Origin of the sequence: Aurantimonas sp. DM33-3 (assembly GCF_014334315.1) — a bacterium.
GTDB lineage: Bacteria > Pseudomonadota > Alphaproteobacteria > Rhizobiales > Rhizobiaceae > Aurantimonas > Aurantimonas coralicida.
Window position 1 is genome coordinate 1 of record NZ_JACSGS010000014.1, and the last position, 114729, is coordinate 114729.

At 67.7% G+C, this 114729-nt stretch carries 97 protein-coding genes, 2 tRNA genes and 1 rRNA gene (1 of these 100 only partly in view); 50 read left to right on the forward strand and 50 right to left on the reverse strand.

Going from position 1 to position 114729, the window contains the following annotated elements; translation table 11 throughout:
- Positions 1 to 106: ribosomal RNA gene (rrf, locus tag H9Q09_RS16890) — 5S ribosomal RNA — on the forward strand; the annotation flags it as partial.
- Between the two features lie 426 nt (positions 107 to 532).
- On the opposite strand, the gene H9Q09_RS16895 is transcribed toward rrf, so the two are convergent.
- From H9Q09_RS16895 to H9Q09_RS16905, 3 genes are all read right to left on the reverse strand, one after another.
- Positions 533 to 1462: a hypothetical protein gene (locus H9Q09_RS16895; protein ID WP_187392000.1), complete on the reverse strand. Its 930-nt coding sequence runs from the start codon at positions 1460 to 1462 to the stop codon at positions 533 to 535.
- 94 nt (positions 1463 to 1556) lie between these two features.
- A complete protein-coding gene (locus tag H9Q09_RS16900) occupies positions 1557 to 2810 on the reverse strand; it encodes an MFS transporter (RefSeq protein ID WP_187392001.1) in 1254 nt (417 codons plus the stop codon).
- A 260-nt stretch (positions 2811 to 3070) separates the two neighbouring features.
- A complete protein-coding gene (locus tag H9Q09_RS16905) occupies positions 3071 to 3745 on the reverse strand; it encodes a GntR family transcriptional regulator (protein WP_187392002.1) in 675 nt (224 codons plus the stop codon).
- Positions 3746 to 3865: 120 nt separating this feature from the next.
- Here H9Q09_RS16905 and H9Q09_RS16910 point away from each other — a divergent pair, with 120 nt between their 5' ends.
- The 5 genes from H9Q09_RS16910 (at position 3866) to H9Q09_RS22700 (ending at position 8288) form a co-directional block, all read left to right on the forward strand.
- Positions 3866 to 4945: a 4-hydroxythreonine-4-phosphate dehydrogenase PdxA gene (locus tag H9Q09_RS16910; RefSeq protein ID WP_187392003.1), complete on the forward strand. Its 1080-nt coding sequence runs from the start codon at positions 3866 to 3868 to the stop codon at positions 4943 to 4945.
- A gap of 100 nt (positions 4946 to 5045) precedes the next feature.
- Positions 5046 to 6026: a TRAP transporter substrate-binding protein gene (locus H9Q09_RS16915; protein ID WP_024352347.1), complete on the forward strand. Its 981-nt coding sequence runs from the start codon at positions 5046 to 5048 to the stop codon at positions 6024 to 6026.
- A 98-nt stretch (positions 6027 to 6124) separates the two neighbouring features.
- The gene (locus tag H9Q09_RS16920) at positions 6125 to 6682 is read left to right on the forward strand and encodes a TRAP transporter small permease subunit (RefSeq protein ID WP_187392004.1); all 558 of its coding nucleotides are present in this window, start codon (positions 6125 to 6127) and stop codon (positions 6680 to 6682) included.
- Positions 6679 to 7962, forward strand: a complete 1284-nt coding sequence (locus tag H9Q09_RS16925) for a TRAP transporter large permease (protein WP_187392005.1) — start codon at positions 6679 to 6681, stop codon at positions 7960 to 7962. Before H9Q09_RS16920 ends, H9Q09_RS16925 begins: the two co-directional genes overlap by 4 nt.
- A gap of 191 nt (positions 7963 to 8153) precedes the next feature.
- Complete coding sequence (locus H9Q09_RS22700) at positions 8154 to 8288, forward strand: hypothetical protein (RefSeq protein WP_266102179.1); 135 nt, start codon at positions 8154 to 8156, stop codon at positions 8286 to 8288.
- 22 nt (positions 8289 to 8310) lie between these two features.
- Here the strand turns inward: H9Q09_RS22700 and H9Q09_RS16930 are convergent, their stop codons facing one another.
- From H9Q09_RS16930 to H9Q09_RS16940, 3 genes are read right to left on the reverse strand one after another with little or no spacing between them, the layout of a single operon-like run.
- Entirely contained in the window at positions 8311 to 9555 is a 1245-nt protein-coding gene (locus H9Q09_RS16930; RefSeq protein WP_210315409.1) for an alpha-hydroxy acid oxidase, read from the reverse strand.
- A 42-nt stretch (positions 9556 to 9597) separates the two neighbouring features.
- The gene (locus tag H9Q09_RS16935; RefSeq protein ID WP_187392006.1) at positions 9598 to 10644 is read right to left on the reverse strand and encodes an Ldh family oxidoreductase; all 1047 of its coding nucleotides are present in this window, start codon (positions 10642 to 10644) and stop codon (positions 9598 to 9600) included.
- Positions 10641 to 12374, reverse strand: a complete 1734-nt coding sequence (locus tag H9Q09_RS16940; RefSeq protein ID WP_187392007.1) for an IlvD/Edd family dehydratase — start codon at positions 12372 to 12374, stop codon at positions 10641 to 10643. Before H9Q09_RS16940 ends, H9Q09_RS16935 begins: the two co-directional genes overlap by 4 nt.
- Positions 12375 to 12531: 157 nt before the next feature.
- Here H9Q09_RS16940 and H9Q09_RS16945 point away from each other — a divergent pair, with 157 nt between their 5' ends.
- The 4 genes from H9Q09_RS16945 (at position 12532) to H9Q09_RS16960 (ending at position 16364) form a co-directional block, all read left to right on the forward strand.
- Positions 12532 to 13509: a tripartite tricarboxylate transporter substrate binding protein gene (locus tag H9Q09_RS16945; RefSeq protein ID WP_228241227.1), complete on the forward strand. Its 978-nt coding sequence runs from the start codon at positions 12532 to 12534 to the stop codon at positions 13507 to 13509.
- Between the two features lie 58 nt (positions 13510 to 13567).
- A complete protein-coding gene (locus H9Q09_RS16950) occupies positions 13568 to 14014 on the forward strand; it encodes a tripartite tricarboxylate transporter TctB family protein (protein WP_187392008.1) in 447 nt (148 codons plus the stop codon).
- Between the two features lie 11 nt (positions 14015 to 14025).
- A complete protein-coding gene (locus H9Q09_RS16955) occupies positions 14026 to 15579 on the forward strand; it encodes a tripartite tricarboxylate transporter permease (RefSeq protein ID WP_187392009.1) in 1554 nt (517 codons plus the stop codon).
- Between the two features lie 71 nt (positions 15580 to 15650).
- Positions 15651 to 16364, forward strand: a complete 714-nt coding sequence (locus tag H9Q09_RS16960; protein ID WP_187392010.1) for a GntR family transcriptional regulator — start codon at positions 15651 to 15653, stop codon at positions 16362 to 16364.
- Between the two features lie 10 nt (positions 16365 to 16374).
- On the opposite strand, the gene H9Q09_RS16965 is transcribed toward H9Q09_RS16960, so the two are convergent.
- From H9Q09_RS16965 to H9Q09_RS16975, 3 genes are all read right to left on the reverse strand, one after another.
- Complete coding sequence (locus H9Q09_RS16965; protein ID WP_187392011.1) at positions 16375 to 17235, reverse strand: 3-hydroxyacyl-CoA dehydrogenase NAD-binding domain-containing protein; 861 nt, start codon at positions 17233 to 17235, stop codon at positions 16375 to 16377.
- Positions 17235 to 18155 (reverse strand): dihydrodipicolinate synthase family protein, encoded by a 921-nt coding sequence (locus H9Q09_RS16970; protein ID WP_187392012.1) that lies wholly within the window; start codon positions 18153 to 18155, stop codon positions 17235 to 17237. Before H9Q09_RS16970 ends, H9Q09_RS16965 begins: the two co-directional genes overlap by 1 nt.
- A gap of 74 nt (positions 18156 to 18229) precedes the next feature.
- Positions 18230 to 19360 (reverse strand): mandelate racemase/muconate lactonizing enzyme family protein, encoded by a 1131-nt coding sequence (locus H9Q09_RS16975; protein WP_187392013.1) that lies wholly within the window; start codon positions 19358 to 19360, stop codon positions 18230 to 18232.
- 413 nt (positions 19361 to 19773) lie between these two features.
- On the opposite strand from H9Q09_RS16975, the gene tcuA reads away from it, so the two are divergent.
- From tcuA to H9Q09_RS16995, 4 genes are all read left to right on the forward strand, one after another.
- The gene (tcuA, locus tag H9Q09_RS16980) at positions 19774 to 21180 is read left to right on the forward strand and encodes an FAD-dependent tricarballylate dehydrogenase TcuA (RefSeq protein ID WP_281414925.1); all 1407 of its coding nucleotides are present in this window, start codon (positions 19774 to 19776) and stop codon (positions 21178 to 21180) included.
- Positions 21167 to 22357, forward strand: coding sequence for a tricarballylate utilization 4Fe-4S protein TcuB (gene tcuB, locus H9Q09_RS16985; protein WP_187392014.1), 1191 nt, complete (start codon positions 21167 to 21169; stop codon positions 22355 to 22357). Before tcuA ends, tcuB begins: the two co-directional genes overlap by 14 nt.
- A 137-nt stretch (positions 22358 to 22494) precedes the next feature.
- The gene (locus H9Q09_RS16990) at positions 22495 to 23187 is read left to right on the forward strand and encodes a GntR family transcriptional regulator (protein ID WP_051141661.1); all 693 of its coding nucleotides are present in this window, start codon (positions 22495 to 22497) and stop codon (positions 23185 to 23187) included.
- Positions 23188 to 23295: 108 nt separating this feature from the next.
- Entirely contained in the window at positions 23296 to 24252 is a 957-nt protein-coding gene (locus tag H9Q09_RS16995; RefSeq protein WP_187392015.1) for a hydroxymethylglutaryl-CoA lyase, read from the forward strand.
- A 27-nt stretch (positions 24253 to 24279) separates the two neighbouring features.
- Here the strand turns inward: H9Q09_RS16995 and H9Q09_RS17000 are convergent, their stop codons facing one another.
- Positions 24280 to 24930: a flavin reductase family protein gene (locus H9Q09_RS17000; RefSeq protein ID WP_187392016.1), complete on the reverse strand. Its 651-nt coding sequence runs from the start codon at positions 24928 to 24930 to the stop codon at positions 24280 to 24282.
- A gap of 6 nt (positions 24931 to 24936) precedes the next feature.
- Complete coding sequence (locus tag H9Q09_RS17005; protein WP_187392017.1) at positions 24937 to 25887, reverse strand: amidohydrolase family protein; 951 nt, start codon at positions 25885 to 25887, stop codon at positions 24937 to 24939.
- Between the two features lie 115 nt (positions 25888 to 26002).
- Between H9Q09_RS17005 and H9Q09_RS17010 the strand changes: the two genes are divergently transcribed.
- From H9Q09_RS17010 to H9Q09_RS17020, 3 genes are all read left to right on the forward strand, one after another.
- Positions 26003 to 26953: a TAXI family TRAP transporter solute-binding subunit gene (locus tag H9Q09_RS17010; protein WP_187392018.1), complete on the forward strand. Its 951-nt coding sequence runs from the start codon at positions 26003 to 26005 to the stop codon at positions 26951 to 26953.
- A gap of 78 nt (positions 26954 to 27031) precedes the next feature.
- On the forward strand, positions 27032 to 28969 hold the full coding sequence (locus H9Q09_RS17015) for a TRAP transporter fused permease subunit (protein ID WP_187392019.1): 1938 nt from the start codon (positions 27032 to 27034) through the stop codon (positions 28967 to 28969).
- 10 nt (positions 28970 to 28979) lie between these two features.
- Positions 28980 to 29963 carry an Ldh family oxidoreductase gene (locus H9Q09_RS17020; RefSeq protein WP_187392020.1) on the forward strand — a complete coding sequence of 328 codons (984 nt, stop codon included), beginning with the start codon at positions 28980 to 28982 and terminating at the stop codon, positions 29961 to 29963.
- 34 nt (positions 29964 to 29997) lie between these two features.
- Here H9Q09_RS17020 and H9Q09_RS17025 read toward each other — a convergent pair whose 3' ends face one another.
- The 3 genes from H9Q09_RS17025 to H9Q09_RS17035 are packed head-to-tail and all read right to left on the reverse strand — an operon-like array spanning position 29998 to position 34380.
- A complete protein-coding gene (locus H9Q09_RS17025; RefSeq protein ID WP_187392021.1) occupies positions 29998 to 32133 on the reverse strand; it encodes an acetate--CoA ligase family protein in 2136 nt (711 codons plus the stop codon).
- Complete coding sequence (locus H9Q09_RS17030) at positions 32130 to 33305, reverse strand: acyl-CoA dehydrogenase family protein (RefSeq protein WP_187392022.1); 1176 nt, start codon at positions 33303 to 33305, stop codon at positions 32130 to 32132. The genes H9Q09_RS17025 and H9Q09_RS17030 overlap by 4 nt, the downstream gene beginning before the upstream one ends.
- 22 nt (positions 33306 to 33327) lie before the next feature.
- Positions 33328 to 34380, reverse strand: coding sequence for an isocitrate/isopropylmalate family dehydrogenase (locus H9Q09_RS17035; protein ID WP_210315411.1), 1053 nt, complete (start codon positions 34378 to 34380; stop codon positions 33328 to 33330).
- 154 nt (positions 34381 to 34534) lie between these two features.
- On the opposite strand from H9Q09_RS17035, the gene H9Q09_RS17040 reads away from it, so the two are divergent.
- Positions 34535 to 35902, forward strand: a complete 1368-nt coding sequence (locus tag H9Q09_RS17040; protein ID WP_187392023.1) for an MmgE/PrpD family protein — start codon at positions 34535 to 34537, stop codon at positions 35900 to 35902.
- Positions 35903 to 35973: 71 nt separating this feature from the next.
- On the opposite strand, the gene H9Q09_RS17045 is transcribed toward H9Q09_RS17040, so the two are convergent.
- On the reverse strand, positions 35974 to 37473 hold the full coding sequence (locus tag H9Q09_RS17045) for a tripartite tricarboxylate transporter permease (RefSeq protein WP_024352109.1): 1500 nt from the start codon (positions 37471 to 37473) through the stop codon (positions 35974 to 35976).
- A 27-nt stretch (positions 37474 to 37500) separates the two neighbouring features.
- Positions 37501 to 37959, reverse strand: a complete 459-nt coding sequence (locus tag H9Q09_RS17050; RefSeq protein WP_187392024.1) for a tripartite tricarboxylate transporter TctB family protein — start codon at positions 37957 to 37959, stop codon at positions 37501 to 37503.
- A gap of 194 nt (positions 37960 to 38153) precedes the next feature.
- Between H9Q09_RS17050 and H9Q09_RS17055 the strand changes: the two genes are divergently transcribed.
- Entirely contained in the window at positions 38154 to 39128 is a 975-nt protein-coding gene (locus H9Q09_RS17055) for a tripartite tricarboxylate transporter substrate binding protein (RefSeq protein ID WP_187392025.1), read from the forward strand.
- A gap of 255 nt (positions 39129 to 39383) precedes the next feature.
- Here the strand turns inward: H9Q09_RS17055 and H9Q09_RS17060 are convergent, their stop codons facing one another.
- Positions 39384 to 40283, reverse strand: coding sequence for an alpha/beta hydrolase (locus tag H9Q09_RS17060; protein ID WP_187392026.1), 900 nt, complete (start codon positions 40281 to 40283; stop codon positions 39384 to 39386).
- 263 nt (positions 40284 to 40546) lie between these two features.
- Here H9Q09_RS17060 and H9Q09_RS17065 point away from each other — a divergent pair, with 263 nt between their 5' ends.
- From H9Q09_RS17065 to H9Q09_RS17075, 3 genes are all read left to right on the forward strand, one after another.
- Positions 40547 to 41512 (forward strand): tripartite tricarboxylate transporter substrate binding protein, encoded by a 966-nt coding sequence (locus H9Q09_RS17065; protein WP_187392027.1) that lies wholly within the window; start codon positions 40547 to 40549, stop codon positions 41510 to 41512.
- Between the two features lie 78 nt (positions 41513 to 41590).
- Positions 41591 to 42382 carry an enoyl-CoA hydratase-related protein gene (locus H9Q09_RS17070; RefSeq protein ID WP_187392028.1) on the forward strand — a complete coding sequence of 264 codons (792 nt, stop codon included), beginning with the start codon at positions 41591 to 41593 and terminating at the stop codon, positions 42380 to 42382.
- Complete coding sequence (locus H9Q09_RS17075) at positions 42379 to 43575, forward strand: CoA transferase (protein WP_187392029.1); 1197 nt, start codon at positions 42379 to 42381, stop codon at positions 43573 to 43575. The genes H9Q09_RS17070 and H9Q09_RS17075 overlap by 4 nt, the downstream gene beginning before the upstream one ends.
- Before the next feature lie 19 nt (positions 43576 to 43594).
- Here the strand turns inward: H9Q09_RS17075 and H9Q09_RS17080 are convergent, their stop codons facing one another.
- Together H9Q09_RS17080 and H9Q09_RS17085 are read right to left on the reverse strand one after the other, a co-directional pair.
- Complete coding sequence (locus H9Q09_RS17080; RefSeq protein WP_187392030.1) at positions 43595 to 44554, reverse strand: D-2-hydroxyacid dehydrogenase family protein; 960 nt, start codon at positions 44552 to 44554, stop codon at positions 43595 to 43597.
- Between the two features lie 2 nt (positions 44555 to 44556).
- Positions 44557 to 45528, reverse strand: coding sequence for a DMT family transporter (locus H9Q09_RS17085; protein ID WP_187392031.1), 972 nt, complete (start codon positions 45526 to 45528; stop codon positions 44557 to 44559).
- Between the two features lie 183 nt (positions 45529 to 45711).
- Here H9Q09_RS17085 and H9Q09_RS17090 point away from each other — a divergent pair, with 183 nt between their 5' ends.
- Together H9Q09_RS17090 and H9Q09_RS17095 are read left to right on the forward strand one after the other, a co-directional pair.
- Complete coding sequence (locus H9Q09_RS17090) at positions 45712 to 46683, forward strand: 2-hydroxyacid dehydrogenase (RefSeq protein WP_187392032.1); 972 nt, start codon at positions 45712 to 45714, stop codon at positions 46681 to 46683.
- Between the two features lie 102 nt (positions 46684 to 46785).
- Positions 46786 to 47577: a GntR family transcriptional regulator gene (locus H9Q09_RS17095; protein WP_187392033.1), complete on the forward strand. Its 792-nt coding sequence runs from the start codon at positions 46786 to 46788 to the stop codon at positions 47575 to 47577.
- Between the two features lie 42 nt (positions 47578 to 47619).
- Here the strand turns inward: H9Q09_RS17095 and H9Q09_RS17100 are convergent, their stop codons facing one another.
- Positions 47620 to 48492, reverse strand: coding sequence for a LysR family transcriptional regulator (locus tag H9Q09_RS17100; RefSeq protein WP_187392034.1), 873 nt, complete (start codon positions 48490 to 48492; stop codon positions 47620 to 47622).
- Between the two features lie 198 nt (positions 48493 to 48690).
- Between H9Q09_RS17100 and H9Q09_RS17105 the strand changes: the two genes are divergently transcribed.
- Both H9Q09_RS17105 and H9Q09_RS17110 read left to right on the forward strand, forming a co-directional pair.
- Positions 48691 to 49482, forward strand: coding sequence for a class II aldolase/adducin family protein (locus H9Q09_RS17105; RefSeq protein ID WP_024352121.1), 792 nt, complete (start codon positions 48691 to 48693; stop codon positions 49480 to 49482).
- A gap of 3 nt (positions 49483 to 49485) precedes the next feature.
- Positions 49486 to 50691 (forward strand): CaiB/BaiF CoA-transferase family protein, encoded by a 1206-nt coding sequence (locus H9Q09_RS17110; protein ID WP_187392035.1) that lies wholly within the window; start codon positions 49486 to 49488, stop codon positions 50689 to 50691.
- Positions 50692 to 51019: 328 nt separating this feature from the next.
- On the opposite strand, the gene H9Q09_RS17115 is transcribed toward H9Q09_RS17110, so the two are convergent.
- From H9Q09_RS17115 to H9Q09_RS17130, 4 genes are all read right to left on the reverse strand, one after another.
- Positions 51020 to 51096: transfer RNA gene (locus H9Q09_RS17115), tRNA-Arg, on the reverse strand.
- A 157-nt stretch (positions 51097 to 51253) separates the two neighbouring features.
- Positions 51254 to 52789, reverse strand: coding sequence for a HAMP domain-containing sensor histidine kinase (locus H9Q09_RS17120; protein ID WP_246716201.1), 1536 nt, complete (start codon positions 52787 to 52789; stop codon positions 51254 to 51256).
- A 72-nt stretch (positions 52790 to 52861) separates the two neighbouring features.
- Positions 52862 to 54289, reverse strand: coding sequence for an FAD-dependent oxidoreductase (locus tag H9Q09_RS17125; RefSeq protein WP_187392037.1), 1428 nt, complete (start codon positions 54287 to 54289; stop codon positions 52862 to 52864).
- Positions 54290 to 55057 (reverse strand): TVP38/TMEM64 family protein, encoded by a 768-nt coding sequence (locus tag H9Q09_RS17130; protein WP_187392038.1) that lies wholly within the window; start codon positions 55055 to 55057, stop codon positions 54290 to 54292. It abuts the gene before it with no gap.
- On the opposite strand from H9Q09_RS17130, the gene H9Q09_RS17135 reads away from it, so the two are divergent.
- From H9Q09_RS17135 to yihA, 6 genes are all read left to right on the forward strand, one after another.
- Positions 55056 to 55265: a hypothetical protein gene (locus tag H9Q09_RS17135; RefSeq protein WP_187392039.1), complete on the forward strand. Its 210-nt coding sequence runs from the start codon at positions 55056 to 55058 to the stop codon at positions 55263 to 55265. The genes H9Q09_RS17130 and H9Q09_RS17135 overlap by 2 nt on opposite strands.
- Before the next feature lie 120 nt (positions 55266 to 55385).
- Positions 55386 to 55520: a 50S ribosomal protein L34 gene (gene rpmH, locus H9Q09_RS17140; RefSeq protein WP_024349338.1), complete on the forward strand. Its 135-nt coding sequence runs from the start codon at positions 55386 to 55388 to the stop codon at positions 55518 to 55520.
- Positions 55521 to 55552: 32 nt separating this feature from the next.
- Complete coding sequence (gene rnpA, locus H9Q09_RS17145; protein WP_187392040.1) at positions 55553 to 55948, forward strand: ribonuclease P protein component; 396 nt, start codon at positions 55553 to 55555, stop codon at positions 55946 to 55948.
- Positions 55948 to 57777: a membrane protein insertase YidC gene (gene yidC, locus H9Q09_RS17150; protein ID WP_187392041.1), complete on the forward strand. Its 1830-nt coding sequence runs from the start codon at positions 55948 to 55950 to the stop codon at positions 57775 to 57777. Before rnpA ends, yidC begins: the two co-directional genes overlap by 1 nt.
- A gap of 85 nt (positions 57778 to 57862) precedes the next feature.
- Positions 57863 to 58501, forward strand: a complete 639-nt coding sequence (locus H9Q09_RS17155) for a CatB-related O-acetyltransferase (protein ID WP_187392042.1) — start codon at positions 57863 to 57865, stop codon at positions 58499 to 58501.
- Between the two features lie 14 nt (positions 58502 to 58515).
- Complete coding sequence (gene yihA, locus H9Q09_RS17160; protein WP_024349334.1) at positions 58516 to 59178, forward strand: ribosome biogenesis GTP-binding protein YihA/YsxC; 663 nt, start codon at positions 58516 to 58518, stop codon at positions 59176 to 59178.
- Positions 59179 to 59212: 34 nt separating this feature from the next.
- On the opposite strand, the gene H9Q09_RS17165 is transcribed toward yihA, so the two are convergent.
- The 4 genes from H9Q09_RS17165 to H9Q09_RS17180 all read right to left on the reverse strand — a co-directional run bounded on the left by H9Q09_RS17165 (position 59213) and on the right by H9Q09_RS17180 (position 62140).
- A complete protein-coding gene (locus H9Q09_RS17165) occupies positions 59213 to 59692 on the reverse strand; it encodes a low molecular weight phosphatase family protein (protein ID WP_024349333.1) in 480 nt (159 codons plus the stop codon).
- Positions 59693 to 59792: 100 nt separating this feature from the next.
- The gene (locus H9Q09_RS17170; RefSeq protein WP_009208225.1) at positions 59793 to 60281 is read right to left on the reverse strand and encodes a UPF0262 family protein; all 489 of its coding nucleotides are present in this window, start codon (positions 60279 to 60281) and stop codon (positions 59793 to 59795) included.
- A 7-nt stretch (positions 60282 to 60288) separates the two neighbouring features.
- Positions 60289 to 61581, reverse strand: a complete 1293-nt coding sequence (gene hisD, locus H9Q09_RS17175) for a histidinol dehydrogenase (RefSeq protein WP_187392043.1) — start codon at positions 61579 to 61581, stop codon at positions 60289 to 60291.
- A 91-nt stretch (positions 61582 to 61672) separates the two neighbouring features.
- Positions 61673 to 62140 (reverse strand): DUF2948 family protein, encoded by a 468-nt coding sequence (locus H9Q09_RS17180; protein ID WP_009208227.1) that lies wholly within the window; start codon positions 62138 to 62140, stop codon positions 61673 to 61675.
- A gap of 209 nt (positions 62141 to 62349) precedes the next feature.
- Here H9Q09_RS17180 and H9Q09_RS17185 point away from each other — a divergent pair, with 209 nt between their 5' ends.
- Positions 62350 to 63558 (forward strand): acyltransferase, encoded by a 1209-nt coding sequence (locus H9Q09_RS17185; protein ID WP_187392044.1) that lies wholly within the window; start codon positions 62350 to 62352, stop codon positions 63556 to 63558.
- On the opposite strand, the gene H9Q09_RS17190 is transcribed toward H9Q09_RS17185, so the two are convergent.
- Complete coding sequence (locus H9Q09_RS17190; protein ID WP_187392045.1) at positions 63548 to 64852, reverse strand: O-antigen ligase; 1305 nt, start codon at positions 64850 to 64852, stop codon at positions 63548 to 63550. The genes H9Q09_RS17185 and H9Q09_RS17190 overlap by 11 nt on opposite strands.
- On the reverse strand, positions 64821 to 65801 hold the full coding sequence (locus H9Q09_RS17195) for a glycosyltransferase (RefSeq protein WP_187392046.1): 981 nt from the start codon (positions 65799 to 65801) through the stop codon (positions 64821 to 64823). Before H9Q09_RS17195 ends, H9Q09_RS17190 begins: the two co-directional genes overlap by 32 nt.
- Positions 65802 to 66012: 211 nt before the next feature.
- Here H9Q09_RS17195 and H9Q09_RS17200 point away from each other — a divergent pair, with 211 nt between their 5' ends.
- The 3 genes from H9Q09_RS17200 to H9Q09_RS17210 are packed head-to-tail and all read left to right on the forward strand — an operon-like array spanning position 66013 to position 68975.
- Complete coding sequence (locus H9Q09_RS17200; RefSeq protein WP_246716203.1) at positions 66013 to 67266, forward strand: glycosyltransferase family 4 protein; 1254 nt, start codon at positions 66013 to 66015, stop codon at positions 67264 to 67266.
- The gene (locus tag H9Q09_RS17205; RefSeq protein ID WP_187392048.1) at positions 67266 to 68063 is read left to right on the forward strand and encodes a WecB/TagA/CpsF family glycosyltransferase; all 798 of its coding nucleotides are present in this window, start codon (positions 67266 to 67268) and stop codon (positions 68061 to 68063) included. Before H9Q09_RS17200 ends, H9Q09_RS17205 begins: the two co-directional genes overlap by 1 nt.
- 27 nt (positions 68064 to 68090) lie before the next feature.
- On the forward strand, positions 68091 to 68975 hold the full coding sequence (locus H9Q09_RS17210; RefSeq protein ID WP_187392049.1) for a DUF6492 family protein: 885 nt from the start codon (positions 68091 to 68093) through the stop codon (positions 68973 to 68975).
- Here H9Q09_RS17210 and H9Q09_RS17215 read toward each other — a convergent pair.
- Positions 68947 to 70260, reverse strand: coding sequence for a lipopolysaccharide biosynthesis protein (locus H9Q09_RS17215; protein WP_187392050.1), 1314 nt, complete (start codon positions 70258 to 70260; stop codon positions 68947 to 68949). The two genes, H9Q09_RS17210 and H9Q09_RS17215, sit on opposite strands and share 29 nt — an antisense overlap.
- Positions 70261 to 70436: 176 nt before the next feature.
- Between H9Q09_RS17215 and H9Q09_RS17220 the strand changes: the two genes are divergently transcribed.
- Complete coding sequence (locus H9Q09_RS17220) at positions 70437 to 71453, forward strand: endo-1,4-beta-xylanase (protein WP_246716204.1); 1017 nt, start codon at positions 70437 to 70439, stop codon at positions 71451 to 71453.
- Positions 71454 to 71632: 179 nt separating this feature from the next.
- Positions 71633 to 73579, forward strand: coding sequence for a GumC family protein (locus H9Q09_RS17225; protein ID WP_187392051.1), 1947 nt, complete (start codon positions 71633 to 71635; stop codon positions 73577 to 73579).
- Between the two features lie 104 nt (positions 73580 to 73683).
- On the opposite strand, the gene H9Q09_RS17230 is transcribed toward H9Q09_RS17225, so the two are convergent.
- The 9 genes from H9Q09_RS17230 to aceA all read right to left on the reverse strand — a co-directional run bounded on the left by H9Q09_RS17230 (position 73684) and on the right by aceA (position 85186).
- Positions 73684 to 75645, reverse strand: coding sequence for a nucleoside-diphosphate sugar epimerase/dehydratase (locus tag H9Q09_RS17230; protein ID WP_246716205.1), 1962 nt, complete (start codon positions 75643 to 75645; stop codon positions 73684 to 73686).
- A gap of 77 nt (positions 75646 to 75722) precedes the next feature.
- Positions 75723 to 77540: a phosphogluconate dehydratase gene (gene edd / locus H9Q09_RS17235; RefSeq protein ID WP_187392053.1), complete on the reverse strand. Its 1818-nt coding sequence runs from the start codon at positions 77538 to 77540 to the stop codon at positions 75723 to 75725.
- 31 nt (positions 77541 to 77571) lie between these two features.
- A complete protein-coding gene (pgl, locus tag H9Q09_RS17240) occupies positions 77572 to 78279 on the reverse strand; it encodes a 6-phosphogluconolactonase (RefSeq protein ID WP_187392054.1) in 708 nt (235 codons plus the stop codon).
- A gap of 11 nt (positions 78280 to 78290) precedes the next feature.
- Positions 78291 to 79778 (reverse strand): glucose-6-phosphate dehydrogenase, encoded by a 1488-nt coding sequence (gene zwf, locus H9Q09_RS17245; RefSeq protein WP_024349319.1) that lies wholly within the window; start codon positions 79776 to 79778, stop codon positions 78291 to 78293.
- A gap of 117 nt (positions 79779 to 79895) precedes the next feature.
- Positions 79896 to 80285, reverse strand: a complete 390-nt coding sequence (locus H9Q09_RS17250) for a response regulator (RefSeq protein WP_024349318.1) — start codon at positions 80283 to 80285, stop codon at positions 79896 to 79898.
- A 112-nt stretch (positions 80286 to 80397) separates the two neighbouring features.
- Entirely contained in the window at positions 80398 to 81681 is a 1284-nt protein-coding gene (locus H9Q09_RS17255; RefSeq protein WP_187392055.1) for an FAD-binding oxidoreductase, read from the reverse strand.
- A 3-nt stretch (positions 81682 to 81684) separates the two neighbouring features.
- Positions 81685 to 83226 carry a glutamine synthetase family protein gene (locus tag H9Q09_RS17260; protein WP_187392056.1) on the reverse strand — a complete coding sequence of 514 codons (1542 nt, stop codon included), beginning with the start codon at positions 83224 to 83226 and terminating at the stop codon, positions 81685 to 81687.
- A gap of 215 nt (positions 83227 to 83441) precedes the next feature.
- Positions 83442 to 83702, reverse strand: a complete 261-nt coding sequence (locus H9Q09_RS17265) for a hypothetical protein (protein ID WP_024349315.1) — start codon at positions 83700 to 83702, stop codon at positions 83442 to 83444.
- Between the two features lie 179 nt (positions 83703 to 83881).
- Entirely contained in the window at positions 83882 to 85186 is a 1305-nt protein-coding gene (aceA, locus tag H9Q09_RS17270) for an isocitrate lyase (protein ID WP_187392057.1), read from the reverse strand.
- Positions 85187 to 85574: 388 nt separating this feature from the next.
- On the opposite strand from aceA, the gene H9Q09_RS17275 reads away from it, so the two are divergent.
- The 8 genes from H9Q09_RS17275 to H9Q09_RS17310 all read left to right on the forward strand — a co-directional run bounded on the left by H9Q09_RS17275 (position 85575) and on the right by H9Q09_RS17310 (position 93004).
- Complete coding sequence (locus H9Q09_RS17275) at positions 85575 to 85718, forward strand: hypothetical protein (protein ID WP_154653355.1); 144 nt, start codon at positions 85575 to 85577, stop codon at positions 85716 to 85718.
- 118 nt (positions 85719 to 85836) lie between these two features.
- Positions 85837 to 87255 carry a helix-turn-helix transcriptional regulator gene (locus H9Q09_RS17280; RefSeq protein WP_187392058.1) on the forward strand — a complete coding sequence of 473 codons (1419 nt, stop codon included), beginning with the start codon at positions 85837 to 85839 and terminating at the stop codon, positions 87253 to 87255.
- A 143-nt stretch (positions 87256 to 87398) separates the two neighbouring features.
- Complete coding sequence (locus H9Q09_RS17285; RefSeq protein WP_024349312.1) at positions 87399 to 88181, forward strand: aspartyl/asparaginyl beta-hydroxylase domain-containing protein; 783 nt, start codon at positions 87399 to 87401, stop codon at positions 88179 to 88181.
- Positions 88182 to 88215: 34 nt separating this feature from the next.
- A complete protein-coding gene (locus tag H9Q09_RS17290) occupies positions 88216 to 88728 on the forward strand; it encodes a GNAT family N-acetyltransferase (RefSeq protein WP_187392059.1) in 513 nt (170 codons plus the stop codon).
- A gap of 149 nt (positions 88729 to 88877) precedes the next feature.
- Entirely contained in the window at positions 88878 to 89960 is a 1083-nt protein-coding gene (locus tag H9Q09_RS17295; RefSeq protein WP_246716211.1) for a polyamine ABC transporter substrate-binding protein, read from the forward strand.
- Between the two features lie 110 nt (positions 89961 to 90070).
- Positions 90071 to 91216: an ABC transporter ATP-binding protein gene (locus H9Q09_RS17300; RefSeq protein WP_187392061.1), complete on the forward strand. Its 1146-nt coding sequence runs from the start codon at positions 90071 to 90073 to the stop codon at positions 91214 to 91216.
- Positions 91217 to 91218: 2 nt separating this feature from the next.
- Positions 91219 to 92181, forward strand: a complete 963-nt coding sequence (locus H9Q09_RS17305; protein WP_155898374.1) for an ABC transporter permease subunit — start codon at positions 91219 to 91221, stop codon at positions 92179 to 92181.
- Between the two features lies 1 nt (position 92182).
- Positions 92183 to 93004, forward strand: coding sequence for an ABC transporter permease subunit (locus H9Q09_RS17310; protein ID WP_024349307.1), 822 nt, complete (start codon positions 92183 to 92185; stop codon positions 93002 to 93004).
- A 33-nt stretch (positions 93005 to 93037) separates the two neighbouring features.
- Here the strand turns inward: H9Q09_RS17310 and H9Q09_RS17315 are convergent, their stop codons facing one another.
- Both H9Q09_RS17315 and H9Q09_RS22795 read right to left on the reverse strand, forming a co-directional pair.
- Complete coding sequence (locus tag H9Q09_RS17315) at positions 93038 to 94234, reverse strand: hypothetical protein (protein WP_187392062.1); 1197 nt, start codon at positions 94232 to 94234, stop codon at positions 93038 to 93040.
- Between the two features lie 88 nt (positions 94235 to 94322).
- Positions 94323 to 96191 (reverse strand): AsmA-like C-terminal region-containing protein, encoded by a 1869-nt coding sequence (locus tag H9Q09_RS22795; RefSeq protein WP_187392063.1) that lies wholly within the window; start codon positions 96189 to 96191, stop codon positions 94323 to 94325.
- Positions 96192 to 96380: 189 nt separating this feature from the next.
- On the opposite strand from H9Q09_RS22795, the gene H9Q09_RS17325 reads away from it, so the two are divergent.
- Positions 96381 to 98342 carry an acetoacetate--CoA ligase gene (locus H9Q09_RS17325; protein ID WP_187392064.1) on the forward strand — a complete coding sequence of 654 codons (1962 nt, stop codon included), beginning with the start codon at positions 96381 to 96383 and terminating at the stop codon, positions 98340 to 98342.
- A gap of 85 nt (positions 98343 to 98427) precedes the next feature.
- Here the strand turns inward: H9Q09_RS17325 and H9Q09_RS17330 are convergent, their stop codons facing one another.
- The 4 genes from H9Q09_RS17330 to H9Q09_RS17345 all read right to left on the reverse strand — a co-directional run bounded on the left by H9Q09_RS17330 (position 98428) and on the right by H9Q09_RS17345 (position 106291).
- Complete coding sequence (locus tag H9Q09_RS17330; RefSeq protein ID WP_187392065.1) at positions 98428 to 98994, reverse strand: hypothetical protein; 567 nt, start codon at positions 98992 to 98994, stop codon at positions 98428 to 98430.
- Between the two features lie 234 nt (positions 98995 to 99228).
- Positions 99229 to 100920, reverse strand: a complete 1692-nt coding sequence (locus H9Q09_RS17335; RefSeq protein WP_187392066.1) for an iron ABC transporter permease — start codon at positions 100918 to 100920, stop codon at positions 99229 to 99231.
- Positions 100921 to 101062: 142 nt separating this feature from the next.
- Positions 101063 to 102106, reverse strand: a complete 1044-nt coding sequence (locus H9Q09_RS17340) for a Fe(3+) ABC transporter substrate-binding protein (RefSeq protein WP_187392067.1) — start codon at positions 102104 to 102106, stop codon at positions 101063 to 101065.
- A gap of 243 nt (positions 102107 to 102349) precedes the next feature.
- Entirely contained in the window at positions 102350 to 106291 is a 3942-nt protein-coding gene (locus H9Q09_RS17345) for a PAS domain S-box protein (RefSeq protein ID WP_187392068.1), read from the reverse strand.
- Between the two features lie 361 nt (positions 106292 to 106652).
- Between H9Q09_RS17345 and H9Q09_RS17350 the strand changes: the two genes are divergently transcribed.
- Positions 106653 to 107114 carry a phasin gene (locus H9Q09_RS17350; RefSeq protein WP_009208261.1) on the forward strand — a complete coding sequence of 154 codons (462 nt, stop codon included), beginning with the start codon at positions 106653 to 106655 and terminating at the stop codon, positions 107112 to 107114.
- Positions 107115 to 107378: 264 nt separating this feature from the next.
- Positions 107379 to 107455 (forward strand) — tRNA-His (locus H9Q09_RS17355).
- A 376-nt stretch (positions 107456 to 107831) separates the two neighbouring features.
- Here H9Q09_RS17355 and H9Q09_RS17360 read toward each other — a convergent pair.
- The 4 genes from H9Q09_RS17360 to xseA form a co-directional block, all read right to left on the reverse strand.
- Complete coding sequence (locus tag H9Q09_RS17360; RefSeq protein WP_210315413.1) at positions 107832 to 109430, reverse strand: globin-coupled sensor protein; 1599 nt, start codon at positions 109428 to 109430, stop codon at positions 107832 to 107834.
- Between the two features lie 456 nt (positions 109431 to 109886).
- Positions 109887 to 111191, reverse strand: a complete 1305-nt coding sequence (locus H9Q09_RS17365) for an O-antigen ligase family protein (RefSeq protein ID WP_246716206.1) — start codon at positions 111189 to 111191, stop codon at positions 109887 to 109889.
- A gap of 32 nt (positions 111192 to 111223) precedes the next feature.
- Positions 111224 to 111991, reverse strand: coding sequence for a glycosyltransferase family 25 protein (locus H9Q09_RS17370; protein WP_187392070.1), 768 nt, complete (start codon positions 111989 to 111991; stop codon positions 111224 to 111226).
- A 214-nt stretch (positions 111992 to 112205) separates the two neighbouring features.
- Positions 112206 to 113837, reverse strand: coding sequence for an exodeoxyribonuclease VII large subunit (gene xseA, locus H9Q09_RS17375; protein WP_187392071.1), 1632 nt, complete (start codon positions 113835 to 113837; stop codon positions 112206 to 112208).
- A gap of 147 nt (positions 113838 to 113984) precedes the next feature.
- On the opposite strand from xseA, the gene H9Q09_RS17380 reads away from it, so the two are divergent.
- Positions 113985 to 114729: the 5' portion of a pentapeptide repeat-containing protein gene (locus H9Q09_RS17380; protein WP_246716207.1), read on the forward strand. It continues 68 nt past the right edge of the window; only the first 745 of its 813 coding nucleotides appear in the window; its start codon is at positions 113985 to 113987; its stop codon lies beyond the right edge, outside the window.

A 114729-nucleotide genomic window follows, 5' to 3' on the forward strand; every position in this document is an offset into this window, starting at 1 on the left:
TCTAGCGGGGCGGCCGCACCCGATCCCATTCCGAACTCGGCCGTGAAACGCCCCAGCGCCCATGATACTTCGTCTCAAGACGCGGGAAAGTCGGTCGCCGCCAGGTCTGCAAATCGCAAGTTGAAACAAGAGACCTCTTCTTCACACCACACAAAGCCCCTCGCGCTCCACAGCCGAGGGGCTTTTTGCGTTCTGGCGGTGTGTTTCAGGCATCTGATCTCATGCGGGACCCCGAGGGCGTCCGGTGGCTTGAGATGGGGTAACCCCGATGCCTCCTCGTATTCGGTGCCGTCGTGCGATTGTCGATGACGGCCCTGCGCGACCGGACAGTAGCAGCTATAGGCGCTCCGCATCAGTTGACGGCTTTTCTTCGCACCTACGGTCTCACCGGCGAACGCTGCGCGTTTAGGGCGGCTGACACCGCGGCGAGTTCGAGGATGCAGCTGCACGATCAAGAGGGCGAGCCGCGGAGGTTGGCCCGGTGTGTCCGCTACGGACGTTTTCTACACCCTCAGCACGCTCCGTTCTGCGCTCAGCGCCTGCCCACCCGACTGTAATAGCCGCGCATGAGGAGCGGGGTCAGAAACATCGGGATCTGGTAGCAGCCGACGAAGACCATCATGGCTTCCAGGGATGCGGGCGGCAGGGCGACCAGGAACAGCGCCAGATTGCGGTTGCCGGCCATCAGCGCGACGGCGCCGCCGATCGCCGGATCGCTGCCGGCACGGCGCATGGCGGTGTTGGCTACGATCTGCAGCCCGAAATTCAGCGCGAAAGCGGCCGCGAGCATGCCGGCGACCTGCAGCGGATCACGCAGCAGCATCGGCTGGATCGCGTCCATCAGGCCCAAGACCAGGGCCGCGAGCAGAAGTGCGCTGACGGCATCGAGCGTGACGATGGCGTCCGATTGGGGGGCGGGGTGCCAGATCCGCCGCACGACGACCGCCAGGCCGCCGGCCAGCGCAATGACGCCGAGAAGGCGCAGTGCGGGCTCCAGCGGCGAGATCGCCGCGCCCGGAAAGACGATCTGCAGGGGCAGCATCGAGGTGAGCGGCAAGAGGATGGTGCCCCAGACCAGCAGTCGCAGCGCCGTCATGCCGTCGAGGCCGGTGAGCGCGGCGAGGCCCGCGCCGCCGGTGATCGGCGCGGCGGCCAGGGTGAGAATGACGACGCTGGCGAGCGGTCCGCTGATACCGCCGAGGTAAAGGATCGCGGCGACGGCGAGGGGCAGCGCGAGCTGCAGGAAGAGGACCAGCGGCACGTCGCGGCGCATATGAGTGAGGGACCGTGCGATCTGCGCGGGGTCCACCCGCAGGACCGAGACGAAGAGGATCGCGGCGATCAGCGGAAACAGGCCGGCCCGCATGAGCGAGGCAAGGCCGGGAAACAGGACGCCGCCGACAAGGCCGGCCACCAGCATCCAGCGGCCATTGCGGGCGATGATCGTCAGAAGCCGTGTCATGGCGTGTCAGGCGCCTTTCTGCTCCGGCCGTCCAGATGGGGACATGCGCCTGTCACTATTCCGCCGCCTACGACGGAAAGTCTGAGCCTGCGGTTCACGCCGGGCTGGGATCTGCGGCGCCTGTCTTGCGGCGATCGCGCCGCCAAGTGGCGGCGGCCAGACAGCCGCCGATGACGGCCAGGCCGGTGAGAACGCCGTAACTGCCGATATAGCTGCCGACATGGTTGTGCACCGACGAGAACAGGGTCGGCCCCACCAGCACGCCGGCGAAGGTGACGAACATGGCGGTGCCGGTGACCGAGCCGACGGCGCGCAGGGGGCTGAGGCGCGCGACTTCGGAAAGATAGACGCCGTTCCAGCCGACGCCAGTGAGGCCGAGCAGCATGAAGGCTGCGATCACCGCGGCGAGCGGCCATTGCGGCGAGACGAAGAGGATCGTGGTCGAGACCACGGCCATCAGCGCGGCGAGGCCGGTGAGGACGGCAAGACCGCTGTGGATGCGATCGGCAACATGGCCCCAGAGCAGACGGCCGACGGCGCCCATCACCTGAACGGCGGCCAGGACCATGCCGGCTTCGACGAGGCCCATGTGCAATTCCTCCACCAGCAGTACGACGAGGAAGGCGACGAGGCAGAGCTGGATGGCGGAAAAGCAGAAGGAGGCCGCCGCCAGCATGAGCAGCGAGCGGTCGGAGCGGATGGTCGTGAGGCCGAGGCCGGCCGAGCGCAGCAGCCGGGTTGCCGGGTTCGCATGGGCATCGAGACGGGCGCGGCCGCGTTCAAGGGCCAGCATCAGCACGATGCAGGTCGCGGCCACGGCCCACAGCACCGCCCCCCATCCGAACGCCACGGCCATCGGCGCGCCGATGAGCCCGGCCATGATGCCGCCGATCGGGACGCCGGTCTGCTTGATGGAGAAGAAGAGATTGCGCCGATGCGCCGGCGAATGGCGCTGCAGGAGATCTGAGGCGGACGGGTTGATCAGCCCGTAGGAGAGGCCGATGGCCAGCGATCCGGCGATCATGCCGGCCAGATGGGGAATGCTGGCGAGAAGGCAGCCGGCGGCCGTCAGCGCCATCGCGGTCTGGCCGGTGCGGCAGGGGCCCCAGCGCGACACAACCGCGCCGCCGACCAGCGAGGACAGCATCGCGGCCAGATAGACCAGCCCGACCTGATAGCCGACAAAGCTCGACGGCACGCCGAGGGTGAGCGCGACGGCGGGGGCAAGGGCCGGCACGGTCAGCACCGCGGCGGTGCCGAGCGCCTGGATGATGGTGGTCTCGGCCAGCAGCCATGGCAGGCTCACGGCCTCGCCGGGCCGATCGGAAACGGACGCGTCTGTCGTCATGGGGTGGATGCTGCCTCTGTCGAACCCGGACGCTGTCGGCGATCCGGTTGCGGGAGCCCGGCAAGACGGGCGCCAAGATCATGCGACCTTACTAGTCTGGCAGGGTCCGCGACAATGGCCGGCGGGTTGCCGTGTCGGACGCGTTAACTTCCGCGCCGCTTGGTGATGGATGAGCCGGGGCGTAGGGACAGTTTCCTTGCGGATCTGCGCGGCCCAATTGTTCGCAGGCACCCAGCCCCGAGATCGATGTCGCCTCGTCGCTAGACGACGGTTTTCACACGGTCCCAGGTCTTCTGCAGATGCCGGGCGAGGACCTCGCCGAGCCGCTCGCCGTCGCGGGTCCGCAGGGCCACGGCCATCTCCTCGTGCTCGGCGACCGCCTTGGCCCAGGCCTCCGGCCCCTGGTTGCCGAGGAAGCGGATGCGCTTCAGCCGGCCCTGGATGGTGCCCTGCACGTCGATGAGCATGTTGTTGCGGGACAGCCGGGCGATGCCGGAATGGATCGCCTGGTTCATCTTGTAATAGGGCAGGCGCTCGCGCTTCTCGTAATAGCCGATCATGGCGTCGTGCACGGCCAGCAATTCGGCGAGCTCGTCGTCGGTGGCGCGTTCGCAGCACAGGCGGCCCGCCAGCTTCTCGAGCTCGGCCAGCACCTCCAGCATCGAGGCGACGTCCTCGGGCGACAGGCGCCGCACGACGCTGCCGCGCGACGGGCGGATGTCGATCAGCCCCTCGCCGGCCAGGGTGCGCAGCGCTTCACGCAGGGGTGTGCGCGAAACGCCGAGGCTCTGGACGAGGGCTGCCTCGTTGATTCGCGAATCCGGCGCGAGATGCCCCTCGATGATCATGTCGCGGATCCGCCCGGCGACCTGCTCGTGCAGGGTCTGCCGCTGGATCAGGGGCGCGTCCAGCGTCGCCGTCTCTGCCGCATCCATGTGGTTCACCTTCCTGCGTCGCTCGGGTCGTCGCGGAGATTATAGCAAAAAGGGGGCTTGTGGGGGCAAAGAAAAATATCGTATGCAAAATGCGATATGCGGAACCGGTGAGGAAACAGCATGCCCCAGTCCCAAGTCCTGGCCTTTGCCATTGGTGATCCGGCCGGAATCAGCCCGGAGCTGGCCGCGCGGCTTCTCGCCGATCCCGTGGCGCAGACGGCGACCCTCCTGGTCATCGGCGACCGCCGGGTGCTCGACATGGGCGCCGCCCATGCCGGCGTCACGCTGGATCTGCCGAATGTGACGGCCGAGGAACTCGGCAGCGAACGGCCTCAGCGCAGCTGCTTCGTCGATCTTAAGAACTGCGATCCGGCGGCGATCACGCTGGGCGCCTCGAGCCCGGAGGGCGGCGCCTCGGCGCTGGCGAATTTCCGCTGCGCGCTGCTGGCGGCCAAGAACGGCTATGCCGACGCGGTGTTCTTCACGCCCTTCAACAAGCACTCGATGCGCCTGTCGGAAAGCGACTATGTCGACGAGATCGGCTTCGTGAACCGGACCATCGAGGTCACCAAGAACGGCAGCGAGTTCAACGTCCTCGACGAGGTCTGGAACGCCCGCTGCACCTCGCATATCCCGCTGTCGAAGGTCGCCGAGTCGATCACCGAGGACCGCGTCTTCGAGAGCCTGCGGCTGACCATCGAGACAATGCAGGGCGCCGGCTACGAGCGGCCGCGCATCGGCGTCGCCGCGCTCAACCCGCATGCCGGCGACGGCGGCAATTTCGGCACCGAGGACGACGCGATCATCCTGCCGGCGGTGCAGCGCGCCCAGGCCCACCAGATGGCCGTCACCGGTCCGGTGCCGTCCGACACGGTCTTCGTGCGCGCCATGAAGGGCGAGTTCGACGCCGTCCTGACCATGTTCCACGACCAGGGCCAGATCGCGATGAAGCTGATCGGCTTCGATCGCGGCGTCACGCTGATTGCCGGCTATCCGTTCCCGATCGTCACGCCGGCCCACGGGACGGCCTTCGACATCGCCGGACAGGGCATCGCCAATCCGGGCGCCGGGCAGAAGGCAATCGAACTCGGCCTGATGCTCGCGGCCCGCAAGGCTGCCGAGGGGGACATCCTGCCGGCGCCGGAAACGCCGTTGTCGGCACTGTTCGCCAAGGGGCTGCAGGGACCCCGGGCCGCCTGAGGGGCGAGTGCCCCTCCAATACATCCAAGACGACCGCCAAGGTCGCGTCGCGCAGACACCAGCCACGACCCAACCCCAACGATCTGACGGGAGGACCCACATGATCCACTTCACGCTGAAATCGGCCGTTGCCGCCGCCGCACTTCTGGCCGCCAGCGGCTTTGCCCAGGCGCAGGAAGAAATCATCTTCGGCCTGAGCGCCGCCAACGGTTCGCTGCAGGAGCGCACCGCCAGCGAGTTCGCGCGCCGCGCCAACGAGAAGCTCGGCGACACCGCCGTGGTGAAGGTGTTCGACTCCTCGCAGCTCGGCAAGGACAAGGACATGCTCCAGAAGATCAAGCTGGGCACCATGCACATGACCCTGCCGTCTTCGACCATGCCGGAGATCGCCGCCGAATACGCGCTGTTCGACCTGCCCTTCATGGTGAAGGATCGCGATCACCTGGCGCGCATCGACGAGACGCTGTTCCGCGACGTGCTGGTGCCGGCCGCCGAGGAGCAGGGCTATCGCCCGCTCGCCATCTGGGAGAACGGCTTCCGCCAGATCACCAACAACGAGCGGCCGATCAACACCCCGGCCGACCTGGAAGGCCTGAAGATCCGCACGCCGAATTCGTCCTGGCGCGTCGAGATGTTCAAGACCTACGGCGCCAACCCGACGCCGATGTCCTTCTCGGAAGTCTTCGTCGCGCTGCAGACCGGCGTCATCGACGGCCAGGAGAACCCGCTGACCAACATCTCGGCAGGCAAGCTGAACGAGGTGCAGGAATATCTGTCGATGTCCGGCCACGTCTATTCGCCGGCCTATCCGACCGTCGGCGTCACCGCCTTCGAGAAGCTCGACCCGGAGATCCAGGAGGTCCTGAAGACCACCGCCGAGGAAGTGGCACTGTGGGCCCGCGAGCAGGGCGCGGCCGATGACGACAAGCTGCTGAAGGAGCTCGAGGAGTCCGGCATGAAGGTCAACCAGGCGGATCGCCAGGCCTTCGTCGACGCCTCCAAGCCGCTCTATGAAAAGTTCGCCGCCGAAGTCGATGGCGGGCAGGAGATGATCGACAAGGCGATGTCGCTCGCCGACTGATCGATCGCGATCCATGACCGGCGGGGAGGGGCGATGCCTCTCCCCGCCGACCGGTCCGGGCCCTGCCCACAAGAACTCTTCATCGGGGGAACCCACCCATGTCCCGGCTCGCCCGCTGGCTTGACGTCTCACTTCAGGCCGTGACGATCTTCCTGCTCGTCGTCCTCGCCCTCGTGGTGCTGCTCGGCGTCGGCTACCGCTATTCCGGCAATTCGCTGATCTGGTACGACGAGGTCGCCTCGGTGCTCCTCGCCTGGATCACCTTTTCGGGCGCCGCCCTCGCAACCATGCGCAATGCGCATCTGAGCTTCAGCGGCCTGCTCTATTCCCTGCCGCCCAAAGGCCGCCTGCTGCTGTTCTCCGGCGTGGAACTGATCTTCCTGGCGACCTTCGCCGTCATCGGCTGGGCCGGCTGGGCCATTCTCGACATCTTCGGCAACGAGACGCTGATCTCGGTGCGCTTCGTTTCCCGCAGCTTCGTGCAGAGCATCCTGCCGGTGAGTGCGGGCCTGGTGATCCTGGCGCGTCTCCTGACGCTGCCCGAACGCTACGAGGACGCCAGGATCGGGCTCGACCCCGAGGAGCGTGAGATCGCCGCCGAAATCGCTCGCGCCCAGGCCGAGCTCGAAGCTTCGCGCGCTGGAGAATCCAAATGACCGAGGCGTTGATCCTTCTGTCCCTGTTCGTGATGATCGCCATCGGCCTGCCGATCGCCGTCGCGATCCTCGCCAGCGCGCTGGTTGGCGTCTACATCCTGAACGGCCATCTCGGCTTCCTGAACGCCGCGCTGTCGGTGTTCGACGGGGCCACGAGCTTCCCGCTGATCGCCATTCCGCTGTTCATCCTCGCCGGTGCGCTGATGAACACCGGCGGCATCTCGCGCCGGCTGATCAATTTCGTCTCGGCGCTGATCGGCTTCATGCGCGGCGGCCTCGCCATGGTGAATGTCGGCGTGTCGCTGTTCTTCGCCGAGATCTCCGGCTCGGCCGTCGCCGACGTCGCGGCGATCGGTTCGGTGCTGATCCCGGCGATGAAGAAGAAGGGCTATTCGCCCCGCATGGCCGCGGCGGTCACCTCGTCCTCGGCATCGCTGGCGATCATCATTCCGCCGTCGATCCCGATGATCCTCTACGGCGCCCTGTCCGACACCTCGATCGTGCAGCTCTTCGTGGCCGGCATCGTGCCGGGCCTGCTCGGCGGCTTCGGCATGATGGCGCTGTGCTACTATTTCGCGGTGCGCTACGACCTGCCGCGGGAAGAGGCCTTCAGCCTGGCCCGGCTCTGGACGGCGGCGAAGGACGCCGGCTGGGCGCTGATCCTGCCGGTGATCATTCTCGGCGGCATCTTCGGCGGCTTCGTTACCGCCACCGAGGGCGCGGGCCTCGCCGTCATCGCGGCGCTGGTGATCGGCGGCTTCGTCTATCGCGAGATCGACATCCGCCTGTTCTACCATGCGCTGACCGACGGGGTGATCCAGACCGCCGTCGTGATGCTGCTGGTGGCCAGTTCCGCGGTGCTCGGCCTCTATCTGACCGAGACCGAGATGCCGCAGCGGCTGGCGGCGAGCATCACCACACTGACGACGGACAAGTTCCTCGTCCTGATGATCATCAACGTCTTCCTGCTGTTCGTCGGCATGGTTCTGCACGGGGCGGCGGCGATCATCCTGACGGTGCCGATCTTCATGCCGCTGGTCCATCAGATCGGCATCGACCCGGTGCAGTTCGGCATCCTGCTGACGCTGAACATCGCGCTCGGCCAGCAGACCCCGCCGGTCGCCAGCGTGCTGGTCACAGCCTGCTCGATCGCCCGCACCGACATCTGGCGCACGACGCGGACGAACCTGCCCTTCATCGGGATCCTGCTGGTGGTCCTGCTCCTGGTGACCTACGTGCCGGCCGTCTCGCTGTCGCTGGTGGATTTCTTCTACAAATAGCGCGGCGCCGCCCCGCACCACATGCAACGAAGAGGGCCGGTCTGACCGGCCCTTTTTCGTTGTCGCAACCCTGCTCGGGATACGCGCTTCCCTGCCGCTTCCGCATGGGAGCTATTCGCCAGAGGCCCTAACCGGGACGGCCGCGCCGGCATAATTCAATGGCACAGCAATTCGCTCGGCGAGGAAGAGACATGACGATCGACGCACGCGCTCCCAAGAGCTACTCCCGCATGATCGACTATCTGCGCGGCGCCACCGGCAGCCTGCGCGAAGCACGCCGGATGCGGGCCGAGTTCCGCAACCGCTATCCGCATCTGATGGACTGAGACCGAAGCGCCTGGCGCAGCCTCAGCGGCGCGCCAGTGCATTTTCGGCGAGGATGTCCGGGGTGATCGCATCGAGCGACGGCGCCCCGATCATCGCCATGTCGCGGTCGATCTCGGCCGCGAGCAGCGAGACGGCGTGCTTGACGCCGGCGTAGCCCGCCACCGCTGCCGCGAACAGGAACGGCCGCCCGACAAAGACGAAGTCCGCGCCCAGCGCGATCGCCTTGAGAACGTCGGAGCCGCGCCGCACGCCGCCGTCGAGCATGACGGCCATGTCGCCGGCCGCGGCCTTTACCGCCGGCAGCGCCGCAATTCCCGACACCGCATAATCGAGCTGCCTGCCACCATGGTTGGAGACGATGATGCCGTCCGCCCCCAGTTCGCGGGCCCGGCGCGCATCCTGCGGCGACAGCACGCCCTTGATCACCAGTCTGCCCTTCCAGCGTTCGCGCGCGATCGCCGCGTGGCGCCAGGAGAAGGTGCCGCGCCCGCCGAAGGAGCGCACGACGTTCTTCGAGATGATCGCCGGGCCGCGCTCGACATCGGCATTCTCGAAATGCGGCATGCCGTGGTTCATCAGAGTGCGGGCCATGGTGCCCATCACCCAGCCCGGCCGGGTCACCCCCTGCAGGGCGAGATCGAGGCTGGGCTTCATCGGCGCGCCGAAACGGTCGCGTTTGGAATCCTCGCGGTTGCCGGCCACAGGGACGTCGGCGGTGATGACCAGCGTGTCGTAATCGGCGGCGGTGAGGCGGTCGACCATGCCGGTGACCCGCGCGTCGTCGCCGGGCAGATAGGCCTGGAACCAGCGCGCATGGCCTTCCTTCGCGACCCGCTCGAGGCTGATCAGCGAGGTGGCGCTGAGGACGGCCGGAATGCCGCATTCATGGGCGCTGCGGGTGAGGACGATGTCGCCGTCATAGGCGGTGAGGGCGCTGAGCCCCATGGGCGAGATGCCGAAAGGGTGCTGCCAGGTCTTGCCGAACAGGGTGCGGCTCTGGTCGCGGACCGCAAGGCCGGCGAGGATGCGCGGGACGAGGCGGATGTCCTCGAAGTCGCTGCGGTTCGCGCGGAAGGCGGCGCCGGTCTCGACCGAGCCGGAGATGTAGGAGAAGACGCCGCGCGGCAGCCGCTTGCGCGCCGCCGGCTCGAACTCGCCGATATTGAAGATGTTGCGAAGTCTGCGCGGAAGCCGTTCCTCGCGCCGCGCCTCGGCGACGCCGGTGGGGGTGCCCGCAGCCACCCGGCCGCCGGTCTGATCCGTCATCGTGTTCTCCCTGATGGTCCCGCTGTCTCGTCTCGGTCGGCCCTATCGGCTGGCGTCCAGCGGGCGGTCCGGCAGGGCCTTGCGCAGCCGGGCGAGAAGCTCATCCGACAGGGCGACCCCCTCCGCCATCTGCTGACGGCGAAGGCGTAGCGCGCGTTCGCCCGGCAGACGCACGGCGCTGGCGCCGTCGGGTACCTTCGCGCCCCGTGCGGCCCCGGCCATGAAGCCGGTCTGCCGCTCGAAGGCGGCGCGGCCGCCATGGTGCTCCGGATCGACGACCATCACGAAGACCGAGGCGCCCCATTGGTCGGGCGCGTCGGCCCGGCCATGGCCGGCCAGCCCCGCCGTCAGCATCTCGACGATCAGGCCGAGGGCGAAACCCTTGTGGCCGTATTCGGTGCCACCCAGCGGCAGCAGCGCGCCGGCGGGCTCGGCTGTCAGGAGACCCGGATCGTCGCTGGCCGTGCCGTCGGGACCGATCATCCAGGCACCGGGCAGGCGGCGGCCTTCTTCGACGCGTTCGCCGACGAGGCTGTTGGTGGTGATCGAGGCGGAGATGTCGACCAGCACCGGATCGCCGCCCGTCGGCCAGCCCGCCGCGATCGGGTTGGGCGAATAGATGCCCTCGACGGCGCCGAAGGGCGCCACCGAGGCGGTGGCCGGCGAGGACGAGGCGATGATCGCCGCCATCCCATCGTCGGTCACCGCCTTCAGATAGGCGGCGAGGCAGGCGACGTGGTGGCTCTGGCCGATCGCCACGGTGGCGACGCCGGTGTCGCGGGCCCTGTCCGTACACAGGGCGAGCGCCCGGCGGACCAGCACCGGGCCCGGCAGATAATGGCCGTCCCAGGCCGCGGACGCGCCATGATCTCGAACGATCGTGGGCTCACCCGCCTTGGTCATGTGCCCGGCCGCGAGCTCCCTGAGATAGCGCGGCAGCAGCGCAAGGCCGTGGGTGGAATGGCCGAGGAGATCGCCTTCGACGAGGGTCTCCGCGACGATCGTGGCGTGACCGGCGTCCAGTCCGCTGGCGGCAAGGGCGTCCTGGGCGTAGCCGATCAGCGCGCGATAATCGTAGCGCTGGCTCATCCCCGGGTTTCCGGCACGCTGCCACTGGCGGGCGGAACGAGGAAGTCGAAATCGCAGCCCTTGTCGGCCTGGGTCACGGTTTCCAGGAACAGCCGCTTGTAGCCGCGATCGGACCCGGCGTGGACCGGGGCGACGAAGCTCTTGCGCCGCTCGGCCAGTTCGGCCTCGCTGACATCCAGCGAGATCGCACGGTTCGGCACGTCGAGGGTGATCCGGTCGCCGGTGCGTACCAGGCCGAGCGGGCCGCCCTCGGCGCTTTCCGGCGTCACGTGCAGGACGATGGTGCCTGACGCCGTGCCGCTCATGCGGGCGTCGGAAATGCGGACCATGTCCTTGACGCCGGCGGCGGCGAGCTTGCGCGGGATCGGCATGTAGCCGGCTTCCGGCATGCCCGGCGCGCCCTTCGGGCCGGCGTTCTGCAGGACGAGAATGTCCTCGGCTGTCACGTCGAGATCGGGATCGTCGACCCGCTCGGCCATGTCGGCGATGGAGGAGAACACCACGGCCCGGCCGGTGTGGCTCATCAGCGCTAGGGTCGCGGCCGACTGTTTCACGATGGCGCCGCCCGGCGCCAGATTGCCGCGGACCACGGCCATGCCGCCTTCCGGATAGAGCGGTGCGGAGACCGGCGCGACGATCGCCTGCTCAAAGCCGGCGGGCGCGGCATCGATCTCCTCGCCGAGCGTGCGCCCGGTGACCGTCAGGCAGTCGAGATGCAGGAGATCCTTCAGCTCGCGCAGGATGGTCGTCAGGCCGCCGGCCGCGTGCAGGTCCTGCATATAATGCTGGCCGGACGGCTTCAGGTCGACCAGTACCGGCACCTTGCGGCCGATGCGGTCGAAGGCGTCGAGATCGAGGGTCAGGCCGAGGCGGCCGGCCATGGCGGCCAGATGCACAATGCCATTGGTCGAGCCGCCGGTGGCGAGCAGTACCGTCAGGGCGTTCTCGAAGGCCCTCACGGTCATGATCTTGTCGGGCGTCAGGTTGCTGGCGGCCATCTGCACGGCCAGCGCGCCGGTGGTCTCGGCGATGCGGCGACGGTCGGCGGAGACCGCCGGCGGCGTCGCGCCGCCCGGCGCCATCATGCCGAGCGCCTCGACGACGAGGGCCATGGTCGAGGCGGTGCCCATCACGCCGCAGGTGCCGGCGCCCGGCACGAGCTGCGAATTGACGTCGGAGATTTCCTCGGCATCGACCTCGCCGGCGCGGTGGCGGGCCCAGAAGCGGCGGCAATCGGTGCAGGCGCCCACCTTCTCGCCGCGATGGCTGCCGGTCAGCATCGGCCCGGTGACGAGCTGGATCGCGGGGACCTTCGCGCTCGCCGCGCCCATCAGCTGGGCCGGCACGGTCTTGTCGCAGCCACCGATCAGGACGACCGCATCCATCGGCTGGGCGCGGATCATCTCCTCGGTATCCATCGCCATCAGATTGCGCAGATACATCGAGGTCGGATGGGAGAAGGATTCATGGATCGAGATGGTCGGGAAGGGGACCGGCAGGGCCCCGGCCAGCATGACGCCGCGCTTCACTGCCTCGATCAGGTCCGGGACGTTGGCATGGCAGGCATTGTAGCCGCTGGCCGTGTCGACGATGCCGACGATCGGACGATCGAGCGCATCGTCGGAATAGCCCATGCCCTTGATGAAGGCCTTGCGCAGGAACAGCGAGAAACCGGCATCGCCGTAGCTCGTCAGTCCCTTCTTCAGCCCCCGTCCGTTCTCTTCCGACATGCGATACGCTCCTTACCCTTTTACGCCTGCTGCTCTGGGTTGACCTGACAGACGATTGTCAGGATTGTCAACAATATGTTTGACACCTGCACAGGTGTCGATAAGGTCCATCGACGCGCTTGGAGGAGTGCGTCAATCCAAAAGGGAGGATCCACCCATGAGAATGACCATTGTCGCGGCTCTCGCCGTTACCACCGCCATCGTCGCACCTGCATTCGCGCAGGACGCCAAATACTCCGCATCCGACGAGATCAACGTCATGCAGGGCTTCAAGGCCGGCGGCGGTTCCGACGCCCTGGCGCAGCTCGTCCAGCCGTTCCTCGCCGAAGAGCTCGGCGTCAATTTCGTCAACCAGTACATCCCCGGCGCGACCGGCGCGATCGCGTGGACGCAGCTCGCCAAGCAGACCAAGCCGGACGGCGCCACGGTCAGCATCACCAACACCCCGATGCTGACGACGAACTACATCATGAACCCGTCGATCACCTACACCGTCGACGAGATCACGCCGCTGGCCAATGTCGTCACCGATCCGGGCATCGCGGTCGTCGCCAAGGACAGCCCGTTCCAAACCTTCGAGGATTTCGTCAAGGCGGCGAAGGACAATCCGAGCACCGTGACCGTCGGCAATTCCGGCGTCGGCGGCGACGACTTCTTCACCTCGCTGATGTTCGAGAAGGCGGCCGGCGTGCAGCTCCAGAAGGTGCCGTTCCAGGGTGACGGCCCGTCCTGGACGGCCGCGATGGGCGGCAAGATCGACGCCAGCTTCACCAATGTCGGCGTCGCCTATCCGCAGGTGAAGGAAGGCAATCTGCGCGCCCTCGCCGTGTTCACCGAAGAGCGCCTGCCGGAGCTGCCGGACGTGCCGACGGCCAGGGAACTCGGCTACGATCTCGTCGCCGGTTCGTCGCGCGGCTACAGCGGCCCCGGCGGTTTCCCGGAAGAGGCGCGCACGCAGTTCGTGGAGGCGCTGCGCCGGGTGACCGAGAATCCGGAGTTCCTCGAGAAGGCCAAGGCATCGGCGATGAACATCGATTTCATCGGCGGTGACGACTACACCGCGTTCCTGAAGAAGCAGGAAGGCGAGTACCGGGAGATCTGGGCCGACATCAAGGACGAAGTCCAGGCCAAGTAACACCCTCGGGGGCGGCGACCCGCCGCCCCCGCCACAGACTCCGTCCGGAGACCATTTCATGGGTCGAATCCTGGTTGCGCTCGCGGCCATCGCGCTCGTCTTCTTCTTCTGGAGCGAGGCCGCCGCCTATCCCCGAACAGCCGCCCGCCTGCCGAACCTTCTGGGCTGGATCGTCCTGATCCTGGCGCTCGCGGCGATCGCGCAGACGCTTCTGGCCTGGCGCCGGGAGAAAGCGGCCGGCACGCTGGTGCTCGTCCCGCCCTTCGCATGGCGCGACATCGCCGTCGGGGCCGGCTTCGCAGGTCTGATCGTGCTCTATGCCTGGAGCATCAACCATGTCGGCTACCTCGTCGCGACGCCCTTGTTTCTTCTGATCCCGCTGGCCGTGCTGCGGCCGATCGGATGGACCGCGACCGTTCTGACCACCCTCGTGGTGACCGGGTTCATCTGGGCCGTCTTCGTCTACTTCCTGAACCTGTCGATCCCCCTCTACCCGGCCGTCTGAGGAGACCCGTCATGCCTGAATCCTTCCTCTGGATCGGCCTGGCCAATGTGGTCGACCCGATCAATCTTCTGGCGATCTTCGCCGGTGCCCTCATCGGCATGTTCGTCGGCGCGATGCCTGGCCTGTCGGCGACGATGGCCATCGCGCTCCTGTTGCCGCTGACCTATTCGATGCGGCCCGAAACCGGGCTGGCCATGCTCGCCTCGCTGTATCTGGCTGCGATGTATGGCGGCTCCGTCGCGGCGATCCTGCTGCGCACGCCGGGCACACCGGCGGCGGCGGCCACCGTCCTCGACGGCTATCCGATGGCGCAGAAGGGGCTCGCCGGCAAGGCGCTCGGACTGTCGCTGACGGCATCGCTGATCGGCGGTGTCATCTCCTCAATCGTGCTTCTCACTGTCGCGCCGCTGCTCGGCCGGGTGGTGCTGAATTTCGGCCCGGTGGAGATCTTCGCGGTCGCCGTCTTGGGCATCACCATCATCGGCTCGCTGTCCCCGGGATCGGCGATTCTCGGCCTGATGTCCGGTGCGATCGGGCTTTTGATCGCCACCGTCGGCATGGACCCGACGACCGGCACGCCACGCTTCACCTTCGGGGTGCTGGACCTCTTCGGCGGCGTCAATTTCACCGTCGCGCTGATCGGCCTGTTTTCCATTCCCCAGGCGATCCGTCTGATCGTCCAGGGCAATTCCAACCAGGACGAGCGCGTCTCCAGCATTCGCGACCGGATGCTGCCGACCGGCGCGGAGTTCCTCAAGCTTCTGCCCAACAGCGTGCGCTCCGGCTTCATCGGCGTCTTCGTCGGCCTCATTCCGGGCACGGGCGGCGATACCGCCTCCTGGTTCGCCTATAACGAGGCCAAGCGCTTTTCGCGGCACAAGGCGGAGTTCGGCACCGGCTATCCGGCCGGCGTCGTGGCACCGGAAGCGGCCAACAACGCGGTCGTCGGCGGCGCGCTGATCCCGACCATCTCGCTCGGCATTCCCGGCTCGTCCTCCACGGCAGTGCTTCTGGGCGGGCTGATGGTGCACGGCATCCTGCCCGGACCGTCGCTGATGACCGAGCATGGCGACGTGACCTACACGCTGCTGTGGGCGGTAATGTTCGCCAATATCGCGCTGTTCGTCGTCGGCCTCCTGTTCACCCGCGCCTGCATCACCGTGACCCGGATCCCCAACCGCGTCGTCGGCCCGATCATCGTCGTCCTGTCGGTGATCGGCTCCTTCGCCATCAACAATTCGGTGTTCGACGTCGGGCTGATGATCGCCTTCGGCATGGTCGGCTTCGTCTTCGACCAGTTCCGCATTCCGACGCCGCCGCTGGTGATCGGGCTGATTCTCGGACCGATCCTCGACACGACCCTGCAGCAATCGATGCTGATCGGGCGCAACGACTGGATGATCTTCCTGCAGAACCCGATCTCGGCGACCCTGCTGGCCGTGGCCTTCCTGTCGATCCTTCAGGCGACGCCCTTCTTCGGATCGCTGGCCCGCCTGTTCCGCAAGCCGGCGGCTGCGAGAACCGTTTCCTCGGTGGAGGGGGACGTCGCGGGGAGCCGCGACTGACACCATCGTCAGTTGAGCAAACCTTCCGGCGGCGCTATGCGGGGCCGTTCGATCGCAGGAGTTGCCAATCCATGTCCAGAACGGCCGCACCCGGCGATGCTGACGAGACCTATGCAACGACGGCCGCGGGCCGCCAGAGCGGCGAGGAGGCGTCGCTGGAGATCGCCGGGCAGCTGGAGGAAGACATCGTCTTCGGTCGCCTGCATCCGCGCGAACGGCTGATCGAGGAAGACATCTCCAGCCGGTTCCAGGCCAAGCGCCACGTGGTGCGCCAGGCGCTGATCGAGCTGGAGCGGCTCGGGCTGGTCAACCGGGTCCGCAATCGCGGCGCGGTCGTGCGGCTTTACAGCGAGGCCGAGGTCGAGGACATCAACGCGGTGCGCGAGCTGCTGGAATCCCATGCGGCATCGCTGATCGAACTGCCGATGTCCGACGCGGCGATTGCCGAGCTCGAGGCGATCCAGGACAGGCACTCCGCGGCGATCGAGGCGGAAGACCGGCGCGGCGTGTTCCGCTCCAACATCGAATTCCACCAGGCGCTGTTTGCCCATTGCGGCAATGCGGCGCTGATCGAAGCGATCAACAGCTTCGCCCAGAAGTCGCATGCCTATCGCTCGATCTTCGTCAACGACAGGGGCTATCTGCTGTGGGCGGCCAATGCGCATCGGGAAATGATCGCGGCGATCCGTTCGCAGAACCGCGCCGAGCTGATCGCACTGTGCCGGGCGCATCTCGCACCGGCGAAGAACCATTACATCGAGATGTTCCGCACGCGCTTCACCTGAGCGCTGTGTCTTACGCCGGCTCGTCCAGATGGGCGATCAGGCGGCGCAGCCGCGCGGCCGCCGCGGCGATCTCCGCCTTGGCGTCGCGCCCATCCCAGTCGTAGAAGCCGCGGCCGGCCAGCGCGCCGGTCTCGCCGCGCTCCAGCATCGCCTGGACCGCTTCATTGGGTTCGGCATCGTGGCAGAGGTCCGGCACGATGCTGCGCTGGGCCAGGATATGGCCGGTGAGGCCGGCGAGATCCTTCTGTTTCAGAAGCCCGGCGATGCACATGCGGGGCCCCAGCAGCCAGCGCGCCGCCCGGTCGATGTCCTCGACGCTCGCCAGCCCCTCGGCCATCAGGTGATAGGCCTCATGCAGGATCGCATGCTGCAGGCGGTTGACGACCGCGCCGGGGACGGGCCGCGGCACGACGATGCTGTCCCAGCCGGCCGCGCGCAGCAGGGCGAGCGCGGTGTCCACCGTCGCCGGCGCCGTCTGGGCGACGCGCCCGCTTTCCACCATCGGCAGCTCGTCGGCAGGATGGAACCAGTGGATGCCAAGGAAAAGATCGGGCCGGGCCAGCCGGTCGGCGATGTCCTGCAGTGGCAGGCCGGAGGTGTTCGACGCCATCAGCGGGGCCGAATCCGGCCCGTAACGCGCCTCGACCGAGCGGAAGAAGGCGGTCTTCAGCGCCAGATCCTCCGGGATCGCCTCCACGACCATGGTCGGCGGTTCGTCGGGCAGGGCGCCGACGAGGTCAACGCCCGCCGGGGCGGGATCGGCACCGGCCGGATCGCGGGAGACGAGAAGGCTCCGCTCCCCCGAGCGGGCAAAGCCCGCGGCGATCGCCCGGCCCATCGTGCCGGCGCCGACGACGACTACGCCGGTCATCAGGCTGCGTCCCGGCGGCCCGGCATAGCAAAGCCGCGACCGTCCAGCATCTGCGACAGCGACGCCAGATCGGCGTCGGCGAGCGGGGTCAGCGGCGGGCGCACGCGCTCCCAGCCGCGCTCGCCGGTCGCGAGGCCAATCGTCGCCTTCAGCGCCGGGATCATCGGGTAGGCGGCGACGGCCTTGCGGAAGTCGGTGATCGCCGCCTGGCGCTGGTCCGCATCGGTGGCCTGCCAATTGGCGTAGACGTCGTGAATGGCGGCCGGATTGATGTTGGCCGTGGCGCTGATGCAGCCGGCGCCGCCAGTCCGCATCGTGTCCAGAAGGAAGGCCTCCGAGCCAGCGAAGACGGCGAAATCATCGAAGCCCGCAATCATCGCCCGGGTGTTCTCCCAGTTGCCGGAGGAATCCTTGATGCCGGCGACCGTGCCCGGATAGGCCTTCAGCAGCCGCTCGATCAGCGGCAGCGAGATCGGGACCTGGGCGACCGGCGGGATATGGTAGAGATAGACCCGCAACCGGGCATCGCCGACGCGCTGGATCACCTCGCTGTAATAGGCGAAGAGGCCGTCGTCGGAGACGTTCTTGTAGTAGAAGGGCGGCAGCATCAGGACGCCGGCGGCCCCGCCGTCGACGGCGGCCCGGGTCAGCTCCACCGTCTCGGGAAATGCCGAGGACGCCGTGCCGGGCATCATGCGGGCCGGATCGAGACCGGCCTCGAAGGCGGCGTCCAAGAGCGACCGGCGCTCGGCGACGGCCAGCGAGTTGGCCTCGCTGTTGGTGCCGAAGATCGCCAGACCGCATTCCTGCGACAGGAGCCAGCGGCAATGGGCGAGCCAGGCCGCCCTGTCCGGGCGCAGCTCCGCGTCGAACGGTGTCACCACGGGCGACAGAACGCCCCTCATCGCATCGGCCGGCATGGTCTACTCCCCCTCAAGATGCGGCGTCGGCGCCACGGTAACCCGTGTCGTCGATCCCCCCGCGGAAACGCCGCTTAAGCCCAGTCGTCGAGGGCGAAGGCGTCGAGCGCCTTGTCGTCGAAATCGAAGCCGAGGCCCGGCTCGGTCGGCAGCATCAGCCGTCCGCCCTTCGTCTCGAGCTGGCGATCGATCAGCCGGCGGAAATTCAGCACCTGATCGTCCGGGAAATATTCGACGAACTGGCCGTTGGCGGCCGAGCCGACGAGATGGACATGCAGATCGTGGAACCAGTGCGGGCACAGTTTGACGCCGTAGCTCGCCGCGGTCGCGCCGATGCGGCGATATTCGCTGATGCCGCCGCAGACGGCGGCATCCGTCTGCAGGATCGCGGCGGCGTCCTGGTCGAGCAGTTCCTTGAACCGCCAGCGGCCGGCCTCGATCTCGCCGGTGGCGACCGGGACCCGCGTGTTCTGCGCGAGGCGCGCATGGTTGGCGATGTCGTCCGGCGAGAACGGCTCCTCGATCCAGTAGGGATCATAGGGCTCGTAGCGATCCATGAAGCGCAGGCAGGTCGGCAGGTCGCTCCAGGCATTGTTGGCGTCGAGCATCAGCAGGACGTCGGGGCCGATCGCCTCGCGGGCGGCCCGGATGCGGGCCTCCTCGCCGGCGGGGTCGAGCCGGCCGACCTTCATCTTCACCGCCTCAAAACCCAGCGCGACATAGCCGGCGAGTTCCTCGCCCAGCGCCTCGGGCGACTTGCCGTCGAGGTAATAGCCGCCCGACGCATAGGCCGGCACGCTCTCGTCGTGATAGCCGCCAAGATAGCGGTGCAGCGGCATAGCGACGGCGCGGGCGTTGCGGTCCCAGAGCGCGATGTCGAGGATCGACAGCGAGCGCATCAGCGAGCCGGCGCGGCCCTGCAGCAGGCCCGACGCATACATCTTGTCCCACAGGCCTTCGACGCGGGTGGCATCCTCGCCGATCAGGAGCGGCGCGAAAAGCTCGCGCACGCCCTGCGTGACGAGACTGCCGGCATCGCTGCCGCCATAGCAGAATCCGATACCACGCACGCCGTCATCGGTGGTGACGCGAGTGACGGCATAGTCGCGGTGATGGACCCGCCGGGTCGAGAAAGAGGTCGGAGAATTCAGCGGAACCCGGATCGTCCGTGCCTCGACGGTCCGGATCGTAGACGGTCTTGCCATGGTCATCTCCCGTTTGGTCACCCCTTGCATAAACGCCCATGGCAAATTGTCAAATAGATTGTTGACAATACAAGAGATGGGCGGGGCCGGTGAAGCGCGTAAGGGCATCGCCGCTTCTGCAGCCGGCGGAAATTGGGGCCGGGATACAGTTCCGCGGAGACATTCCCGGTCGCGGTCCCGCGTATCTGACCAGCGTTCGGGCCCTGTGCCCGCAACCCCCGGGTCATCCCCACTGTATCTCCTTATCAAGGCAACCAGAGCCTCCGAGACGATCCACATGCTTGAGCTCAGCGCGCCCGATGCCAGCGTGCGGCGTTACGTCCGATGCGGTTTCGCACGCTTGTATCCCGATGGATACTTTGACATAAGTCGGGCCGGGCCGACGCCCGATCTGAATTCATCCGAAGGGACTGATGTCGACGATGGCAGGCGAGGGAGACCAGCTCGACGTACTCGTTGCGGGAGGCGGCAACGCCGCCCTCTGCGCTGCGATCTCCGCGGCCTGTACGGGCGCAAGGGTCATGGTCGTGGAACGGGCGCCGAAATCCTATCGCGGCGGCAACACCCGGCACACGCGCAACATGCGCGTTGCCCACGATGCGGCGAACGGCACCCTGACCGGTCCCTATCCGGTCGAGGAGTATCTCGACGACCTGATGCGGGTGACCAAGGGAAGAACCGACGAGGAACTCGCCCTCCTGACCCTGGAACGGTCCAAGGAATTGTGGGACTTCATGTGGGAGCAGGGGGTGCGGTTCCAGCCCTCGCTGGGCGGCACCCTGTCGCTTGGGCGCACCAACGCCTTCTTCCTCGGCGGCGGTCGCTCGATGCTGAACGCCCTCTATCGTACGGCCGAGGATCTCGGCGTGCAGATCCGCTACGACACGCGCCTCGTCGACATGGAGATCGACAACGGCTTCTTCGTCGGCGCCACGCTCGAGGTCGAGGGGCGCATGGAAGAGGTCGCGGCGCGGTCCTTCGTCGCCGCCTCGGGCGGCTTCGAATCCAACATCGAATGGCTGACCGAGGCCTGGGGCCCGGGGGCCAAGAACTTCCTCATCCGCGGCACGCCCTACAATCGCGGCGAGATCCTGCGCATGCTGCTCGATCGCGGCGTCGAGCAGGTCGGCGATCCGTCCCAGGGCCACGCGGTGGCCATCGACGGGCGGGCGCCGAAATTCGACGGCGGCATCGTTACCCGGCTCGATTGCGTGCCCTTCGGCGTCGTCCTCAACGCCAATGCCGAGCGCTTCTACGACGAGGGCGAGGATTTCTGGCCGAAACGCTACGCGATCTGGGGCCGGCTGGTCGCCGCCCAGCCCGACCAGATCGGCTATGTGATCATCGACGAGAAGTCGATCCGCTCCTTCATGCCCTCGGTGTTTCCGCCCGAGCGGGCCGATACGCTGGAGGAGCTTGCGATCAAGATGGGGCTCGACCCCGCCAGGACGCGCGCGACGATCGACCGTTTCAACGCCGCATGCCAGCCCGGCCATTTCGACCACACCATCCATGACGACTGCCGGACCGAGGGGCTGGAGCCGCCGAAGTCGCACTGGGCCCGCACCATCGATCAGCCGCCCTTCTACGCCTACACGCTGCGGCCGGGCATCACCTTCACCTATCTCGGGGTCAAGGTGAACCGCGAGGCCCGCATGGTCATGGCGGACGGCACGGTCTCGCCGAACATGTTCGCGGCCGGCGAGATCATGGCCGGCAACGTCCTGGGCGAGGGCTATCTGGCCGGAATCGGAATGACCATCGGCAGCGTCTTCGGGCGGCTGGCGGGAGAAGGAGCGGCTCGCTATGTCCGGAATTGATCTGGCGTCCCTCGCCTCGGCCTCGCAGGAGGAAGCCGCGCGCCAGATGAGCGTGTGCAATGCCTGCCGCTATTGCGAGGGCCTGTGCGCGGTGTTTCCGGCCATGGAACTGCGCCGCGACTTCGCCGGCGGCGACGTCGATTTCCTCGCCAATCTCTGCCACAATTGCGGGGCCTGCTACTACGATTGCCAGTACGCCCCGCCGCACGAATTCGCCATCAACGTGCCGGTCGCCATGACCGAGCTGCGCGACGAAACCTATGCCCGCTACGCCTGGCCGCCGGTCTTCTCCGGGGTCTTTCAGCGTAACGGCCTCTGGGTGGCGCTGGCCGCGGCGGGATCGGTCGCCGCCTTCCTGATCGGTTTTGCCGCCTGGCAGGACGCCTCGGTGCTGTTCGGTGTCCATACCGGCGAGGGCGCCTTCTACCGGCTGATGCCCCACAACACGATGGTCGCCATCTTCGGTGGCGTCTTCCTCTACGCCATGGTGGCGCTGGGGATGGGCGTGCGGTCCTTCTGGCGGGCCAGCGGCCCGGTGCAGGACCTGCGCCTGTCGTCGCTGTGGCAGGCGGTCAAGGACACCAGCCGGCTGCGCTATCTCGACGGCGGCGGCATGGGCTGCATGGACGAGAGCGAGCGGCCCAACGATCGCCGGCGCCTCTACCATCATTTCACCTATTACGGCTTCCTGCTCTGCTTCGCCTCGACCTCCTCGGGCACGCTGTTCCACTATTTCGGCTGGGAAGCGCCCTATCCGGTCTGGCATCCGACCGTGATCCTCGGGGTGCTCGGCGGGATCGGCCTCGTCATCGGGCCGATCGGACTGTTTCGCCAGCGCGAGCGCCGCGACGTCGCCATCCGCCGCGACGACCGCACCGGCATGGGCGCGGCCTTCCTGTGGATGCTGCTCCTGACCAGCGTCACCGGCCTGGCGCTGCTCGTGTTCCGCGCCACACCGGCCATGGGCGTGCTGCTCGCCGTCCATCTCGGCGTCGTCTTCGCGCTGTTCCTGACATTTCCCTATGGCAAGTTCGTCCACGGCATCTACCGCTTCACGGCTCTGGTGCGCCATGCCCATGAACAGCGGCTGGCCCATGGCGACGTCGCGATGAACGCGCCGCCGGCCGGCGAGCGCAAGCGCACGTTGCTGCCGGTGGCCGGCCAATCGCAGGCCTGAGATCGGTCCGGTCCGGATTGGCGTGGGTGATCGCGGGCCTGCGGGGGGCGGCGCCGACGGGCGGGCCTGTGCTATGGTTCCGGTCGCACGCCCGGCATTTCGAAATGGGTGCCGTTTCCAACCGGATATGGACAGACATGAGCAAATCGGATGTCTCGCGCGGCGAGACCGCTTACCAGCAGTTGAAAGCCGCCATCCAGGCCGGCGAGATGCCGCCCGGATCGCGGGTCAGGGAACTGGAGATCGCCGAGCGTCTCGGCCTCAGCCGCACGCCGGCCCGCGAGGCGATCCGCCGGCTCGAGGCGGAAGGACTGATTTCCTTCACCCCGCGATTCGGGGCCGTGGTGTCCAAGCTCGATCACCAGGAGACCATCGAGCTCTATGACATTCGCGAGGTTCTGGAGGGCGCGGCCGCCGGCTTTGCCGCCCGTCACGCCTCGGTCGCCGAGATCGAGGAACTGGAGGAGCTGATCGCCTCGGAGGTCGACCATTTCGGCCAGTCCAAATCCATGGCCGACCTTAACCGGCTGATCCATTCGGCGATCTACCATGCGGCCCATAATCGCTTTCTCAAGCGGTCGCTGATCGGCCTGCGGGATTCCATGGCGCTGCTCGGCGGCACGACGCTGCGCCTGCCCGGGCGTGACGAGAGCGCTCATAACGAGCACCTCGCCATCCTCGCGGCCATCAAGGGGCGCGATCCCAAGACGGCGAACGAAGCCGCGCAGATCCACATCCGCAACGCCCAGCGCAGCCGCCTCAAGCTCATGCGCCAGGAATATCTGTCGCGCTCCAGCGACGAGGACGAGCCGGGCATCACCGACGACTGACCCCGACCGGCGCCGTGGCGCCGTACCGCCGGCATGGCGTCGGGCGCTCGCACCGGCGTGGGCTTGGGCCGTTCGGCGCGACGCCCGTTCAACACCAGGGAGACCAGCATGGCCGACTATCCGAAACGCGTGAGGATCAACGAGGAAGGGCCGCGTGAGGGCTTCCAGTTCGAGAAGGGACCGATCGCGACGGCCGACAAGATCGCGCTGATCGATGCGCTGTCGCAGGCGCGCCTGCCGCAGATCCAGGTGGCGTCCTTCGTCAATCCGGCCCGGGTGCCGGGCATGGCGGATGCCGACGCCGTGGTCGCCGGCATCACCCGCGCGCCGGGCACGGCCTACACCGCGCTGTGGCTGAACGAGAAGGGGTTCGACCGGGCGCTGGCCCATCGCGGCCAGCTCGACCTGAAGGGCTCGATCTCGATGGTCGCGTCGGAAAGCTTCATGCTGCGCAACCAGAACCGGGATTTTGCGGAGAACCGTCGGGTCCAGACGCGGATGGTGGCGCGCTATCTGGAGGCGGGCCTGACCGTCGAGCGGGCCTCGATGATGGCGGCCTTCGGCTGCAATTTCGAAGGCGAGGTGCCGGTCGCGCGCGTCCTCGCGGTGATGGCCGAGACCTTCGAGATCGCCGCGGAATGCGGCGTCACCATCAAGACCTATTCGCTGGCCGACACCATGGCCTGGGCGACGCCTGCCGCGGTGCAGCGGGTCGTCGGCGCGGTGCGCGAGCGCTGGCCGGAGCTGAAAGTCGCGCTGCATCTCCACGACACCCGCGGCATGGGCATCGCCAACGCCTTTGCCGGTCTGCAGATGGGCGTCGACACCTTCGATGCCTCCGTGGCCGGGCTCGGCGGCTGCCCGTTCGCCGGGCACAAGGCGGCCGCCGGCAATGTCTGCAGCGAGGATCTGGCGTTTCTCTGCGAGGAGATGGGCATCGAGACCGGGATCGATCTGGAGGCCCTGTCGGAAGCGGCGCGGCTTGCCGAACAGGTCGTCGGCCATGCGCTGCCCGGCAGCGTGATGAAGGCCGGCCGCCTCAACGCCTATCGCCGCGCCGCCTGAGGCATCAAGTGCGGCCGGGGCGGGCGGTCAGTCCGTTCCGGCCCGGTCGCGCCATTCCTCCAGCGACATGCGCGGCATGGAAAACCGCGTGCTCTGGCGCGAATAGAGGCTGGCGAACAGGCGGCCGAGCGGCTCGTAATTGTCGATGTCGACATTCAGCGTCTGCGGATCGACGAGGCCTTCGCGCACATGGACGCAGAGCACCTCGCCCAGAACGATGTTGCGGCGGGGCGAGAATTTCAGCGTCTGCACCTCGCGGCATTCGAGCGCGATCGGGCTTTCCACGATCCGTCCCGTCCCGACCATGGACGAGGCGGCGATGGTCAGGCCCGCCGCGTCGATCTCGCTTTCCTCCGGCGGCAGGTCGACGGCACAGATGTTCATCCGGTCGGCCAGGGCGTCGTCGACGAGGTTGATGACGAATTCCTTTTCCCGGGCGATGTTGTTGGCCGTGTCCTTGTGCTCCCCGGCCGCATTTACCTGCAGGCCGAGGGCGACGATGGCCGGGTCTTCCGACAGGACGTTGAAGAAGGAATAGGGCGCGGCGTTGTGATGGCCCTGGGGCGAGCGCGTCACGACCAGCGCGATCGGGCGCGGCACGATGGCGCTCGACAGGAGCTTGTAGCGCTCGCGCGGGGTCAGCTCGGCAAGGTCGAAACGCGTGGTGGCGTCGGTCATGTCATCTCAGGCGTAGAGGAGGGAAGGGGTGTCGACGAGGATCGCCCGCAGCGCCGCCGCGTCGCCCTCGCACCAGCCGGCGAGGACGTCGAGAAGGTCGGCGTCGTCGGGCATGATGCCGGCATGGTTGGGATGCGGCCAGTCGGTGCCCCAGACCAGCCGGTCGGGCGCGGCGGCGATGATGCGGGCGGCCATCGGCGCGACGTCCGGATAGTCGGGCGCATGGTTGGAGATCCGGTAGGCGCCGGAGATCTTGGCATAGGCCTCGCCCGCCGCCAGCATGTCGCACAGGAGAACAAAGCCCGGATCGTCGGCGCCGCGGGAAGCCTGGGTGCGTCCGAAATGGTCGATCACGAAGGGGATCGGCAGGCGCCGCAGCTCGGCCCGCAATTCCGGCAAAAGGGCCGAATCCACCCAGAGCTGGGCGTGCCAGCCGAACTGCTTCACCCGCTCGGCAAGGAGGAAGAGGTGTTCCTGGCCGACGCCGCCGCGAAAATGCGGGCCGCCGGTCTGCTGCATGAGATTGATCCGGAAACCGCGCACGCCAGCCCGATGCATCGCCTCCAGTTCGGCATCCGAAATGGTGGAGTCGATCACCGCGATGCCGCGCAGCCAGCCATCGGCGGCGGCGTTGCCATTGGCTTCCGCAAGCGCTTCGATCAGAAGGCGGTTGTCGGTGCCGTAGACGGTGGAGGTGACGAAGACGCCCTTGGCGAGGCCGAGCCGGTCGAGCAGCCCGCGATAATCCGCAAGGGTCGCTTCGGGCGCCATGTGGGTTGCGGTGTCGGCCGGCAGATAGCGATCATGGGCGCCGAAGAGATGGCAATGGCTGTCCCAGGCCCCGGCCGGGATCGTGGCGCGGGGCCGCCGGTCGCTGCTCAGCGGCGGTGCGCACAGGGGCTTGCCGTGGACCAGCCGTGGCGGAACGGTGGGGGCGTTTGAGCTGGCGGAAGCCATGGGCGGTCGCGATTTTCGTTGAAGTTGTCCTGAACGCTGGTATACATTTGCATCCTGTTGCGCGCAAGACGACGCCGCTGCATCGGAATTGTCGCCATTATACTGGGAGGTAAGCATGGCATTCACGACAGGAACGCTCACGCGTCTGATCGGCGCGCTCGGCATCGTCGCCGTTGCCGCCACGCCAATCACCACCGTCGCGCAGGAGCGCATCACCATCGGAACCGGCTCCACGGGCGGGGTGTATTATCCGCTCGGCGGCGGCATGGCCGACATCTTCTCCAAGACCATCGACGGCGTGTCGGCGGCGGCGGAGGTCACCGGCGCCTCGATCGAGAATTCCCGCCGCGTCGGCGCTGGCGAGATGACGCTGGGGATCGGCAACGCCAACACGGTGTTTTTCGCCCGGAACGGGGACGAGCCGTTCCGGCAGTCCTGGCCGCTGCAGGCGGTCGCCGCGCTTTATCCGAGCACCATCCAGATCATCGTGCGGACCGATTCCGGCATGGAGAGCATTGCCGATCTGGAAGGCAAGCGCGTTGCGGTCGGCCCTCCGGGCGGCTCCACCCGGGTGATGGCGGACGCGGTGTTCGAGGGGGCGGGCATCGACGTGCAGCGCGAATATCTCGACTTCACCGAGGCGACCGAGGCCCTCAAGGACCGCAATCTCGACGCGTCCGCCGTGCTGGCCGGCTTCCCGACGCCGACGGTGATCGATCTGACCACCGCGGCCGAGATCAAGATCCTGCCGCTGGACGAGGCGGCCATTGCCGCCACGCACGAGAAATATCCCTATTACATCGAGGGCGTGATTCCGGCCGGGACCTATGAAGGCCAGACCGCGGACATCCCGACGATGGACATCTGGAACATCCTCTTCGTCAACGAGAAGACCGACGAGGAACTGGTCTATTCCATGACCAAGGCGCTGTTCGAGAATATCGGCGAGCTGCAGGCGATCCATCCGGCCGCCAACCAGATCACGCCGGAATCGGCGGTGAAGACGCCGATCGATCTGGCGCCGGGAGCCCAGCGCTACTATCGCGAAATCGGCGCGCTCGACTGAGCCACGGTTTCGACCGATCAGCGGGGCGCGACCGGCGGGGCCGGCCGCGCCCATCCTGCTCCAGCCAGCGATGTTGCGATGTCCGACAAGTCAACTCCCGCCGCCGGCGTGCTGCTTGAGCGCGACCTCCTGCCCGCAGAGGACCCGGCCCTGGCCGCCGGTGCCGCGATCGGCGGCAACGGGCACTGGATGCTGCGGCTGATCGTCGGCATCGGCGTCGTCGCCTTCACGCTGTTCCACCTCTATACCGCCTATTACGGGCCCTTCACCGCGCTGCAGCAGCGCGTGGTCCATGTCTGCGGCATCGCCGCGATCCTGTTCCTGTCGACGGCGGCGGTGAGCGGTCGCTGGCTGCGCACCGCGCTCATCGTCCTGGCGCTGGTGACGGCCCTGCCGGCGCTTTATGTCTGCCTCGACTATCGCGAGATCATCGAGACCGCCGGCATCGTCACCGAGCAGCAGATCTGGCTCGGCGCGATCCTGATTTCCGTCGTGCTGATCGCCACCCGCATGGTCATCGGCTGGTCGCTGGTCATCATCGCCCTTCTCGCGCTGGCCTATGCCGCCTTCGGCAACATCCTGCCGCCGCCGATCGGCCATACCGGCTACGGCATCGATCGCATCGTCTCGCATCTCTACCTGACCACCGAAGGCGTCCTCGGCACGCCGGTCGGCGCCTCGGCGACCTATATCGCCGTCTTCGTCCTGTTCGGCGCGCTGTTGCAGACCACCGGCATGGGCGATGTCTTCATCGGTTTCGGCCATGCGCTGACCGGCCGCAAGAAGGGCGGGCCGGCCTATGTCGCCGTGATCTCCTCGGCGCTGTTCGGCTCGATCAACGGCAGCGCCGTCGCCAACGTCGCCAGCACCGGCACCTTCACCATCCCGCTGATGATCCGCACCGGCTACAAGCCGCAGACGGCGGCGGCGATCGAGGCGGCCGCCTCGTCGGGCGGGCAGATCATGCCGCCGATCATGGGCGCGGCGGCCTTCCTGATGGTCTCCTTCACAGGCATCCCCTATGTCGAGATCATCAGCCACGCGCTGTTCCCGGCGCTGTTGTATTTCGGCGCGGTGTTCGCGGCGGTGCAGCTCCATGCGGCCCGATACGACGTGAAGGCGGTCGCTGCGGCGGACCTTCCGAATTTCCGGCATCTTCTGCTGACGCGGGGCTACATGCTCCTGCCGATCCCGATCCTCCTCTACTTCCTGCTCGACGGCTACACGCCCTATCGCGCCGGCTTCTATGCCATCGTGGCGGCGCTGGTGCTGGCGATGTTCGCCAGATCCTCGCGACCGACCCCGGCGCGGCTGATGGCGACCTGCCGGGCCGCGGTGGCCGGGCTGCTGCCGGTGGCGACGGCCTGCGCCTGCGCCGGCATCGTCATCGGCATGCTGACCCTGACCGGGCTCGGACTGAAGCTTTCCGGCCTCATCGTCGACGCCAGCGGCGGCTCGCTCTTCATCGCGCTCTGCCTGACCGCGGTCGCCTCGATCGTGCTGGGCATGGGACTGCCGACGGTGGGCGTCTATCTGCTCCTGGCGGTGCTCGTCGCGCCGGCACTGACCCAGATGGGCGTGCCGCTGATCGCCGCGCATCTCTTCATCTTCTACTACGGCCTCGTCTCGGCGATCACGCCGCCCGTGGCGCTGGCGGCCTATGCGGCGGCGGCCATCGCCAAGTCGAAACCGCTGGAAACCTCCGTCGAGGCGTTCCTGATGGGGCTCGCCAAGATCGTCGTGCCCTTCGTCTTCGTCTATGGCCCGGAAATCCTTTTGATCGGCACGACGGGCGACATCGTGGTCGCCATCACCTCGGCCTTCGTCGGGGTCTATGCGCTGTCCATCGCCACCACCGGCTGGTGGGGCGGGCCGCTTGCACCGTGGCGGCGCATCGTCGTCGGGGCGGGGTCGGTGCTGATGATGATGCCCGGCCTGTGGACCGATCTTGCGGCGATCCCGGTGATCCTCGCGCCGCTCTATCTGCTGCGCCCGACCAACCCCAAGCCTGCATGAGACGAACGACATGACTGCAGACGAACTGCGCGCCCTCGCCACCCGGGCGATCGCGGCGAACGGCGCTCCCCTCAAAATTGCCGAGACGGTCGCCGATGTGCTGGTGGAAGCCGATCTGCGCGGGGTCGCGTCCCATGGCGTGGCCCGCCTGCCCAATTACGTGGCGCGGGCGAAGGCGGGCCTGATCGATCCGGCTGCCGAAGCGACGATCGTCAGCGACGCCGGCGGTCTGGTGATCCTCGACGGCAACAACGGCTACGGACCGACGGCGGCCATGCGGGCCGTGGAGCTGGCGGTCGAGCGGGCGGCGGCGCACGGCGTCGCTTGGATCTCGGTGCGGGGTTCCAACCATTTTGGCCTCGCCTCGGCCTATAGCCAGAGGCTGGCGCGGCAGGGCTGCGCGGCGATCGTGGTCTCCAACGCGCCGCCGGCCATGGCGGCGATCGGTGGCAAGCGACCGGTGCTGGGTACCAACCCGGTGTCGATCGCGGTGCCGGGCGCCGAGCCGCCGGTCACGCTGGACATGGCGACGACCGTGGTGGCGCGCGGCAAGATCCGCCGGGCCGCCGCCGAGGACCAGCCGATCGCCGAAGGGCTCGCCCTCGATGCCGACGGCCGGCCGACGACCGACGCCCATGCCGCGCTGGCCGGGACGCTTGCCCCGATCGGGGGACCGAAGGGATACGGGCTGGCGCTGATGATCGAATTGCTGACCGGTTTCTTCGCCGGCGGCTCGGCGGCGACCGAACTCGGCGAATCCAGCGATTTCTCCCGTAAGGCGGGAACCTGCTTCACGCTGATCGCGGCCCGCACCGACCATCTGGGAGAGCCCGACGCGCGGCTTGCGGCGATCACCGGCATGATCCGGGCGTCGGGCGAGCCGGGCGAGGTGCTCCTGCCGGGCGAGATCGAGGAGCGGCGCAGCACCGCGAACCACGAGAGCGGGCTGTCCATCCCGGCCAAGGTGCGGGCGGAGATCGACGCGCTTCTGTGACAAACGGGGACACGCGCGGCTGAAGGGCTGTCCCTCAGTCGCCCGTGTCCGGCGTGGGGTCGCGGGGGCCCATGCGGATGACCGCGTCGAGGGCGAGGATGCCGCGCGCATGTTCGCGGACCAGCACGGGATTGATCTCGGCCTCGATCACGCGCGGCTCCGCGGCGAGCTGCGACAGGGCGACGAGACCGTCGGCGAGGGCATCGAGATCGCCCTCCGGCGCCCCGCGATAGCCCCGCAGCAGTGCAAAACTCTTCACCGAGGCGATCATGGCGCGCGCCCCGTCACGCGAGACCGGGGCCGGGCTGACCGCGAGGTCGGCGAAGATTTCCGTCATCACGCCGCCGAGCCCGACGCTGACCATCGGGCCGGTGACCGGATCGCGGGTGAAGCCGAGAATGGCTTCGCCCAGGCCGCGCGCCATCTGCGCCACCATGTAGCCGCCGATCAGGGCCTCTGGCATGTGCTGGGCGAGATGGGTGCGCATGTCGAGAAGTGCGGCGGCCACGTCGCTGCGCCCGGCAAGGTTCAGCCGAACGGCGCCCGCCTCCGATTTGTGCGGCAGATCGGCCGACACCGCCTTCAAGACATAGGGCCCGGGAAAGGGCAGGTCGGCCAGAGGCTCGTCGGCCCCCACATGCAGGCTTTGGGGTCCGGCAATGCCGAGCGCCGCGAAGATGTCTGCCGCGGCGATCTCGTCGGCCAGCCCTTCGGGCAGCGCCGCGAGCCGCTCCGTGACGGCGTCGGGCAGGCGGGCGGGACCTGGCGGCGCCGGCGCGGGATCGGCGAGAAGCGCCGCAACGGCCTGGGCACAGCTTTCCACCGTCCGGAAGGCCGGCACGCCGCCATCGTTGAACAGCGCCAGGCTCTCGGGCGCGTGCGGCACCGGCATGGCGATCACCGGTGCGGCCTCCGGTCCAAGCTCGGCGACCGCGTCGAGGATGGGCCGGACGGCGATCTCGGGATTGAACTGGGCAGACGAGCCGATGGCGGCGACGATCAGGCCGGTCTCCGGATCGCTCGCCAGCGCGGCGACGACGGCCTTCATCGTCTCGTAGCGGGCCCCGGCGAAGGTGACGTCGACGATCGGCCCGGGCTTGATGGCGATCCCCTCGGCGCGAAGGGCGGCATCGGCGCGGGGCGACAGGCCGGCCAGCGCCGAGCCCTTGAGGGCTATGCCGTCATAGACCATGCCGCCGCCGCCGCCCGTCGTCGTCAGCACGGTGGCGCGCTTCGGACGTGATGCGAGCCGGGTGCGCAGGGACAGGGCGCCGGCGGTCTCGATCATGCCCTCGAAACTGTCGGCGACGACGATGCCGTGATGGGCGAGGAAGCTTGCCAGGGCGCGCGGCCCGCCGATCATCGCGCCCGTATGGGACTGGGCGAGCGCCCGGCCGGCTTCCGAGCGGCCGACGAGGAAGGCGGTGATCGGCTTGCCGAGGGCGCGGGCGCGCGCCGCGAAGGCCGCGACCCTTTCGGGCCGGCGCAGGGTCTCGACGAACAGCGCGAAGGAATCGAAGGCCTCATCCTCGACCAGCGCCTCGCCGAGTTCGCCGACGCCCAGCATCGCCTCGTTGCCGACGGAGACGAAGGCGCCGAAGCCGCGCCCCGTGGCGGCACCGCGCGACAGGATGGCGCCGATCACTGAACCCGATTGCGACAGCACCGCGGTGCGCCCCTGGGGCAGGGCGTCGATGGCGAAGGCGGCGTTGGTGGTGGCCGAAAAGCCGGCCGCCGATCCGACGACGCCGGTGGAGTTCGGCCCGATCAGCGCGACGCCGGCCTCGCGCGCCGCGGCGACGAGCCGGGCCTGCCGGGCGATGCCCTCGCCGCCGGATTCGGCAAAGCCGTCGGCCAGGACGGTGGCAACTTTAACGCCTGCGGCCGCGCAATCGGCAACGGCGCCGATCGCCCGCTCCGTATCGAGCAGGATGTAGGCGTGGTCCGGCACCTGCGGCAGGGCGGCGAGGCTGGGCCAGGCCCTTGCCCCCTGCACGGTCTCGCGGCGCGGATTGACCGGATAGACGGCGCCGGCATAGCCGTGACGGGCGAGAAACGCCTGCGGCCGGGCGGTCAGCCGGCCGGCGGTGTCGGAGGCGCCGATGATGGCGACGCTGCGCGGGCGCAGCAGGGCATCGACGAAGGCCGGGCCGCGTGCGCTGCCGGTCATGACCGGGCGTCCGACGGTGCCGGACGGGGCGGGCGTTGCGAGAACTTTTCGCCGAAGATTTCCTCGGCGATGCGGTTCTTCAGGATCTCGGTGCTGCCGCCGGCGATCATCCAGCCGCGGGTGCGGCGCAGGCAGTACTGGACGATATGGTCCTCGCCGAAGCCCAGCGCGCCCATCACCTGCAGCGCCTCGTTCGCGGCGAAATGGCCAGCCTCGTTGCAGGCGAGCTTGGCCATCGCCGTCTCCATGGCGGAGGGCAGGCCTTCACCGGCATTGATCACGGCCCGGGCCAGGAGCAGTTCGGCCGCATCGAGCTTCACCGCCATGTCGGCGAACTTCCACTGGATGCCCTGGAACTCGGCGAGGCGGCGGCCGAACTGGCGCCGCTCCAGCGCATGGTCACGGGCGACCTCGAAGGCGAGGCGGCCGACGGCGACGGCCCGCGAGGCGTTGCCCAGGCGCTCGACATTGAAGCCGGAGATCTGCTTCTTGAAGCCGCCGGGACCGAGCAGGACGTTCTCGGGCGGCACGTAGAGATTGTCGAAATAGAGCTGGCTCCAGCTCTCGCCATTCATGTAGCGGACCGGCTGGCCGACGCTGAAGCCCTCCATGTCGCGCTCGAGAATGACCGAGCCGATGCCCGAGACGCCGGGCCCGAAGCGGCAATAGCAGAGGATCAGGTCGGCGGAGCCCGAATGGGTGCCGAAGACCTTGGTCCCGTTCAGGCGGTAGCCGTCGCCGTCGGGCGTGGCGGTGGTCGCCAGTTCGGTCACGGCCGAACCGGCCTCCGGTTCGCTCATGCCGACCGAGATCACCGTCCGGCCGGCCAGCAGGCCCGGCAGCCAGCGCGCCCGCTGCTCGGCGGTGGCGAATTCCGACAGGGTGCGGATCGCGCCGAAATTGCCGGCCTGCACGACATCGGCGGAGCGGGGGCAGACCTGGGCAATCTCGCGGATGGCGATGACCGCGTCCATCAGCGTGCCGCCCTGGCCGCCATCGGCCTCGTCCATCATGATGCCCATCAGCCCCATGTCGACGAGCTTCTGCGTCGTGGCCGGATCGAGACCATCGGCATTGGCGCGGGCGACCCGGCCCTCGGCCAGTTCGGCCCGGGCGAATTTCGCGACCGCGTCGCGGAACATGATCTGCTCCGGCGTGTAGAGGCTGTCCATGGATCGTCCTTTCAGCGGGGTCTCAGCGCGACAGGGCGCGAACGACCGCGTCGGCGAAACCGGCCGTCGTTCCGTCGCCGCCGAGATCGGGCGTGTGGGTGGCAGGATCGGCGAGGGCGGCGGTCACCGCCGCCTCGATCGCCCTTGCGGCATCGGTCAGGAGCGGCTCGCCCCGCCGCGCGCCGAGCCATTCGAGGAGGAGGGCGGCCGAGAGGATGAGCGCCACCGGATTGGCGATGCCCCGGCCGGCTATGTCGGGCGCCGAGCCGTGGACGGCCTGCGCCACGGCGTGGTCGGCACCGACATTCAGCGCCGGGGCGAGACCCAGACCGCCGGCCAGTTCGCCGGCCTCGTCGGAGAGAATGTCGCCATACATGTTGGTGGTCACGACGACATCGTAGACGGAGGCATCGCGCACCAGATGCGCCGCCATCGCGTCGACGATCACCTCTTCGAGCGACACGGTCGGATAGTCCCCGGCCACATGGCGCACGGCCTCCAGGAACAGGCCGTCCGTCTGGCGCAACACATTGGCCTTGTGGACCGCCGTCACCTTGCGGCGACGATGCAGGGCGGCCTCGAAGGCGGCACGGGCGATCCGCTCGCAGGCGCTTCGGGTGATCTTGCGCACGGCCAGCGCCATGTCGGGGCTCGGCATGAACTCGCCGCTGCCGGCGAACATCGAGCGGTCGGCGTAGAAGCCTTCGGTGTTTTCCCGGTAGATCACCAGATCCATCCGCCGGGCGGCGCCCGGCAGGCGCGACACGCTGGGCCGGATATTGGCGTAGAGGTCGAGCCCGCGGCGAATGCGGGCCGAGGGATTGGGCTGCCCCTCGGCATATTCGTAGGTGGCGAGCGGCGCGAGGATGACGCCGTCGGCGGCGCGGATCCGCGCTTCGCTGGCATCGGAAAAGGTCGTGCCTTCCGCCGCGAAGGCCGCCAGCCCGACCGGTATCTCGCTGAAGGAGAGGCCGAGCCCGAAACATCGGTCCGCTGCCGCGAGTACGGCGAGGGTTGCCTCGGCGATCTCCGGGCCGATGCCGTCCCCCCTCAGAACCGCCAGATCGATCGCCATGACACGCCTCCCCATGCTGTTGTCCGGCAAATGTTCGGTTGACCGGACAATTGGTTTCGGGTTCATTCGCACGGAATGAAGGCGGGCGGCAAGCCTTGCGGCACACGGGTCGCCGCCAACGTCATCAGCGGACCAGAATGGGAGGAAACCAGCCGTGCTTCTGAAAGAGATCGGGGCCTATGTCGCGCGCGAGCGCAGCTCGGAGCTGTCGGACAAGACGATCCACCACGCCAAGCGCGCGGTGATCGACTGGTTCGCGGCGACCATGCCGGGGACCGCGCAGAACCCCGGGCCGATGCTGCGCGCCGCGCTCGCCGAGGAGATCGGCCATGGCTGCGCCATCGTGCTGCCGGGTGGCGCGTCGGCGCTGACCCGCACGGCCGCCTTTCTCAACGGCACCGCCGCCCACACCGCCGAGTTCGACGACATCCATCGCGACTCGGCCGTTCATCCCGGCTGTGCGACCATCGCGGCGGCGCTCGCCTGCGCCCAGACCACGAGCTGCGACGGCGAAACCTTCCTGCGCGGCGTGATCGCCGGCTTCGAGGTATCGACGCGCATCGGCCTTGCGATGACCCGCGAGCACTACAAGTTCTGGCACGCGACGGCGACGATCTCGACCTTCGGCGCGTCGGCGGCCGCGGCGCTGATCCTCGGCCTCGACGAGGACGAGACGGCCCACGCGCTGGCGACCGCCGCGACGATGGCGGCGGGGCTGCAGCAGGCGTTCCGGTCCGACGCCATGAGCAAGCCGATCCATGCCGGCCATGCCGCGGAAGCCGGCGTCACCAGCGCGATGGCGGCCGGCAAGGGCGTCACCGGGGCGCTCGACGTCCTCGACGGGCCGGTCGGCATGGGGGCCGCGATGAGCGGGCGGGCCGACTGGTCGAAGGCGACCGCCGGGCTCGGCAGCGCCTACAATATCGAGGTCATGACCTTCAAGAACCATGGCTGCTGCGGCCATACCTTCGCAGCCATCGACGGGGCGCTGGTGCTGAAGCAGCGGCACGGCATCGACGCCGCGGACATCGACAGCATCCATGTCGGCACCTACCGGCCGAGCGTCGACATCTGCAACCGGCCCGACCCGCAGACGCCGGTCGATTGCCGGTTCAGCCTCCACTACGTCGTCGCTCATGCGCTGGTCCACGGCTCGGTCCGCCTCGCCGCCTTCGAGCCCGACCGCATGGCGGACCGCGCGGTGCGCGATCTCCTGCCGAAGATCACGCTGGAGCTCGACGAGGACATCGACTCCCGCTTTCCGGGCCAGCGCGCGGCGCGGGTGACGATCGCCATGAGGAATGGCGAGCGCTTCAGCTTCCTGCAGCCGACCCGCAAGGGCGATCCGGACATGCCGCTGAGCGACGAGGAATTGTCCGACAAGTTCACCGAACTGGCCGGCTCCGTGCTGGCGGAAGCCGAAGCCGAGGCGCTGCTGGCGGCGCTCTGGGGGCTGGAGAAGCGGACCTCCCTCGACCTGCCGGGCCTCCAGGCGAAGCCGGCGCGCGCCAGCGTGGCCTGACCACCTTCCGATGCAACGAAAAAGGCCGGACCCTCGCGGGTCCGGCCTTTTTCCTGTCCGGCGTGCCGGCGTCAGGCGGGCGCCGTTCGGCGCCGGGCGAGCATGTCGCGGATGATCGGGAAGGCCAGGACCAGCAGCGTCAGCACCGCGATGGTGACCGAGATCGGCCGGGTGACGAAGACCAGCCAGTCGTTCTGCGAGATGAGCAGGGCCAGCCGCATGTTCTCCTCCGCCATGGGCCCGAGGATCAGGCCGAGCACGGCCGGGGCAAGCGGGAAGTCCAGCCGCTCCATGGCGTAGCCCAGAAGGCCGAAGCCCAGCATCATGTAGAGATCGAACATGGAATTGTTGATCGAGTAGACGCCGACGGCCGTCAGGCCGGCGATGAGGGGCACCAGCAGTACCCGCGGCAGTCGCAGCACATGGATGAACACGCGCGTGCCAATGATGCCGCCGATGAACATCAGCAGCGCCGAGGTCACGAACATCTGGATCATGAAGCCGTAGACGACGTCCGGATAGTCGCGGAACAGCGCCGGGCCGGGCCGCAGGCCATGGATCAGGAGGCCGCCGAGGATGACGGCGGCGACCGAACTGCCCGGCACGCCGAGGGTCAGGGCCGGCACGAGGGCTGCGGAATTGTCGGCATTGTTGCCGCATTCGCCGGCGGCGACGCCTTCCGGCGAGCCCTCGCCGAATTCGTCCGGCGTCTTGGATGCGCGCTTGGCCTCGTTATAGGACAGGAAGGCGGCGATGTTGCCGCCGGCGCCCGGAAGCAAGCCGACGATGACGCCAATGATCGACGAGCGCGTCCAGGTCTTCCACAGCCGGCGCCAGTCGTCGAACATGCCGTGGCTGGATTTCACCCGCAGCTTGTCGCGGCTGATGCCCGTCTTTACCGCCTCCTCGGCCATCGCGATGGCCGGCGGGATGGCGTAGAGGCCGGTCAGCAGCACGACGATGTTGAAGCCGTCATAGAGATTGATGTTGCCGAAGGTGAAACGCTGCGCGCCGGTGATCGTGTCGATGCCGATGCAGCCGATCAGGAGGCCGATGCAGGCGGACAGGACGCCCTTGATCGGGTTCTTGCCGACGAAGACGGCGATGGCCGACAGGCCGAAGATGCCGACCCAGAAATACTCCGCCGGGCCGAAGGCCAGGGTGACGCGGGCCAAAGGCGGCGCCAGCGTCATCAGGACGACGGCGCTGACCATGCCGCCGATGGCCGAGGAGACCACCGCGATCTGGAGGGCGCGCCCGGCCTCGCCCTTCTGGGCCATGGGGTAGCCGTCGAAGGTGGTGACGATCGAGGCCGGGGTGCCGGGAATGCGCAGCAGCACGGCCGGGATCGCGCCGCCATACATGGCGCCGTTGTAGATGCCGGCCATCATGCCGAGCCCGACCAGCGGATCGAGCCCGAAGGTCAGCGGAATGAGAACGGCGATGCCCATGGTCGCGGACAGGCCGGGCAGGGCGCCGATGGCGATGCCCAGCACCACGCCCGCCACCATGGCGAAGAGATTCGCTGGCTGGAAGACATAGGGAAGGGCGTGAAGGAGCGGTTCGAACACGTCAGGAACTCCGAATGGCCGCTGGTGTCAGTAGAACATGCCGTGCGGCAGCGGCCGCTCGAACACGAGGATGAAGACCACGTAGACCAGCACCAGGAAGCTCACCGTGGCGGCGGCCAGAAGGCGATAGTCCCGGAAGCCGAGAGCGAGGGCGAGGGCGACGATGAGGATGGCCGTCGCCACGAAATAGCCGAGGGTGCTGATGGCCACGACGTAGGAGATGAACGCCCCGAAGGTGATCAGGAAGTTCCGCGAATTGCGGAAGAAGGGCTGGTTCAGCTTGGGGTCCGTGGCCGCCGCGGGGGCCCGGCCGGACCGCAGCGGCACCGTGCGCAGGAGCATCAGGACCGCGCACAGGGCCATGACGGTGCTGATCATCCGCGGGAAGATCATCGACTTGAAGGGCAGCGAACCCGAGGCGACGAACACGCTGACCGCCAGCAGCAGCAGCGCCACCGCGCCAATTCTGTCCTTGATGTAAGTCATCCTAAGTATCCGTTATTAGATTCCGGCAGGAAGTCTCTGGCATACGCGATGTGTTCTTCGCGTCTTGGCGAGCTATCTTCCATCAATCGCATTTTCCGTGATTTCAATGTTTACATCTTCATATGATTATTCCACGCTATTGCGATTCTCGGCACAGTGCCGGGAAGCTCAGACCAGAAGCAGTGGAGGAAATCATGCGAATATTCAGGGCAATCGCGGCAGCGGGCCTGGCGGTGTCGGCGCTGGCCATGGGCGCGTCGGGCAGCGCCGCGGCCGAATATCCCGAGCGCAACGTCACCATGTATGTGGCCTACTCGCCCGGCGGTGGCACCGACGTCATGGCGCGCACCCTCATTCCCTATCTGGAGAAGTATCTGCTGGGCGACGGCTCCATCGTCGTCGAGAACAAGCCGGGCGCCGGTGGCGAGATCGGCTTCACCGCCATCGCGACCGCCGAGAATGACGGCTACAGCATCGGCATGATCAACGTGCCGGCCGTCGTCACGCCGCTGATCCAGCGCACGCCCGGCTACGACCTCGACAGCTTCGAAACCCTGGGCAATGTCGTTTCCGATCCCGGCACCATCGTCGTGCGCGAGGATTCCGAGTTCCAGACGCTGGACGATCTCGTGACCTATGTCCGCGAGAATCCCGGCTCGCTGCCGATCGGCAATTCCGCCATCGGCGGCTCGACCCATACGGCGCTGCTGCGCTTCCTCGGCATGGCCGATCTGGAAGTGACCCATGTGCCGTTCCCGGGCTCCGCGCCGAGCCGCACCGCGCTTCTGGGCGGGCATGTGGCCGCGTCGATCATGGGGCTCGGCGAGGCCGGCCCGTATCACCAGGAAGGCAAGCTGCGGATCCTCGGCACCATGGCGTCCGAGCGCTGGGACGAAGTGCCGGAGGCCCCGACCTTCAAGGAATTGGGCTATGACATCGTGGCCGGCTCCGATCGCGGCCTCGTCGCGCCGGCGGGCATTCCCGAGGATGCGGCCACGGCGCTGGCCGAGGCCGTGCGCCAGGCGGTCGCCGATCCGGAATTCCAGGAGGAGGCGCGCAAGCAGCTCCTGCCGCTGAACTACCTGCCGCCGAAGGAGCACCGGGAGCATCTCGCCGAGACCCTGACCAAGATGGAAGAGGTCTGGGAGCGCACGCCCTGGGGCAAGTGACGCCCTGACCCGGACACCCCTGCCGCATTCGCTGCGGCGGGGGAACGGTCCTGACGACTGCAGAGGCCGGCGGGCCCGCAACGCGGACGCGCCGGCGCTGCCGGACGTTGTCATGCGCATGTCTCTGCCGGCCTCGAGCAACCGTACACTCCTCCCACGGCCCGCCGGCTGAACGCCGGTCTGCGACCGTTTCCCGGCTCCAGACTACGACGGTATACAGAAGTCTACAAGAGGTGATCGGGCGTACAGCCGCGGTCAGCCGGGACTGCTCGCGCGCGCGATCAGCGTGGTGACGGCCTCCGGCGCTTCGTACGGGGCCCAGTGCCCGACACGCGGCAGCACGGTCTGGCGCGCGGATGGCAGCACGTCGCGCAGGATCGCAAGGCGCTCCCCATGTTGCGGGGAGACGACGTCGTGCTCGCCGTAGATCGCGGTCAGCGGGCAGGCGATGCGGGCGAGGGCATCGCCGAGCGCGGTGCTGCGGGAGATGAGACGGCTGGGCGTGCGCGCCCGCGGGACGTTCAGCGCCTGGATGCGAACCGCCAGGTCGTCGATCAGCGCGGCATCGTGGATCATCATGGCGGCGAGATTGTCCCGATGGGCCGCCATGAGCGACGCCTCGGTCGGGTGATTGCGGACCGACCGCGTGGCCAGGGGCCCGGTCGGCAGCAGCCCGAGGCCCGGCGCGCCGACGATCACCAGGGCGGTGGCCGAGGGGCCGAGCTGCGCCGCCATGGTCGCCGCAATGACGCCGCCGAAGGAGAAGCCGGCAAGGGCAACCGGCCGTTCCCCGCAGATCGTGGTCAGACCGGCCAGCACCGGTGCGGCGACGGCTTCGGCCGCGGCGGTGCCCGCCGCCGGAGCGTCGTCGAGGCCGGCGGATTCCCCGAAGCCGGGCAGGTCCGGCACAAGGAGCCGGTGATGCCGGGCCAGGGCGGGGATCGCCTGCAGCCAGTGCAGCCAGGAACCATGCCCGCCGTGCAGCAGCGCCAGCGGCGGCCCGTCGCCGAAGACCCGCCAGGCCATCGTGCCGGCGCCGCAAGGCGTCTCGATCCGCGTGCCCGCCGCTTCCACGGCGGCAATCACCGCATCCGGGTCCTGATGCCGGCGGCCGGCGAGCATCGCCGCCGCGTGGTCCAGGGGGTCCTGTTGCATCGTCTGGTCAGTCCTTCACTGCGGGGTCGACGGGTGGCGCGGCAGACATGCGGGTCCCGCGACAGGCCGTGCGACGGGGGCGGGATCGGTGCGCCGAGCGCCCATGCGGTTGATTGTATCCTATTGTGTTCTGTCGTGCGCTTTGTCTATGTTGCCACGACGCGATGCGGGAGGTCCATGCAGGGCGACAGGCAGCCGGCACCGGCTGCCGTCGCTTTCGGGAGCGCATCGACGGCACGATTTTCCGAGTGGAGGAGAAGACAATGAGCTTACGTACCAAGATCGCGGCAGCGCTGGCGGGCACGCTGATGCTGGCCGGCGCGGCCCATGCCCAGGGTTATCCCGAGCGGGACATCACCGTCATCGTCGGCTACTCCGCCGGCGGCGGCACCGACGTGATGGCGCGCACCGTGGCGCCGTTCCTCGAGAAATATCTCGGCAACGGCGTGTCCGTGGTCGTGGAGAACAAGCCGGGCGCCGGCGGCGAACTGGGCTTTACCGCGATCGCCAATGCCAATCCCGACGGCTACACGATCGGGATGCTGAACATCCCGTCCTTCATCAACCCGATCATCGAGCGCGAGCCCGACTACACGATCGATTCCTTCGAGCCGGTCGCCAATATCGTCTCCGACGGCACCACGCTGGTCGTGCGCGAGGACAGCCAGTTCAAGTCGCTGGATGACTTCATTGCCTATGTGAAGGAGAATCCGGGCGTGATGCCGGTCGGCAATTCCTCGCTCGGCGGCGCCACCCATACCTCGCTGCTGCGGGTTCTGACGCCGAACGATCTGGAAGTGACCCATGTGCCGTTCCCGGGCGCCGCGCCGAGCCGCACGGCGCTGCTCGGCGGTCACGTCGCCGCCTCGGTGATGGGGATCGGCGAGGCCGCGCCTTACGTGGCCGACGGCACGCTGCGGGCGCTGGCGACGATGCGCGCGGAACGCTGGGACCAGCTGCCGGACGTGCCGACCTTCAAGGAACTGGGCTATGACGTGGTGGCCGGCTCCGATCGCGGTCTCGCCGCTCCGGCCGGCATTCCCGACGAAGCCCGCGACGCCCTGGTCACGGCCGTCGACAAGATGATGCAGGACGAGGAGTTCCAGGCGGCTGCCAAGAAGCAGGACCTGCCGCTGAACTTCCTGCCGCCGAAGGAATACGGCGAGCACATGCGCTCCACCAAGGAGCAGATGCAGGCGCTCTGGGAAAAGGCGCCCTGGATCCAGTAATTCGAGACCAGATTGCCAACCGAGCACGGCCCCCCGTCCGCGGGGGGCCGTTTGCATCAACGGATCAGGACGACGACCATGCAGGACAGTAACGCAGCCATTCTCTGCGACGTGGCGGACGGCATCGCGACCGTCACCCTCAACCGGCCGGACAAGCGCAACGCCATCGACGACGCGACGCGCGTCCTGTTGATCGACATTCTCGAACGGCTGAACGTCCAGGAGGAGGTCCGGGCCATCGTCCTCACGGGAGCCGGCAGCGCGTTCTGCGCCGGCGGCGACATTGCCGGCATGAAAGCGCGGCTCGACGCCCCGATCGGCCAGGTCGGCATCAATGGCTGGAAGCGGCAGAAATCGACGCACCGGGCCATCTCGACGATGAACAATATTGACAAGCCGACGATCGCGGCGGTCAACGGACCGGCCTCGGGCCTCGGCTGCGATCTGGCGCTGGCCTGCGACTTCGTCATGGTCTCGGCAGAGGCGAGCTTCGCCATGGCCTATCGCAAGCGCGGCCTGATCCCGGATGGCGGCGGCCTGTATTTCCTGCCGCGGCGGGTCGGCCTGCCGCGCGCCAAGGAGTTGATCTATTCGGCCCGCACGGTCGCGGCGGAGGAGGCGCTGGCCATCGGGCTGGCCGACCGGCAGGCGGCGGGCGCGCTTCTGGACGAGGCGCGCGCCTGGGCCGGGGAACTGACCCGCGGCTCGATGATCGCCATGGCGTTGTCCAAATCGATCCTCAACCGCGCCCTCGACCTGCCGGCCGAGCAGATCTTCGCCCTCGGCTCGGAGGCCCAGTCGATCTGCTACGCCTCCGACGAGCACCGCGACGCGGTGCGCGCCTTCCTCGACAAAAAGAGCGCCAAGTGACCGGCGCCGGTCTGGCGAGCCCGCCATTCGAGGGGCTGAAGGTCGTCGAGCTCGCGCAGGGCGTCGCCGCACCCTATTGCGGCATGATGCTCGCCCAGAACGGCGCCAGCGTCACCAAGATCGAGCCCATCGGCTATGGCGACTGGAGCCGCGGCCTCGGCAAGCGGGTGGACGACTTTTCCGCCGAGGCAATCGTCCTCAATCGCGGCAAGCGCTCGCTGGCCCTCAATCTGAAGGCGCCGGAGGGGCGCGAGACGGCGCTGCGGCTCCTGGAGCAGGCGGATGTGGTGATCGAGAATTACCGGCCCGGCGTTACCAGCCGGCTCGGACTGGACTATGCCAGCGTGGCGGCCCGCAATCCGTCCGTCGTCTATGCCACCGTCACCGGCTTCGGCGAGACCGGCCCGAACAAGGACCTGCCGGCCACCGACACGGTGATGCAGGGCTACACCGGCTTCATGTCGATCAACCGCGATCTCGCCGGCGTGCCGCGCCGGCTCAACATGCTGGCGATCGACATCTCCACCGGACTCTATCTCGCCCAGGCCGTGTCGGCGGCGCTCTACCGCAAGGCGGTCAAGGGCGAGGGCACGCATCTGCGCACCAGCCTCCTGGAATGCGCCATGGCCTTTCAGGAGGCGCGGATCGTCGCCGAGATCTTCGATGGCGCGGCGGTCAAGCCGGTCGGGGCGCCGGTCGGCACCTTCCCGACGGCCGACGGCTATCTGAGCCTCAATGCCCGGCGCGATGCGCATTTCGCCAAGCTGGTGACCATTACCGGCACGCCGGAATGGCTGGAGGATGCGCGCTTTGCCTCCGAACAGCAGCGCGTCGCCAATGCGGCGGATCTCAACGCGCTGGTCGCCCCGCATGTCGCCGCGCATCCAACGCGCTGGTGGCAGGAGAAACTGTCCGAGGCCGATATCCTGCACGCCAAGGTGCACGATTACCGCGAGCTGATGGAGGACCCGCAGGTCGTCGAGATGGAAGCGATCGGCTGGGCCGAGCTGAACGGCCTCGGCCGTCTGCCGGCGACCCGGCTTCCGGGCCTGGCGAAGCCGTCGGAGCGCGATGCGGCGCTCGCCACACCGCCCAGGGTGGGGGAAGGCGGCCGTGCGGCACTGGCCGAGGCCGGCTTCGACGAGGCCGAGATCGCGGCGCTTTCCGCCAGCGGCGCGGCGGCTTTCGCCTGAACCGGGCGAAGCGGCGCGATCAGCCCAGCGACGGGGCGTCCGGCGTCAGACGACGGATGGGCGCTCCGGCCTGGAAGGCGGCGATGTTCTCGACCATCTGGCGGTAGAACACGCCCATGTTCTCGCGCGAGACATAGCCGACATGGGGCGTCAGGACGAGATTCGGCACGCGGCGCAGTGGATCGTCCGCCGGCAGTGGCTCTTCGTCATAGACATCGATGGCGGCCCCGGCGATCCGGTTGCTCTGCAGTGCCGCGACCAGCGCAGGCCTCTCGACCAGCCCCGCCCGGGCCGCGTTGACCAGAAAGGCCGAGGGCCGCATCGCGCTGATCGCCGCCGCGTCGACGATGTGCCGGGTTCGCTCCGACAGGGTCAGATGCACCGTCACCACGTCCGCGGTCGCGAAGAGTTCGTGCTTGGAAACGCGGCGGGCGCCGCCGGCCGCGGCCGCTTCGTCGGTCAGGTTCTGGCTCCAGGCGACGACCTCCATGCCGAAGGCCGGCGCGATCGCCGCAACGCGGTTGCCGAGGCGGCCGAGGCCGACCACGCCGAGGCGCCTCCCGGCCAACAGTGTGCCGAGCCCGGTCTGCCAGCCGCCGGCCTTCATCGCCGCGTCGTTCTGCGGGATGCGCTGGGCAAGGGCGAGGATCAGTGCCCAGGTGAGTTCCACCGTGCCGCCACCATGGCTCTCGGTGCCGCAGACGATGATGCCGCGCTCGGCAGCCGCGTCGAGATCGATCCGCATGTTGCGGCGTCCGGCGGTGACGATGAGGCGGAGATCGGGCAGTGCCGCGATGACGCTGCGGGGCAGGGCGGTGCGCTCGCGCATCAGGCAGACCGCATCGAAGCCGGCCAGCGCCTGTGCGAGATCCGCCTCGCGGATGTGGTGGGTGACGAAGGTGATGTCGGCGTCGAGTTGGTCCCAGTCCGCCAGGTCGCGGGCCGTGTCCAGCCAGTCGTCGAGTATGGCGATCTTCATCGTCAGTCTCCTGGGATCGTTCCGGTCTTGTGCGCGCCGACAGCGGTCGGTTCGTCGAGGGGCAGCGCCGCCGGGCGGCGGCGACGGATGTTGAGGACGATGATCGTCGCCACGAAGATGATCGCGGTGCCGACGAAGGTCCACAGGGTCGGGCTTTCGCCGAAGACCACGAAGCCGATGGCCGCGGCCGCCGGCACGCGGATGAAATCGATCGGCGTGACGACGGTCATGTCGCCGTATTTGACGGCGAGCGAGGACATCAACTGCCCGGCCGAGCCGCAGATTGCCATGAGGCAGAGCCAGGCCAGCTGGGTCAGCGTCGGCGTCTGCCACCACAGGATCGCGGGGCCCACCAGGATCACCGCGCAGATGGCGGAGAAATAGAACAGGATCCGCGCCACCGGCTCGGTCCGGGTCAGCTTCTTGATGAAGACCAGCGCCAGGCTCGACGAGGCGGCGCCGGCCAGCGCGATGATCATGCCGTGATGGATGCCCGATTGCGGTTGCACCACGACGAGCACTCCGCCGAAGCCGGACACGGTGGCAAAACCGCCCAACCAGCCAACGACCTCGCCGAAGGCCAGATAGGAGGTCAGCATCGACCAGAGCGGCCGGGTGAAGGACAGCGCCGTTGCATCGGCCAGCGGCAGGACGGTGATGGCGTAGAAGGTGCAGGCCATCATGCCGAGGCCGAAGACGGTGCGGCAGATATGGGCGCCGGGGCGCTGGGTGCGCAGACCGGACAGGCCGATGCGATGCATGGCGAGCGGCGCGGCGATCGACAGGATCAGGATCACCCGCAGGAACAGGATCATCACCACCGGCAGGTCCTGGCCGAGATGCTTGACCAGTGACCCCTGCACTGTCAGCACCAGGGCGCTGCCCAGCATCCACAGGGCGCCGACGAGATTGGGAGCCAGACCTTTCACCGCGGGCAGCCCGTCACGACCAACGCGGGCGGCGGTGCCGGCCAAGGGACGATCCGACCGGTGCGACGGCGGCGACGATCGGCATCGAGGACATGGCAGACAAGGCGGACCCTTCGCGCATTGCGGGGCATGCTTGCCCATTTGTACGGATGTTATTATCAATCATACCAATCGCGGTCGGGATGTCCAGCCGACCGGAGCCCTCTCGATCCCCTGGAGACGCCCATCATGCTCGGCAGCCCGGACACGAAACTTCCCGTCCGCACCCTCGTCTTCGCGCCGCTGGTCGATGCGTCCTACGGATTTCTGGCCGCCGGTTGCGAGGCGAGGGACCTCCGCGACCGGATCGGCGAATTCGACGCCGACTTCATGCCGCAGGCCGAGCGGGAGGCCGTCGGCGCGGTCGTGACCAGCGGCATTGTCGGCTTCACCGCGGCGCAGATGGATCTCTTGCCGAATCTCAAGCTGATCGCCTGTTTCGGCGTCGGCTACGAGAATGTCGATCTCGCCGCCGCGACCGAGCGCGGCATCGCCGTGACCAACGCGCCGGCGACCAATGGCGAGACGGTGGCCGACCATACGGTCATGCTGATGCTGGCCGCGGCGCGGGGGCTGCCGGAGGTGATGGGTGCGGCGCGCGAGGGACGCTGGAACGAGGCCCGCAAGCGCTACCGGCCGACCCTCAACGGCGCCCGGGTCGGCATGCTGGGGCTGGGAGCGATCGGCCAGGCCATCGCGACGCGGGCCAGTGCCTTCAACGCGTCGATCAACTACACCACCCGCAGCGAAAAGACCGGTGTTCCCTATCGCTACATTCCCGACGTTCTGACGCTGGCCAAGGAGAGCGACTTCCTCGTCGTGGCGATCCCCGGCGGCAAGGAGACCCGCCATCTCATCGGCCGTGAGGTGCTGGACGCGCTCGGACCGGACGGCATCCTGGTCAATATCGGCCGTGGGTCGGTGGTGGATTCGCAGGCGCTCGCCGCGGCGCTCAAGGACGGGCGCATCCATGCGGCGGGTGTCGACGTGCTCGAGGAGGAGCCCGAGATCCCGGCGGCGCTCCTCGACGCGCCCAATTTCGTCGTCACGCCGCATATGGCGGGCCGCTCGCCCATTGGCCTGCGCCGCCAGTGCGAGCGGGCTCTCGACAATCTGGACCGGCTGCTGCGCGGCGACGTCTTTGCCTGCCGCGTCGCGTGACGTAAGAGGGGCTTGCGGGACGCGCGCGCCGGCAGGGCGCGCCGCCGACCGATGGACGATGCTGCTTCGCCCGGATGGCGAGGCTGGGCCGCAGGAATGAAGATGGCGATGGGAACGGACCCGCTCGGCCTGGCCGGACAGCCGCCGCGCTATCTGCGGATCGCGCAGGCGCTGGCCGCCGACATCGCCGATGGCCGCTATGCGGTCGGCGGCATGCTGCCGACCGAGGCCGAGCTCTGCGTGCTCCACGGCGTCAGCCGGTCGACGATCCGCGAGGCGCTGCGCCGGCTGGCGGCGCTCGGCCTCGTCTCCCGGACCCAGGGCATCGGCACCCGCGTCGAGCAGCGCCACGCCAAGTCGACCTACATCATGTCCGCCCAGTCGGTGGAAAAGGTCATGCAATACGCGGCCGAGACGGAGTTCTCGGTCCGGTCGATCGACGAGATCACCGCGGACGAGAGCTTCGTTGCCCGGATGGGCGGCCGGATCGGCGAGCGCTGGGTGGCGTTCTGCGGCACCCGCGCCGTGCCCGGCGACAACCAGGGCGCCTTCTGCCGCACCTGCGCCTATGTCGCCGGCCGGTTCGGCGAGGTTCGCAGGTCGATCGCGCTCGGCGGGCCGCCGCTGACGACGCCGATCTACCAGACCGTCGCCGATACCTACGGCCTGGCCATCGGCGAAATCCGCCAGACGATGCGCGCCGAGGCCGCGGGCGAGGAGGATGCCGAGCTGCTGAACGTGGCGGCCGGTTCGCCGATTCTGCACATCGTGCGCCAGTACATCACCGCCGACGGCGAGACGATGGAGGTCTCGACCAACACCTATCCGGCCGGTCGCTTCGAATATTCGATGCGCCTGCGGCTCTCGACGGGTGGCGGCAGCAGCGACGACTGATCCGCGCCCGGCTGCGTGAGGGGGCAAGCCGTGTCCGGCTCTTCAGTCGGCGGGCAGCGCGGCGAGGATGTCGGCAAAGCGGGTGGCGACCGGCGGCAGGTTGCCCGATCGCCGGGTGAGCAGCGCGAAGCTGCGCGACAGGGTCGTCTCCGGCAGGGCGATCTCGGTCAGGATCCCCAGCGAATTGCGCCCCACGAAGGTCAGGAGATCGAGTTCGGCCACCATCTCCGGCAGGGCCGAGATCGAGCTGGTCTCCACCCGCGCCTGGGGTGGGGGCAGGCCGTTCTGGACGAAGATCCGGTCGAGCCAGGCGCGGGTGCCGATCGAGCGCGACGGCAACACCCATTTCTCGCCGGCGAGATCGGCAAGGCTCGCCCCGCCTTTCGCCAGCCGGTGCGAGGGGCTGGCCGCGACCACCATCTCGTCGCGGTAGATGGTGCGGGCGTCGAATTCGCTGTGGGCCCGCGGGTCGACCGGGGCGATCACGAGGTCGCATTCGCCGGCCCGCAGATGCGCCTGCAGGACGTCGCTCATGCTCACGGTCAGCGCGATGTCGACGCCCGGCGCCACCGCCGTCAGCATGCGGCAGGCGCGGGGCAGCACGTGGTTGACGATGGTCGTGCCCGAACCGATGCGCAGCGTGCCGGCCTCGCCGCGCGCCACTTCGCCGACCTCCCGCGACACCGCTTCGGCTTCCTGGCGCAGGTGACGCGCCTTTTCCAGAAGGATCGCGCCCACCGGCGTCAGGCGCTTGCCGCGGCCGGTGCGGTCGAAGAGCTTCGCCCCGATCTGCTGTTCCAGCCGGCGCACGGCCTTGGTCAGCGCCGGCTTGGTCCGGCCGACCTCGGCGGCGGCCTCTTCATAGGAGGCGCGCGTCGCGACGGATTCGAAGAAGGCGAGATCGCGCAATTCCATTGGACACCGAAAGTTACCGTTCAGGCGAAACTAGTGCATGGAAAGATAACGGGCAATGACGCATGACTGGGGCATCGAATGCCATGCCGCCCGGGAGCGAGGGCGGCTGTCGCAGCGGCGGTGCAGCCTCGCGCGCCCGCCTCGCAAGGAGGAAGAGCCATGACCAAGCATGACAAGAACATCGTCGCCGAAGACCCGATGGCGGTTCTGAAGACCAAGAACTACACGACCGACATCGCGTCGATGAAGGACAAGGTCAGCGAAGCGGAATGGGAAGCGCGGGTGAACCTCGCCGCGGCCTACCGGCTCGTCGCTCTGTGGGGCATGGACGAGATGATCGCCAACCACATCTCGGTGCGCGTGCCGGGCGAGGAGGACACCTTCCTCATCAATCCCTATGGCTATTTCTACGAGGAGATCACGGCGTCGAGCCTGATCAAGATCGACCTCGACGGCAATGTCGTCCAGAAGCCCGACTTCGACTACGAGCCGAACCGTGCCGGCTTCGTCATCCACAGCGCCATCCACCGGGCGCGCGAGGACGCGCATTGCGTCATCCACACCCATACGCCCGCCGGCATGGCGGTCTCGACGATGAAATGCGGCCTGCTGCCGCTGACCCAGACGGCGATGCGCTTCGCCACGATCGGCTATCACGACTACCAGTCGGTCGCCGTCGATCTCGCCGAGCAGGAATCCATCGTTGCCGATCTCGGTGATTCAGACCTTCTCATCCTGCGCAATCACGGCCTCCTGACGGTGGCGCCGTCCGTCGCCCAGGCCTTCTCGAACATCTACCGGGCCGAGCTGGCCTGCAAGGTGCAGGTGATGGCGATGTCGGCCAATACCGAGATCGGCACGCCGCCGGAAGCGATCATCGAAAAGACCAACGCGCTCTACAGGCCGGAGACGCGCCGCCCGTTCGGCGTCCTGGAATGGCCGGGCCTGCTGCGCAAGCTGGACCGGATCGACCCGTCCTTCCGGACCTGAGCCTTGCCCAGCGAACCAGCCGCACGCCTGCCGCTTGCGGGCATCCGCGTTCTCGACTTCGGACATACGGTGATGGGCCCGACCTGCGGGCTCATCCTGGCCGATCTCGGGGCCGACGTGATCAAGATCGAGCCGGCCCCGCGGGGCGACCCGACCCGGACCCTGAAGGGGTTCGGAACGGGCTATTTCGGCTTCTTCAACCGGAACAAGCGCTCGATCGCGCTCGATTTGAAGACGGCGGAGGGGCAGGAGATCGCCCATCGCCTGGTGCGCAGCGCCGACGTCCTGGTGGAGAATTTCGCGCCGGGCACGATGGACCGGCTGGGCCTGTCGGCCGAGACGGTGGCCGAACTCAATCCGCGCCTCGTCAATGCCAGCCTGAAGGGCTTCCTCAAGGGGCCCTACGACAACCGGCTGGCGCTGGACGAGGTCGTGCAGATGATGGCCGGCCTCGCCTATATGACGGGGCCGCCGGGGCAGCCGCTGCGGGCGGGGACCTCGGTCGTCGACATCACCGGCGGCATGTTCGCGGTGATCGGCATCCTCGCGGCGCTGATGCAGCGGGGCGAGACTGGCAAGGGCGCCGCCGTCGGCTCGGCCCTGTTCGAATCCTGCGTGTTCCTGGTCGGCCAGCATCTGGCCTATGCCTCGCAGATCGACGAACCGGTCCCTCCGATGCCGGCGCGCCGGTCGTCCTGGGCGGTCTACGAGCTGTTCACCCTGAAGGACGGCGAGCAGATGTTCGTCGGGATCACCACGGACGCCCACTGGAAGCGTTTTTGCGCGGCGCTGCAGCGTGACGATCTGGGCAGCGATCCGGAACTGGCGACCAACAACCAGCGGGTGGCTGCCCGCGGACGGCTGATCCCGATCGTCCAGGAGGTCTTCCGCAATCTCGACACGGCCGGGGCGATCGCGCTCTGCGAAGCGGCGCGCATTCCCTTCGCCCCGATCGCAGAGCCGGCGGATCTGTTCGACGATCCGCATCTGGAGGCGACCGGCGGGCTTCTGCCCACCACCATGCCGAACGGGACAAAGACCAGGCTGCCGCGGCTGCCGTTCCAGATCGCCGGCCACGATCTCGGCATCCGGTCCGATCCCCCGGCGATGGGCGCGGACACCGACGCGCTGCTCTCGGAACTGGGCTATGACGACACGGCGATCCACGCGCTGCGCCAGTCCGGGGTCATCGTGACCCCGACGGACTGAACCGATCACCCGCCGGCCTCGCCCGACGGCGAGGCCGGCGGGCGGCCCGTTCAGCCAAGTCCCGGAACGCCGGCGTCCCTGGCCGCGGCGTTGATCGAGGCGATGTCTTTGGCGGTGAGGGCCAGGCCCAGGCGCGAGAACATCCGCACTGGTGCCGTCGGTTCCGCGATGCGGATTTGCGATCCGTCATCGAGCGCGTCGAGGTGGACAACGCGATGATCGGCATCGCCCGCGATGCGGCGACGTTCAAGCAGATGATGGAGAGGAAGCTAGCACTGCAGAAGGCGGAGCGGCTGGCGCGTTCGGCATTCGCAGATTTTCAAGGAAATGGTGCGCCCGAAAGGATTCGAACCTCTGACCCCCAGATTCGTAGTCTGGTGCTCTATCCAGCTGAGCTACGGGCGCATCCAGAAGGGGCCGCGTCTGCCGCCCGCTCTTGAGGGGGTTCCTAACGGCTCGGTTCGCGGAATGCAAGCCGTCCACCGACGCATTTTTTCGTCGTCACTGCATGGCATGTCTATCCGGCGTCCGTGACGGTCGGGTGACGGGAGTTGCGGGCCTTTCAGGGCGCGTCGGGTGCCGCCTGGGCGTCCGCTCCATTGCGCGGCGGGCGCCCCGGGGTCGGACGGGCCGGGGCGGCGGTGCCGGGGAGGGCGATCTCGAACCGGGTTCCCGAGGCGTTCGTCTCGGCCAGGCGAATCGTTCCGCCATGGGCCTCGATGATCTCCGCGGCGATGGCGAGGCCGAGGCCGGTTCCGCCGGTCCGGGCCGAGCCCCGGAAGGCGCGGAACAGATTGTCGCGGGCGCGGGTCGGCAGTCCGGGGCCGGTGTCGTCCACGGCAATGACGATACCCTCGGCGGGCCCACCGTTGGCCGACACGGTGATGCGTCGCACCAGCGAGGACAAATCGTCGTCCTCGGCCTCCAGCGCCTGCGCGGCGTTGCGGCACAGATTGAGGAGGACGCGGTGCAGCTGGTCGAGATCGGCATCCAGCTCCATGCCTGCGTCTACCGCGTTGACGAGCTCGATCGGCGATTGCGGCGAGATCGTCAGCATCTGGAAGACGTCGTCGACGAGCTGCCTGAGGCGGATGCGGCGCTTGACGGGGACCGTCTCGACGGCGCGGCCATAGGCCAGCACCGACTGGGTATAGTGCAGCGCCCGGTCGAGGCTGCGCAGCAGCATCGGCGCCACCCGCTGGACGCGCGGATCGTTCACGGTGGACAGGCGGTCGGAGATCATCTGCGCCGAGGCGAGGATGTTGCGCAGATCGTGATTGATCTTGGAGACGGCGAGGCCGAGATCGGCCAGATGGCGCTGTTCACGCAGGGTCTCGGCGAGCCGCGACTGGACGTCGGCAAGCTCGGCCTCGGCGACGCCGATCTCGTCGTCGCGGCCGCTCGGCCGCAGGATCCGCCGGGGGTCGGACGGCTGCTCGGCAAAGCGCACCATGGCCGTCGTCATCGCCTGGATCGGCCGCACCAGATAGACGCTGATGGCGGCATAGACCAGGAGCGCGGCAAAGCTGGCGATGGCCAGCGAGAGAAGCAGGATGTTGCGCGAATAGACCAGCATGTCGCGGCGCAGCGGCGCTTCCGACATCACCATCTCGGCCAGCATGGAGCGGTCGCCGACGGGGCCGGAGATCCGCATGATGCGATCGCCGCCGAAGAACAGCGTGTCGAAGGCGCCGGTGACCGCGCTCCATGGGCCGCGATTGCCCAGATCGATCTGCAGGTCGACGGCATTCAGTCGCGGGTCGCGGGCCAGCAACCGGGAGGCGTCGCCCTCGATGATGGCGACGAGCAGGGCGTCGAGCGCCCGCAACAGGCCGGCTTCCTCGTCCGGGCTCAGCGGCGCGGCGTCCTCGCTGTCGCGCCCCCGCGAGGCAAGGCCCGCCACCGCCACTGTGGCGATCCTGTCGGACAGCCATTCCTCGCGAAAATTGGCGATGGACGGCACGAAGATCAGCACCTCCGCCAGCATGACAGCCAGCATGGTGATGATCAGGAGGCGGTTGGAGATGCGGTGCCGCACAGTCGGCACGCTGGCGCGCGTCGTCGCGCCGTCCGCAGGTCTGTCGGGCGTCAGCGGCAAGTCGCAGTCTGTCCTTTCGCTGCCATCCCCAGCCATCCGTGCGGTCCGCTGCCGGAGCGCCTGCCGATCCGGTCAGCCGAACCGCTGCAGGAAGGCAACGGCGCGGCGCACTAGGGGACGCCGCGTATAGGGCTGATAGTAGGCGGTGGCCGCCCGTTTGCCAATTTCCGACAAGGTGGGGTAGGGCGAAACGAAGTCACGCAGGGCCGCGACCGTCAGGCCCTGGCTGACCACCAGCGACAGGAGATTGGTGATCTCGCCGGCCTGGGCGCCGGCGACGCCGGCGCCGACGATCTTGCCGCGCCGGCCGACCACGAGCTTGACGAGACCTTCGGTCCGGCGCTCGGCCTGGGCGCGGTCGTTCTCGGCATAGGGCCAGCGCAGGATATCGACGGTAAGGCCGCGCTCCTTCGCCTGCGCTTCGGTCAGTCCGACCTGACCGACCTCCGGATCGGTGAAGGTGACATGGGGCAGGATGTCGTGGTTCGTGCGGACCGGCAGCCGGAACAGCAGCGCCCGCATGACGAGGCCGGCGTGATAATTCGCCACATGGGTGAATTGCGGCCCGCCGGCGATGTCGCCGATGGCATAGGCGCGCCGGTTGCTGGTGCGCAGATCGGCGCCGACCGTGATGCCGCGCTTGTCATAAGCGATGCCGGCGGCTTCCAGCCCGAGCCCGTCGAGATTGGGCGACCGCCCGACCGTCAGGAGAAGATGGCTGCCCTCGATCGTCCGGCGGTCGTCATCGGCAGGGTCGATGGTCAGGCGGATGGCTCCGTCATTCCCTTCGGCGCGCACCACCTTGGTGTTCTCCATGATGGTCACGCCGTCGCGGCGCAGCGCGGCAATCGCCACTTCGGTCAGTTCGGGATCGTCGCGGCCCAGCGCCTTGCTGCCCTCGACCACCGTCACCCGCGATCCGAGCCGGCGATGGGCCTGCGCCATCTCCATGCCGATCGGCCCGCCGCCGATAATGAGGAGATGGTCGGGCCGCTCGCGCAGGCCGAAGATCGTCTCGTTGGTCAGATACGGCGTCGCGGCAATGCCGTCGATCGGCGGCACCAGTGCCGACGAGCCCGTGGCGATGACGAAACGCCGGGGGCGGATGAGCTGGCCGCCCGCCGAGATCGTCCGGGGGTCGACGAAGGTCGCGTCGGCCTTGATGACGGTCACGCCGAGGCCCTCGAAGCGCTCGACCGAATCGTTCGGCGCGATGGCCGCGATGACGGCGTCGACATGATCCTTGACCGCCGGAAAATCGACGAGCGGGTCGCCGGCCGACACGCCGAAGGCCGGCGCCTCGCGGATCGCGGCGGCGTGCTTTCCGGCCGCGATCAGCGCCTTGGACGGCACGCAGCCATAATTCAGGCAGTCGCCGCCCATCCTGCCGCGTTCCACCAGGACGACGGGCACGCCGAAGGCAGCCGCGGCCGCCGCCGTGGTCAGGCCGCCGGAGCCGGCGCCGATGACGCAGATGTCGGGAGTGAGGATCTCGGCCATTCAGCGCTCGCCGTTCTTGTTCTCCGCGGGCGCGGTGCGCCGGCGAAAGAAGGTCTTCTTCAGGACCAGGCCGAGGATCGCGAGTGTCGCCAGTCCCGCAAGGCCGATGGTCATTTCCATGGTCACGAGGTCGGCGATCTCGACATCGCCGCTGCCCACATTGACCAGCGTCTGGTTCAGGCCGCTGCCGAGAAAGGCATAGACCATGGCACCGGGTATGATGCCGAGGAAGGTGGTGACGACATAGGTGCGCAGCGAGACCTCGAAGAAGGCCGGCGCGACGTTGACCGCCAGGAAGGGCAGGATCGGCGTCAGCCGCAGGACGAGGAGATAGGCGAAGGCGTCGTCGCGGAAACCCTCGGCGAAACGCCGGATGGCGCCGCCGGCCCGCCGCCGCAGAACATCGCCGAAGGCGTGCCGGGCGGCCAGGAAGAGCGCCGTCGCGCCGATCGTCGCGCCGATCACCGTCAGCGTGCCGCCGAGAAGCCAGCCGAACAGGAAGCCGCCGGCGATCGTCACCACAGAGGCCGCCGGGAAGGCGAAGGCGACGAGCAGGGCATAGAGCGCGACGAAGCCGAGCGAGGCGAGGACAATATGGCCGGCGACGAAGTCGCGCAGGCGCTCGCGACTGTCGAGGAAGACGTCGAGGGAGAGATAAAGATGCAGTTCGAGCGCGTAGGCCAAGGCGAGGCCCGCGACGATCACCGCGACGGGAAGATAGCGCACCAGCGGCGGCGGCCCGGTTTTGGTGTCGAGATGCGGTCTCATGCAGCGTCCGATTTTTCTGCAGGCGCGGCCGAAGTCGCCCGCGCCGCCGTTTGGCGTGGCCCGCAACATCGCGCGGGGCGCGGCAAACCGAAAGGGCGGCGGCGCAAAACGAAGCCAGATCACGCCATGTTGCGCAAAATCCGGAATCGATCCGTTCGCCGTGACCTGCGCGTCGGTGATTGACTTTTCCCGCTCTTCCTTCCTATAAGCCGCGCACACGAGCGGGCAGCGTTCCGCGCGACGGATAGTTGCGTGCAGCGTCTTGTACCGCGAACCCAGTTTCCGGAACACATGAAGGGCCCGTGCCGCAAGGTGCGGGGGTGAAACGATGAAGCGCACTTATCAGCCGTCCCGGCTCGTCCGCAAACGCCGCCACGGTTTCCGCTCGCGCATGGCGACCAAGGGTGGCCAGAAGGTCATCGCCGCTCGCCGCGCACGCGGCCGCAAGCGGCTGTCGGCCTGACACCAGACGTGAGCAGGTCGCGGCCAGGCGAGATGCCGAAGGCTGTCGGCCGCATGACAAAGCGCGCGGAGTTTCTCGCCGCGCGCCGGGGCCGTCGTCTGAACGGCCCGTCCTTCTTCATCGAGGCGCTGGACCGCGGCGACGCGGCTCCACCTCGTGTCGGGCTCACTGTGACCAAGAAAGTCGGCAATGCCGTGGTCCGCAACCGGATCCGGCGGCGGCTGCGCGAGGCGATTCGTCTCGATGCGCAGGCTGACATGGCTCCGGGGATCGACTATGTGGTCGTCGCCCGCCGCGATGTGCTGACGCTGCCTTTCGAGCAGCTCAAGGACGAGCTGTCGCGTCGGGTCGCCAGGATGAAGCAGCCGCAGCGAGAGCCGGCCACAACGGAACGGCGCCCGTCGAAGCGTCCATCGGGGTCTGACTGATGCAAAACAACCGCAACTTCCTGATCGCCATGATCCTGTCGATCGGGGTGCTGGTCGGGTGGCAGTTTCTGGTCGTCAGCCCGCGCATGGAAGCCCAGCGGCTCGAGAACGAGGCCGCGCAGTCCAACGTCGCGCAGAACGACGGCTCGCTGCAGACGCCGCAGACGCCCGCCGGAACGCCGCAGGACAATGTCGCTGCACCGTCGGGTCGCGAAAGCGTCGTGCCGGATCAGGGCGCTCTGCCGACGACCGGCGAGACCCGCGAGCAGGCCATCGCCGCCGGCAACCGCATTGCCATCGACACGCCGGCCCTGTCGGGCTCGATCAATCTGACCGGTGCGCGGCTCGATGATCTGCGCCTGAAGAACTACCACGAGACGGTCGACGATTCGTCGCCGACGATCGTGCTCCTGTCGCCGGAGCGGCTGCCGTCGGGCTATTTCGCGGAATTCGGCTATCTCGGCCGCGATGCCGGCGAGCTTCCCGGGCCGAGCACGGTCTGGCAGGCCGAGGGCGGCCAGTCCCTGACGCCCGACAGCCCGGTCACGCTGACCGCCACGAACGGCGCGGGCGTCACCTTCGAGCGGACCATCTCCGTCGACGACCGGTTCATGTTCACCTACGAGGACACGATCCGCAACGAGGGCTCGGCGCCGCTGACCCTGTCGTCCTACGGCCGGGTCACCCGCTATGCGAAGCCGGAAGTCGCCTCGGTCTACGTCCTGTTCGAAGGCCTGATCGGCGTCTTCGGCGACGACGGCCTGTCGGAGATCTCGTACTCCACCATCGAGGACGATCTGCGCTACACGCCGCCGAAATCCTCCAGCGGCTGGCTCGGCATCACCGACAAGTACTGGGCGACGACGCTGGTCCCGGAAGCGGGCCGCCCGTTCCAGTCGCGCTTCCTCTACATGACCGACGGCCGGGCGCATTATCAGACCGAATATGTCGCCGACCCGGTGACGGTCGAGCCGGGCGCCACCGCGACCAACATCTCGCGCACCTTCGCCGGCGCCAAGGTCGTCAGCGACATCGACAGCTATGAAGAGCGCTACAACATCCGCCAGTTCGGCCAGCTGATCGACTGGGGCTGGTTCTATTTCATCACCCGGCCGATGTTCCATGCGCTGGACTGGTTCTACAGCATGATCGGCAATTTCGGTGTCGCGATCCTCGCGGTCACCGTCGTGCTGAAGCTCATCTTCTTCCCGCTGGCCAACAAGTCGTACAAGTCGATGGCGCGCATGAAGAACATGCAGCCGAAGATCATGGAGATGCGCGAGCGCTTCAAGGACGACAAGCAGAAGCAGCAGCAGGAGATGATGCGCATCTACCGGGAGGAGAAGATCAACCCGGCCGCAGGCTGCTGGCCGATCCTGATCCAGATCCCGGTGTTCTTCGCGCTCTACAAGGTGCTGTATGTGACGATCGAGATGCGGCACGCGCCGTTCTTCGGCTGGATCCAGGATCTGGCCGCGCCCGATCCGACGAGCATCTTCAACCTGTTCGGCCTGATCCCGCTGGAGATGCCGCAGCTTCTGATGGTCGGCGTCTGGCCGATCCTGATGGGCATCACGATGTTCATCCAGATGCGCCTCAACCCGACGCCGCCGGATCCGACGCAGCAGATGATCTTCACCTGGATGCCGGTGGTCTTCACCTTCATGCTGGCCTCTTTCCCGGCTGGACTGGTGATCTACTGGACCTGGAACAACCTGCTTTCGGTGATCCAGCAGTCGGTGATCATGAAGCGCAACGGCACCAAGATCGAACTCTGGGACAATCTGCGCGGGATGTTCCGACGAAAGGAAAAGCCCTCCGAGGGCTGAGCAGACGTCCCGTGCGATGCGGCCTTCGGGTCGCGCCGCACGGGACGACGCCGTTCGGGGGTGCCGTCCTCAAAAAGGACCGAGCATGCACGGACCCGACCCGACCGATCCGCACCCCTTGGCCGGGCATCCGCGTGTCGGCTTCCTGAAGCCGCTGGTCGACCATCCGCAGATCGAGATCGGCGACTACACCTATTACGACGACCCGAACGGTCCGGAGTGTTTCGTCGAGGCCTGCGTCGGTCATCTCTATCCGTTCATCGGCGACCGGCTGATCATTGGCCGGTTCTGCGCCATCGCCTGCGGCGTATCCTTCGTGATGAACGGCGCCAATCACGCGATGGGCGGAATCTCGACCTACCCCTTCCAGATTTTCGGCAAGGGCTGGGAAGCCGGTTTCGATTTCCAGACCATCCTCGACGGGGTGAAGGGCGATACGCGGATCGGCAACGATGTGTGGATCGGCGAGAAGGCGACCATCATGCCGGGGGTCACCGTCGGCGACGGGGCGGTGATCGCAGCCCATGCGGTGGTCACGAAGGACGTTCCGGCCTATGCCGTGGTCGGGGGCAATCCGACCAGAACGATCCGCATGCGCTTTCCCGACGACGCCGTCCGGCGCCTCCTGGAAATCGCGTGGTGGAACTGGCCGGCCGACAGGATCAGCCGCAATCTCGGTGCGATTCGGGGCGGCGACATAGACGCGCTGGAAGAGGCGAAATGACGATGGATCAGGACATGACCGACGACGCCAACACGCCGCCGCCGCCGGCCGCCGCGCATTTCTTCGGCCAGCCCTGGGTCTTCGTGCGCGGTGTCCCGGCGATGAAGTTCCTGCCGCCGGAAGGCCCGCCCGAGATCGCCTTCGCCGGTCGCTCCAATGTCGGCAAGTCGTCGCTGATCAATGCGCTTCTCGCCCAGAAGGGCTTGGCGCGCACCTCGAACACGCCGGGCCGGACGCAGGAGCTGAACTTCTTCGTGCCGGACGGCTATGGCGGCGAGACCGCCGAACTGCCGCCGATCGCGGTGGTGGACATGCCGGGCTATGGCTATGCCAAGGCCCCGAAGGACCATGTCGACGCCTGGACCAAGCTGGTCTTCTCGTATCTGCGGGGCCGCGCCAGCCTGAAGCGAGTCTTCCTGCTGATCGATGCGCGGCACGGGATCAAGAAGAATGACGAGGAGGTCATGGGCCTGCTCGACAAGGCCGCCGTCTCTTACCAGATCGTCCTGACCAAGACCGACAAGATCAAGGCGACGGGCGTGCCGAAGCTGATCGAGGCGACGGCGCTCGGCATCAAGCGGCACCCGGCGGCGTTTCCGCGGATTCTCTCGACGTCGTCGGAAAAGGGCGTCGGGCTCGACGAGTTGAAGGCCGAGATCGCCGCACTGGCCGAATAGGGCAGGGCGCTTACGGCGTATTCCGCAGCGCTCGTCAGTCCTTCGGTGCGGCCGGCGTCGCCTGATCCTGCAGCAGGCGCTTGCGGATGTGGTCGTCGATGCGGCTGCACACGGCGCGATAGGCTTCCAGGATCTGCTCGCGGCTGCCGGTGGCCACCGACGGGTCGGGCATCGGCCAGAACTCGACATCCACCGAGGCCGTGCCGGTGGCGTCGAGGACCGCGTGGTGGGCTTCCGGCGCCATGGTGACGATCAGGTCGAAATAGCTGTCCTCGAGATCCTCCAGCCGCTGCGGCCGCCGGTCGCCGAGGCTGAGTCCCTTTTCCGCCAGGACGCTGTCAACGAACGGATCACGCTGGCCGTCGCGCACGCCGGCGGACGCGACATAAACCGACTGGGGAAGCAGCGACCGCGCCAGCGCCTCGGCCATGGGCGAGCGGATCGCGTTCATGCCGCAGACGAACAGCACCGAGGAGATGCGCCGTTTGTCGCCGCCTTCGCCGGCCGGGCTCATGGGCAGGGCCTCCCGGAGGCAGCGGAACCGCGCCGGGTCCCACTGGCCCCCGCATCCCGATCGCCCCCCGATGCCGTCACTCGCCACGCCATGGCCGGGGTCAGCTCCGCCAGTGGAGAACGCAGATCAGGGTGAACAGCCGCCGCGCCGTATCCAGATCGACGTCGATCTTGCCCTTCAGCCGTTCCATGAGGGTCTGGGAGCCGTCATTGTGAATCCCGCGCCGGCCCATGTCGATGGCCTCGATATGCTGGGGCGTGGCCGAGCGGATCGCCTCGTAATAGCTGTCGCAGATCAGGAAATAGTCCTTGATGACCCGGCGAAACGGGGTCAGCGACAGGATATGGGCGACCAGCGGCGCATCGTTCTCGTCGCGGATGTCGAAGACCAGACGCTTGTCGGCCAGGGAGAGCTTCAGCTTGAAGCGGCCGCCCTGGGGAGCGCCAACCGGATTGAAGACGTTCTCCTCGATCAGGTCGAAGATCGCCACGGCACGCTCGTGCTCGACGTCGGGCGTCGCCCGGCCGATCGTGTCGTCGAGCTCGACGTCGATCAGATGGCCATCGCCCGTGCCGTCCGCTTCGCTCATGCCATCCTCAAAGGTTCAGCCGGATCGCGACCGACCGGCCATGGGCGTCGAGCCCTTCGACGCGGGCGAGCTCGATCGCCGCCGGGCCGAGCTCGCGCAACTGGTCCGGGCCAAGCTTGAGGATCGAGGTGCGCTTGACGAAGTCGAGCACCGACAGGCCGGAGGAGAAGCGCGCCGAGCGGGCGGTTGGCAGGACATGGTTCGAGCCGCCGACATAGTCGCCGATCACTTCCGGCGTATGCCGGCCGAGGAAGACCGCGCCGGCGTGGCGCAGCCTGGCGAAGAGGGCTTCGGGATCGTCGACCGCCAGTTCCAGATGCTCCGGAGCGATCCGGTCGGACAGGGCCGGTGCCTCGTCGAGCGAGCCGACGAGGATGATCGCGCCATGGTCGCGCCAGCTCGCAGCCGCCGTCGCACCGCGCGACAGGGTCTTGAGCTGCCGCTCGACGGCGGCCTCGACCGCGTCGGCAAAGCCCGCATCGTCGGTGATCAGGATCGACTGGGCGGCGGCATCATGCTCGGCCTGGCTGAGCAGATCGGCGGCGATCCAGTCCGGATCGTTCCGGCCGTCGGCGATGACGAGGATTTCCGACGGGCCGGCGATCATGTCGATGCCGACCGTGCCGAAGACCTGCCGCTTGGCGGCGGCGACGAAGGCGTTGCCTGGGCCGACGATCTTGGCGACGGGCGCGATGGTCTCGGTGCCGTAGGCGAAGGCCGCCACGGCTTGGGCTCCGCCCAGCCGGTAGATTTCGCTGACGCCGCAGATCTTCGCCGCGGCAAGGACCAGCGGGTTGAGGACGCCGCGCATGGCGGGCACCGTCATGGCGATGCGCTCGACACCGGCGACCCTGGCCGGCACGGCGTTCATCAGCACGGAAGAGGGGTAGCTCGCCTGGCCGCCGGGAACGTAGAGGCCGACCGAATCCACCGCCGTCCAGCGACTGCCCAGTTCGACGCCGATCGCGTCGACATAGCGGTCGTCCTTGGGCATCTGCCGGGCATGGTGGCTGGAGATGCGATCATGGGCCGTGGTCAGCGCCGCCAGCGTCTCTTCGGGCGTCGCAGCATGGGCAGCGTCGATCTCGTCCTGGCCGACCCGCAGCACTTCGGGGGTCAGGTCGAGCCCGTCGAACTGGCGCGTCAGATCGATCAGGGCGGCGTCGCCCTCTTCGCGCACCCGCGCGATGATGTGGCGGACCGCGGAATCGACGTCGTCCGCCTGCTCGCGCTTGGCGCCGAGCAGAGCGCGAAACTCCGCCTCGAAACCGGAATCGTCGGTATTGAGCCTCGACGGCACTCTGCGAACCCCTTCCGTCACTCTCGTCGGACGCCGTCGGGCCGTCGCGGTTCCACCTGCCTTGCGGCAGGGCGCGCCAGCCATGCGGCCGTCAGCTGATCCGGTCTGGCCGGTTGTGGTCCGGCTTCGACCCGGTGCTCCAGGAACCGCCGATATCGGCGAGCTGCGCCTCGATCACCTCGACGGTCAGCCTTATCGCGGAGCCGCCGGCGAAGACAAGCTCGACAATCCCCGAGGGCGCTTCCGTCACAGTGAAGCGGATGGCAAGGAGAACCAGCACGTCGTCGGAGGCGGGCGCGAGGCCGGTATGCTTGACCTCGGTCACCCGGTCGAAATGCAGCACCGCGCGGCGGCGCTCGTATTCGGCCTTCTTGAACAGGCGGAAGCGGGACACGCCCTGCGAGGTCTCCCAGACGAAGCGGTTCATCTCGACGATGAACTGGCCGGCGGCGGCCCGGTGCTGGCAGTCCTTCGGCTTGACCACCGCGTCCTGACAATAGGCTGAGATGATCGCCAGGTCGTCGGTGTCGACGGCGAGGAGGCGCAGGCGGTCGGTCATGCGAAGGGTTCTTTCCGTGTTGGCAGCGCGGAACCTAGGGCGCGCCGGCACCGACCGCAACGGCATCCCGCCCCGACATCCGGCGCATCGCCGCGCCCTGCACCGAGGCATGACCAAAAGCTTAACGTTTCCGGCGCATTCTGGCCGGGTCCAACGACCGCGAGAGCCGACGGCGCCGCCGATCGGCGCGGGCATCCGGGGGGATCGCCATGCACGACGAACAGCGCGAGGCCGCCGTTCAGGATCGCAGCCAGCCGGCACGGTTCGAAGCGCTCGACGGCTGGCGCGGTATCTGTGCGCTGCTGGTCGTCCTGTTCCACGCCCCGGTCGCCGGCATCGTCCACGAGACCGCCTTCTTCCGGCACGGCTATCTCTTCGTCGACTTCTTCTTCGTCCTGTCGGGCTTCGTCATCGCCCACGCCTTCTACGACCGGCTGCGCGGAGAGCAGAATTTCGGCCGCTTCTTCGGACTACGGCTGTTCCGGGTCTATCCGCTGCATCTCTTCATGCTGGCGCTCTTCGTCGCCTTCGAGTGCCTGATGCTGGTGACCAAGGGGCCGTCGGAGGCTTTCGTCGGCGGCAATTCGGTGGTGGCGCTCGCCCACAACCTCCTGATGAGCCATTCCTTCGGCACCGTGGATACGCTCGGCTGGAACTATCCGAGCTGGAGCATCTCGGCGGAGCTGCTGGCCTATGGCCTGTTCGCGCTCATGGTCATCCGCGCGCCGCGGGCGATGCTGCCGCTGATGGCGGTGACCATCGTCGGCGGGCTCGTCGTGATCGCGCTGGTCGAGGGCACGATGGACACGACGGTCCGCTTCGGCTGGCTACGCTGTCTCGCCGGCTTCTCGCTCGGGGCCGTCCTGCGGCTGGTGATCTGGCCGAGGGCTGGCGGACGGGTTGCGGTCGGGGGCACCGCCTGGACGCTGGCCGAACTCGCCTGCGTCCTCCTCGTGGCGGTGTTCGTCAGCGAGCTCGGCGGATCGGTGCTGTCGGTCGCCGCACCGCTGGTCTTCGCCTTCGCGATCTATGTCTTCGGCCATGAGGGCGGCGCGGTGAGCCGGCTCCTGAAGGCCGGGCCGATCGCCTTTCTCGGGGCGATCTCCTACTCGGTCTACATGACCCACGCCTTCGTCATTTCGCGCGCCGAGAACGTCGCGACGGTTCTCGGCGACAGGACCGGCTGGCCGATCTTCTCGGCGGCGGCGGATGGCAAGCGCCTGATGGGCAGCACGGAATGGCAGTCGCTGACGGCGCTGGCGATCATCCTGGCCGGCACGATCGTCATGAGCGCCATCACCTGGCGGCTCATCGAGCGGCCGGGCATGGCCTATGGCCAGAAGCGCCTGTCACGCAAGCCTGCTCCGGTCTCCGGACATCCGGCCGACAAGCCTGTCGCGGATGGCTCTACGCCCTGACCGAGTGGCGCGACAAAAGCCGCAGGCCGATGACCGCGAAACAGACCGCCATCCAGATCGGGTTGGCCCGGTCGAACAGGAAGCTCTCCAGGAACGCGTTCAGCAGCAGATAGGCGAGGACCATCAGGAAGAGCTGGCCGAGAAGCTGGCTCTCGCGGTCGCGCCCGACACGGGTGAAATCCCACAGCGGCAGGACGACCAGCACGATCACGGCGAGGACGAGGCCGGGCAGGCCCATCGAGATGGCGATGTCGAGATAGCCATTATGGGCGTTGGGGCTGCCGCGCGGATCCCAGGACAGTTCGAAATTGCGCTCCGTGCCGTAGACGACCTGGCTCTGCCAGAAGGCGTTGAGGCCGAAGCCGGTCCACTCATGCCCTTCGAAGACTTCCAGGGCGAAGCGCCAGAGATCCATGCGGCCGGTGAAGGTCGTGCCCGGCACCACCGTCTGGACGATCTGGTCGAACAGCGGCGACAGGACCGTGCCGATCGTCAGGAACGCCATCACCGTCAAGGTCAGGGCGATGCCGATGGTCAGCAGCCAGCGGCCGGTCAGCGAACCGATGATGACGATGGCGGCGACCACCGGCAGCAGCGTGATCGACGTCTTGGAACCGGTCTTCAGAACGAAGAAAGCGGCCAGGAGCGCAATGGCGAAACCGGACCAGCGCTGGCCGCAGCGAAACAGATAGACCCCGCAGAAGAACACCACGGCGAACACCGCGCCGGCGACGTTCTTGTGGGAATAGGCGCCGCGCCACAGGCCCGCATGCTGGGGCTCCGAGCCCGAGCCGTCGTGCAGGGCAAGGCCCGGCATGGCGATGACGCCGAAATAGGACAGCGCCAGCACGGCCAGCATGGCGAGCGTCAGCGCGGTGCGGAAGGCGCGCACATCCTTGGGGAAGCACAGGATGGCGCTGACGGTCGCCATCGCCAGCAGCGTGAAGGCCGCGCCGCGCAGGGCGTTTTCCGGACTGTCCGCCCACAGGGCGCTGACCAAGAGCCACGCCGCCATGATGAGCCACATGGGGCGGGCAAGCGCCAGCAGCGTCGTGCGGTCGGTGAGGAGCGCGTGGCCGGCGAAGACGACCAGCGCCATGGAGGCGTAGCCCAGCTGGTTGGCCAGGCTGCCGGCGTCCTGATCGCCGGTGAAGGTGACGGCGAAGGGCGTGACGGTGACCAGCAGCGCCGTGAAGATTCCGGCGCCCAGCAGCATGCGGACGGTATCCGTCCACCACTGGGTGTCGCCGAAGGAGCGAAAGTCAGTTCTGTTCTGGACGGCGATATTGCTCATTCACCCATCCGAATTCCGCCATCAGCCGGCCGATGGCGACCTGCATGTGATAAAGCCCGATCACCGGCGAGCGCGTGCGCAGGGCCAGCCCTGCCGAGCGCAGCGGCGAGGCTGCCAGCAGGGCGGCGCTCTTGGCGACGCGGCGCAGCCCGTTGCGCCGGCCCGAGGTCTGCCGGCGCTCGATGATCGAGGATATGGCGCCGTTGCGCAGGCCACGGGCGTTCAGCCAGGAAAACTCGGTGCGGCGCGCCGGCGTCGTCTCCAGAACCGGTGCCTCGGCACACCATCCGAAGGAAAAGCCGCGCTGGCGGCAGCGCGTATAGAAGTCGCTGTCGCCGCCGCCGATGAAGTTGAAGGCCGTGTCGAGGAAGGGCGCGCCGATCGTCTCGAGCACCTGGCGGCGGATCGCGACATTGCCCGAGGAATAGAGGATCGGCACGGCCCCGGTCTCGCTGTAATGCGGCGTGAAGACGGGATGGCGCGCGTAGCGGGTGCTGGCCCCGTCCTCGAAGACCGGCACCTGCGGCCCGCCGACGATATCGGCGTCGAGCCTGTCGGAGGTCGCCACGAGACGGTCGATCCAGTCCGGGTCGGCGATCTCGTCGTCGTCGATCACCAGAAGGTGGCGCATCGCCGGAAACCGCGTCAGCGCGGTCTGCCAGCCGGCATTGTAGGCGGCGCAATTGCCGCGCTCATGGGCGATCAGGACGAGGCCGTTCAGCTGACCGTCGGCAAACAGGGGGCGCGCGGCATCGAGCCCGGCACAGCCCTCGGCATCGTTCTCCATGACGATCACGGCGAAGGGACGGGCGGTCCGCTGCGCGGCCAGCGAGGCGAGCGTCTTCAGGAGATGCTCGGGCCGGCGGAAGGTCGGAAGAGTGACGACGATCGCGAAGGCGTCGCCATCGAGGCCGGGCGATTCACATGCGATGGTGATGGCGTCGGTCATCGATCTCGCTCGGGCGATTGTCCGCGGTTCGGCGCGAGCAGACCAGAGAAAGGTGAAGAAAGGATCGATTTCGCTCAGATCGCGCGCCGTCGGACGGGGAAATCCTCGTTTTCGGACCGAACCCGCCGGGTTTGATCCGGCGGATTGATATTCCTTCAATCCTTCCATGCCAGCATTCCGCTCCTTGCAGCGCACACCCCTGGTTTGTCGGATGCATCTTCTGTTTCTCTCCTCGCTGCTGCCGGACGGCCGGCCGTCGACCGGATTCGAGATCGCCAATCATGCGATCGCGCAGTCCTACCGGCGGCAGGGCGTGCGGCTCACCTTCGCCGGCTTTCGCCGGCCCGGCAGCCGGCAACCGGGCGCGGACGAGATCTGTCTTGGCGAATTGGCCATCGAGAACGCCGCGGCGTCGCTGTCGCAGAAGATCGGCTGGGTGGGCGCCGCGACGCTGCGCAACCTGCCGGTGTCGGCTGCCAAGGTCGCCGGGCTGACGCGGGACGGGCTGCGCGCGCGGCTGGCCGAGGCGGGGCCGGTGGACGGTTACGTGCTGAGCTCGGTGCAGATGCCCGCCGCCTATCCGTTTCTGGCGCGGGAGAAGCCGTCGATCTTCATCGCCCACAATGTCGAGCATCGCTCGGCTGCCGAGAATGCCCGCAGTGCCGGTCGTCTCCACACGCGTGCGCTCTATGCCCGCGAGGCCGCGCTCTTGCGCCGGGTGGAACACCGCATCTGCCGCGACGCGGCGGTCATCCACACGCTGAGCGAGGAGGATCGCGCCGCGCTGGGTCTCGCCAGAACCGCCCGTTGCCGGCCGCTGGCCCTGACGACGGGACGCTCGCCCCGCGCCGACGACGGCGTTCGGACCCCTGATGTCGGGCTGATCGGTACCTGGAGCTGGGCGCCGAACCGCGTCGGTCTCGACTGGTTTCTGGCGCATGTCGTGCCGCGCCTGCCGGCCGACATCCGCGTCGCCATTGCCGGCAGCTTCGACGGCACCCCGCCGGCGCTGCCCGGCAACGTCTCCTTCCTCGGCCGGGTGGCGGACGCACAGGCCTTCGTCGGCGCCTCGCGTGTGCTGGCGCTGGCGACGAGGGGCGGAACCGGCATCCAGCTCAAGACCATCGAGACCTTCGAGGAGGGCATGCCGGCCGTCGCGACACCGCAGGCGCTGCGCGGGGTCGGTGCCGTGCCGGCAAATGTCCGCACCGCCGACGATCCGCAGGATTTCGCCGACCGGCTGGTCGAACTGGTGACCGCCGAGCGCGCCGGGGAGACCGTGCGCATGGATGGCGCCGATTTCGTGCGGTCGCAGACCGCCGCGCTGGATGCCGGCATCGCCGCCGGTCTCGATATGCTGCGCACGACGTTGGCCCGCCAGGCGAACGGCACGGGGCAGCGGGACACTGCGCGCGTGGCCGACGAAGCCGGGCCGGTCGCCCTGGCCGGCCGGGATCCGGCCTGATGGACGGCGGACAGCACCTGCCCCAAGAGGCATCCCCGCAGGCGGTGATGCCCGAGCGCCGGATCGCCGGGATCGCGGTGGCCGATATCGCCGGAGCGGACGCCATTCGCCGGCTGGACGCGGCCTTGGCAAGCGATGCCGGCCCGACGCGGCTTGCCTTCCTCAATGCCCATTGCGTCAATCTGGTGCGCGCGAAGCCTGACTACCGGAAGGCGCTGGCCGCCTGTCTGGTCCTGCCGGACGGGATCGGCGTCGACATCGCCGCGCGGCTTCTCTACGGCGCGCGCTTTCGCGAAAACCTCAACGGCACCGACTTCGTCCCGCGGCTTCTGTCAGCGCTGGATCGGCCGCTGCGCGTCGCGCTGATCGGCGGCGCGCCGGGCGTTGCCGAGCGTGCGGCAGGACGATTCGGCGAGATCGCGCCCCACCACGATTATGTGACCATCTCCGACGGCTATTTCGATGCGGCAGGGCAGGCCGTCGTCCTGACCGCGCTGGAGCATGCGGATGCGGACATCGTGCTGGTGGCGATGGGCGTGCCGGCGCAGGAGCTCTTCCTGGTCAACGCATTGAATTCGCGGCACGGTCGCCTGTTCGTCGGGGTCGGTGCGCTGTTCGATTTCTACGCCGGAAACGTGTCGCGGGCGCCGGCGCTCGTGCGGCGGTTGCGCATGGAATGGGTGTGGCGCCTGGGGCTCGAGCCGGCACGGTTGTGGCGGCGCTACATTCTCGGCAATCCAGCCTTTCTCCTCGGGATTCTGCGCGATAGGTTCGCGCCGCGTCACCCGATCGGCTGATGTGTTGAGGCCCGCGGGACGGAGACGATGACCTTGCAGTCGGCCATTGTGACGTCGAGCTATCGCGGCGATTTCGAGCGCTGCCGCCTGCTGTGCGAAAGCATGGACCAGCGCGTCACCGGCCATCGCCGTCATCTGATCATGGTCGAGGGTGCCGATGTCGCCCTGTTCCGGCAACTGGCCGGCCCGCGCCGGGAGATCGTCGACGAACGCGATCTGCTGCCGCGATGGCTGCGGCCGTTTCCCGATCCGTTGTCGTTCGGCCGTCGCCGCATCTGGCTGACGCCCAAGGGGCCACCGCTGCGGGGCTGGCACGTGCAGCAATTGCGCCGCCTCGCGATTTCCGCGCGGCTCGACGAGGAGGTCGTCGTGTCGGTGGATTCCGACGTCGTCTTTCTGCGGCCCTTCGATCTCGGCTGGTTTCACCGCAACGGCGGTGTCGACTTCTTCCGGCGTCCAGGCTCCGTGGCCGTTCTCGACGAACCGGCCCGCAGCGAACACCGCGCCTGGTCGCGCCGGGCCGGGGCCATGCTCGGGATCGACGCGCCGGCGACGACCGACGAGGGCTATATCGGGACATTGCTTCCGTGGCGCACGGACACGGTGCGCGAGATGAAGGCCCGCATGGAAGCGGTCGGCGGCCGCTCGTGGATGAGCACCCTGGTTGGCGGGCGGGCGCTGTCGGAATGCACGCTCTATGGCCGCTTCGTCGCCGAGCTCGAGAACCAGCCCGACCGGCATGCCCCGACGGATGTCGACCTCTGCCACATGTACTGGAACGGCGCGGCGCTGGATTCCGAGGCGCTGGCCGATTTCTCACGCGGGCTCGCACCGCATCAGGTCGCGGCGGGCATCCAGTCCTTCACCGGGACGGACCCGGCGCTCATTCGCCGGGCTGTGGGGCTGATCTGAGCCAGCGGCGCGACCGGCGGCGGCGCGGTCGCGACCAGTCGAAGGCGGCGTAGGTCGAGGACGCCGAGACGATCCACAGCACCAGGAACAGCCCGTTCAGGCCAAGAATCCAGCGTTCGGTGTCGGGCGCGGCGCGCAGCAGCACCACCAGAAGGCCCGCCTTGATCAGGCCGACAATGGCAAGGATCAGCGCGCGCAGACCGGTCTTGCCGCGCGCATAGAGCAGCTCGCTCTCGTATTCGATGAGATTGCGGAAGGCCGGGACGAACAGCGCGACGAGGACCAGGGGCGCGGCGTCGGCGACATTGCGACCGAGGAGCGTGGGGTAGAGGTGCAGGATGCCGCCGAGGACCGCGAGCCCGGCGACCGAGACGACCGCGACGATCGCTTCCAGTCCCCAGCGCCTCTTCCAGTCTGAGATCCAGCCCGGGCTCTTCATCAGCTTCTGGACGATCATCGTGTTGGCCGAGCGGATCGGGAGCGCCGTCAGGTCGATCAGCCGCATCAGGATGGCGTAGATGCCGGCCATCTGCGGTCCGCCCAGCGACAGGACGAGCAGCTTGTCGAGCTCGGACTGCAGATAGAAGATGATCTCGGCGCCGGCGACCGAGAGGCTGTCGCGCCAGCGCCCCAGATAGAGCGCCGGCCGGAAGCGCAGCCGCTGGCGGGGATAGAAGCCGACAATGGCGAAGAGCGCAGCGACGGCATTGGCCGTCATGTAGATCCATGACCATTCCAGCAGGGTGCCGCTGCCGAGAAGGACGAAGCCGACCGCGGCGGCGGCACGGATCGCCGAACCGGCGATGACGATGCTGGCGCCCCGTCCGAAGCGGCCGAGGCCGTTATTGACGATCACCACCACTTCCAGCGCCCGCCAGAAGAGGATTTCGGCGGTGACCACCGCGACGAAGGCGGCAATGCCCATCTCGCCATCGAAGAATGCGGCATAGAAGCCGGCGGCGGCGATGGCGACGACGGGCAGCGACAGGAGGAAGGCGACGAGCAGGCCGGCCGTATAGGTGCCGACCAGACGCTGGCGCACCGTCGCCACCCGGTAGAGCGGTGAGACGAAGCCGAAGCCGCCGATGCGCGACAGCACGATGCCGGTGGCCGACGCGGTGGCGAACAGGCCGAAATCGCCGACGGACAGGCCGTTGGCGATGCTGACGAAATAGGCGAGCGACAGGACCAGCCGGCCGGCGGATCCGCTGAGCAACCAGGCGTAATCGCGGATCACGCTTAGGTTGCCCTTAAAGCTTTCGATCCAGACTGCTGTGCGTGGCATGCTCCAACCTTCGGGAGAGCGATAGGCAGATGACGATACACCACCGCGGGCGCGATGCACGTTCCAAGCTGCGAAGCGTGCACCAGCGGGAAGCGGCGGCGCCCGGCGGCTCGTCCCCGACTAGCGCGGGAAGTTTAACGCGCCGTTCCCTTCTGGGTGCCGGGGCCGCGCTGGCCTTGGCGCCGGGTGCGGCATCGGCCGCCGGAACGGGTGCGCGAGCGGCCGGCGGCGTGCCGCTGGGCGGCGCCATCCAGGCCGAGTTCATGGAGGTCGACCCCGGCTACAAGCAGGCGTTTCTCGATCATTGCGACCTGATCATGCCGATGAACGGGCTGAAGTTCAGCCTCGTCCATCCCGCGCCCGACCAGTGGAATTTCGAGCCCGCCGACCGGGTGGTCGATTTTGCCCTGAAGAACAACCGGCTCAGCCGGGGCACCTGCCATGTCTGGTGGGGCGCGACCCCGGACTGGGTGGAGCGGCTCGACACGCCGGCCGCGGCGGAGGCCGCGCTGGTCGACCACATCGAACGGATCGGCGACCGCTACAAGGGCCGGCTGACCGGGTGGGATGTCGTCAACGAGGTCATCGCCAACGATCCGGCCACCGAAGGCCCGCTACGCCAGACCGTCTGGCTGGACAAGCTCGGGCCGAAGCACATCCCCATCGCCTTTGCGGCCTCGGCCCGGGCCGATCCACAGGCGCGGCTGGTGATCAACGACTACGATCTGGAGTTCGTCGGCCCGCGCTTCGACGCGCGCCGGGAGATCATGCTCGGCATCGTGCGCCAGCTGCAGGACGGCAACGTGCCGGTCCACAGCGTCGGCATGCAGGGGCATCTGTATGCGGGCCGGCAGATCGACAAGGAGGGGCTCGAAGGCTTCAACAAGGAGCTGGACCGGCTCGGCGTCGGGCTGATGGTCACCGAGCTGGACATCATCGACTGGGAAACCCCGCCGAGCAACGCGGCGCAGGACGAGACCGCCTATGGGCTGGTCTCCGACCTTCTGGACGCGATCTTCGCCTGGAAGCCGCCGCAGGCGGTGACGGTGTGGGGCATCACCGACCGCTACAGCTGGGTGCCGGATGTGCTGCCGCGGCCGGACGGCCATCCCGACCGGCCGCTTCCGCTCGACCGCGACCTGCGCCCGAAACCATGGATGGAACTGCTGAAATCGCGCCTGAGGGCCGGCTGACCGACGGAAAGTTCCGCTAGGGACGTGCGTCTTAACCGTTCATTAGCCATGATTGCCCACAGTCGGTCGGCAAGCTCCGGCACTTGATCCGGACGGCTATTCTGCGGATCGATATGGCTATGTTCTCATCCGAGACGAACCCGAACGCACCGTATGCCGCGCGCCCGTCAGGGCCGCAGATGCAGGATTCCAACGGCTCGCTGATCGACCCGGTGCATGTCTTCCAGTCGGTCTGGTCGGCGCGGCGGCTGATCATCCTGACGACCATCTTCGGGCTGTTGCTCGGCGTCGCCTTCGCGCTGTCGATGCCGAAGAAATACACCGCCTATTCGCAGATCTTCGCCGATCCCCGCGACATCAAGGTGGTGCAGAACGAGGTCACGCCGAACGGCCTGCCGACGGAGGCGACCCTCGCCTTGATCGAGAGCCAGATCGCGGTCATCAATTCCAACGACATGATGGCCAAGATCGTCGAGAGCGCCGACCTGACGTCGGATCCCGAGTTCAACGGCCAGGGCGAATCGCTGCTGCCGTCGCTGGAAAGCCTGGGCCTCACCAGCCCCACCACCGCATCGACCAACGAACGCTTCCTGCAGACGATGGAGAATCTGCGCGAGGTGACCGGGGTCTCGCGCGATGCCAAGAGCTTCATCCTCAACATCTCGGTGACGACCGAAAGCCCTGAGAAATCCGCCCGGCTGTCGCGTCTGGTCGCCAATACCTTCATCGACCATCTGGCCGAGGTCCAGTCGGACACGGCGGGACGGGCGACCAACGCGCTCTCCTCGCGTCTGGCCGAACTGCGCGAGAAGGTCTCAGCCGCCGAACGGGCGGTGGAAGACTACAAGTCCGAGAACGAGCTCGTCGGCGTCGGCGGGCAGCTGGTCGACGACAGCTACATCCTGCGGATCAACGACGAACTGTCGCGCGGCCGGGCCAATGTGACCGCCCTCAGGGTGAAGGCCGAGCAAATGTCCAGGGCCAGTGTCGACGACGTGGTCGAAGGCGCATTTCCCGAAGAACTGACCTCGGATGCACTGACGCGCCTGCGCGCCACCTATTCGGACCTCGCCCAGAAGACCGCATCGCTGGCGGCCACTCTGGGCCCCCGGCATCCGCAGCTCATCGCCAGCCGCCAGTCGCTGGCCTCGGCGCGCGACGCCATCCGCTCCGAGCTTGCCCGGATCGTTGCCGGGGCGCAGACCGATCTGGCCCGCGCCGAGCGCACCAACAGCGATCTCACCCGGCAGCTCGACGAGCTGAAGTCCGATCAGGTGGCGACGAGCGGTTCCTTCGTGCGGCTGCGCGAATTGCAGCGCGAGGTCGAGGCGTCGCGGGCAGTCTATGAATCCTACCTGCTGCGCGCCCGGGAAACCGGGGAACAGCAGGGCATCAACACGGCCAATGTCCGGGTGATCTCGGAAGCCACCCCGCCGCTGCGGCCCTCCAGCCTGTCGCGGCGTCTGGTGGTCGGGGCCGGCGGCATGCTGGGCTTTCTGGCCGGCGTGTTCCTGGCCGGTGTCGGTGCGATCTCCGAGCAGTATCGCAACGCCATGCGGATGCGGGCGGAGATGGCCGCACGGCCCCGTCCGAGCGGCTTCAGCACCTCCTACGGCTCCGCCGCGACCGGTCATTTCGGCAATGGCGGCGGCTATTCCACGGCCATCGTGCTGGCCCCCGGGGACGGCGCCATGACCGCCGGTCCTGAGACTGCAGACGACGACTTCCGACCCTCGGTCCATGCGAGGGCGCAGGATCAACGGCGTATGGCCGCGGCGATGCCGGTTGCGGAAGCGCCCCTGCCCGATGAGGCAGACCCGGCAACGGTCGAAACCGATGCCTCGGAGGGTCGCCCGGTTCCGGCGAATGACGCAGAGGATGCCGCGGCTCCCGCGCAGGACGCGTCGGACGCGGACAGTGCAGGCGAAGACGAGACGCTGCCGCCGGCCGCGCGGCGCCGGACGCTGCGCGAGCGCATCCGTGCGCTGGGCGGCGATCTTCCCGATCCCGCCGACAGCGAGACGCCGCAGGCGGGCGACGACGAGGAAGTCGTGCGGCTGCAGAACGACATCGCCGCGGTGAAGAAGCACATCGCCGACATTCGCGGCCGCCGTCAGGCGCTGTAGTCCCGGCACGCGGTCAGCGCGGATCGACGACGGGGGAGGCGAGCGCGCGCTGTCGCCAGCGCAGGCCGTTCAGCCAGCGTCCCGCGATGATGTTGCGATGACGATCAGGCCGGCGCCGGCGGTGTCGGCTGCGCCAGACGCGCCGGGTCGGCGCCGGTGTCGTCGTCGATGATGGCCGGCTGGTATTCCGGCACGATGCGCCTGAGGATCTCCAGCGCGCGCTCGGCATCGCCGGCTGTGACCGCACCCTCGATATTGGCGAAGCTGCGCGACAGGAGCTTCACGTCGCTGACGCGAGAGCCGGCGATGAGCAGGCCGGCGCGGCCGGTCTCCTCGCGCGTCTCGCCCTCGCCGAACAGTTCCTCGTAGAGCTTCTCGCCCTTGCGCAGCCCGACGAAGCGGATGTCGATGTCGATATGCGGCTTTAGCCCGGCGAGCTGGATCACCCGCTCGGCGAGTTCGGCGACGCGGATCGGCTTGCCCATGTCGAGCACGAAGATCTGGCCCTTGGCGCGGGTGTCGGTCATGCCGTGGCCCGCCGCGTGCAGGATCAGCCGCGACGCCTCGGGAATGGTCATGAAGAAGCGGGTGATGTGCGGGTGGGTGACCGTCAGCGGCCCGCCCTTTTCCAGCTGCGAGCGGAACAGCGGGATCACCGAGCCGGTCGAGCCGAGGACGTTGCCGAAGCGCACGGTGATGAAGCGCGTCGCGTCCTGATCGAGATCCAGTGCCTGGCAATAGGCTTCGGCGGCCCGTTTGGTCGCGCCCATGACGTTGGACGGGTTCACGGCCTTGTCGGTCGAGATCATGACGAAGGCCGAGGCGCCGGCGGCAAGGGTCGCATCGGCGACGTTGCGGGTGCCCAGGAGGTTGGTGTCGATCCCCTCGACCGGATTGTCCTCCACGATGGGCACGTGCTTCAGCGCAGCGGCGTGGAAGACGACGTCGGGGCCGACCTCGGCGAACAGCGCCCGGATGCGGTTGCCGTGGCGCACGTCGACGATCCGCGGCAGGATCGGGACACCGGGGAATTCGTCGGAAATCTGCCGGGTGACCGACCAGAGATTGAACTCGGAATTGTCGACGAGGACGAGACGGCGCGGCGCGAAGCGCGCGATCTGGCGCACGAGTTCGGAGCCGATCGAGCCGCCGGCACCGGTGACGATGACCAGCCGGTCCTTGATCAAACGCTCGACCTCGGCGATGTCGAGATCCACCTCCTGGCGTCCCAGGAGATCTTCCAGCGCGATCGGCAGCGGCTCGATCGGGCGGTTCTCGTCGACGATGCCCGTCTGGCTGATGTCGGGCAGCCGCTTGACCGTCACGCCCAGCGGCGCGCAGGTGGCGACGATGCGCGACAGCCGCGCGGCCGGAATGTCGACCTCGGTGACCACCAGTTCGCCGACCGGCGTGCCCCGCTTCTCGGCCCAGGCGATGGTCTGTTCCAGTTCGGCCAGCGTGCCGAGCACGCGGATGCCATGCAATTGCCGGCGCCGGTTCTTGGACTTCTCGTCGATGATGCCGACGATGGCGTCCTGCCGACGGTTGCGACGGCTGTTGCGGATGAACAGGTCGGCATTGTCGTTGAAGCCGTAGAGCAGGAGGTCGCGCTTGGTGCCGGCGATGGCCGATGCGGCGAGGCTGCGGCGGTCGAGGCGGCGCTCCTTCATCAGCCGGTAGGCGAGGCGGGGGCCGCCCAGGCCGACGATCATGATGAACCAGGAGATCACGATCGTGGAGCGGGGCAGGAAGGCGCCGCGGAACAGCAGGAAATGCAGCAGCAGGAAGGCGAGGTTGATGAAGGTGACCGCCTTGACGATCGACAGCACGTCGAGCAGCGAGGCGTAGCGCCAGGCGCCGCTGTTGAGCGAGAAGAACGGAAAGCAGACCGCGCTCAGTGCCGTATAGGCACCGATCAGAAGCCAGATCTGCCAGACGCTGAACAGCGGCTGCCATCCCCAGGCGATCGACATGGCGATGGTCATCGATACCGCGGCGATCAGGATGTCGTGGACGATACCGAGCTGTCGCAGGGAGATGGCCAGCATGCTCTTGGCGAAATTCATCAACAGGAATCCATGGTTCCGCCTCCTCGGACAGACCATTTAGTGCGCTATCATGCGAACGCGCGCTGCGGAAGCCGTCAAAAGACGCTGGCGCCTGCGTCAGCCGTGCCCACTGCCGCCCGGAAGGTGGCGAACAATTCCCGGCCCATGCCGAATTCGTTGCCGCTGAGATCGGGGTCGGCGAGGGGGCGCGCCGCCAGTTCGTCGGCGTCCACGAGGATTTCCAGCGTGCCGCCATCGGCATCAAGGCGCACCATGTCGCCATCGACCAGCCTGGCGATCATCCCGCCGGCTTTGGCTTCCGGGGTGACGTGGATCGCCGCCGGCACCTTGCCGCTGGCGCCCGACATCCGCCCGTCGGTGACCAGCGCCACCTTGTGGCCGCGGTCGAGGAGAACGCCGAGCAGTGGCGTCAGCTTGTGCAGCTCCGGCATGCCGTTGGATTTGGGGCCCTGGAAGCGGACCACGGCGACGAAGTCGCGATTGAGTTCGCCGGAATCGAAGGCGGCCTTCATGTCGTTCTGGTCGTGGAAGATCTTCGCCGGCGCCTCGACGATGCGGCGCTCGGGCCGAACGGCGGAAACCTTGATGACGGCCTTACCGAGATTGCCCTTGAGCATGCGCAGGCCGCCATTGGACGAGAAGGGCTGGTCGGCGGTGGTCAGCACCTTGGGATCGCCGCTGTGGGCGGGGGCGGCTTCGCGCAGCACGGTCTCGCCGTCCGGCGCGAGGCGCGCCTCGACCGTATAGGCGCGCAGGCCATGGCCCCATGCGGTCCGCACGTCCTCGTGCAGCAGGCCGCAATCGAGCAGCTCGCGGATCAGGAAGCCCATGCCGCCGGCTGCCTGGAAATGGTTCACGTCGGCGAGGCCGTTCGGATAGACGCGGGCAAGCAGCGGCGTGATGTCCGACAGGTCGGAAATGTCCTGCCAGGTCAGCCTGATGCCGGCGGCCGCGGCCATCGCCACCAGATGCATGGTGTGATTGGTCGAACCGCCCGTGGCGTGCAGCCCGACGACGCCGTTGACGACAGCGCGCTCGTCCACCACCAGGCCGGCCGGCGTGTATTCGTTGCCCAGCGCGGTGATCGACAGGGCGCGCTTGGCCGCTTCCCGCGTCAGCGCATCGCGCAGCGGCGTGTTCGGATTGACGAAGGACGAGCCCGGCGTGTGCAGGCCCATGATCTCCATCAGCATCTGGTTGGAATTGGCGGTGCCGTAGAAGGTGCAGGTGCCGGGGCCGTGATAGGACTGGGACTCGGCGGCGAGCAGTTCCTCGCGCCCGACCTTGCCCTCGGCATAGAGCTGCCGGATGCGGCTCTTCTCGTCATTGGGCAGGCCCGAGGTCATCGGCCCGGCCGGCACGAAGATCGCCGGCAGATGGCCGAAGGTCAAAGCGGCGATGGTCAGGCCCGGCACGATCTTGTCGCAGACGCCCAGATAGACGGCGGCGTCGAACATGTCGTGGGACAGGCCGACGGCGGTCGCCATGGCGATCACGTCGCGCGAGAACAGTGACAGCTCCATGCCGGCCTGGCCCTGGGTGACGCCGTCGCACATGGCCGGAACGCCCGACGCCACCTGCGCGGTGCCGCCCATGGCCCGGGCCGCCTCGCGGATCAGTTCGGGATAGCGCTCGAAGGGCTGGTGGGCCGAGAGCATGTCATTGTAGGCGGTGATGATGCCGAGATTGGGCGTCTGGTCGCCCGACAGGCGGGACTTGTCCAGCGGGCCGCAGGCGGCGAAGCCATGGGCGAGGTTGCCGCAGGTCAGGGTCGAGCGCTTCGGTCCCTCGGCGCCCTTGGCCATGATGCGCGCCACATAGGGTTCGCGCGTCGGCGCGGAACGCTCCCGGATGCGGTCGGTGATCTCTGCAATGCGCGGATCGACGGTCATGGGATTGACCTCCTGGACGGTGAAAGGGGCGTCAGGGACACCAGAAGACGTTGGCGGGGTCCTTGCGCGGTGCTTCGAGGACCGCCCGGATCGGCAGTTCCTCGACGGGGCCACCGGCCAATGCCTTTTCGTAGACGGCGAGCTTTTCCTCGCCTTCGATGTGGATCGCCAGGAGCCGCGCTTCCACCAGCATCGGCAGGGTCAGGGTGACGCGGGGCTCGCCGGCCCCGGGCGCCCGCATGGCGACGACCGGCTCGGTGGTCTGCGGGTCGATGGCGGCATCGAGATTGTCGCCGCCCGGGAAGAAGGAGGCGGTATGGCCGTCCGTGCCCATGCCGAGCACGGCGGCGTCGAGCGGACGGGCCAGCCGCCGGAAGCGCTCGGCGAGATCCTCGCGCGCATCCTCGGGCGTTTCGGCGTCGAGATAGAAGGGGATGAAATGCGCCGCCGCGGCGCGGTTCTTCAGGAGCTTGTCGGCGACCAGCGCGGCGTTCGAGCGATCGCTCGACGCCGGCACCCAGCGTTCGTCCACCAGCAGCACGTTCACATTCGGCCAGTCGATCTCGGCCTGCGACAGACGCTCGAAGAAGCGCTTCGGCGTCGAGCCCCCGGAGACCGCCAGGGTCGCCGTGCCGCGGGTGGCGATGGCGCCGGCGAGGACGGCGGCCACGCCGACCGCGAGGGCCTCGGCCAAAGCGTCGCCATCGCGGTAGCGGTGCAGGACGGGGGCTGTGTTCATTCCGGATCGCCTCAGTCGGGTTCGTGCCAGGTGCGGCCGTCGCGCTCGATCAGCGCCACGCCGGAGGAGGGGCCCCAGGTGCCGGCCGTGTAGCCCTGCGGCTTCATGGATTTCTCGGCCCAGGCCTGCGGGATCGGGTCGATCCAGTTCCAGGCCGCCTCGACCTCGTCGCGGCGCATGAACAGGGTCTGGTTGCCGCGGATGACGTCCATCAGCAGCCGCTCATAGGCGTCCGGGTTCCGCACCCGGAAGGATTCGGCAAAGCTCATGTCCAGCGGGACGTGGCGCAGGCGCATGCCACCGGGACCGGGGTCCTTGATCATCACCCACTGCTTGACGCCCTCATTGGGCTGCAGCCGCATGACCAGCTGGTTCTGCTGGATGCTGCCCGAAAGGCCGGCGAAAATCGAATGCGGGATCGGCCGGAAGGTGACGACGATCTCCGACATGCGCTCGGACAGGCGCTTGCCGGTCCGCAGATAGAAGGGCACGCCGGCCCAGCGCCAGTTGCCGATCTCGGCCTTGATGGCGACGAAGGTCTCGGTGTCGCTCTGGGCCTCGCCGAGATCGTCGAGATAGCTGCGCACGGCCGCGCCATCGGAGGCGCCGGCCTTGTACTGGCCGCGCACGGTGCGGCTCTCGACATTTGAGGCATCGATCGGGGTGAGGGCGCGCAGCACCTTCAGCTTCTCGTCGCGCAGGGCGTCGGCGTCCAGCGTCGGGGGCGGTTCGAGGGCGACCAGGCACATCAGCTGCAGGATGTGGTTCTGCACCATGTCGCGCAGCGCGCCGGCCTTGTCGTAATAGCCGGCACGGCCTTCCAGCCCGACCGATTCCGCCACGGTGATCTGGACGTGGTCGATATGGGCGGAGTTCCAGATCGGCTCGTACAGCGCATTGGCGAAGCGCAGCGCCATCAGGTTCTGCACCGTCTCCTTGCCGAGATAATGGTCGATGCGGAAGACCTGGTCCTCGGTGAAGTAGCGACCGATGATGTCGTTCAGTTCGCGGGCCGATTCCAGGTCGCGGCCGACGGGCTTCTCGACGACGAGACGCGTGTTGGCGTGGACCAGGCCCTTCTCGCCGATGCGGCAGGCGAGATCGGCGAACAGCGCCGGGCCGACCGCCAGGTAGAAAGCGCGCACGCGCGTGCCGTTGCCATCCTCGGCGCCTTCCAGAAGCGCCTTCAGCTCGTCCCAGCCCTCGTCGGCGCGCGCATCCACCTGCCGGTAGTGCAGGCGCGAGACGAAGCGTTCGACGGACGTCGTGTGAGTGTCCTCGGGCTTGACGTGCTTGGCGATCGCCTCGCGGGCGAAGGCCCGGTACTCCTCGTCGGAAATATGGGTGCGCGAGGCGCCGATGATCCGCGAATCCTGCGGCATCTGCCCGTCATGGTCGCGATGGTAGAGCGCCGGCAGCAGCTTGCGTTCGGCAAGGTCGCCATTGCCGCCGAACACGACATAGTCGAACGGGTCGACGGGAATGATCTGGCTGGACATGTATCGTCCCTCTGCAAGACAATGAGCGGGGGAAGCCGTTCCGTCCGCTGTGTAATCTAATCGATTGAATTATTCCATAGCCGCGGTGGGCCGGCGAAGATCATTCGCGCCGGGCGCTCAGGCCGCGGCCTCGCGCCTGGCAAAGGCCCGTGTGACCGCCTCCAGCATGCGAACGTCGTCATAGGGCTTGTTGATCGCTTCGCTGGCGCCGGCTTCCGGCGGAAGATCGAGATTCTCGCCGTAGCCGGTGACAAAGATGTAGGGCACGCTCCGCGCATTCAGCGGCGCGATCAGCGCAAAACTGGTCTCCGAACCGAGATTGACGTCGAGCAGCGCGACATCGATCGTCTCGGCCTCGATCAGCCGCAGCGCCTCGGCGACATTCGCGGCGGTCAGGATCCGCGCCATGCCGTTGTCGAGCAGCAATTGCTCGGCATCGAGCGCGATGATCATGTTGTCCTCGACGATCAGCCCCGTGCGGCCCTTGAGAATGTCGAGATCTGGCATCGTGTCGTCTGCTCCTGGGGCCGTCATGGTGCGTCGGTTGGGCTGCCTGCCTGCCGGCTGCGGGCGAAGGGTCCCGCCGCGCACGATCCGAATATGTCGCGCGAGCCGGGTTTTAGAAGCGGTCGCGCAGGGAAAACCAGGTCATTGCGAGGAAAAGCAGCGGCGCGCGCAGTCGCCGGCCGCCCGGAAAGGCGGGAATGCGCAGCGCCTCGAAGTCGGCGAGGCGGTCGCGATTGCCGTTGACGCGCTCGGCATAGAGGCGGCCGGCGAAGTTCGCGAGCATGACGCCATGTCCCGAAAACCCGCCGATGGTGGTGATCCCCGGCGCCAGGCTGCGCACATAGGGCAGGCGCTCCATGGTGATGCCGACCGAGCCGCCCCAGGCGTGGCTGAGGCGCACATCGGCCAGATGCGGATAGACTTCGGCGATCTGCTTGCGGATGTGCCGGCCGATGTCACCGGTGGCGGAGGTGTAGGCCTCGCGGCCGCCGAAGAGCAGGCGGCCGTCGCCGCTCTTGCGGAAATAGCGCACGACGAAACGGGAATCGTCGCAGGATTCGCCGCCGGGCAGCACCGCGTCGGGGTCGGCAAGCGGCTCGGTCGCGCCGATGAAGGAGCCGATCGGCATGACATGGGCGTCGACCTGCGGGTCGAGGCCCCCGCCATAGGCATTGGTGGCGATCAGGACGCGCTCGGCGCTGACCTCGCCGTGGGCGGTGACGGCGACGATCCGGCCATCGCGCCGGTCGAGCCGCTCGACATGGCTGTTCTCGAAGAGCTGCGCCCCGGCTTCCGCCGCGACCCGGGCGCTGCCGACGACCAGCTTCATCGGGTTGATATGGCCGGTGCCGGTGTCGCGAATGCCGCCGAAATAGCGGCGCGAGCCGAGCCGGTCGGCGGTCTCGTCGGCATCCATGAAGCTGACATGGGGATAGGCGTAGCGGGTCGTCAGGTCCTCGACCTGGGCGCGGTAATCCTTCAGGTAACGGCGCTTGTGGACGACCGAAAGCTGGCCTTCGCGGTAGTCGGCGTCGATGCCGTTGGCGGTGATGAACTCGGTCAGATGGGCCTTGGCCTCTTCGGCGAGATCGAACAGGGCCTTCGACCGCTCGAAACCGTAGGCTGCCTCGATCTCCATCGGCCAGAGCCGCTGGCCGGTGCCCATCTGTCCGCCATTGCGGCCCGAGGCGCCATCGCCGAAGCGATGCGCCTCCAGTACCGCCACGTCGACGCCGGTCCGGGCGAGATGCAGCGCCGCCGACAGGCCGGTGAAGCCGCCGCCGACGACCAGCACATCCGCCTTGCGGCTGCCGTCCAGAGCCGGATAGGTCGGCCGCTCGATACTGTCCTCGTACCAGGACCGGCCGGGGGCGATGGGAGACTGATAGGCGGACAAGGCTCAGACCTGCAGGAGCAGGAACTCGCGTTCCCAGGGACTGATCACCTGCATGAAGGTCTCGTGCTCGCCGCGCTTGATGCCGGCATAGGTGCCGACGAATTCCGGGCTGAAGACGGTGTCGAAATCCTTCTCGGCCTCGAAGATCGCCAGGGCTTCCAGGAGCCCGCGGGGCAGCGAGATGACGCCGTCCTCGTTGACGGTCCGGTCGGTCGGACCCTCGGGCGTGAGGTTGTTGACCATGCCCAGATAGCCGCAGGCGAGTGAGGCCGCGATGGCGAGATAGGGATTGGTGTCGGAAGAGGGCAGGCGGTTCTCGACGCGGCGGCCGGCAGCGTCCGAGGTCGGCACCCGGAAGGCGGTGGTGCGGTTGTCGTAGCCCCAGGCCGTGTTGGTCGGCGCGGCCATGCCGTAGGTCAGGCGGCGATAGGAGTTCACATAGGGCGCCATCATGATCAGCGCCGCCGGCACGTAGCGCTGCATGCCGCCGAGAAAGGCGAAGAACAGGTCGGAGGCCGAGCCGTCCTCGTTGGAGAAGACGTTGCGGCCGGTTTCCTTGTCGATCACCGACTGGTGGATGTGCATGGCCGAGCCTGGCTGCCCCTGAATGGGCTTGGCCATGAAGGTGGCGTAGATGTCCTGGCCGAGCGCCGCCTCGCGGATGGTGCGCTTGAACATGAAGACCTGGTCGGCGAGCTCCAGCGGGTCGCCATGGCGCAGATTGATCTCGAGTTGGGCGGCGCCCTCCTCGTGGATCAGCGTGTCGATCTCCAGCCCCTGCGCGTCGGAATAGTCGTAGATGTCGTCGATCAACTCGTCGAATTCGTTGACGCCGCCGATGGAATAGGACTGGCCCGACTGGATCTGCCGGCCTGAGCGGCCGATCGGCGGCACCAGCGGATAGTCCGGATCGACATTCTTGGAGACGAGGTAGAATTCGATCTCCGGTGCGACGACCGGCTTCCAGCCCCTGGCGTCATAGAGCGCCATCACGCGCTTCAGGACGTTGCGCGGCGTGTAGCCGACGGCGACGCCGTTCTGGTCGACGAGGTCGCAGATCACCTGGGCGGTCGGGTCGCTTTCCCATGGCACCCGGCACAGGGTGGAGAGGTCCGGCACGAGCTTGAGGTCGCCGTCGCCGGGCGAATAGCGGAACTCGCCGCTCTCCTCGGGATACTCGCCGGAGATCGTGTGCATGAACAGCGCCGAGGGCAGTGCCAGCGAGGTGTTGGCGGTGAATTTCTTGGCCGGCATCATCTTGCCGCGGGCCACACCCGCCAGGTCCGGGGTGATGCATTCCAGATCGTCGATGCCGCGCGCGGCGAGCCAGCCCGAGGCCTCGTGCATGGAGGCGACGCCGCGCTTGGACTCGAGATGGGCGCCGTCATTCGCCGGTACCTTGACCGGGGCGGGATCGCGCTTGGCGTTCGGCGCGCCCTTCACGGCGCTGGCCTCGTTGCCGCCGACGCGGCCGGTCTTGCGGCCGTAATCGATCCGTGCGGGTCCGCTCGGACGCGGCGATTTCGGAGGTTTCGTGCTGGTCATGCCATCCTGCGGGGAAGCGCCTCTCGGGCGGATTGGGCCGGAGTGTAGCCCGCCGGACGGGGGTGAGGGAAGGCGGGGCCCGCGCGGGGATGCCCGCTGCGGCGATGATCAGCCCCGCATCCCCGACGCAAAGCGCCCGCTCCCAGGCTGTGCAGGGAACGGGCGCCGCTTGGGTGATTTCGGAAGGCACCTTTCTGTGGGCGCCCGCCGGGCGCTCAGCCCCCGGTCTTGACCACGACCGGGATCAGCAGATCGCCCCAATTGCCGTTGCCGGAATGGTGGCGGGCGGAGCGCACGAGCTCGACGGAGACGCCGGCCTCGACCGCCTTCATCACGGATTGGTTCAGCCGGTGAAGGTCGTTGGCCAGCATGCGGATCGCGGCCTGCTGGGCCTCGTCCATGGAAGAGGACTGCTCCTCGGCCCGCTCCTTGACGCGGGTGCGGGGGCGGCTTTCGTCGATAGCGACTGCACTCATCGTCTGTCTCCTTGGTTGATCGTCATGTCGGTGTCGTGGGGTCCCGGAACGCCGCTCGGGGGAGCGTTCCGGGGGAGCGGGAGACTGGGGGCCGCGGAAGCGGGAAGAGAAACTCCCGCGCGTGTCCCGCTCCGTTTGCGCAAGGGGCCGGAGGTTGGCCAACCGACTTGCGCGAGGGGTTACTCGGCTGCCACGCTGAGATGCTGGTCCTTCTTGAACTGCGCGCTCTCGGTGGATTCGCCCATGGCGGTCGTCGAGGACTGGCCGCCGGTGATGGCCATGGAGACGGCATCGAAATAGCCGGTGCCGACCTCGCGCTGGTGCTTCGTCGCCGTGTAGCCGTCGGCCTCGGAGGCGAACTCGGCTTCCTGCAGCTCCGAATAGGCGGCCATCTGCCGATCCTTGTAGCCGCGGGCCAGTTCGAACATGCCGTGGTTCAGCTGGTGGAAGCCGGCCAGGGTGATGAACTGGAACTTGTAGCCCATGGCTCCCAGCTCGCGCTGGAACTTGGCGATGGTCGCGTCGTCGAGGTTCTTCTTCCAGTTGAAGGACGGCGAGCAATTGTAGGCGAGAAGCTGGTTCGGATGCTCCTTCCTCACCGCCTCGGCGAAGCGCCGGGCCTGTTCGAGGTCGGGCTTGGAGGTCTCGCACCAGATCAGGTCCGAATAGGGCGCGCAGGCGATCGCCCGGGCGATGCAGGGCTCGAGGCCGTTCTTGACCCGGTAGAAGCCTTCCGGCGTGCGGCCGCCGTCATAATCGACATAGGGCTGGTCGCGCTCGTCGATGTCCGAGGTGATCAGCTTGGCCGCCTCGGCGTCGGTGCGGCAGATCACCAGCGAGGGCACGCCCATCACGTCGGCCGCCAGCCGCGCCGCGGTGAGGTTGCGGATATGCGCCTGGGTGGGGATCAGCACCTTGCCGCCCAGATGGCCGCACTTCTTCTCGGACGCGAGCTGGTCCTCGAAATGCACGCCCGCGGCGCCGGCCTCGATGAAGGCCTTCATGATCTCGAAGGCGTTGAGCGGGCCGCCGAAGCCGGCCTCTGCGTCGGCGACGATCGGGGCGAACCAGGTGTCGACGGACTTCGCGCCTTCGGCATGCTCGATCTGGTCGGCGCGCTGCAGGGTGCGGTTGATGCGGCGGCAGAGCTCGGGCGCGGCATTGGCCGGATAGAGCGACTGGTCCGGATACATCGACGAGGCGGTGTTGGAATCGGCGGCGACCTGCCAGCCGGAGAGGTAGATCGCCTTCAGGCCGGCGCGGACCTGCTGCATGGCCTGGTTGCCGGTCATCGCGCCCAGCGAATTGACGAAGTCTTCCGAGTGGACCAGCTCCCAGAGCCGGTTGGCGCCGTTTTCGGCCAGCGTGTAGCGGATCTGGACCGAACCGCGCAGGCGCTGGACGTCCTCGGGCGTGTAGTTGCGCTCGACATTGTCGAAGCGGCCTTCGGGGGCAGACGGGACGAGATTGTAAAAATCGGTCATGGTGGTCGATCCTCTCCTGAATTCCGGCCGCCGATGCGACTGTGACAAGCGACTGGCAGCGCCTGGGGAGAGACATGACATTGCCGATATGTGCTGAGAAGCGCCGGGCGGTCGGATCGCAGGCTTATTCGGGTCGTCTTGTCAGGACCTTCACAGACTGCGATTGTCACGATGTAAAAATTGTCATAGGCCGGGATGGCGCATTGCGGTCGCCCGCGGCCGTCGGCGCAGGGCGCTCAAAGCCGTTGCTGTGGCGTCACAGGGGTATGGATTTTCGTGAAAGACATGATCCACCAACACAATATCGCCTTGGATTCCATCAATCGAAACCTTTCCCGGTCATGCTGCCAATTGTCGGCGGACGACCGGTCGAGATTTGGAGCGGACGATGAGTGCGGTGCGTGTGGTTTTGCGTCTTCTGGGCCTGAGCAACGCTTTGGCGGCCTACCATCCCGAGCGTCACTACATGCGCGGACCGGGCCCTGCCTGCCTGCGTCGCATGCAGGGCGGCGGCACGCATCTGGGCGCCTGAACGGCCGTTTCGCACGGAGTGGCCGGCGCACCCGGTCGCACCCCTTCCACTCCCTTACCCCTGACGATTCCTTGGCCCCTGACGATCCAGCGCGCTCTTTCTTCCCGCGAGGCGCCTGATGGCCGAGAACAAGATCTTCGCCGGGCCGCGCATTCGCCGCATCCGCAACGGTCTCGGCCTGACCCAGACCGCGATGGCCGAGGAACTCGGCATCTCGCCGTCCTATCTGAACCTCATCGAACGCAATCAGCGCCCGCTGACGGTGCAGCTCATCCTCAAGCTGTCGCAGACCTACGAGGTCGACATCGGCGATCTGCGGGGCGAGCAGCAGGGCTCCGTCGCCGAATTGCGCGGGGTCTTCTCCGACCCGCTGCTCGCTGGCGAACTTCCCGGTGAGCAGGAGCTTCTGGAGATCGCCGAAGCCGCGCCGAACGCGGCGGCCGGCGTGATCAAGCTCTATCGCGCCTATCGCGAGCAGCACGGGCGGCTCTCCGACCTGTCCGATCTCCTGGCGCGGGAGGGGCGCGGCACAGGTCTGGCCGGCGCGCGGCTGCCGATCGACGAGGTCCGCGAGGTGTTCGAGACCCGGCCGAACTATTTTGCTGCTTTGGAAACTGCCGCCGAGGCCCTGCACCAGACGCTGGCCGCCGGCGACGACCTGATGGGGGCGCTGAAGACCTGGCTGCGCAAGGAGCACGACATTTCCGTGCGGGTGCTGCCGGTGCAGACCATGCCGAACTGGCGTCGTCGCTTCGACCGGCACTCGCGCCGGCTGTTCCTGTCCGAGCGTCTCGCCCCGGCCGACCGGCTGCGCGAGGTAGCGCTGGAATCCTGCCTCCTGGCCTTCGGCGAGGTGGTCTCGGCGGAGGCCGCAACTTTCGCCTTTACCAGCGACGAGGCGCGGCGGCTGGCGCGGTTCGAGCTGCTGCGCTACGCCGCCCATGCGCTGATGATGCCCTATGCCGCCTTCCAGGCCGCCGCCGAGCGCTCGGCTTACGACATCGATGTCCTGCGCGGCCGCTTCCAGGTGTCCTTCGAGCAGGCCGCCAACCGGCTCACCATGCTGCAGCGCCAAGGCGCGCCGGGCGTGCCGTTCTTCCTGCTCGAGGTGGACAATGCCGGCAACCGGTTCCGACGGGCCGGCGCCCGCGGCTTTCCGGTGCAGCGCTTCGGCGGCGGGTGTCCCAAGCTGCCGATCCACGCGGCCTTCGCCCAGCCGGGGCAGATCCTGGTCGAGAGCGCCGAAATGCCCGACGGCGCCGAGTTCCTGCTCGTCGCTCGGACGCTGGAAGGGCTGCAGGCCGGCTTTGCCGAGCGTCCGCGGCGGACGGCCATCCTGATCGGCTGCGACATCGGCTACAAGGACGAGACGGTCTATGGCCGGCATCTGGGCACGAAGCCCGCCACGGTCGGCATCGGCCCGGCCTGCCGGCTGTGCGAGCGGCAGGCGTGCCTTGCCCGCGCCGAGCCGCCGCTGACCCGCCCGCTGGGGCTCGACGAAATGGTCACCGGCCTGTCGGCATTTGATTTCCAGTGAACAGGGGCCAGATGCAGCGCGACGCGCCCTTGCAGGTGTCAGCGTACCGTCACAATTAGCGGGCGAGCGCGGCGACCTGCGGCGAAGGCGGACATCGCCCGGCGGTGGCCGGCGGGAATGCGAACACAACGAAAGACAAGCCTGTGAGCCAGCAGAAGCAGAAGACCGAAGGTCTGGACGATACGATGACCCGCGACGGCTTCGTCGCACGCTCGGTACAGCGGCTCGTCGATGGCGCCGAGAAGCTCAATCTGAAGCATTCGGCCGTCGGCAATCCGCCGGTCTTCGAGACCGATGACTTTCCATGGGCGCGCGAGGTCGAGGCCGAGTGGAAGGCGATCCGCGCCGAACTGGACAATGTCCTGGTGCGCAAGGGCGAGTTGCCGGCGTTCCACGAGATCTCGTCGGAGGTGCGCTCGATCTCGTCGGACCAGAACTGGAAGACTTTCTTCCTGTGCGGCTACGGTATCAAGTCGGAGGAGGCGATCCGCCAGTGTCCCGAGACCTGGCGCATCCTGCAGAAGATCCCCGGCATGAAATCGGCGATGTTCTCGATCTTCGAGCCGGGCAAGCACCTGCCGCCGCATCGCGGTCCGTATAACGGCGTCCTGCGTTTCCATCTCGGCCTGCTGGTCCCCGACGAGCCGGACAAGATCGGCATCCGGGTCGCCGACCGCACCTGCCACTGGGAAGAGGGCAAGGCGCTGATCTTCGACGACGCCTATGAGCACGAGGCCTGGAACCATTCCGACAAGGTGCGGGTGGTGCTGTTCGTCGATTTCGAGAAGCCGCTGAAGCAGCCGGCCAAGACGACCAACAAGGCGGTCCTCAACATGGCAGTCTTCACGCCCTTCATCCGCGAGGGCTACAAGGCCCACAAGGCCTGGGAAAAGCTGTTCTACGGCGAAGGCACGAAGCACCGCTGACCAGCGACCGGCTGCGGGACAGGACGGCATGTAGATGACGGCGCGGAACGACACGGCCCGGTGGCGCCCCATGGCGCGCTCCGATCTGCGCGCCGCGATCGCGCTCGCCGACCGGGTCCACCCCGGATTGCCGGAGGAGGAGGCGGTGTTCACCGATCGCCTGAATCTCTGTCCGGCAGGTTGCCTCGTTCTCGCCGATCCGGCCGGCATCGTCTGCGGTTACACGCTCGCCCATCCCTGGACACAGGGCCCGCCACCCAAGCTGAACACGCTGCTTGGCACGCTGCCGACGCCGGCCGACCGGTTCTTCATCCACGACGTGGTGGTGGCGCCCGAAATGCGCGGGCAGGGCCTGGCTGCGCCGGGTGTCGAACTGCTGCTCGAACAGGCCGCGTCCTATCCGTCGGCGGCGCTGGTCTCGGTCTACGGCACGGTGCCCTTCTGGGCCCGCTTCGGCTTCGTCGATGCGTCGGACACGCTGCCGGCCGGGGCCCTTGCGGACTATGGCAGCGACGCGCGCTTCATGATCCGCCCACGCGAGAGATGAAGCGGCCCGGCAACACGCCGGAAGGGCGCGCAAGGGCTAGGAATTGGCGCGCCGATGTTCTTAACTTGGCGCCGACACCCGGCGGGGACGACGCCCGCTTCCGATACACATCTTATGGAGGTCCTGACCGAATGACACGACTGATCGCGATGCTGGGGGCTGCTGCCGCGACCCTTGCCATAGGCGCCGGAACGGCGACCGCTCAGGAAGAGAAGGTCGTCAATGTCTACAACTGGTCGGACTATATCGACGATTCCATCCTGGCGGACTTCACCGAGGAGACCGGGATCAAGGTCGTCTACGACGTCTATGATTCCAACGACATCCTCGACACCAAGCTGTTTGCCGGCGGCAGCGGCTACGACGTCGTCGTGCCGTCCTCCGAATATCTGGTCCGCCAGATCGAGGCCGGCCTGATCCAGAAGCTCGACAAGTCGAAGCTGAGCAATCTCGACAAGATGTGGGACGTGATCAGCGATCGCGTCGGCGAATATGGCGACGCCAACGACTATTCCGTCAACTACATGTGGGGCACCACCGGTATCGGCTACAACAAGAAGATGGTCGAGGAGCGGATCGACAATCCGCCGACCGATTCCTGGGACCTGATCTTCGATCCGCAATATGCCGAGAAGCTGGCCGATTGCGGAATCATGATGCTCGACGCACCGACCGAGGTGATGCCGGCGGCACTCAACCATCTCGGCCTTGATCCGAACTCGACCGATCCGGGCGAGATCGAGCAGGCCAAGGAGATGCTGCTGAAGGTGCGCCCGTTCGTGCGCAAGTTCCATTCGTCGGAATACATCAACGCACTGGCCAATGGCGACATCTGCGTCGGCTACGGCTATTCGGGCGACATCTTCCAGGCCCGCGACCGCGCGGCCGAAGCCGGGCAGGGCGTCGAGATCGCCTATTCGATCCCCAAGGAAGGCGCCCGCATGTGGTTCGACCAGCTGGCGATCCCGGCCGACGCGCCGCATCCGGAGAACGCCCACGCCTTCATCGACTACCTGATGCGCCCCGAGGTCATCGCCAAGGCGACCAATTACGTCGTCTATGCCAATGGCAACAAGGCCAGCCAGGAATTCGTCGATGACGCGATCATCAACGATCCGGCGGTGTATCCGAGCGACGATGTTCTCGCCAATCTTTACACCAAGGAAGCCTACGACGCCCGCACGCAGCGGCTCATCAACCGCGCCTTCACGACGGTCCAGACCGGTCAGTAAGGCGCTTCGCCCGACATGAGCGCACCCGCTTCCGGCCCTTGGCCGGGGGCGGGCCATCGCCATGATCACCGGGCGGTGCAACGGGTCGATTCACGGACGAGGTGGCGACGGTGCAGAAATCCCTCGGCAACATCCGTCGCAGCTTCGCGCCCTGGGCCGACGCGACGCAGTCGCCGGTTATCGAGTTCGATCGCGTCACCAAGCGCTTCGGCGAGTTCAAGGCTGTCGACGACCTGTCGCTCGGCATCTACCGGCGCGAGTTCCACGCGCTGCTCGGGCCCTCCGGCTGCGGCAAGTCCACCCTGTTGCGCATGCTCGGCGGCTTCGAAGAGCCAAGCGAGGGCGACGTGCGCCTCGACGGCCAGAGCCTGATCGGCATTCCGCCGCATCGCCGTCCGGTCAACATGATGTTCCAGAGCTACGCGCTGTTTCCCCATATGGACGTCGCCGGCAACATTGCCTTCGGCCTGAAGCAGGACGGGATGGCGAAGTCGGAGCGGGACGACCGCGTCGCCGAGATGCTGAAGCTGGTCAAGCTCGACGGCTTCGCCGCGCGCAAGCCGCAGCAATTGTCCGGCGGCCAGCAGCAGCGCGTGGCGCTCGCCCGCTCGCTGGCCAAGCGGCCGAAGGTACTGCTCCTCGACGAGCCGCTGGGCGCGCTCGACAAGAAGCTGCGCGAGGAGACCCAGTTCGAGCTGATGGATCTGCAGCAGGAAATGGGCCTGACCTTCCTGATCGTGACCCACGACCAGGAAGAGGCCATGACCATGGCCGACCGGATCTCCGTCATGGACCAGGGGCGCATCGTCCAGGTCGCCACCCCCGAGATCATCTACGAGGCGCCGGCCACGCGTTATGTGGCGGATTTCATCGGGTCGGTGAACATCCTCGGCGGAACGATCGAAAGCAGGGTCGGCGGCACGACCCGGATCGCCACCACCAGCGGCGTGATCATCGAGGCGGAGACGTCCGGCGATCTCGCCACCGGTGCCGAGGCGTTCTTCGCCATTCGGCCGGAGAAGATGCGGCTGTCGCGGCAGAAGCCGGCGGACGTGTCGATCAATGCGCTCCACGGCGAAATCTGGGACATCGCCTATCTCGGCGACATGACCCTGTTCAACGTCCGGCTGGAGAGCGGCGACATCGTGCGCGCCGCGACGCTCAATTCGGTCCGCGGGGCGTCCGAGCAGATCGGCTATGACGAGGCGGTCTGGCTGACCTTCGCGCCGGATTCCGGCATCGTCCTGGCCGGCTAGCCATGGCGGTGGAACCCCTGATCCCGGCCGACGCGCCACCGGAACCTGCACGGGACAAGCTGCGCAGCCGCGGCGCGCGGCTCTATCGCAGCCTCGTCGTCGGCGTACCCTTCGTCTGGCTGCTGGTGTTCTTCCTGGCGCCGTTCCTGATCGTCTTCAAGATCTCGCTGTCGCAGATCGCGCTGGCGCAGCCGCCCTATGTGCCGTCCTTCTCGCTGGAGAATTTGTCGACCTTCTGGGACAATCTCCAGCAGTTCACGATCGACAATTATGTCTGGCTGACGTCGGACCCGCTCTACATCAATTCCTATCTGTCGAGCCTGCAGATCGCCGGGATCGCCACGGCGATCACGCTGCTGATCGGTTATCCGCTGGCCTACGGCATCGCGCGGGCGCCGGGTGGCCTGCGGCCGGTGCTGATCCTTTTGACCATCCTGCCGTTCTGGACGAGCTTCCTGATCCGCGTCTATGCCTGGATCGGCATCCTGAAGACCGACGGGCTCCTCAACCAGTTCCTGATGTGGCTCGGCGTGATCTCCGATCCGCTGGTCATCATGAACACCAATATCGCCGTCTATATCGGCATCGTCTATTCCTACCTGCCCTTCATGGTGCTGCCGATCTACGCGTCGCTGGAGCGGATGGACTACCGCCTCATCGAGGCGGCCAACGATCTCGGCTGTCCGCCGGTCAAGGCGTTCTGGACGATCACCTTCCCGCTGTCGCGGCCGGGTGTGCTGGCCGGGATCATGCTGGTCTTCATTCCGGCAGTGGGCGAGTTCGTCATTCCCGATCTCCTCGGCGGCTCGCGCACGCTGATGATCGGCCGGACCCTGTGGAACGAGTTCTTCTCCAATCGCGACTGGCCGGTCTCCTCGGCGGTGGCGATCCTGCTCCTGATCGTGCTGGTACTACCGATCGTCTGGTTCCAGCGGGCACAGGCCAAGACAACGGGGAACGGCTGACGTGACGCGGAACTGGTCGCCCTTCAACATCGTCTCGGTCGTGTTCGGTTTCGCCTTCCTGTACCTGCCGATCCTTCTCCTGGTGATCTACTCCTTCAACGCCTCGCGGCTGGTCACGGTCTGGGCCGGTTTCTCGACCGTCTGGTACCGCGAATTGTGGAACGACCAGGCGCTGCTCGACGCGGCCTGGGTAACGCTGCGCGTGGCGCTGCTGTCGGCCAGCGTCGCGACGATCCTCGGCACGTTGGCGGCGACGACGCTGGTGCGCTTCTTCGATTTCCGCGGCCGGCTGCTCTTTGCCGGCATGGTCTATGCGCCGCTGGTCATGCCGGAGGTGATCACCGGCCTGTCGCTGCTGCTTCTGTTCGTGGCGATGGATTTCGACCGCGGCTTCTGGACCGTCACCATCGCCCACATCACCTTCTCGATGTGCTTCGTCGCGGTGGTCGTGCAGTCGCGGCTGATCAGCTTCGACCGCAGCCTCGAGGAGGCGGCGCAGGATCTCGGTTGCCCGCCATGGAAGACCTTCTTCCTGATCACCATGCCGGTGATCTGGCCGGCCGTCGCCGCCGGCTGGATGCTCGCCTTCACCCTGTCGCTGGACGACCTGGTCATCGCCAGCTTCACCTCGGGGCCGGGCGCGACAACGCTGCCGATGAAGATCTACAGCCAGGTGCGTCTGGGCGTGACGCCGAAGATCAACGCCGTCTGCACGCTGTTGATCGCCGTGGTCTCGGTCGGCGTCATCATCGCGGCGATCCTCAACAAGCGCCGCGAGGTGCAGAAGGCCCGTGACGCCCATCTGGCGGCGACCGCCGGCTGACCTGCCGGCGGTCCGGGCGGCGGTTAGACAGGCTCAGCGATTCGCGGATGCCGCGTCGGCGGTGGCGGCGGCCATGTTGGCGCCGGTGCAGTCGCAGGCTTCGCCATGCGCCGTGGTGATCGCGTCCATGGTGGCGGCGATGGCGGCGAGCATCGGGTCGTAACCGCCACGCGGCCGGTGGGCGAGATGGTCGAGCGCCTCGATATCGGCGAAGGCTTCGGTCAGGGCGCTGCGCACCAGCGCGTCGCCGATCTCCGCCGAGCGGCCGACGACCAGCGGCTGCAGCGTTTCCAGACGAGCCAGAACCGGGCGTTTCGCGCGCTCGCCGCCGATGGCGCCGGTGGTCGCCGGATCTGCCTTCGGCCGGGCGCCCGCAACCGGGTCTTCGGCCGTCTTGGCGAGGGCTGAAGGTGCGGCCAGGAAGCCGTTGGTCCGGGCAGTGTCGACCAGCATGTCGAGGACGGCCAGCCGGTCGGCATCGGTCTCAAGGGCCGGACCCGCGGTCTCGGCCATCGCCAGCGGCGGCAGCGCCGGGTCGAAATGCGGGCCGAAGGCGACGGTCTGCGCGGACCGTTCGAGGCCCTTGGACTGCCGCAGGTCGAAGACCAGCGGATGGCCGCGCAGCGGCGGCGCGAAGCGGGGCGTCGGCACCGGGCCCATGGCGACCAATGCGGCCCGGATGCTGTCCTGCGAGGCCGCGGTCTGGACGGCACGGTGACCGGCGGCCTTTGCCGGGCTGGTCGCGATGCGGTCCATGTAGCTCTTCAGCGTCTCGAGATAGGTGGCCACGCCGCTGCACAGATAGGGCGAGGGGCCCTGGCTCACATATTCGCCGAGATCGGTGACAATGCGATCGGCGATCCAGCGGTCGTTGGCGCTGCCGACCCAGCTGGCGCGGCCGCGGTTGCGGGCAATGCCGGCGGCTTCCGCCAGTGCCTTCGCCTCGGCCGAGCCACGCTTGGCGGAGGCGCGGAAGATCGGCCCGTCGGGAAGCGAATCGTCGCCCTTGAAGGCAATGGCGCGGGCCGGCTTGATCGCCGCGAAGGCGCCTGTCCGGATGGTCTGCAGGGCCGAATGATAGCGCGTCGCACAGTCCGGGCGGTCGCCCGCCCCGGCATCCGCGGCGGGCGCGGCATGGGCGGCCGCGGACAGCATCAGCGCGGCGGCGAGGGGCAGGAGCGGCCGCCAGCAGCGGGTTGCGGAAACGAGGATGAGCGGTGCGCGAAGCATGTCGGAGCGTCCGTTGCTGGCCGAGCGCGGACCCGCGGATCGCCGCCACCGGTGCCTCATACGCCTTGTCGGCGGACCGGGGAGGGCTCTACCGCGTCGTGACGCTCGGGTTGGGCCATTGCCCCTGCAGGATGAACGCAACCGGTTTCGATGTGGTGAATTCGCGCTCGGCCGAGGCGGTCTGCTGCGCATCCGCATTGTAGGTGCCGCGCAGACTGATCTCCTCGTCATGGAGGGCGACGCTGCCGACGGCAGTTAGAAGGCCGGCGCCGTTGGCGATCGCCAGATCGTCGATCCGCAGTCGCGGGCCCGCGGCCGACAGACCCAGTTCCATCGTGTCGAAGGGCACCGTCGAGCCCGCAGTCCCGGCAAGCAGCGGCCGCGCTTCGGGGGTCGCGAAGACCTGCGGATCGAGGCCCCTTATGGCGCCGCCACGGGCGCTGATCTGACCCTCCAGGCGGACATGGCGGATGATGGTCTCCCAGTCGCTGACCGGCGTCTTCATGCTGACGGAGAGATCCGAGCGGCCGCCGACGCCGAGGGTGGTGACGTCGAGGGCGCCGAGAAACGCGTCGGTGTCGATCCCGCTGAGGGTCAGGCTGCCCGTCGCCGTCGGGCGTTCGGAGGTGGAGTGGAATGTCAGGCTGGCCTGGCCGCGACCGCCGAAGACCTGCGCGTCGCCGATGTCGAGCTTGGCGATCCCGTCGTCGAGGGCGACCACCGCGGCGATCTCGGACATCGGTACATGCGCGAAATTCGCCTGCGCCGCCGACAGCCGCACGTCGAGGTCGATCTCGTCGGCAAAGGCGAGGTCGATGGGACGGTTGAAGTCGAGGACGTTGCGCGGCAATGGCGCGATGGATCGGGTGAACGGATCGAAATCCAGCGTCTGGAAGGCCAGCGTGCCCCGCACCCGTGGCTTGTCGCCGCCGAACTCGGCTTCCATCACGCCTTGGCCGCGGCTGCCGGCAATGGTGATGCGTGTATCCTGCAGATTGGCGCGACTGCCGGCCAGAAGCAGCGTGCCGTCGAGGGCGACCGGGCCGATGTCGGGCGTGTCGGGTCGCGACTCGCCGAGCCATTCGATGCTGCGGCTGAGCGACGGCGCATCGATGCGCAGCGCGCCGGAGATCGTCGCATTGCGATCGAGCGTCGCCTCGCCGTCGAAGCTGGCGGTGAGGGGCGGCGACGAGAGGGCGATCCGGACCTCGCTCGGGTCTCCGGACAGCAGCGCCTTGGGGGCGGCAAGGCGGAGATCGAGCTCACTCGGCTGGCCGTTCCAGATGAAGGCGCCGGACACGTAGATCGCCGACGTGGAGGAGGCCTGCGCCACGATCAGATTGGCGTTGCTGATGCCGGCGCGGCTGTCGCCGGCCCGCGGCCGGTATACGCCGGAACGGATTTCCAGCGTTTCCAGATCGTGAAACCGCTCGAGCAGCGTGCGCACCAAACGTCGCGGACCGTCGAGCGGGCCGCCCTGATGTGGTGCCGCCATGCCGTTGGCGGCCGGAACGAGGACCGGCTCGGCGGTCCTGGACGCTGGCTCGGTCTCGGGAAGCGGGCGCCATTCCGGCCGCACCAGGACGACGCGCGCGATCGAGGCGGTGCCGATCAGGGCGTCGACCGCATCGAGATCGGCAACGACGGTGTCGATGGTGAAGGCGTTGGCCGTGCCGATCCGCACGTGCCGTGCCACGAGCCGGGTGCGCGGCAGGAGGGAAAAGGTGACGTCGCCCTCGACCGTGACGGTCTCGCCGGTCATGGTCTGGAGCCGCGCGACAAGGTCGTCGCGCGCCGCGTCGGTATCGATCGCCAGCTGCGGGAGGGTCAGAAACGCCGTCAGAAGCAGCGTGACGAGAATGACGCCGGCAGCGGCCAGTCGCTTCGTTCCCCGCCGTCTCCCGCCGGGAGCGTCAGCCCGTTTCGCGAGCCGGTCCAGGGAGAAATTGCGCGCCACCGATTTCCTTTCAGATTTTCGAGCCGTTCTAGTCCAAGGCGTCGCGCGAAACCAGAGGGAGCGCGCCCTTACGGAACGTTCGGATGTGGATACGGGCGGTGGACGGGCGAGCGCCGGCGGCGATTTCGCCAGCGTTGCCAATGGCAAGGCGGTGTGGCACCAGCAAGGCACGATCACTGGGAGGCGGGAATGGCTGGACGGCTGCTTTGGAAACCGGACGCGGCGCGGGTGGCGCAGCATCCGTTGACGCGCTTCGCACAGGAAGCCGGCGCGCGGACCGGCCGGGACTTTGCCGATTACACGGCGCTGCACCGCTGGTCCGTCGATGACCGGGCGGCCTTCTGGGACGTTCTGTGGGATGTCACCGGTGTCGTCGGCGACAAGACCGGACCGAGCCTCGTGGCCGGTGACACGATGCGCGATGACCGGTTCTTCCCCGAAGCGCGGCTGAATTTCGCCGAGAACCTCCTGGCCCACGCCAGGGACCGGCCCGAGGCCGATGCGCTGGTTTTTCGCGGCGAGGACAAGGTGCGCCGGCGGCTGAGCTGGCGCGAACTCGAGGCGCTGGTGTCACGGCTCGCCCAAGCGTTCCGCGCCGAGGGCATCGTGGCCGGCGACCGGATCGCGGCGATGATGCCGAACATGCCCGAAACCATCGCGGCCATGCTCGCGGCGACCTCCATCGGCGCCGTCTGGTCGTCCTGCTCGCCCGATTTCGGAGAACGCGGCGTCCTCGACCGCTTCGGCCAGATCGAACCCAAGCTGCTGATCGCCTGCGACGGCTATTACTACGCCGGCAAGACCATCGAGATCGCCGACAAGCTGGCCGCCATCGCCGGCAAGCTGGGCGCTGCGAAAACCATCCTCGTGCCGTATCTCGGCAAGGCCGAGGAGGTGGCCGCAACGACGCCGGGCGGGGTTTCGCTAGACACCTTCATTGCGCCCTACGCGCCAAGGGAGATCGCCTATGAGCGGCTGCCCTTCTCGCATCCGCTGTACATCCTGTTTTCCTCCGGCACCACCGGCGTGCCCAAATGCATCGTCCATTGCGCGGGCGGGCTGCTGGTTCAGCATCTGAAGGAGCACCAGCTGCATTGCGGCGTGCGGCCGGGGGCGCGGTTCTTCTACTTCACCACCTGCGGCTGGATGATGTGGAACTGGCTGGTCACGGCGCTCGCCTCGGGCGCGACACTGCTGCTCTACGACGGCTCGCCCTTCCATCCGAAGCCAGAGGTGATCTTCGACTACATGGCCGAGGAGAAGGCCACCTTCTTCGGCACCAGCGCCAAGTTCATCGACGCCTCGCGCAAGCTCGGCCTGAAGCCGGCCGAGACCCACGATCTGTCGGCAGTCGAGGTGCTGTCCTCGACCGGCTCGCCGCTGTCGCCGGAGGGCTTCGAATATGTCTATTCCGACATCAGCCCCGATCTGCATCTCGCCTCGGTCTCCGGCGGCACCGACATCGCCGCCTGCTTCGTGATGGGCGTGCCCTGGCTGCCGGTCTATGTGGGCGAGATCCAGGGACCTGCGCTGGCGATGGCCACCGACGTCTGGAACGACGACGGCGAGCCGGTGCGCGGCGAAAAGGGCGACCTCGTCTGCACGAAGGCCTTCCCGTCTATGCCGATCGGCTTCTGGAACGATGCGGACGGCTCGCGCTATCACGACGCCTATTTCGCGCGCTTCCCGGGCATCTGGTGCCATGGCGACTTCGCCGAATGGACCGAGCATGGCGGCATGATCATCCATGGCCGCTCGGACGCCACGCTCAATCCCCAGGGCGTGCGGATCGGCACGGCCGAGATCTACAATGTCGTCGAGCAGATGGACGAGGTGATCGAGGCAATCTGCATCGGCCAGCCCTGGGACGACGACGTTCGCGTCGTGCTGTTCGTGCGCCTGGCCGAGGGGCTGACCTTGGACGAGGATCTCATCAAGCGGATCAAGAGTGTCGTGCGGGAGGGGGCGTCGCCCCGCCATGTACCGGCCAAGGTGCTGCAGGTGCAGGACATCCCGCGCACCAAATCCGGTAAGATCGTTGAACTCGCGGTGCGCGAAGTCGTCGAGGGCCGGCCGGTGAAGAACAAGGAAGCGCTCGCCAACCCGGAAGCGCTGGAGGAATTTGCCGGACGGGAAGAGCTGACGACCTGAGGCGCGAGCGTCCCAATTCTGCGATGGTCATGAAAAAGGGCGCCGGCAGCGATGCCGGCGCCCTCGTCATGTGCATGAGGCCGGATTACTGCGCCTTGGCAGCCTTGGCTTCCTCGATCGCCGCCATACAGGCTTCCTCGTCGCCCTTGGCCAGCGCCATCTCGGCCCGCTCCAGCGGCGTGCCGCTCGCGGAGGCGTCGGCGGTCATGGAGGACTCGCCCGCAGCCTGGTCGGTCCCGGTCGCGGCATTGGCCGCGGTCTCGGCACCATCCTGCTGCGACGCGCTGTCCTGACCGGACATGGCGGTGTCGCCGCTGGTCTCGCTCTCCATCGGCATGGTCGAGCCGTCCTTGGCAATCGCGCCGCCGGACGCGCCAGCGGAAGTCCCGGATTGACCGGACACGGCCGAACTCGTGGATTCAGCGCTCGCGGCGCCGCCGGTCCCGGTGCCGGTTGTGGCCGAAGCGTTCGCATCGCTCTGCAGCGGCGCCATGCTGCCGTCCTTGGTGACTTCGCCATCGCCGGTGTCGAGGCCGGCGCCGGTTTCGAAGTTCGTGGTCTTACCGTCGGCCGTGCCGGAGGCACTGGCCGAGCCGGCCATATCGCCTGCGGAGCCGGAGATGGAAGCCGTCGTCCCGGTCCCGCCGAGCATGGCGATTTCCTCGCGACAGTCGGCCGAGGCCGCGCTGATCGGCAGGGCGAGAAGGGCGGCGCTTCCGAGCAGAAGAGACATGCGTTTCATGACTTGTTTCCTCCTATTGTTGGCAACTGGCGGAGAGAACGTGAGCGCCGGGGCGCAGGTTCCGTAAGGAATGATCGTTTTTTATCATGCCGTTACGGAATTCCGTCAGGAAGCCGAAACAAATGGGAGGCACTGCGCGGCGGGCTATCCGCGCTCGGTCTCGCGCACGATCGAGCGGTTGAGGATCACCACCGGCAGGATGCCTACGAGCACGATGAGGAGGGCCGCGATGGCGCCGTCCTCGAAGGCGGCGCGCGAGGTCTGGGCATAGACGAAGGTCGCCAGCGTCTCGAAGTCGAAGGGCCGCAGGAGGATCGTCGCCGACAGCTCCTTGCTGGCATCCACGAAGACCAGCAGGAAGGCGGTCAGCAGCGCCGGCTGCATCAGCGGCAGCAGCACCTGTCGTAAAGCGCCGCCGGGGCCGCGGCCCAGGGTGCGGGCCGCCATGTCGAGATGCGGCGACAGCTTGGAAAAGCCGCTTTCCAGCGCGCCGTGGCCCATCGCCATGAAGCGCACGAAGCAGGCATAGACGATGGCGAAGCCCGATCCGGACAGAAGCAGGCCAGTGGAAATGCCGAACCATTCGCGCATTCGCGCATCGACGGCATTGTCGAAGGCGGCGAGCGGGATGAGGATGCCGATGGCCAGCACCGTGCCGGGCACCGCATAGCCGAGGGCAGCGACCCGCACGAGGCTGGCGAGACGGTTCGAGCCGGTCAGGCGGATGCCGTAGGCCATGGCGAAGCCGGCGGCCACGGTGACGACGCCGGTGGCGGCGGCGATGGACACCGTATGGCGCAGGGCCCGCCAGAGCTGCGGATCGGCGAGCTGGTCCAGCCGGTTGATCGCGAAATCGCCGAGGACGAGCAGCGGCACACCGAAGCCGGCGGCAATCGGCACGAAGCAGGCGAGCATCGCCAGCGCCGCCTTCCAGCCGGCCAGATGCTCGCGGCCGGTCTGCGGCCGGTCGGCCCGCTGGATGCTGAAGCGCTGCTGGCGCCGGGCGAAGCGTTCGACCAGCACGAGTGCGACGATGACCAGGAGCATGAACAGGGCGATCTGGGTGGCGCCGGCGAGATCGCCGCGGTTCAGCCAGGTCGAATAGACCGCGAAGGTAAGGGTGCGCACACCCAGAAACTCCACCGCGCCGATGTCGTTGACGGCTTCCATCAGCGCCAGTGCGACGCCGATGGCGATCGCCGGCCGCGCCATGGGCAACAGCACCTTGCCGAAGACCGCGGCGGGCGAGGCGCCCAGTGTGCGGGCCACGTCGCCGGCCTTGCGACCCTGCATGACGAAGACCATGCGCACCGTCAGGAAGACATAGGGGTAGAGGACCGAGGAGAGGATGACGATGGCGCCGGGCAGCGAGCGAACCTCGGGAAACCAGTAATCGCGCGAGGACTGAAAGCCGAAGACCGAGCGGATGGCGGTCTGGATCGGGCCCGCGAAATGCAGGAATTCCACGAAGCAATAGGCGGCGATGTAGGTCGGCACCGCCAGCGGCAGCACCAGCGCCCAAGAGAAGATCCGCCGGCCGGGAAACTGGAAGGTCGCCACCAGCCAGGCCGTGACGACGCCGACCGAACCGGCGAGGATCGCAATGCCCGCCATCAGGAGCAGCGTCACGCGGCTGGCTTCCGGCAGGATGGTCTCGGCCAGATGCCGCCAGTTGGCCGAGGTGCCCGACAGGGCGATGACCAGGAGCGCGATCAGCGGCAGGATCACCGTCAGCGCGACCACCGATGCGCCCACCAGATAGCCACGGTCGCGCCCCCGCCGAAGGCGGAACCGGGCCCGGATGCCGGGTCTCAGGAGCGGGGCGGTGGCGGACATGGCGGACTTGACGCGATGAGGCCCGGTCTCGCGAATACGCCTTGATGAAGGCGCGTCGCGGCCGGGCCGTATGGAGACAACGGAGCGGCGCCCGCAGCGGAAAACCCGCCCGGGCGCCGTCCTGTTAGCATGTCAGATGGGCTCAGCTCTGCGGCCCGTTGTCGTAGCCGACCTCGTCGATCATCTCGGAGGCCTTGGTGCGGAACTTGGCGATCTCGTCCAACGGCAGCGTGTCGGGCTTCAGGTCGCCGAAGGACTTCACCAGTTCGGACGCCTCGATGCCCGGCTCCAGCGGATATTCGTAGTTCAGCTCGGCGTAGATCTTCTGCGCCTCGTCGCCGGACAGGAATTCCATCAGCTTGACGGCATTGTCCCGGTTCGGCGCGTTCTTGGCCAGCGCGACGCCGGAGATGTTGACGTGGGTCAGGCCGTTCTCGAAGGTCGGCATGATCACCTTGATGGCGTCCGCCCACTCCTTCTGCTCCGGCTCCTTCTCGTTGGTCGCCATCTTGCCGACATAGTAGGTGTTGCCCAGCGCGACGTCGCATTCGCCGGCGAAGATCGCCTTGGCCTGGTCGCGGTCGCCGCCCTCGGGCCGGCGGGCGAGATTGTCGCGCAGACCCGTCACCCACTCGCGCGCCGCCTCTTCGCCGTTATGGGCAATATAGGCCGCGATCAGGGCGATGTTGTACTGGTGCTGGCCCGAACGGGTGCACAGCCGGCCCTTCCACTTGGGATCGGCCAGTTCCTCGTAGGTCAGCGCATCGGCATCGACGCGCTCCTTGGAAGCGTAGACGACGCGGCCGCGGGCGGTGAGGCCGAACCATTCCTTCTCGCTGTCGCGATAGGCTTCCGGAATGTTCTTCTCGAGGATCTCGTCCTCGACCGGCTGGACGACGCCGGCCTGCTTGGCGGCGTCGAGGCGGCCGATGTCGACGGTCATGATCACGTCGGCCGGCGAATTGGCGCCCTCGGCCGCGATCCGCTCTTCCAGGCCCTTGTCGATAAAGATCGTCGCGGTGGTGAGGCCGCTCTCCTCGGTGAAGGCGTCGAGCAGCGGCTGGATCAGCTCGGGCTGGCGCGAGGTGTAGATGTTGACGTCGGCGGCGCTGGCGACAGCCGGCGCGAAGGCCGCGGCCAGAACGGCCGTCGACAGGGCGAGGCGGCGGGAGATGCTGGGCATCATGAAAATCTCTTCCCATGCTGCGCGATGCCGAAAGCCGGCGAACGCGACGTTGACAGGCAGGCGATCCGGAGATCGTTGAATGGCGATGGCCGCTAAATCTTGCGGCAGCCACTCACCTATGCCGGATGGCGCCGGCCAGCGCAACACCCTGCCGATCGATAGGCCAGTAAAATCAATGTATTAGAAGAATTCTAAACTAGGCTGTCGGCGGTGGCCCGGTTCCGGCCGCCGGTCGCGGAGGCGTCAGTCGGTCAGAACCCGCTGGGGCGGAAACGAAATTTCCACCAGCGTGCCTTCGCCCGGCGTCGAGGACATGGCGAAGCCGGCGCGGTTGGCTTCGGCCAGCGCCTTGGTCAGCGGCAGGCCGAGACCGGTCCCTTCGCCGCGTCGCCGGTTGCCCGGATTGACCTGCTGGAACGGCATCATCGCAATCTCGATCTCGTCCTCGCTCATGCCGATGCCGCTGTCGCGGAAGCGCACCACCACGTCGCCCTCGGGCGAATAGCTGGTCGAGACGATGATCTGCCCGCCGGCCGGGGTGAAGCGCACCGCGTTGGAGACGAGATTGAGGGCGATCTGCCGCATCGAACGGCGGTCGGCGACGACCGGCGGCACCGAGGAGGGCAGGTTGGAGCGCACGATGACCTGCTCGCGATTGGCCTGCGGCTGCATCAGCGCGACGACCTCGCCGATCACCTCGTTCAGCGACACCGCCTCGAAGGCGAGTTCGAGCTTGCCGGCCTCGATCTTGGAGATGTCGAGGAGGTCGTTGACAAGATCGAGCACGTGATGGCCCGACCGCTTGATGTCGTCGAGATATTCCAGATAGCGCTCGTTGCCGATGGGGCCGAAGCACTCGGTGGCGATGACGTCGGCGAAGCCGATGATGGCGTTGAGCGGCGTGCGCAGTTCGTGGCTGACATTGGCCAGGAACTGGCTCTTCTGCAGGCTGGCCGCCTCGGCCTCGCTGCGCGCCTTGATCAGTTCCTGCTCGACGCGCTTGGCTCTCGAGATGTCGCGGATGACGGCGCACCAGCCGCGCTCTTCCGGAAGCCGGCCGAAGCTGACCGACAGGGGCACGAAGCCGCCCTCGGCGACGCGGCCGATGACTTCGCGTCCCTCGTCGCGCGGCGCCGTGGCGCCGGCGGTGCGCAGCGTCTCGATGTGCTCCAGCGTCGGTTTCTGGCTTTCATGAGCGAGCAGCGTGACGAACGGCCGGCCGGCCGCATCGTCCGCACCGATCCCGAACAGGGCATGCGCCGCCCGGTTCATGGAGCGGATCATCCCCTCCCGATCGACCAGGACGACCCCGTCGGTGGCCGCCGACAGCACCGCCTGCAGCTCTTCCACTTCGGCAACCAGGCCGGCGTCCGTCTCGGCCGCGTCGGCCTGCGGCGGAGCGTCCGGCTCGGAACGCAGCGCCGCGGCGCTGAGGCTGGGCGAGGCGAAGAAGGACATGACCAGACAGGAGCGGCCGGCGATGGTGGAGCGCTGCATGTGGCTGCGCGCCGCCAGCGTCTCGCCGGTGACCCGGCGGATCGCGACCTCGCCCGAACCCGCCGCACGGTCGTCGCCGTCGAACAGGCGGGCGAGACCGCCGGCCTCGGCAAGGGCGGGGATGTCGTCATAGCCGGTCAGGTCGAAGAATTCGCGATTGCCGTAGACCAGGGTCTCGCGGATCTGGACGAGAACCGGCAGCGGCAGGCAGCCATAGACGGTGGCGAGATCGGACAGAAGCTGGGCGTGATCGGGCAGTTCGGGCTCGTCCGGCTCGTCGTCCTCTGCGTCGACCGGGTGGGCCGGTTCGTCCGCGCCGTCGGTAACGATGGGCTCCGCGGCCGCGTCCTCGGCGCGCTGGGCCGAGGCTTCGACGGGTGCGGTCGGAGCTGGCTCGTCGTCGTCCGCCTGCGCGGCGACGTCCGGCAGGGACGGCTGTTCGGCCGGCGCGATTCCGCGCGGCGCGTCGGGCAGCGGCGTGGACGCGTCCGCGTCCTCCTGCTCGGGCGCACTGGCGGCATCGTGGGACTGATCGCCGGAATCGGCGTTCAACGCCGCGTCCTCGGTCTCGGCAGTCGGCGCGTCATCGTCGCCTGCAGCGATTGCGTCGGGTGCGTCGATCGTCTCGAGATCGTCATTCGAATCCGAGGCAGCTTCGATGGGCTCGGCGTCGCGGGCCTCGTCCTCGAATTCGCCGATCCGGCGGCTGGCGGTACGGATCGCGCCTTCCAGCCCACCGATGCGATCGTCATCGCCGAGGGTTTCGCCGATGGCGCGGAACGCCGCCTCCTCGGACTGGCTGAGATGGCTGTCCTTGGAGCGCCGGCGCTCCTCGAGACGAATGATCTTCTCGGCGCGGTCGCCGGTCTCCGGCGTCGGTCGGGCGTCGGGATCGCGGCGCCCGAAGGGTGCCGGCGGCTCCTCCGCCGAGATGCGCTTCAGGAGAGCCCGGGCCCCGCCCTCCAGCGTCAGATCCTGTCGCTCCTGCGCAGCCTCTTCGACGCGCTCTTCCTGCGCCACCGCAACGGGTGCCTCGACCGCGTCGGCAAGGCGCACGATCCCGAAGCCGCGGAAACCATCGAAACTGCGGTCGCGGGCATAGACGGGCAGGGCGGCCAGTTCGACCGGGACGCGCCGGGGCGAATTCTCCACCGGCCATTCCAGCGTCCGCCCGGACCAGGTGTCACGCTTGGCCAGCAGCCGGCGAATGTCGCCATCCGCATCGAGCCCGTATTCTTCCGCGACCTCCTCGAAGCGGCGGTCGATCACGTCGGCAAAGCGCGGCCCGACGGCGGCGGCGAATTCCGGCGAGAGCGAGCGGAAGCGGCCTTCGCTGTCGATGCGCCAGACGAAGCGCACGGGCGCAACGTCGAAACGCGGCTCGAAGGCGGCGCCAGAACCATCTGCTGCGCTCCCGGTGTCGGGGTAGGAGCGGAAATCCGAGGCCAGCACCGGCCGCGTCCCGCGGGGGGCGGGTGGGCTGTCAGCCTGGCTTGGCGCCGCAACCGCGTCGGCCGTGTCGTCTTCGGTGTTGGGAATGGCCGGCGCCGCGGCGTCGGGCGCATCAATAGCCACAGCCTCGGAGTGGGGCTCGGCCGCCATCGGGGCCGACTCCGTAACCTCCGCCTCCACAGCACCCGGCTCCTCGGCTGCAGGCGCCAGCGTCTCTGGCGTTTCCTCGGCCTCGGTCGGTGTGCCGCTCTCGCGCTCGTCGGTCGGCGGCGTCGGCGCGGGGCCCCAGATGGAGCGCATGCGGCGGGGCTCGGACGGGGCTGCGTCCGCCGGGCGGTCGATGGACCCGCTATGGCCGGAGCGCGCGCCGTAGGGCTGCTGCGGGCCGGGGCCGGGCGTCTCGGCGGGCGTCGCCATACGATCGTCGCCGGATGGCATGGATTCGCTTTCTCCGGGAGACCCGGATTGTTCGGCCTGTTCGGCGGCTTGCGTGCGCTCCGCGTCGGCTGCGCCGGTGTTGCGGAAGTACCAGCGCTGCAGGATCGCGCTCATGCCGATCTTGCGGTCGTGCTCGGGAGGCTGGAGTTCGCGCTCCGGTGCGGTGGCCTCCGGCGCGTCGGCGACCGGCTGGATCATCTTGTCGGCGTCGGTGGACGAAGCGTCGGAAGCCGAAGCCTCGGACGGGCTTTGCGTCCAGGCCAGAACATGGTCGCCGGCAAGGCGCGCGACGACGGTGCTGCTCCCGTCGCTCGCTGCAATAGTGCGGTGGTCGTCCGCCGATGCGAGGAATTCGGCGATCTGCGACGCGTCGATGTCGATATTTGCCGCCTCGCTTCCGGCCGCGGCGACGTCACCGCTGGCCGAGAGAACAGCCGCGTCCGTCATGCCGCTTTCCACCAGGAGGTCGCGGGCGGTCTCTGCCGCGCTTCGAGGCGTCGCGGACGGATCGGCGATCGTTACCAGCACGGCCTCGCCGAAGGTCTCGTCGGTAATCGTGACGAGTTCGGCGTTCAGCGGCCGGCCCAGCCCGGCCCGTGCCGGCGAGGTGACGCGCGCTTTTGCCGAGCCGGTGCGGGCGAGCATGCGGCCGGAGGCACGGATCTGGCGGATGATGGCGGAATTCGGCGTGGCGTCGGAGGATTGCGGCCCGGCCGCGGACAGGCCCAGCAGCTCGGCCGCGGTGGTGTTCACCCACAGGAGACGGGTCAGGTCGGACGTGAAGACAGCAAGCGGCATGCCCGCGTCACTCGCCTCGCGCAGCGTCCGATGGGCCATGATCGCCACTGCGATTGGCACCGTTGATGTCGCCATAAGCAACGCTTCCAAACATTCTTCACGCTCATATGTTGAGTCGTGAGGGACGGTTCCAGAGCCGATCTTAAGAATGGATTCATAATAGCCGGCTTCCGACGAATCCAGATTCTTCCGGCTTGCGGGGCGAGGAGTTGCGATTGAGGGTTAACGAGTGGGCAGTTTGCGGAATATCCGGACGCTGAATGTTGCACTGCACAAAAATAGTGATTAAGTAAAAGGCAGTCGCAGGCGTTTTGGGACGCAGCGGCCAAATGATAGTTACCCAGATAGAGGAGACACCCAGATGGCCGACGCCAAGAATTCCCAGGATCCTTTCGCCATGCCGAACCCGCAGATGATGGGCATGGATCCCTCGCAGATGAACGAGACCTTCCGCGCCATGACGCAGAAGTCGATGGAGCAGTCCAAGGAAGCCTACAGCCGCATGAAGTCGGCGGCCGACGAGGCGACCAAGGCACTGGAATCGACCATGGAGAACGCCCATCAGGGTTCGCTCCAGCTGTCGAAGAAGGCCATCGACGCGATGCGCTCGAACGCCGAGGCCGGCTTCCAGCATCTCGACAAGATGATGTCCGCCAAGTCCTTCGCCGAAGTGATCGAGATGCAGACGGCCTATGTCCGCAAGCAGATCGAGATGGCGACGGATCAGTCCAAGGACATGCAGGCGCTGACCCAGTCGGTCGCCAAGGACATGATGAAGCCGGGCCGCGATGCCTTCGAGAAAGCCTCGAAGAACGCCCGCTGATTCTTCGCCATGGGCCGGCGGGGCATCTGCCTTCCGCCGGCTGAGCGATGAGGCCGGGCATTGCCCCGGCGACAGGCGCCCGACGTCTTCATAGGCCCGGGCGTTCTCTGATGCCTGCCCCGCGGCCACATGCGGGGTCAGGAAAGCCGGTCTGTCCCATTGGCGAAAGCCGATGACGGACTTTTCCGGCCTTCGCTCGGATCCGGGCTTGCACCGCGGGGCGAAAGATTTTATCTCGTCACTGCGCGGGCGAAATCCCGTTGTGCGGTTGTAGCTCAGTTGGTTAGAGCGTCGGATTGTGGCTCCGGAGGTCGGTGGTTCGAGACCACCCAACCGTACCATCTGCCTTTCGAGGCATCGTTTCCCTTGATAAAATCAGACTGGCCCCGGACTCGATACGAAAGTGCGGGGATGGTGCGTCCATGCCGGCGTTCGCTCAGGTCGTGAATCGATCCCGGTCGCCAAGCGATCGCTGATGCGCTGAGCAGGAGCGGAGCGTCCCGCAGCGCCCCCCAAACACCTATCGATCCGGTCAGAGCCGCGCTGGCGTTCGCGTCTCGGTGCGCCGATCGACCTGACGCCATGAGCGTATCGGCTGATCGTCACAGCTTCGCGGAGACCGGTGGCGCCTCGAACGGGGACGCCAGCAGAGGGTACACACCTCGGCGTGTACCCTCTGCAAAAGCTGACGCGGTGTACGACGCCGGATAATCCGTGTCAGAACTCCTCCCAGTCGTCGGTATGTGGCTTCGGCGAACGGGCGGCGCCGCCGGAACCGGTGGTGCGCAACTGGGCGACGGGTGCAGCCTTGCCGCTGACGGAGGGCTTGGCCCGGCCGGCTGGCGAAGCGGACGCTTCTGTGCCGATGCGGAACCGCGCCATGGCGGCTGCGAGTTCCTCGGTTTCGTTGGTCAGCGTCTGGCTGGCCGCGGTCGCCTCTTCCACCATCGCAGCGTTCTGCTGGGTGATCTTGTCCATCTGGTCGGCCGCACCGGAGACTTCGCGCAGGCTCGTCGCCTGTTCGCGAGCACTCGAGGCAATGGTCGAGATGACCTCGGCCATGGCGCTGACTTCCGAGACGATCTCCTCCAGCGACTTGCCGGAGGCGGTGACCAGTTCGACGCCGGTGCCGACCTGCTCGCGGGACGTGGCGATCAGGGTCTTGATCTCCTTGGCGGCTTCCGCCGAGCGCTGGGCGAGGCCGCGCACTTCCTGGGCGACGACCGCAAAGCCCTTGCCCGCCTCGCCGGCCCGCGCCGCCTCGACGCCGGCATTCAGGGCCAGGAGGTTGGTCTGGAAGGCAATCTCGTCGATGACCGAGATGATCGAGTTGATCTTCTCCGAAGACTGCTCGATCTGGCCCATGGCCGCGACCGCCTTGCCGACGACCTCGCCGCCCTTCTGGGCCTTCTCACGCGCACCGGACGCCACCTGCTGGGCCTTGCCGGCACCTTCGGCGGTCTCGTTGACCGCCTGGGTCACTTCGCCCAGCGCCGCGACAGTCTCTTCGAGGCTCGCCGCCTGCTGCTCGGTGCGATGGGCGAGATCGTTCGACGCGGTGTTGATCTCGCCGAGACCGGTGCGGATCGAGGCGATCGAGGTCGCGACGTCGCCGACAGCGGTTTCGAGCTGGGCGACGGCGTTGTTGTAGTCCGCGGCCATGCCGGCAAAATCGCCGGGCAGGCTTTGGTCGACCCGCGCACGAAGGTCACCGTCCTGCAGATGCTTGAAGGCCGCAGCGAACGCCTTCAGCGCTGCCTTCTGCTCTTTGTCGGCTTCGACCTTCGCATCGGCCACGGCCTTTCTCTCGGCTTCCAGCGTCTCCAGATAGACCGAAATGGCGTAGTCCATGTCCATGAGGGCCGCCTTCGCGACCACCGCGAGTTCGCGCGATAGCTGTTCAGACCCTCGGCGGCCGAAACGCGACGGCCATCGCCGTTCGACGATCTGGCCGATCAATTGTTCGAGGATCAGGGCGTAGCCGCCGATATACCAGCGCGGTTCCAATCCCAGACGGGCATGGACCTTACCGACTTCCGAAACGCCCCGCACATAGGTCTCGTCGAACGCGCCCTGGGCGATGATGTCCCAATGGCGCATCTGACGCTGCTTGGCAGACGCGATATGGCGCTCGTCTGCAAAGAAACGCCGTGTGTGCGCATTCGTGCTCGCCTTCTTGTAGAAATGGTCGAGCGCCGTTCCGATCGATGCGGCAATGGTCGTTCGCAGTTCGGCGAGGAGCCCGCGCGACTCCGCATCGATGCCGATAAAGTCGAGCCGCTCGCGGAGCGTCTTCATCTCGTTGGATTCACTCATCTGGAGTCACCACTTGGATTTCCGGTTGATTGCCCACGGGGTCGGTCCCTGCGGGGCATAGAAAAGAGCGCATGCCTATCGGCTGCGGTTTCCGCACAGATCTGATCGTGAACCGCGATTGCTTGTTGGCGACACTGAACCCACCTCGACCTCGTCAGAACGTTATCGGTCTAGCCGCTGACTTCTTAGTATTGCGTAAACCACGTTCGGCATTGGGTGGGGGCTTGGCTTGCCGGCAGGACCGTGAGCGCGGGCAACGGGCAGCAGCCTGGCTGCGCCATCCCGATACAGCGGATTGCGCGCATCCCGCCGCGACGATCGCCACGATCTGGCACCCGACGCGTGTAGGTCTTCCCGCCACCGGGGCGCTCAAGGTTGGGTGACGCGGGCAACCTCTGCGTGGCAGGGCATCGTCTTGTTCACCCTGCCAATTGATGGCGGCGAGAGTGCGTGCGCCTATCCGGCCCGGGCTGCACGCCCGGCGGAATTTGCTTCCCGCGCCGCCTGCTGCAGGCGGTAGAAGCAGCAGAAGCCGAAGCCTGCCGCGACCAGCATGAAGGATTCGCCGATCGCCAGCCGGTTGTTGGAATTGGTCAGCATGGTCAGCGCGAAGAACGCCGTCGCCGTCACGTAGAGCGCCAGCGCCGATGACGGGATCAGGCCGCGGGCGCGGCAGGCAAAGGCCTGCCGGAGGCTCCACGCCATGAGAACGGCGTAGAAGGCGAGGCCGACGAGGCCGTAGCGCACGGCCACCTCCAGATAGCCATTGTGCATCAGCTGGTAGCCGACGCCCGCGTAGCTGGTCGTCTCCCAGAGCGCCTCCCAGGCGATCCCGGTTCCCAGGACGATGTTCGTGCGCCAGATCTCCCAGCCATTCATCCAGATCATCAGCCGCTCGTGGAGACTGAACGGGACGTTGCCCGAGGCGATCAGCGCATCCACCGCGGCAAGCGGATCGCCGCTGCCGGTCGCCCCGGCGACGAACGCGACGGCGGTGGCGATGTTCGGCGCGATCAGGGCCGAGATTTCCGGATAGAACAGCACCGACGGGATCGCCGCGGCGACCATGACCGCGGCCAGGAGCAGCCAGTGCCGCAATTGCGTGCGCTCGGTGAAGACCATGGCGAACAGGACCGGCAGGGCACCCAGCAGCGCCAGCCAGACGCCCTTGGAAAACGCGCCGGCAATGCCGAGAAAGCACAGGCCGGCGACGATGACGCAAAGGGCGATGCCGCCGATCCGCAGGCCCCGGTGGTGCGGTCCCGGCCGCGCGAGATAGAGGCCGAAGCAGATGGCGGCCAGCGCGATCAGGCCGGCGCCGACCGAGGCATGGATGGGATTGCCGTGGAAGAGCAGCGGCGCGCGATCGCCCGACAGCATCGTCTGTGGCTCGAGGCTCGCCAGAAGGGCGACGAGGCTGATCACCAGGAACCCCCAGGCCGTCGCCGGCATCCGCTGCCAGTTCAAAAAGAAGGCGTAGCCCAGCGTCGGGTAGACCAGCGGGAAGAGATAGATCCCCTCGGCCGAGCCTCCCGCCATGTAGGGTGTCATCACGAAGACGGCGGCATTGCGCAGGAGGATGTAGACCACCCAGGCGATGCACAGCCAGCCCATGATCCCGATTGCCGGCCGCTGGTCGGTTCTGACGAAGGTGACAAGGGCCTGCAGCAGGAGAAACGGCGCGCAATAGCGATAGAGGTCGCTCTCCACCCAGACGGCCGAGACCAGGCCGAGCATCAGGAGAACCGCGAGGGTTGGCATCGCCGCCTGCGCTGCCCGTGTCAGGCCGTCGCTCATCTCAAGGCGTAGGCCGCGCGGCGCACATAATCCACGGCGCGGAAGAGGAGGGTGGGCGTGCGCTGAAAGAGGGGGATCTTCGAGCTCTTGTAGTCGGAACTCCTACTGGTGGTGATGGTCGAGCCGCGGCTCAGCTTGCTGAAGCCGATGACCTTGCGCGGAACCGTGTAGATCCTTGCGTTCAGCGCCCAGCCCCGCTCGAAGGCGATGTCCCAGGGAAGCCACATGGTCTGGAGGGCATCATGCAGGATCCGGGCGCCCTCGCGGGTGACGGCGTAGCAGGCGGCCGATCCCTGCGGGCCGTGAACGCAACGTCCGAATTTCCCGATGCCCTCGCCACCATGGGAGACGAAGCCGCGGATGCGATGATTGGCGAGCTTGAGGACGTGCAGGTCCGACTTCTGTTCGAGGATGGCGGCGACGGCGGCAGGCGTCTCGGGCTTCAGGACAATGTCGTCCTCGCAGATCACGGCGACCGCTTCGCCGGAATCGATTACCGCCTGCAGGGCCGCGAGGTGGCTGCGATAGCAGCCATACTCGCCCGGAAGGATGATCCGTCCGTGGCTGCGCCGGAAGCGGTCGTGATCGACGTTGCGCCATTCGGCCACCGGAATGGCCGCGCCGTCGGTGCCGGGAACCCGGGTGACGTCGACGCCGACCTCGGCAGCCGACTGGCCGATCTCGTGCCATCGCTCGGTCGACCGGTCGAGATTGATAACGAAAAACCGCAGTGCCTTCGCCTCGATTGTATGCTGGGACCGCATCCGGTGGATCGCATCCGACCGACTGCCGGGTCCCGTGCCGCTTCAGCGTGTGTTCCGTGCTAGCGCGAAAAGGTGTTGGAACCGTTTGCCGCCGCGCCGCAAGCCTCGCGGCGTGGAAAAGCAGATTCAGGCTGATGAATCCAGAGCCGCAGCGCCCGACCCGGCGGCGTCCTGTTCCTCGGGCCGTTGTTCCGCCAAGCGCTCCGGCCCGGCCTCAGAACAGCGTGCCCTGATCCTCTTCGGCGGCTTTCGCGGCCGGACGTCGCTTCGCCCGCGGTTTCGGCGGTTCCGTTTCCGCGGTCTCTGCCGCCGCATCACCCGCGGGGGCAACACGGGCACTGGGCTCGCCGGTCGCCACCGCGCCGCGACGCTGGTCATGGGCGAACTGCACCTCGAAGGCCATGCCCGGCTCCAGCCCCGACGCCCGCACGATCGGCTCGCCGTCCGGTCCGCGCACGATGGTGTAGCCGCGCTCCAGCACCCGCATCGGGTTGAGACTGTCGGCGACCCGCCATGCGGAGGCGAGGGCCTGGCGCCTTCCGGTCGCGGCCAGGGCCTGTGCGGCGGTCAGCCGCTCGCCGAGCGTGCCGAGACGCAGGCGCGCGGCCTCCGCCCGGGCATTGATCCGGTGCGGCTGCAGGTCGGCGGCAATGCGCTCGAAACGCTGGCGCTTGCGCTGCACGAGCCCGGTTACGGCATGGGCCGCATGGCTCTGGTGATGGCGCAGATCGGCGCGCTTTTCGCGCAGCAGCGCCTCGAGGCTGGAGGGCGCCAGCCGCGTCGCGACCTCGCCATAGGCCCGGCGCTTTTCCGACAGGTTCACCCGCAGGCACTGGCCGAGCGAGGTCGATGCCTCGTCCAGCCGGCGGCGCGGCAGCGCCAGCAGCATGTCGGGCGAGGGCAGGGCGCGGGCGGTGGCGGCGACGGCCCGGCGGTCCTGGTCGAGCCTTCGGGAGATCGCGCCCGAATGGCGGGCGGCGAGCGCGGCGACCGCAGCGACGAGATCGGCGCGCACGGGCACCGCCATCTCGGCGGCACCGGTCGGCGTCGGCGCGCGCATGTCGGCGGCATGGTCGATCAGCGTCCAGTCGGTCTCGTGGCCGACGGCCGAAATCAGCGGGATCGCCGAGGCTGCAGCGGCGCGCACCACCACCTCGTCATTGAAGCCCCAGAGATCCTCCAGGCTGCCGCCGCCGCGCGCGACGATGATCAGGTCCGGTCGGGCGATGGCTCCGCCTTCGGGGAAGGTGTTGAAGCCCTCGATCGCGCGGGCGACCTCCTCGCCGGAGGTTTCGCCCTGCACCCGCACCGGCCAGACGAGGAGATGCACCGGAAAGCGGTCGGCAATGCGGTGGTGGATGTCGCGGATGACGGCGCCGGTCGGAGAGGTGACGACGCCGATGACGCGGGGCATGAAGGGCAGCGGCCGCTTGCGCTCGGCGGCGAACAGGCCTTCGGCTTCGAGCTTGCGCCGGCGTTCGTTGAGCAGCGCCATCAGCGCGCCGGCGCCGGCCGGCTCGATCTGCTCGATGACGATCTGGTATTTCGACGAGCCCGGATAGGTGGTCAGCTTGCCGGTGGCGACGACCTCCAGCCCTTCCTCGGGCTTGAAGGCGAGCTTGGAAAAGGCGGTGCGCCAGATCACGGCATCGATGCGGGCGCGGTCGTCCTTCAGCGAGAAATAGGCGTGGCCGGACGAATGCGGACCGCGATAGCCGGAGACCTCGCCGCGCAGGCGGACATGACCGAAGCGCTCTTCCACGGTCCGCTTCAGTGCGCCGGAGATTTCCGAGACGCTGTATTCGGCGACGTTCGACATGGGGGCGGATTCGGGGCTGCGGCTCATGCCTCCAGTGTCAGGACCACGGCGCCCGGGTCAAGCGAATGTGCCGAGAATGCCGGATGCCAAGCCTGGCTGACCACCCCGATGCGCTTTGACCCAGGGGCAGGTCGGGTGTCAGGGTCGTCTGACGATCTGGCCGATTGGGAGCGCATGATGGAACGGCCCGGTGCGACGGAGCGGCGGCGGCGCCATGTGCGCCCGGCCGTCTTCTCCCTGATTCTCTTCATTCTCCTGGCGGTGTCGCTGCTGGTGGTGCCGGCCTCTGGGCAGGACATGATGCGCGGCCTCGACCTGACCTCGCCGCGCATGACCGAAGCCGCGATGACCCGGGCCGAGGTCGAGGCGCTGCTGGCCAGGGCGACGAAAGCCGAGCCCGCCGATCTCAGCCGGGCCGAACTGAACGGCCTCGATCTCTCCAGGCTCGATCTTGCCGGCGCCGACCTGACCAGCGCCTATCTCAACGGCACGGATCTCTCGAACGCCGGTCTCGCCGGGGCCAAGCTCGATCAGGCCTGGGGACTTGGGGCGAACTTCACCGGGGCGGATCTGTCCGGCGCCAGCCTGTTCCAGTCGCAGATGCAGGACGCGACATTCGATGGTGCCGATCTGTCGGCGGCACGGATCGCCGGCGATTTCAGTCGCGCCTCCTTCGTGCGGGCGAACATGAGCGGTGCGGATTTTTCCGCCGACATGCGCAACCAGTCGATGGGCCTGATGCGCGGCGTCCTCAACTCCGCCGATCTGACCGGTGCTGACCTTTCCGGCGCCAATCTGTCGCGCGCCGCGGCCGAGTTCGCCGACTTCACCGACGCCGATCTATCGGGCGCGGATCTGACGCGTTTCGAAGCCTCGGGCGCCGACTTCAACGGCACGATGGTCGAAGGCGCCGATTTTG

Coding starts and splice junctions, on each gene's coding strand:
- H9Q09_RS17215 (WP_187392050.1), bottom strand. CDS start 70,260: ATGCCACGCACAGCAGTCTGGATCGAAAGCTTTAAGGGCAACCTAAGC.
- H9Q09_RS17010 (WP_187392018.1), top strand. CDS start 26,003: ATGGCATTCACGACAGGAACGCTCACGCGTCTGATCGGCGCGCTCGGC.
- H9Q09_RS17295 (WP_246716211.1), top strand. CDS start 88,878: ATGCTGGGGGCTGCTGCCGCGACCCTTGCCATAGGCGCCGGAACGGCG.
- H9Q09_RS17195 (WP_187392046.1), bottom strand. CDS start 65,801: ATGACCGACGCCATCACCATCGCATGTGAATCGCCCGGCCTCGATGGC.
- H9Q09_RS16915 (WP_024352347.1), top strand. CDS start 5,046: ATGATCCACTTCACGCTGAAATCGGCCGTTGCCGCCGCCGCACTTCTG.
- H9Q09_RS17090 (WP_187392032.1), top strand. CDS start 45,712: ATGCTCGGCAGCCCGGACACGAAACTTCCCGTCCGCACCCTCGTCTTC.
- H9Q09_RS17340 (WP_187392067.1), bottom strand. CDS start 102,106: ATGATGCCCAGCATCTCCCGCCGCCTCGCCCTGTCGACGGCCGTTCTG.
- H9Q09_RS17265 (WP_024349315.1), bottom strand. CDS start 83,702: ATGAGTGCAGTCGCTATCGACGAAAGCCGCCCCCGCACCCGCGTCAAG.
- H9Q09_RS17370 (WP_187392070.1), bottom strand. CDS start 111,991: ATGCGGTCCCAGCATACAATCGAGGCGAAGGCACTGCGGTTTTTCGTT.
- H9Q09_RS17260 (WP_187392056.1), bottom strand. CDS start 83,226: ATGACCAGCACGAAACCTCCGAAATCGCCGCGTCCGAGCGGACCCGCA.
- yihA (WP_024349334.1), top strand. CDS start 58,516: ATGACCGACGACGCCAACACGCCGCCGCCGCCGGCCGCCGCGCATTTC.
- H9Q09_RS16965 (WP_187392011.1), bottom strand. CDS start 17,235: ATGACCGGCGTAGTCGTCGTCGGCGCCGGCACGATGGGCCGGGCGATC.
- H9Q09_RS16945 (WP_228241227.1), top strand. CDS start 12,532: ATGAGAATGACCATTGTCGCGGCTCTCGCCGTTACCACCGCCATCGTC.
- H9Q09_RS17190 (WP_187392045.1), bottom strand. CDS start 64,852: ATGAGCAATATCGCCGTCCAGAACAGAACTGACTTTCGCTCCTTCGGC.
- H9Q09_RS16920 (WP_187392004.1), top strand. CDS start 6,125: ATGTCCCGGCTCGCCCGCTGGCTTGACGTCTCACTTCAGGCCGTGACG.
- H9Q09_RS17125 (WP_187392037.1), bottom strand. CDS start 54,289: ATGGCCGAGATCCTCACTCCCGACATCTGCGTCATCGGCGCCGGCTCC.
- H9Q09_RS17360 (WP_210315413.1), bottom strand. CDS start 109,430: ATGAGTGAATCCAACGAGATGAAGACGCTCCGCGAGCGGCTCGACTTT.
- H9Q09_RS17230 (WP_246716205.1), bottom strand. CDS start 75,645: ATGAATTTCGCCAAGAGCATGCTGGCCATCTCCCTGCGACAGCTCGGT.
- tcuB (WP_187392014.1), top strand. CDS start 21,167: ATGTCCGGAATTGATCTGGCGTCCCTCGCCTCGGCCTCGCAGGAGGAA.
- H9Q09_RS17185 (WP_187392044.1), top strand. CDS start 62,350: ATGCACGACGAACAGCGCGAGGCCGCCGTTCAGGATCGCAGCCAGCCG.
- H9Q09_RS16995 (WP_187392015.1), top strand. CDS start 23,296: ATGGCCGACTATCCGAAACGCGTGAGGATCAACGAGGAAGGGCCGCGT.
- H9Q09_RS17030 (WP_187392022.1), bottom strand. CDS start 33,305: ATGGACAGCCTCTACACGCCGGAGCAGATCATGTTCCGCGACGCGGTC.
- H9Q09_RS17225 (WP_187392051.1), top strand. CDS start 71,633: ATGCAGGATTCCAACGGCTCGCTGATCGACCCGGTGCATGTCTTCCAG.
- H9Q09_RS17305 (WP_155898374.1), top strand. CDS start 91,219: ATGGCGGTGGAACCCCTGATCCCGGCCGACGCGCCACCGGAACCTGCA.
- H9Q09_RS17130 (WP_187392038.1), bottom strand. CDS start 55,057: ATGAGACCGCATCTCGACACCAAAACCGGGCCGCCGCCGCTGGTGCGC.
- H9Q09_RS17325 (WP_187392064.1), top strand. CDS start 96,381: ATGGCTGGACGGCTGCTTTGGAAACCGGACGCGGCGCGGGTGGCGCAG.
- pgl (WP_187392054.1), bottom strand. CDS start 78,279: ATGAACACAGCCCCCGTCCTGCACCGCTACCGCGATGGCGACGCTTTG.
- H9Q09_RS17080 (WP_187392030.1), bottom strand. CDS start 44,554: ATGAAGATCGCCATACTCGACGACTGGCTGGACACGGCCCGCGACCTG.
- H9Q09_RS17165 (WP_024349333.1), bottom strand. CDS start 59,692: ATGAGCCCGGCCGGCGAAGGCGGCGACAAACGGCGCATCTCCTCGGTG.
- H9Q09_RS17105 (WP_024352121.1), top strand. CDS start 48,691: ATGGCGGTTCTGAAGACCAAGAACTACACGACCGACATCGCGTCGATG.
- H9Q09_RS16970 (WP_187392012.1), bottom strand. CDS start 18,155: ATGCCGGCCGATGCGATGAGGGGCGTTCTGTCGCCCGTGGTGACACCG.
- H9Q09_RS17350 (WP_009208261.1), top strand. CDS start 106,653: ATGGCCGACGCCAAGAATTCCCAGGATCCTTTCGCCATGCCGAACCCG.
- H9Q09_RS16950 (WP_187392008.1), top strand. CDS start 13,568: ATGGGTCGAATCCTGGTTGCGCTCGCGGCCATCGCGCTCGTCTTCTTC.
- edd (WP_187392053.1), bottom strand. CDS start 77,540: ATGACCGTCGATCCGCGCATTGCAGAGATCACCGACCGCATCCGGGAG.
- H9Q09_RS17100 (WP_187392034.1), bottom strand. CDS start 48,492: ATGGAATTGCGCGATCTCGCCTTCTTCGAATCCGTCGCGACGCGCGCC.
- H9Q09_RS16900 (WP_187392001.1), bottom strand. CDS start 2,810: ATGACGACAGACGCGTCCGTTTCCGATCGGCCCGGCGAGGCCGTGAGC.
- rnpA (WP_187392040.1), top strand. CDS start 55,553: ATGCCGAAGGCTGTCGGCCGCATGACAAAGCGCGCGGAGTTTCTCGCC.
- H9Q09_RS17060 (WP_187392026.1), bottom strand. CDS start 40,283: ATGCAACAGGACCCCCTGGACCACGCGGCGGCGATGCTCGCCGGCCGC.
- H9Q09_RS17065 (WP_187392027.1), top strand. CDS start 40,547: ATGAGCTTACGTACCAAGATCGCGGCAGCGCTGGCGGGCACGCTGATG.
- H9Q09_RS17025 (WP_187392021.1), bottom strand. CDS start 32,133: ATGACCGGCAGCGCACGCGGCCCGGCCTTCGTCGATGCCCTGCTGCGC.
- H9Q09_RS17035 (WP_210315411.1), bottom strand. CDS start 34,380: ATGGCGATCGATCTGGCGGTTCTGAGGGGGGACGGCATCGGCCCGGAG.
- H9Q09_RS17070 (WP_187392028.1), top strand. CDS start 41,591: ATGCAGGACAGTAACGCAGCCATTCTCTGCGACGTGGCGGACGGCATC.
- H9Q09_RS17050 (WP_187392024.1), bottom strand. CDS start 37,959: ATGACTTACATCAAGGACAGAATTGGCGCGGTGGCGCTGCTGCTGCTG.
- H9Q09_RS17275 (WP_154653355.1), top strand. CDS start 85,575: ATGAGTGCGGTGCGTGTGGTTTTGCGTCTTCTGGGCCTGAGCAACGCT.
- H9Q09_RS16905 (WP_187392002.1), bottom strand. CDS start 3,745: ATGGATGCGGCAGAGACGGCGACGCTGGACGCGCCCCTGATCCAGCGG.
- H9Q09_RS17365 (WP_246716206.1), bottom strand. CDS start 111,191: ATGCCAACCCTCGCGGTTCTCCTGATGCTCGGCCTGGTCTCGGCCGTC.
- tcuA (WP_281414925.1), top strand. CDS start 19,774: ATGTCGACGATGGCAGGCGAGGGAGACCAGCTCGACGTACTCGTTGCG.
- H9Q09_RS17315 (WP_187392062.1), bottom strand. CDS start 94,234: ATGCTTCGCGCACCGCTCATCCTCGTTTCCGCAACCCGCTGCTGGCGG.
- H9Q09_RS16895 (WP_187392000.1), bottom strand. CDS start 1,462: ATGACACGGCTTCTGACGATCATCGCCCGCAATGGCCGCTGGATGCTG.
- H9Q09_RS16960 (WP_187392010.1), top strand. CDS start 15,651: ATGTCCAGAACGGCCGCACCCGGCGATGCTGACGAGACCTATGCAACG.
- zwf (WP_024349319.1), bottom strand. CDS start 79,778: ATGTCCAGCCAGATCATTCCCGTCGACCCGTTCGACTATGTCGTGTTC.
- H9Q09_RS17330 (WP_187392065.1), bottom strand. CDS start 98,994: ATGCTCGGCGGGACCGGGACGACGGCTTCCATCTCCGGCTCCGCAGGC.
- yidC (WP_187392041.1), top strand. CDS start 55,948: ATGCAAAACAACCGCAACTTCCTGATCGCCATGATCCTGTCGATCGGG.
- H9Q09_RS16935 (WP_187392006.1), bottom strand. CDS start 10,644: ATGAGCCAGCGCTACGATTATCGCGCGCTGATCGGCTACGCCCAGGAC.
- H9Q09_RS16930 (WP_210315409.1), bottom strand. CDS start 9,555: ATGACGGATCAGACCGGCGGCCGGGTGGCTGCGGGCACCCCCACCGGC.
- H9Q09_RS17280 (WP_187392058.1), top strand. CDS start 85,837: ATGGCCGAGAACAAGATCTTCGCCGGGCCGCGCATTCGCCGCATCCGC.
- H9Q09_RS17055 (WP_187392025.1), top strand. CDS start 38,154: ATGCGAATATTCAGGGCAATCGCGGCAGCGGGCCTGGCGGTGTCGGCG.
- H9Q09_RS16975 (WP_187392013.1), bottom strand. CDS start 19,360: ATGGCAAGACCGTCTACGATCCGGACCGTCGAGGCACGGACGATCCGG.
- H9Q09_RS17155 (WP_187392042.1), top strand. CDS start 57,863: ATGCACGGACCCGACCCGACCGATCCGCACCCCTTGGCCGGGCATCCG.
- H9Q09_RS17020 (WP_187392020.1), top strand. CDS start 28,980: ATGACTGCAGACGAACTGCGCGCCCTCGCCACCCGGGCGATCGCGGCG.
- H9Q09_RS17290 (WP_187392059.1), top strand. CDS start 88,216: ATGACGGCGCGGAACGACACGGCCCGGTGGCGCCCCATGGCGCGCTCC.
- H9Q09_RS22700 (WP_266102179.1), top strand. CDS start 8,154: ATGACGATCGACGCACGCGCTCCCAAGAGCTACTCCCGCATGATCGAC.
- H9Q09_RS17095 (WP_187392033.1), top strand. CDS start 46,786: ATGGCGATGGGAACGGACCCGCTCGGCCTGGCCGGACAGCCGCCGCGC.
- H9Q09_RS17000 (WP_187392016.1), bottom strand. CDS start 24,930: ATGACCGACGCCACCACGCGTTTCGACCTTGCCGAGCTGACCCCGCGC.
- H9Q09_RS17180 (WP_009208227.1), bottom strand. CDS start 62,140: ATGACCGACCGCCTGCGCCTCCTCGCCGTCGACACCGACGACCTGGCG.
- H9Q09_RS16925 (WP_187392005.1), top strand. CDS start 6,679: ATGACCGAGGCGTTGATCCTTCTGTCCCTGTTCGTGATGATCGCCATC.
- H9Q09_RS16990 (WP_051141661.1), top strand. CDS start 22,495: ATGAGCAAATCGGATGTCTCGCGCGGCGAGACCGCTTACCAGCAGTTG.
- H9Q09_RS16955 (WP_187392009.1), top strand. CDS start 14,026: ATGCCTGAATCCTTCCTCTGGATCGGCCTGGCCAATGTGGTCGACCCG.
- H9Q09_RS17345 (WP_187392068.1), bottom strand. CDS start 106,291: ATGCCGCTTGCTGTCTTCACGTCCGACCTGACCCGTCTCCTGTGGGTG.
- rpmH (WP_024349338.1), top strand. CDS start 55,386: ATGAAGCGCACTTATCAGCCGTCCCGGCTCGTCCGCAAACGCCGCCAC.
- H9Q09_RS17005 (WP_187392017.1), bottom strand. CDS start 25,887: ATGGCTTCCGCCAGCTCAAACGCCCCCACCGTTCCGCCACGGCTGGTC.
- H9Q09_RS16940 (WP_187392007.1), bottom strand. CDS start 12,374: ATGTCGGAAGAGAACGGACGGGGGCTGAAGAAGGGACTGACGAGCTAC.
- aceA (WP_187392057.1), bottom strand. CDS start 85,186: ATGACCGATTTTTACAATCTCGTCCCGTCTGCCCCCGAAGGCCGCTTC.
- H9Q09_RS16910 (WP_187392003.1), top strand. CDS start 3,866: ATGCCCCAGTCCCAAGTCCTGGCCTTTGCCATTGGTGATCCGGCCGGA.
- xseA (WP_187392071.1), bottom strand. CDS start 113,837: ATGAGCCGCAGCCCCGAATCCGCCCCCATGTCGAACGTCGCCGAATAC.
- H9Q09_RS17015 (WP_187392019.1), top strand. CDS start 27,032: ATGTCCGACAAGTCAACTCCCGCCGCCGGCGTGCTGCTTGAGCGCGAC.
- H9Q09_RS17200 (WP_246716203.1), top strand. CDS start 66,013: ATGCATCTTCTGTTTCTCTCCTCGCTGCTGCCGGACGGCCGGCCGTCG.
- H9Q09_RS17205 (WP_187392048.1), top strand. CDS start 67,266: ATGGACGGCGGACAGCACCTGCCCCAAGAGGCATCCCCGCAGGCGGTG.
- H9Q09_RS17135 (WP_187392039.1), top strand. CDS start 55,056: ATGCAGCGTCCGATTTTTCTGCAGGCGCGGCCGAAGTCGCCCGCGCCG.
- H9Q09_RS17335 (WP_187392066.1), bottom strand. CDS start 100,920: ATGTCCGCCACCGCCCCGCTCCTGAGACCCGGCATCCGGGCCCGGTTC.
- H9Q09_RS17170 (WP_009208225.1), bottom strand. CDS start 60,281: ATGAGCGAAGCGGACGGCACGGGCGATGGCCATCTGATCGACGTCGAG.
- H9Q09_RS17250 (WP_024349318.1), bottom strand. CDS start 80,285: ATGCCAGATCTCGACATTCTCAAGGGCCGCACGGGGCTGATCGTCGAG.
- H9Q09_RS17210 (WP_187392049.1), top strand. CDS start 68,091: ATGACCTTGCAGTCGGCCATTGTGACGTCGAGCTATCGCGGCGATTTC.